The 115,343-nt window shown below is 42.2% G+C and carries 106 protein-coding genes, 1 pseudogene and 1 riboswitch (2 of these 108 cut by a window edge); of the genes and pseudogenes, 53 read left to right on the plus strand and 54 right to left on the minus strand.

The annotated features are described in order from the left end of the window. From AC04NP_RS12060 to AC04NP_RS12115, 12 genes are all read right to left on the minus strand, one after another. Positions 1-124, minus strand: the 5' end (the start) of a protein-coding gene (locus AC04NP_RS12060; RefSeq protein ID WP_482860005.1) for a YeeE/YedE family protein. It extends 443 nt beyond the left edge of the window; 124 of the gene's 567 nt are visible here — the first part of the coding sequence; the start codon lies at positions 122-124; its stop codon lies off the left edge, out of view. A 300-nt stretch (positions 125-424) separates the two neighbouring features. Further along, on the minus strand, positions 425-757 hold the full coding sequence (locus AC04NP_RS12065) for a rhodanese-like domain-containing protein (RefSeq protein ID WP_482860006.1): 333 nt from the start codon (positions 755-757) through the stop codon (positions 425-427). 151 nt (positions 758-908) lie between these two features. Further along, on the minus strand, positions 909-2,639 hold the full coding sequence (locus AC04NP_RS12070; protein WP_482860007.1) for a SulP family inorganic anion transporter: 1,731 nt from the start codon (positions 2,637-2,639) through the stop codon (positions 909-911). Positions 2,640-2,747: 108 nt separating this feature from the next. Continuing rightward, positions 2,748-3,890: a rhodanese-like domain-containing protein gene (locus AC04NP_RS12075; protein ID WP_482860008.1), complete on the minus strand. Its 1,143-nt coding sequence runs from the start codon at positions 3,888-3,890 to the stop codon at positions 2,748-2,750. A gap of 88 nt (positions 3,891-3,978) precedes the next feature. Then, positions 3,979-5,724, minus strand: coding sequence for a SulP family inorganic anion transporter (locus AC04NP_RS12080; protein WP_482860009.1), 1,746 nt, complete (start codon positions 5,722-5,724; stop codon positions 3,979-3,981). 178 nt (positions 5,725-5,902) lie between these two features. Then, positions 5,903-6,214 carry an ArsR/SmtB family transcription factor gene (locus AC04NP_RS12085; protein ID WP_482860010.1) on the minus strand — a complete coding sequence of 104 codons (312 nt, stop codon included), beginning with the start codon at positions 6,212-6,214 and terminating at the stop codon, positions 5,903-5,905. A 568-nt stretch (positions 6,215-6,782) separates the two neighbouring features. After that, the gene (locus tag AC04NP_RS12090; RefSeq protein ID WP_482860011.1) at positions 6,783-7,667 is read right to left on the minus strand and encodes a hypothetical protein; all 885 of its coding nucleotides are present in this window, start codon (positions 7,665-7,667) and stop codon (positions 6,783-6,785) included. 423 nt (positions 7,668-8,090) lie between these two features. After that, positions 8,091-8,669, minus strand: coding sequence for a uracil-DNA glycosylase family protein (locus AC04NP_RS12095; RefSeq protein ID WP_482860012.1), 579 nt, complete (start codon positions 8,667-8,669; stop codon positions 8,091-8,093). Positions 8,670-8,762: 93 nt separating this feature from the next. Then, the gene (locus tag AC04NP_RS12100; RefSeq protein WP_482860013.1) at positions 8,763-9,053 is read right to left on the minus strand and encodes a HigA family addiction module antitoxin; all 291 of its coding nucleotides are present in this window, start codon (positions 9,051-9,053) and stop codon (positions 8,763-8,765) included. Between the two features lie 11 nt (positions 9,054-9,064). Continuing rightward, a complete protein-coding gene (locus AC04NP_RS12105) occupies positions 9,065-9,346 on the minus strand; it encodes a type II toxin-antitoxin system RelE/ParE family toxin (RefSeq protein ID WP_482860014.1) in 282 nt (93 codons plus the stop codon). A gap of 125 nt (positions 9,347-9,471) precedes the next feature. After that, complete coding sequence (locus AC04NP_RS12110) at positions 9,472-9,978, minus strand: ORF6N domain-containing protein (protein ID WP_482860015.1); 507 nt, start codon at positions 9,976-9,978, stop codon at positions 9,472-9,474. 302 nt (positions 9,979-10,280) lie between these two features. Continuing rightward, positions 10,281-10,988 (minus strand): hypothetical protein, encoded by a 708-nt coding sequence (locus tag AC04NP_RS12115; RefSeq protein WP_482860016.1) that lies wholly within the window; start codon positions 10,986-10,988, stop codon positions 10,281-10,283. Positions 10,989-11,232: 244 nt separating this feature from the next. Between AC04NP_RS12115 and AC04NP_RS12120 the strand changes: the two genes are divergently transcribed. The 6 genes from AC04NP_RS12120 to AC04NP_RS12145 all read left to right on the plus strand — a co-directional run bounded on the left by AC04NP_RS12120 (position 11,233) and on the right by AC04NP_RS12145 (position 21,785). After that, the gene (locus AC04NP_RS12120) at positions 11,233-12,537 is read left to right on the plus strand and encodes a glycosyltransferase family 4 protein (RefSeq protein ID WP_482860017.1); all 1,305 of its coding nucleotides are present in this window, start codon (positions 11,233-11,235) and stop codon (positions 12,535-12,537) included. After that, entirely contained in the window at positions 12,534-13,757 is a 1,224-nt protein-coding gene (locus tag AC04NP_RS12125; protein WP_482860018.1) for a glycoside hydrolase family 57 protein, read from the plus strand. The genes AC04NP_RS12120 and AC04NP_RS12125 overlap by 4 nt, the downstream gene beginning before the upstream one ends. Before the next feature lie 41 nt (positions 13,758-13,798). Continuing rightward, positions 13,799-18,043, plus strand: coding sequence for an alpha-glucan family phosphorylase (gene glgP / locus AC04NP_RS12130; RefSeq protein ID WP_482860019.1), 4,245 nt, complete (start codon positions 13,799-13,801; stop codon positions 18,041-18,043). A 28-nt stretch (positions 18,044-18,071) separates the two neighbouring features. Next, the gene (locus AC04NP_RS12135) at positions 18,072-18,566 is read left to right on the plus strand and encodes a pyridoxamine 5'-phosphate oxidase family protein (protein ID WP_482860020.1); all 495 of its coding nucleotides are present in this window, start codon (positions 18,072-18,074) and stop codon (positions 18,564-18,566) included. 118 nt (positions 18,567-18,684) lie between these two features. Further along, complete coding sequence (locus AC04NP_RS12140; RefSeq protein ID WP_482860021.1) at positions 18,685-20,595, plus strand: glutamate-cysteine ligase family protein; 1,911 nt, start codon at positions 18,685-18,687, stop codon at positions 20,593-20,595. After that, positions 20,592-21,785, plus strand: a complete 1,194-nt coding sequence (locus AC04NP_RS12145; protein WP_482860022.1) for a M14 family metallopeptidase — start codon at positions 20,592-20,594, stop codon at positions 21,783-21,785. Before AC04NP_RS12140 ends, AC04NP_RS12145 begins: the two co-directional genes overlap by 4 nt. Positions 21,786-21,798: 13 nt before the next feature. On the opposite strand, the gene AC04NP_RS12150 is transcribed toward AC04NP_RS12145, so the two are convergent. The 4 genes from AC04NP_RS12150 to AC04NP_RS12165 form a co-directional block, all read right to left on the minus strand. Continuing rightward, positions 21,799-22,242, minus strand: a complete 444-nt coding sequence (locus AC04NP_RS12150) for a DUF2267 domain-containing protein (protein ID WP_482860023.1) — start codon at positions 22,240-22,242, stop codon at positions 21,799-21,801. 107 nt (positions 22,243-22,349) lie between these two features. Next, positions 22,350-24,776, minus strand: coding sequence for a phosphoenolpyruvate synthase (gene ppsA, locus AC04NP_RS12155; RefSeq protein ID WP_482860024.1), 2,427 nt, complete (start codon positions 24,774-24,776; stop codon positions 22,350-22,352). Positions 24,777-24,778: 2 nt separating this feature from the next. Then, complete coding sequence (locus tag AC04NP_RS12160) at positions 24,779-25,795, minus strand: 2-hydroxyacid dehydrogenase (protein WP_482860025.1); 1,017 nt, start codon at positions 25,793-25,795, stop codon at positions 24,779-24,781. 485 nt (positions 25,796-26,280) lie between these two features. Further along, on the minus strand, positions 26,281-27,288 hold the full coding sequence (locus AC04NP_RS12165) for a phosphotransferase (RefSeq protein WP_482860026.1): 1,008 nt from the start codon (positions 27,286-27,288) through the stop codon (positions 26,281-26,283). 159 nt (positions 27,289-27,447) lie between these two features. On the opposite strand from AC04NP_RS12165, the gene AC04NP_RS12170 reads away from it, so the two are divergent. From AC04NP_RS12170 to AC04NP_RS12180, 3 genes are read left to right on the plus strand one after another with little or no spacing between them, the layout of a single operon-like run. After that, complete coding sequence (locus AC04NP_RS12170; protein ID WP_482860027.1) at positions 27,448-27,747, plus strand: hypothetical protein; 300 nt, start codon at positions 27,448-27,450, stop codon at positions 27,745-27,747. A 20-nt stretch (positions 27,748-27,767) separates the two neighbouring features. Continuing rightward, positions 27,768-27,983 (plus strand): hypothetical protein, encoded by a 216-nt coding sequence (locus AC04NP_RS12175; protein WP_482860028.1) that lies wholly within the window; start codon positions 27,768-27,770, stop codon positions 27,981-27,983. Between the two features lie 27 nt (positions 27,984-28,010). Then, the gene (locus AC04NP_RS12180) at positions 28,011-28,382 is read left to right on the plus strand and encodes a GerW family sporulation protein (RefSeq protein ID WP_482860029.1); all 372 of its coding nucleotides are present in this window, start codon (positions 28,011-28,013) and stop codon (positions 28,380-28,382) included. Between the two features lie 41 nt (positions 28,383-28,423). Here AC04NP_RS12180 and AC04NP_RS12185 read toward each other — a convergent pair whose 3' ends face one another. Next, positions 28,424-28,912 carry a P-loop nucleotide/nucleoside kinase family protein gene (locus AC04NP_RS12185; RefSeq protein WP_482860030.1) on the minus strand — a complete coding sequence of 163 codons (489 nt, stop codon included), beginning with the start codon at positions 28,910-28,912 and terminating at the stop codon, positions 28,424-28,426. A 317-nt stretch (positions 28,913-29,229) separates the two neighbouring features. Between AC04NP_RS12185 and AC04NP_RS12190 the strand changes: the two genes are divergently transcribed. Continuing rightward, positions 29,230-30,345, plus strand: coding sequence for a baeRF3 domain-containing protein (locus tag AC04NP_RS12190; RefSeq protein WP_482860031.1), 1,116 nt, complete (start codon positions 29,230-29,232; stop codon positions 30,343-30,345). A gap of 44 nt (positions 30,346-30,389) precedes the next feature. Here AC04NP_RS12190 and AC04NP_RS12195 read toward each other — a convergent pair whose 3' ends face one another. Together AC04NP_RS12195 and AC04NP_RS12200 are read right to left on the minus strand one after the other, a co-directional pair. Continuing rightward, on the minus strand, positions 30,390-30,908 hold the full coding sequence (locus AC04NP_RS12195) for a DUF4136 domain-containing protein (protein ID WP_482860032.1): 519 nt from the start codon (positions 30,906-30,908) through the stop codon (positions 30,390-30,392). A gap of 8 nt (positions 30,909-30,916) precedes the next feature. Then, the gene (locus tag AC04NP_RS12200) at positions 30,917-31,042 is read right to left on the minus strand and encodes a hypothetical protein (protein WP_482860033.1); all 126 of its coding nucleotides are present in this window, start codon (positions 31,040-31,042) and stop codon (positions 30,917-30,919) included. Positions 31,043-31,137: 95 nt separating this feature from the next. Between AC04NP_RS12200 and AC04NP_RS12205 the strand changes: the two genes are divergently transcribed. Both AC04NP_RS12205 and AC04NP_RS12210 read left to right on the plus strand, forming a co-directional pair. After that, positions 31,138-31,569: an Hsp20/alpha crystallin family protein gene (locus AC04NP_RS12205; RefSeq protein ID WP_482860034.1), complete on the plus strand. Its 432-nt coding sequence runs from the start codon at positions 31,138-31,140 to the stop codon at positions 31,567-31,569. Positions 31,570-31,659: 90 nt separating this feature from the next. Further along, the gene (locus tag AC04NP_RS12210) at positions 31,660-32,493 is read left to right on the plus strand and encodes a universal stress protein (RefSeq protein ID WP_482860035.1); all 834 of its coding nucleotides are present in this window, start codon (positions 31,660-31,662) and stop codon (positions 32,491-32,493) included. Positions 32,494-32,564: 71 nt separating this feature from the next. Here AC04NP_RS12210 and AC04NP_RS12215 read toward each other — a convergent pair whose 3' ends face one another. The 4 genes from AC04NP_RS12215 to AC04NP_RS12230 all read right to left on the minus strand — a co-directional run bounded on the left by AC04NP_RS12215 (position 32,565) and on the right by AC04NP_RS12230 (position 36,781). Continuing rightward, positions 32,565-32,723: a hypothetical protein gene (locus AC04NP_RS12215; RefSeq protein WP_482860036.1), complete on the minus strand. Its 159-nt coding sequence runs from the start codon at positions 32,721-32,723 to the stop codon at positions 32,565-32,567. Positions 32,724-32,775: 52 nt separating this feature from the next. Then, positions 32,776-33,855: an AI-2E family transporter gene (locus AC04NP_RS12220; protein WP_482860037.1), complete on the minus strand. Its 1,080-nt coding sequence runs from the start codon at positions 33,853-33,855 to the stop codon at positions 32,776-32,778. A gap of 376 nt (positions 33,856-34,231) precedes the next feature. Beyond that, entirely contained in the window at positions 34,232-35,230 is a 999-nt protein-coding gene (gene mgrA / locus AC04NP_RS12225) for an L-glyceraldehyde 3-phosphate reductase (protein WP_482860038.1), read from the minus strand. A 234-nt stretch (positions 35,231-35,464) separates the two neighbouring features. Continuing rightward, the gene (locus AC04NP_RS12230) at positions 35,465-36,781 is read right to left on the minus strand and encodes a gluconate:H+ symporter (RefSeq protein ID WP_482860039.1); all 1,317 of its coding nucleotides are present in this window, start codon (positions 36,779-36,781) and stop codon (positions 35,465-35,467) included. Positions 36,782-36,953: 172 nt separating this feature from the next. Here AC04NP_RS12230 and AC04NP_RS12235 point away from each other — a divergent pair, with 172 nt between their 5' ends. The 4 genes from AC04NP_RS12235 (at position 36,954) to AC04NP_RS12250 (ending at position 43,686) form a co-directional block, all read left to right on the plus strand. Then, a complete protein-coding gene (locus AC04NP_RS12235; protein ID WP_482860040.1) occupies positions 36,954-37,541 on the plus strand; it encodes a DUF922 domain-containing protein in 588 nt (195 codons plus the stop codon). Between the two features lie 204 nt (positions 37,542-37,745). Next, positions 37,746-39,863 (plus strand): ATP-binding protein, encoded by a 2,118-nt coding sequence (locus AC04NP_RS12240; protein ID WP_482860041.1) that lies wholly within the window; start codon positions 37,746-37,748, stop codon positions 39,861-39,863. A 254-nt stretch (positions 39,864-40,117) separates the two neighbouring features. Continuing rightward, the gene (locus AC04NP_RS12245; protein WP_482860134.1) at positions 40,118-42,802 is read left to right on the plus strand and encodes a metallophosphoesterase; all 2,685 of its coding nucleotides are present in this window, start codon (positions 40,118-40,120) and stop codon (positions 42,800-42,802) included. A 71-nt stretch (positions 42,803-42,873) separates the two neighbouring features. Next, entirely contained in the window at positions 42,874-43,686 is an 813-nt protein-coding gene (locus AC04NP_RS12250; RefSeq protein WP_482860042.1) for a BamA/TamA family outer membrane protein, read from the plus strand. An 89-nt stretch (positions 43,687-43,775) separates the two neighbouring features. Here AC04NP_RS12250 and AC04NP_RS12255 read toward each other — a convergent pair whose 3' ends face one another. Continuing rightward, entirely contained in the window at positions 43,776-44,231 is a 456-nt protein-coding gene (locus AC04NP_RS12255) for a universal stress protein (protein ID WP_482860043.1), read from the minus strand. A 204-nt stretch (positions 44,232-44,435) separates the two neighbouring features. Between AC04NP_RS12255 and AC04NP_RS12260 the strand changes: the two genes are divergently transcribed. Beyond that, positions 44,436-45,740 carry a serine hydrolase domain-containing protein gene (locus AC04NP_RS12260; protein WP_482860044.1) on the plus strand — a complete coding sequence of 435 codons (1,305 nt, stop codon included), beginning with the start codon at positions 44,436-44,438 and terminating at the stop codon, positions 45,738-45,740. A 29-nt stretch (positions 45,741-45,769) separates the two neighbouring features. Here AC04NP_RS12260 and hutI read toward each other — a convergent pair whose 3' ends face one another. The 4 genes from hutI to AC04NP_RS12280 form a co-directional block, all read right to left on the minus strand. After that, positions 45,770-47,011: an imidazolonepropionase gene (gene hutI / locus AC04NP_RS12265; RefSeq protein ID WP_482860045.1), complete on the minus strand. Its 1,242-nt coding sequence runs from the start codon at positions 47,009-47,011 to the stop codon at positions 45,770-45,772. 12 nt (positions 47,012-47,023) lie between these two features. Further along, complete coding sequence (gene hutH, locus AC04NP_RS12270; RefSeq protein WP_482860046.1) at positions 47,024-48,610, minus strand: histidine ammonia-lyase; 1,587 nt, start codon at positions 48,608-48,610, stop codon at positions 47,024-47,026. Positions 48,611-48,813: 203 nt separating this feature from the next. Further along, a complete protein-coding gene (locus tag AC04NP_RS12275; RefSeq protein WP_482860047.1) occupies positions 48,814-49,578 on the minus strand; it encodes an exodeoxyribonuclease III in 765 nt (254 codons plus the stop codon). Positions 49,579-49,713: 135 nt separating this feature from the next. Then, complete coding sequence (locus AC04NP_RS12280) at positions 49,714-50,028, minus strand: hypothetical protein (protein ID WP_482860048.1); 315 nt, start codon at positions 50,026-50,028, stop codon at positions 49,714-49,716. A gap of 292 nt (positions 50,029-50,320) precedes the next feature. Here AC04NP_RS12280 and AC04NP_RS12285 point away from each other — a divergent pair, with 292 nt between their 5' ends. From AC04NP_RS12285 to AC04NP_RS12300, 4 genes are all read left to right on the plus strand, one after another. Next, the gene (locus AC04NP_RS12285; RefSeq protein ID WP_482860049.1) at positions 50,321-50,797 is read left to right on the plus strand and encodes a pyridoxamine 5'-phosphate oxidase family protein; all 477 of its coding nucleotides are present in this window, start codon (positions 50,321-50,323) and stop codon (positions 50,795-50,797) included. A gap of 51 nt (positions 50,798-50,848) precedes the next feature. Continuing rightward, the gene (locus AC04NP_RS12290; RefSeq protein WP_482860050.1) at positions 50,849-52,114 is read left to right on the plus strand and encodes a glycosyltransferase family 4 protein; all 1,266 of its coding nucleotides are present in this window, start codon (positions 50,849-50,851) and stop codon (positions 52,112-52,114) included. Continuing rightward, positions 52,111-53,301 (plus strand): glycoside hydrolase family 57 protein, encoded by a 1,191-nt coding sequence (locus AC04NP_RS12295; protein WP_482860051.1) that lies wholly within the window; start codon positions 52,111-52,113, stop codon positions 53,299-53,301. The genes AC04NP_RS12290 and AC04NP_RS12295 overlap by 4 nt, the downstream gene beginning before the upstream one ends. Before the next feature lie 104 nt (positions 53,302-53,405). Then, complete coding sequence (locus AC04NP_RS12300) at positions 53,406-54,017, plus strand: RNA polymerase sigma factor (protein WP_482860052.1); 612 nt, start codon at positions 53,406-53,408, stop codon at positions 54,015-54,017. Positions 54,018-54,298: 281 nt separating this feature from the next. Here AC04NP_RS12300 and AC04NP_RS12305 read toward each other — a convergent pair whose 3' ends face one another. From AC04NP_RS12305 to AC04NP_RS12325, 5 genes are all read right to left on the minus strand, one after another. Then, the gene (locus tag AC04NP_RS12305) at positions 54,299-54,916 is read right to left on the minus strand and encodes a TenA family protein (protein ID WP_482860053.1); all 618 of its coding nucleotides are present in this window, start codon (positions 54,914-54,916) and stop codon (positions 54,299-54,301) included. Positions 54,917-54,942: 26 nt separating this feature from the next. Then, positions 54,943-55,755 carry a bifunctional hydroxymethylpyrimidine kinase/phosphomethylpyrimidine kinase gene (gene thiD / locus AC04NP_RS12310; RefSeq protein ID WP_482860054.1) on the minus strand — a complete coding sequence of 271 codons (813 nt, stop codon included), beginning with the start codon at positions 55,753-55,755 and terminating at the stop codon, positions 54,943-54,945. 79 nt (positions 55,756-55,834) lie between these two features. Then, positions 55,835-56,467: a thiamine phosphate synthase gene (gene thiE, locus AC04NP_RS12315; RefSeq protein ID WP_482860055.1), complete on the minus strand. Its 633-nt coding sequence runs from the start codon at positions 56,465-56,467 to the stop codon at positions 55,835-55,837. A gap of 3 nt (positions 56,468-56,470) precedes the next feature. Further along, positions 56,471-57,271 carry a hydroxyethylthiazole kinase gene (thiM, locus tag AC04NP_RS12320; protein ID WP_482860056.1) on the minus strand — a complete coding sequence of 267 codons (801 nt, stop codon included), beginning with the start codon at positions 57,269-57,271 and terminating at the stop codon, positions 56,471-56,473. Between the two features lie 8 nt (positions 57,272-57,279). Beyond that, positions 57,280-57,984 carry a class I SAM-dependent DNA methyltransferase gene (locus AC04NP_RS12325; protein ID WP_482860057.1) on the minus strand — a complete coding sequence of 235 codons (705 nt, stop codon included), beginning with the start codon at positions 57,982-57,984 and terminating at the stop codon, positions 57,280-57,282. A gap of 68 nt (positions 57,985-58,052) precedes the next feature. Beyond that, positions 58,053-58,149, minus strand: a riboswitch (TPP riboswitch). A 324-nt stretch (positions 58,150-58,473) separates the two neighbouring features. On the opposite strand from AC04NP_RS12325, the gene AC04NP_RS12330 reads away from it, so the two are divergent. The 9 genes and pseudogenes from AC04NP_RS12330 to AC04NP_RS12370 all read left to right on the plus strand — a co-directional run bounded on the left by AC04NP_RS12330 (position 58,474) and on the right by AC04NP_RS12370 (position 69,860). Continuing rightward, positions 58,474-59,559 carry a FecR family protein gene (locus AC04NP_RS12330; RefSeq protein WP_482860058.1) on the plus strand — a complete coding sequence of 362 codons (1,086 nt, stop codon included), beginning with the start codon at positions 58,474-58,476 and terminating at the stop codon, positions 59,557-59,559. Positions 59,560-59,626: 67 nt separating this feature from the next. Then, positions 59,627-63,127 (plus strand): SusC/RagA family TonB-linked outer membrane protein, encoded by a 3,501-nt coding sequence (locus AC04NP_RS12335; RefSeq protein WP_482860059.1) that lies wholly within the window; start codon positions 59,627-59,629, stop codon positions 63,125-63,127. 31 nt (positions 63,128-63,158) lie between these two features. After that, positions 63,159-64,586, plus strand: coding sequence for a RagB/SusD family nutrient uptake outer membrane protein (locus AC04NP_RS12340; RefSeq protein WP_482860060.1), 1,428 nt, complete (start codon positions 63,159-63,161; stop codon positions 64,584-64,586). 36 nt (positions 64,587-64,622) lie between these two features. Continuing rightward, complete coding sequence (locus AC04NP_RS12345; RefSeq protein ID WP_482860061.1) at positions 64,623-66,056, plus strand: sulfatase family protein; 1,434 nt, start codon at positions 64,623-64,625, stop codon at positions 66,054-66,056. 15 nt (positions 66,057-66,071) lie between these two features. Further along, complete coding sequence (locus AC04NP_RS12350) at positions 66,072-67,442, plus strand: sulfatase (RefSeq protein WP_482860062.1); 1,371 nt, start codon at positions 66,072-66,074, stop codon at positions 67,440-67,442. A gap of 118 nt (positions 67,443-67,560) precedes the next feature. Beyond that, on the plus strand, positions 67,561-67,902 hold the full coding sequence (locus AC04NP_RS12355; protein ID WP_482860063.1) for an apiosidase-like domain-containing protein: 342 nt from the start codon (positions 67,561-67,563) through the stop codon (positions 67,900-67,902). Positions 67,903-68,042: 140 nt separating this feature from the next. Then, on the plus strand, positions 68,043-68,438 hold the full coding sequence (locus AC04NP_RS12360; RefSeq protein ID WP_482860064.1) for a hypothetical protein: 396 nt from the start codon (positions 68,043-68,045) through the stop codon (positions 68,436-68,438). A gap of 4 nt (positions 68,439-68,442) precedes the next feature. Next, complete coding sequence (locus AC04NP_RS12365; RefSeq protein WP_482860065.1) at positions 68,443-69,087, plus strand: hypothetical protein; 645 nt, start codon at positions 68,443-68,445, stop codon at positions 69,085-69,087. Then, positions 69,063-69,860: pseudogene (locus tag AC04NP_RS12370) on the plus strand (DUF4132 domain-containing protein). The gene AC04NP_RS12365 and the pseudogene AC04NP_RS12370 overlap by 25 nt, the downstream one beginning before the upstream one ends. Before the next feature lie 71 nt (positions 69,861-69,931). Here AC04NP_RS12370 and AC04NP_RS12375 read toward each other — a convergent pair. From AC04NP_RS12375 to AC04NP_RS12390, 4 genes are all read right to left on the minus strand, one after another. Then, positions 69,932-70,648, minus strand: coding sequence for a Crp/Fnr family transcriptional regulator (locus AC04NP_RS12375; protein WP_482860066.1), 717 nt, complete (start codon positions 70,646-70,648; stop codon positions 69,932-69,934). Between the two features lie 154 nt (positions 70,649-70,802). Further along, complete coding sequence (locus AC04NP_RS12380; RefSeq protein ID WP_482860067.1) at positions 70,803-71,462, minus strand: response regulator; 660 nt, start codon at positions 71,460-71,462, stop codon at positions 70,803-70,805. A 78-nt stretch (positions 71,463-71,540) separates the two neighbouring features. Further along, positions 71,541-72,947 (minus strand): PAS domain-containing sensor histidine kinase, encoded by a 1,407-nt coding sequence (locus AC04NP_RS12385; protein WP_482860068.1) that lies wholly within the window; start codon positions 72,945-72,947, stop codon positions 71,541-71,543. A gap of 132 nt (positions 72,948-73,079) precedes the next feature. Then, entirely contained in the window at positions 73,080-73,457 is a 378-nt protein-coding gene (locus AC04NP_RS12390) for a Crp/Fnr family transcriptional regulator (RefSeq protein ID WP_482860069.1), read from the minus strand. A gap of 227 nt (positions 73,458-73,684) precedes the next feature. On the opposite strand from AC04NP_RS12390, the gene AC04NP_RS12395 reads away from it, so the two are divergent. From AC04NP_RS12395 to AC04NP_RS12405, 3 genes are read left to right on the plus strand one after another with little or no spacing between them, the layout of a single operon-like run. Then, positions 73,685-74,515, plus strand: coding sequence for a universal stress protein (locus AC04NP_RS12395; RefSeq protein ID WP_482860070.1), 831 nt, complete (start codon positions 73,685-73,687; stop codon positions 74,513-74,515). A gap of 11 nt (positions 74,516-74,526) precedes the next feature. Beyond that, on the plus strand, positions 74,527-75,354 hold the full coding sequence (locus AC04NP_RS12400; RefSeq protein ID WP_482860071.1) for a universal stress protein: 828 nt from the start codon (positions 74,527-74,529) through the stop codon (positions 75,352-75,354). Between the two features lie 5 nt (positions 75,355-75,359). Beyond that, positions 75,360-76,217 (plus strand): universal stress protein, encoded by an 858-nt coding sequence (locus tag AC04NP_RS12405; RefSeq protein WP_482860072.1) that lies wholly within the window; start codon positions 75,360-75,362, stop codon positions 76,215-76,217. 206 nt (positions 76,218-76,423) lie between these two features. On the opposite strand, the gene AC04NP_RS12410 is transcribed toward AC04NP_RS12405, so the two are convergent. The 8 genes from AC04NP_RS12410 to AC04NP_RS12445 form a co-directional block, all read right to left on the minus strand. Beyond that, positions 76,424-77,119 carry a sulfite exporter TauE/SafE family protein gene (locus AC04NP_RS12410; RefSeq protein WP_482860073.1) on the minus strand — a complete coding sequence of 232 codons (696 nt, stop codon included), beginning with the start codon at positions 77,117-77,119 and terminating at the stop codon, positions 76,424-76,426. After that, complete coding sequence (locus tag AC04NP_RS12415) at positions 77,116-77,565, minus strand: FixH family protein (protein ID WP_482860074.1); 450 nt, start codon at positions 77,563-77,565, stop codon at positions 77,116-77,118. The genes AC04NP_RS12410 and AC04NP_RS12415 overlap by 4 nt, the downstream gene beginning before the upstream one ends. Continuing rightward, positions 77,562-78,980: a cytochrome c oxidase accessory protein CcoG gene (ccoG, locus tag AC04NP_RS12420; protein ID WP_482860075.1), complete on the minus strand. Its 1,419-nt coding sequence runs from the start codon at positions 78,978-78,980 to the stop codon at positions 77,562-77,564. Before ccoG ends, AC04NP_RS12415 begins: the two co-directional genes overlap by 4 nt. Before the next feature lie 24 nt (positions 78,981-79,004). Beyond that, on the minus strand, positions 79,005-79,970 hold the full coding sequence (locus tag AC04NP_RS12425) for a cbb3-type cytochrome c oxidase N-terminal domain-containing protein (RefSeq protein WP_482860076.1): 966 nt from the start codon (positions 79,968-79,970) through the stop codon (positions 79,005-79,007). Continuing rightward, positions 79,954-80,163 carry a cytochrome C oxidase Cbb3 gene (locus AC04NP_RS12430; protein WP_482860077.1) on the minus strand — a complete coding sequence of 70 codons (210 nt, stop codon included), beginning with the start codon at positions 80,161-80,163 and terminating at the stop codon, positions 79,954-79,956. Before AC04NP_RS12430 ends, AC04NP_RS12425 begins: the two co-directional genes overlap by 17 nt. Before the next feature lie 2 nt (positions 80,164-80,165). Next, complete coding sequence (ccoN, locus tag AC04NP_RS12435) at positions 80,166-82,307, minus strand: cytochrome-c oxidase, cbb3-type subunit I (protein WP_482860078.1); 2,142 nt, start codon at positions 82,305-82,307, stop codon at positions 80,166-80,168. A gap of 115 nt (positions 82,308-82,422) precedes the next feature. After that, the gene (gene ccoS / locus AC04NP_RS12440; protein WP_482860079.1) at positions 82,423-82,620 is read right to left on the minus strand and encodes a cbb3-type cytochrome oxidase assembly protein CcoS; all 198 of its coding nucleotides are present in this window, start codon (positions 82,618-82,620) and stop codon (positions 82,423-82,425) included. Positions 82,621-82,639: 19 nt separating this feature from the next. Next, positions 82,640-85,066, minus strand: a complete 2,427-nt coding sequence (locus AC04NP_RS12445; RefSeq protein WP_482860080.1) for a heavy metal translocating P-type ATPase — start codon at positions 85,064-85,066, stop codon at positions 82,640-82,642. Positions 85,067-85,511: 445 nt separating this feature from the next. Between AC04NP_RS12445 and AC04NP_RS12450 the strand changes: the two genes are divergently transcribed. The 12 genes from AC04NP_RS12450 to pbpC all read left to right on the plus strand — a co-directional run bounded on the left by AC04NP_RS12450 (position 85,512) and on the right by pbpC (position 99,968). Then, a complete protein-coding gene (locus AC04NP_RS12450) occupies positions 85,512-86,129 on the plus strand; it encodes a GNAT family N-acetyltransferase (RefSeq protein ID WP_482860081.1) in 618 nt (205 codons plus the stop codon). 10 nt (positions 86,130-86,139) lie between these two features. Beyond that, on the plus strand, positions 86,140-87,342 hold the full coding sequence (argG, locus tag AC04NP_RS12455; RefSeq protein WP_482860082.1) for an argininosuccinate synthase: 1,203 nt from the start codon (positions 86,140-86,142) through the stop codon (positions 87,340-87,342). After that, positions 87,335-88,312 carry an N-acetyl-gamma-glutamyl-phosphate reductase gene (gene argC / locus AC04NP_RS12460; RefSeq protein ID WP_482860083.1) on the plus strand — a complete coding sequence of 326 codons (978 nt, stop codon included), beginning with the start codon at positions 87,335-87,337 and terminating at the stop codon, positions 88,310-88,312. The genes argG and argC overlap by 8 nt, the downstream gene beginning before the upstream one ends. 10 nt (positions 88,313-88,322) lie before the next feature. Continuing rightward, the gene (locus tag AC04NP_RS12465; RefSeq protein ID WP_482860084.1) at positions 88,323-89,480 is read left to right on the plus strand and encodes an aspartate aminotransferase family protein; all 1,158 of its coding nucleotides are present in this window, start codon (positions 88,323-88,325) and stop codon (positions 89,478-89,480) included. Positions 89,481-89,486: 6 nt separating this feature from the next. Then, positions 89,487-90,443 carry an N-acetylornithine carbamoyltransferase gene (locus AC04NP_RS12470; protein ID WP_482860085.1) on the plus strand — a complete coding sequence of 319 codons (957 nt, stop codon included), beginning with the start codon at positions 89,487-89,489 and terminating at the stop codon, positions 90,441-90,443. Then, on the plus strand, positions 90,421-91,200 hold the full coding sequence (gene argB / locus AC04NP_RS12475) for an acetylglutamate kinase (protein ID WP_482860086.1): 780 nt from the start codon (positions 90,421-90,423) through the stop codon (positions 91,198-91,200). The genes AC04NP_RS12470 and argB overlap by 23 nt, the downstream gene beginning before the upstream one ends. After that, on the plus strand, positions 91,197-92,261 hold the full coding sequence (locus AC04NP_RS12480) for a M20 family metallo-hydrolase (protein ID WP_482860087.1): 1,065 nt from the start codon (positions 91,197-91,199) through the stop codon (positions 92,259-92,261). Before argB ends, AC04NP_RS12480 begins: the two co-directional genes overlap by 4 nt. Before the next feature lie 7 nt (positions 92,262-92,268). Continuing rightward, positions 92,269-93,564 (plus strand): argininosuccinate lyase, encoded by a 1,296-nt coding sequence (gene argH / locus AC04NP_RS12485; RefSeq protein ID WP_482860088.1) that lies wholly within the window; start codon positions 92,269-92,271, stop codon positions 93,562-93,564. 1,025 nt (positions 93,565-94,589) lie between these two features. Further along, the gene (locus AC04NP_RS12490) at positions 94,590-95,408 is read left to right on the plus strand and encodes a prohibitin family protein (protein WP_482860089.1); all 819 of its coding nucleotides are present in this window, start codon (positions 94,590-94,592) and stop codon (positions 95,406-95,408) included. A gap of 112 nt (positions 95,409-95,520) precedes the next feature. Continuing rightward, complete coding sequence (locus tag AC04NP_RS12495; RefSeq protein ID WP_482860090.1) at positions 95,521-96,807, plus strand: citrate synthase; 1,287 nt, start codon at positions 95,521-95,523, stop codon at positions 96,805-96,807. A gap of 456 nt (positions 96,808-97,263) precedes the next feature. Beyond that, on the plus strand, positions 97,264-97,518 hold the full coding sequence (locus AC04NP_RS12500; protein ID WP_482860091.1) for an acyl-CoA-binding protein: 255 nt from the start codon (positions 97,264-97,266) through the stop codon (positions 97,516-97,518). Positions 97,519-97,577: 59 nt separating this feature from the next. Beyond that, positions 97,578-99,968: a penicillin-binding protein 1C gene (gene pbpC, locus AC04NP_RS12505; RefSeq protein WP_482860092.1), complete on the plus strand. Its 2,391-nt coding sequence runs from the start codon at positions 97,578-97,580 to the stop codon at positions 99,966-99,968. Positions 99,969-100,140: 172 nt separating this feature from the next. Here pbpC and AC04NP_RS12510 read toward each other — a convergent pair whose 3' ends face one another. From AC04NP_RS12510 to AC04NP_RS12550, 9 genes are all read right to left on the minus strand, one after another. Then, on the minus strand, positions 100,141-100,611 hold the full coding sequence (locus tag AC04NP_RS12510) for a response regulator (RefSeq protein ID WP_482860093.1): 471 nt from the start codon (positions 100,609-100,611) through the stop codon (positions 100,141-100,143). A 186-nt stretch (positions 100,612-100,797) separates the two neighbouring features. Further along, entirely contained in the window at positions 100,798-101,499 is a 702-nt protein-coding gene (locus AC04NP_RS12515; protein ID WP_482860094.1) for a LytR/AlgR family response regulator transcription factor, read from the minus strand. Positions 101,500-101,554: 55 nt separating this feature from the next. After that, entirely contained in the window at positions 101,555-102,739 is a 1,185-nt protein-coding gene (locus AC04NP_RS12520) for a trans-sulfuration enzyme family protein (protein WP_482860095.1), read from the minus strand. A gap of 83 nt (positions 102,740-102,822) precedes the next feature. Then, a complete protein-coding gene (locus tag AC04NP_RS12525; RefSeq protein WP_482860096.1) occupies positions 102,823-104,331 on the minus strand; it encodes an ATP-binding protein in 1,509 nt (502 codons plus the stop codon). Continuing rightward, positions 104,304-104,750: a hypothetical protein gene (locus tag AC04NP_RS12530; protein ID WP_482860097.1), complete on the minus strand. Its 447-nt coding sequence runs from the start codon at positions 104,748-104,750 to the stop codon at positions 104,304-104,306. The genes AC04NP_RS12525 and AC04NP_RS12530 overlap by 28 nt, the downstream gene beginning before the upstream one ends. A gap of 43 nt (positions 104,751-104,793) precedes the next feature. Further along, complete coding sequence (locus AC04NP_RS12535; RefSeq protein WP_482860098.1) at positions 104,794-105,279, minus strand: Rab family GTPase; 486 nt, start codon at positions 105,277-105,279, stop codon at positions 104,794-104,796. Further along, the gene (locus AC04NP_RS12540) at positions 105,266-106,102 is read right to left on the minus strand and encodes a hypothetical protein (protein ID WP_482860099.1); all 837 of its coding nucleotides are present in this window, start codon (positions 106,100-106,102) and stop codon (positions 105,266-105,268) included. Before AC04NP_RS12540 ends, AC04NP_RS12535 begins: the two co-directional genes overlap by 14 nt. A gap of 35 nt (positions 106,103-106,137) precedes the next feature. Continuing rightward, the gene (locus AC04NP_RS12545) at positions 106,138-106,494 is read right to left on the minus strand and encodes a hypothetical protein (protein WP_482860100.1); all 357 of its coding nucleotides are present in this window, start codon (positions 106,492-106,494) and stop codon (positions 106,138-106,140) included. A gap of 10 nt (positions 106,495-106,504) precedes the next feature. Continuing rightward, positions 106,505-107,134: a peptidoglycan-binding domain-containing protein gene (locus AC04NP_RS12550; RefSeq protein WP_482860101.1), complete on the minus strand. Its 630-nt coding sequence runs from the start codon at positions 107,132-107,134 to the stop codon at positions 106,505-106,507. A 311-nt stretch (positions 107,135-107,445) separates the two neighbouring features. On the opposite strand from AC04NP_RS12550, the gene AC04NP_RS12555 reads away from it, so the two are divergent. The 8 genes from AC04NP_RS12555 to AC04NP_RS12590 form a co-directional block, all read left to right on the plus strand. Continuing rightward, entirely contained in the window at positions 107,446-108,420 is a 975-nt protein-coding gene (locus AC04NP_RS12555) for a zinc-dependent alcohol dehydrogenase family protein (protein ID WP_482860102.1), read from the plus strand. 440 nt (positions 108,421-108,860) lie between these two features. Beyond that, positions 108,861-109,550 carry a hypothetical protein gene (locus AC04NP_RS12560; RefSeq protein WP_482860103.1) on the plus strand — a complete coding sequence of 230 codons (690 nt, stop codon included), beginning with the start codon at positions 108,861-108,863 and terminating at the stop codon, positions 109,548-109,550. A gap of 12 nt (positions 109,551-109,562) precedes the next feature. Continuing rightward, entirely contained in the window at positions 109,563-110,156 is a 594-nt protein-coding gene (locus tag AC04NP_RS12565; RefSeq protein ID WP_482860135.1) for a type IX secretion system membrane protein PorP/SprF, read from the plus strand. A 3-nt stretch (positions 110,157-110,159) separates the two neighbouring features. Next, the gene (locus AC04NP_RS12570; RefSeq protein WP_482860104.1) at positions 110,160-111,371 is read left to right on the plus strand and encodes an MSCRAMM family protein; all 1,212 of its coding nucleotides are present in this window, start codon (positions 110,160-110,162) and stop codon (positions 111,369-111,371) included. Further along, entirely contained in the window at positions 111,364-111,918 is a 555-nt protein-coding gene (locus AC04NP_RS12575; RefSeq protein WP_482860105.1) for a YfiR family protein, read from the plus strand. The genes AC04NP_RS12570 and AC04NP_RS12575 overlap by 8 nt, the downstream gene beginning before the upstream one ends. Before the next feature lie 10 nt (positions 111,919-111,928). After that, entirely contained in the window at positions 111,929-112,816 is an 888-nt protein-coding gene (locus AC04NP_RS12580) for a tetratricopeptide repeat protein (protein ID WP_482860106.1), read from the plus strand. An 886-nt stretch (positions 112,817-113,702) separates the two neighbouring features. Continuing rightward, positions 113,703-114,737 carry a Gfo/Idh/MocA family protein gene (locus AC04NP_RS12585; protein ID WP_482860107.1) on the plus strand — a complete coding sequence of 345 codons (1,035 nt, stop codon included), beginning with the start codon at positions 113,703-113,705 and terminating at the stop codon, positions 114,735-114,737. A 3-nt stretch (positions 114,738-114,740) separates the two neighbouring features. Further along, positions 114,741-115,343: the 5' portion of a DegT/DnrJ/EryC1/StrS family aminotransferase gene (locus AC04NP_RS12590; protein ID WP_482860108.1), read on the plus strand. The gene runs 543 nt beyond the window's last position; the window shows 603 of its 1,146 coding nt (coding positions 1-603); the start codon lies at positions 114,741-114,743; its stop codon lies beyond the right edge, outside the window.

Here is a 115,343-nt window from a genome sequence, read left to right on the forward strand (position 1 = left end):
AAATGGTGCGCAAGTTGGAAGATATCCCGAAGCTTTTGCCAAAATACCAGAACAAAAACATCACCAGGGCAATCAACGGTCCAGCCACGTACCATGGCCACGGTTGGCTTATAAACTCTATCATTTCAATTTTATCTAATAATCTAACTTAAATCAGTAGGTCAAAACAGGATGAAGAAATTTGCTTCTTATCTCGAAGTTATGGTGCTGAAATTCCTACATTCGACCGCTTCTCCATGATCTTCAAAATGCGCCCCGGTCAGACAATATTACTTCTCTTAAAGTGTATCGTTCAGCGCCAGCCTTTTCTGCTGTCTTTTACCCGATCATATTGCCTATTCCCTGTAAAGTGGAAAAATTCGTTGGTATCGATACCTTCGTTATCTCAATCCTGTTTTAATCAAAATTGTTCCTCACTTAATCACTAAGATGCTTTCACTTCACTACGGCTGACCAGTTCACCATCCCAACCCAAAGTGCCCTCTTCCAAATTATAAAGATTTTTGAATCCCATATCCTGCATCATCCGGCATGCGACACTGCTGCGATTACCACTACGACAATAGATGTAGTAAGACCTGGTTTTATCCAACCTCCTGACTGACGCTTCAAAATCACTAGCCATCATGTCGAGGCACCTTGCTCCCCGAATGATACCATCGCGGCATTCACGCTCCGTTCTGACATCCAGAATCGCCGCTTTGGGATCCTGGCTCACCTTTTGTTTGAATTCCTGATTACTTATATTCTTATACATAATTTTTTTTATTGCTTGAATATCCTTTAAAAGTACCCTGGTACATGATCTTTTTGCGTAACAATTGTTACATAAGCTATCCGGCTAAAAACCTCAAAGAGGGACAAAATGAATGTAAAATCTTGGTTTTCAGGAAAAAAGGCAGTCGAATTCAGGCAAGATTGGTTTGTGTAGCATGTGTGGAAGGATACACCTGCTGCTGGTTGCCAAGGGCGTCAAAATGTGTTACAGCTTCATCCACATACAAAAAGAAGTGGTCTTTTCCTATGTGTTCCATCAGGCCACATCGATGCATAATATCCCGCACTGGTCCTTTAACGCCTGACAGATAAAAATCCATACCGCCAGATCTGAGTTCATCGACTATTTCACCTAAAACATGGGCAGCACTCGAATCAAGGCTGTTAATGGCATCTGCATTTAATATGATAAGCTTAAGGTTTTCCTTCGAATTAACAAATTCCCACAGTTTATCCTTGAGATTTCCGGTGTTTGCAAAAAACAATTGAGCGTCGAATCTGATAACCAGTATATCTTCCCGTACCTCGGCCTGTGAAAACCTGTTAATATTTCTGTAGACCGGGGTACCAGGCATCTTGCCCAGAATGGCCATGTGTGGGTAGGCGCTCCTGTAAATGACCATGGCCAGTGAGAGAATCACTCCCACGCCTATCCCCTGCTCAATGCCAAGCGTGAGGGTAGCTAAAAACGTGACTATCAACATCAGAAAATCTCTCCTGTCTGTTTTCCAAAGGTATTTGGCCTCTTTAAAGTCGATCAACCCAAACACTGCCACCATAATTACGGAAGCCAGTATCGCTTTTGGCAGATAATAAAAAAGCGGGGTCAGAAATAAGAGTGTTAACAGGATTAAAAGTGCGCTAATGATGGATGCCATGCCGGTTCTGGCCCCCGCCTGGTCGTTTACGGCCGTTCTGGAGAAGCCCCCGGTAGTAGGAAAAGCGCTAAAGAAAGCTCCTCCGATATTGGCCAAACCTAATGCTATTAATTCCTGATTGGGATCAACAGTATAGTCTTTGTGCTTAGCCTGAATAGCCTTAGCAACAGCGACAGACTCCATAAATCCAACCAGGGCTATGGTCAAAGCAACGGGTAACAGGCTTTCCAAGTGGATCATATCCAATGCCGGTATGGCAAAGGCAGGTAGGCCTTCGGGAACCTCACGGACTATTTTCATACCATTTTCATCCAGACCAAGCAATGATACCAATAGTATTCCTAAAATTACGGCAACTAACGGGCCTGGTATTGATTGGTCTATCCTTCTCGTCAATAAAATGATAAAAATACCGCAGGTACCCAGCAACAATGTGGGTAGATGAATTTGATCAAAACCACGAAATGCGTTGATGACGATTTCATGAACAAAGTTGCTTCTGGGAATATGAAACCCAAGCAAGTGCTTTAGCTGACTCAATCCAATAATCAGCGCAGCCGCTGAGGTGAATCCACTTATGACCGGGTGTGAAAGAAAATTCACCAAAAACCCCAGCCGGAAAAGTCCGAGCAGGAATTGTAATGCACCCACCATCAATGCCAGAGAAATGGCCAGGAGGATAAATTCATCAGTACCCTGAGCCGTCAAATGGCCTACACCTGTTGCAATCAACAAAGCAACCATAGCGACCGGCCCAACCGCCAATTGCCTGGAGGTGCCAAAAATGGCATAAAATACCAGGGGAACGGTGGAAGCATATAATCCATAAATGGGAGGCAGCCCGGCCAGCATGGCATAAGCCATTCCCTGAGGAATGAGCATTACCCCGACAGTTAAACCCGCTGAAAGGTCTCCCCTCAGATCCCTGTTGTTGTAATGCGGCAACCAGCCCAGAATAGGAATATATCTCTTAATGCCAGTCATTTAATTTAAATTTATCACATTTTAAAGAAGTATGATACAAATTTATGAGAAGATGTGACTGGCCAACGTAACAATTGTTACGCTGTCAACGAGGGCCGGTTCACAAGGTCAGCTTGAGGATGACGGACATACATATTCAGTTTTAGGCACATCGGTTTCTGCTATAGCCTTAAACCCACCGGCTATATCCACTAATTGGTCATAGCCCCTGGACTTTAGGATTGATGCATAGATCATGGAGCGATAACCACCTGCACAATAAAGGTAATACGCTTTATGCCGGTCAAGTTGATTGAAGTGATCGTCGATAGAGTCCAAAGGTAAATTCAGGGCATCTTCGACATGTTCTGCCTCATACTCAGTGGGCTTTCTGACATCCAGCACAGGCATCTTGTGTTTTTTATAGTGCACGGCAAATTCACCGGCAGAGACAGACATCACTGTATCAAACGCATTCCCTGCTTTCCGCCAGGCATGGATACCACCCTTCAGGTAGCCCAGGGTGTTATCATATCCAACTCTTGAAAGCTGGACTATTACCTCCTCTTCTCTCCCGGGTTCAGCTATGAAAATAACAGGCTGTTGTAAATCCGGAATCAAAGCCCCCACCCATGGCGCGAAACTGCCATCCAAGCCTATGAAAATGGCATTAGGGATATGTGCTGCTGCAAACTCCCGGGGGGTTCTGGTATCCAGCACCAGGGCGCCTTCATGATCTGCCAAAGCCATGAATGTCGCTGTATCGAGGGGTATGTTGCCTTTTTTCAGAATATCATCCAAGCTTTTTGCACCTCCTTTGTTCATGGCCACATTCATGGCAAAATACTGTGGTGGCGGCAATAATCCTTCTGTCACCTCTCTGATAAACGCTTCCCTGGTCATACCTGATCTGAGTGCATAATTGGTTTTCTTCTGATTTCCCAACAGGTCTGTGGTTTCATTGCTCATGTTCTTTCCACAGGCAGAACCTGCACCATGGGCAGGGTACACAATCACATGGTCAGGTAAAGTCATGATTTTACTGCGCAGGCTGTTATATAACATACCTGCCAGGGCATTCTTGGTGAGTGTTCCCCTCTGAGCCAGGTCAGGCCGGCCTACATCTCCTATAAAAAGTGTGTCACCGCTAAAAATGGCATGTTCCTTTCCTAGCTCATCAAACAGCAGGTAGGTGGTACTTTCCAGGGTGAGGCCCGGGGTGTGAAGGGCTGAAAATGTACGGTTATTTAGCCCGGTTATTCGGACAATCATTCCCGGGCTAGTTATAGTATGGCGTCATACTATGACTTCTCTGATGTTAGAACATTATTTCCCATTTAATTAAACCATTCTTTAAATCTCAGGCTGAATACTTGTATTCCGAACCAGCCCGCGGGCATTCACGAAATATTTGAAAAGGGCATTTTTCACAGATATGCTGATCAAGCTGCGAATAAATCTTTGCAATGGCCTCTTCTTTATTGACAAAAAACCTGTCTTCACCGATTTCATCCCAATATCCACCTTTCTTTAAAAACGTTCTTGCCCGCAGCTTTAATCCGGATAAGTATATTTTTTTCCCTCTTTCATCCCATTTTCTAACAATAGTGGTCAGGAACTCCGCTCCTGAAGTATCGATCAGGTTAATATTGTTACCCACTATCAGTAAATTCTTTTCCGAGCTATCCAATAAAACATCCAGTTTCTCCCCTACATGCTCGACCGCGCCAAAAAACAAAGACCCTTCAATACGATATACCATCAATTGCGGACAGATGTCCAAATCATATTTAACGGCATTTTTGAACATCCGCTTTGAATCTTTAGGGTCAGGGGCCAGCTTTACCATCCGGGGCGTGGAGGTCTTTCGCAGGTAAAACACCAAAGAGAAAAAAACGCCCAGGTATATGGCATATTCCAACTCCAGAAACAGGGTGGCCCCAAATGTAATGACCATTACCAATGATTCACGCCTGCTTGTTTTTAAAATTTTTTTAATATGATGAAAATCAATGAGATTATAAGCGACCAGCACAATAATACCTGCCATTGCCGGCATAGGCAAAAACACAGTCAGGTGCCCGATGAATACAATCAGGAACATCAATAAAACAGCCGCAAAAACGGCTGACATAGGTGTCACCGCCCCTGCCGAATGGTTAACTCCCGACCGGGTAAAAGAGCCTGAACCGGCATAACAAGAAAAAAAACTACCTGCAATATTGGATAAGCCCTGCCCGATAAATTCCTGATTAGCATCGATGCGTTGTCCCGTTTTGGTAGCAATAGCCCTGGCAATGGCCACTGCCTCAATGAGGCCCAACAAAGCGATGGCAAAAGCGTTGGGTGTCAGGTTTTGAAGCAGTTTTACCTCGAAATTTGGTAAAGAAAAAGGGGGAAGTCCTTTAGGAAGCTCTCCTATTACGGCTACTCCATTGCCGGGCCCAGCCATGTAGAATGACAAAATACTACCAATAATCATGGCAATAAGCATATGAGGTACCAGCGGGTGCAACCGTCTGACTAAAATAGCCGATGCAAGGGTAACTACTGCAATCGCAAGGGCATAGAAATTTGTCTGGTTAAGACTTTGCAAAATCAGGGTCCAGGCTTCTGGGAAGGAGCTACTTCTCTCCAGGTCTAATCCCAGAAAGTGTTTGACCTGGCTTGTGGCTATAAGAATTGCTGCTCCTGCGGTAAAACCAATAACCACACTATGCGAAATGAAATTGACCACTGCCCCCATTTTTGCCAATCCCAACACCAGTTGAATAACTCCCGTAACCAGGGTGATGGTGATGGCAATCATGATAAAGTCGGGTGTGGCAGGCGCCGCATACTGACTTACTGTTGAGTATACAACCAGGGAAATGGGCGTAGTCGGGCCGCTGATCAGGTGCCGGCTTGAACCGAATAAGGCCGCCACAATTGGCAATATCATGGCCGTGTATAAGCCATTGATGGGCGGCATACCGGCAATCATGGCAAAGGCAACACCCTGTGGTAAAACGATAACTGCTCCTGTCAACCCGGCAAGGAAATCCGCTCTTAGTGATTGGGCATTTATTGCTCCTGTCCATAAAAGGAATGGGAAAAACTTGTGCATTTATCAGATGTAATCTTTGATGTAGACTTTTTCTTTGATGTAAAATGTTTCTTGAAGAGGTTTTAACATTGGGTCAGGCACAAGGCGATCAAGCCGGCGAAAATATTTACGACATGGTAATTTTGGATGTTTTTAAGAAGATAGTGAGCCAATATTGCCCATTAATCGAATACCATGTTCATAGATTAATACTTTCACAGGACTCCATACATTGGATAACCCCTGTAACCTCTTTCATCTTCAAAAAATAAAAAATATTCCGTCCTTCCCTTCTGCTGGCCAGAATACCTTTCAGCTTCATATTAGAAAGATGATGTGAGGTAAGGGACTGCTCCAGACCTAATTTAATGCAAATCTCTCCTACCGGGAGTTCCTCTCCGTTCTTAAGCATATCGATGATAGCTATCCGGGCAGGATGGGCAATTGTTTTTAAAATAAAAGCCACTGCCTCTAATTTTTCAGCGCTTATTTTACGTACTTTTGTTACCATAGCAACTAAAATACAAAAAAATATGAATTATTTTTCATATATTCCTTATAAATCAGAATGGATCTGATTCAATTCACGTTTTTTCTGTAGATATACGGATATAGGTATCAAACGACGTCTCCGTCCTGTGGTAGTTGCTAAACTCAAAGTTTTTTGACCAATACCTTGGTGTCTTTGTGCCTCCGTGGTAGAAAAATGGTGAACCACAAATACACCAAGAACTTTGACAAAAACTTACCTGGCGCAAGTGTCTCGTGGGCGTGGCACAACTTATTAATATGCCTGTATCTTTATTGTATTAGCGAAAACCTTTGTGTCTCTTTGTGTCTTCGTGCCTCCGTGGTAAAAAATGGTGAACCATAAAGACACAAAGAATTTTCCCGAAAACGTTATGCAAAACCTACGGACGCTGCCGTCAGGTTAAGAATTAAGTCATACGAAAGCAAGAAATTTAATTTGTTAGGGTAGGTAAAATCAATTTTTGTATGCAATCAGATAGCGGAAATTATCATACTGCAAATTGGTGACTACAGATGAAAGAAGGATACCCGGTGGAGAAAACTCCAAGTTAATTCACCACTTCAATCTTTACCTCGGAAGTAATCTCACCTTTTCCGGCTTTATCCCAGACCCTGGACTTCCATGTGTAAATCTCGCCTTTTTTCAAAGGATCACCAACTGCAAGTAATAGATGCAGTTTTTCGGCTGCGGCAGGCTCAACACCGGTTTGATCGTAGTCGGCAAATAAATCAGAATATTCCAGAACAGTGTTGCCCTGAGAGTCGCTCACGATCATTGAACCGCCAACGAAAACCTTACCTTCCTTTTTTGTAAAGCCTTTAAGGTCATAGAAATTCAGCTTGATTCTTTCCAAATAACTCACCTTGTTGCTCTGTATTGCCCCATTCTGGTTGGTCATAAATACACTACGGGCTTTCAGGCCCCTGGCGTTTACGTCGATCCCAACTTTGTCACTGGTTTCAATCACTTTAAACTTAAGTTCGGTTCTCACTTCACCATGACCAACTTTGTCCCACACTTTTACTATCCAGTTATAAGAAGCCCCAAGTCTCATCGGTGTACCTACTACAAGGGTAAGGTATAAATTACCAGCGGTATTCCGTTCAAGACCGTCGTCACCTGGAAACAGATCAGTCTCATTCAATAGAGCTTTCCCATATTTATCAATGACCTGCATAGAGCAGCCAATGAATACTTTATCATCTTTTATAGCGTACCCCCTGATCCCATCCAGATTAAGCTTGACTTTGGTTTGAAATTGAAATTGATTGGAACTAAACCGTTGTCCGTAGGATGACAGATAGGCGTCATTGAGTGAAAGCCCGTTAGATTCAATAATCAGATCGCCGTTGGAGTTTTTTGCAAAGCCAGTGGAAAAAATCAGATGAATGGTCAAAAGCTGTAAAAAGTAAATGCAATAACGCTTTTTCATTTCAGTATTTACTTTTAATAATTCTGGTAAATAATGTTAAGGTATTCATATACATGTCGATTCGCCAATGCTTGTCTGTTGAAAACTTACACCCGTGACGTTCAATTGAATTTAAAGACAAAAAGGCTTCCATGTAAATCATCATCTGAAGTTGGTTTGATTCTTTTCAAAAATTTCCTGAGCCCTTCAAACAAAAATGCTCTTATAACGTTTTAAATTTCTAACGTTGTTAGATTTTTTTAAAAGTGTTATCAAAAAAAGATTTCAGGCCAGATTACAGGCTTAGAGCTACGTGAAGCGCAGCTTAATCTTATCAACGCAAAATATGACTTAAGCCTTTAACTTATTAAGACCAAAATTTCGGAGGTAAGCCTGTTTTTCTTTAGCGGAGGATTAGTTGAGTAGCACAGGACAAAAGTGATGTCAAATACCGGCCATTAACAATGCAATCCTTCCTTGCAATACAGGCAATAGTTCTTTCTCAAACCAGGGATTTTTTCTCAGCCAGATATTGTTCCTGGGAGAAGGGTGTGGTAAAGGAATCTCACTGGGAAGGTACTCCCCATACGCCTTTACAGTTTCCGTTAATGTACGCTTAACCCTGCCATGTAAATAGTATTGTTGCGCATATTGCCCGATCAGGATTCTCAGTCCAACGTTTTCGAGTCTGGCTAAAATCCTGTCATGCCATTTCGGTGCACATTCCGGACGAGGCGGTAAGTCACCCGATTTGCCTTTACCGGGGTAGCAAAAGCCCATCGGAACAAGCGCCAGTTTATCCGGGTCATAAAAGGTACTAGCGCTGATGTCCAACCACTCCCTTAAACGGTTTCCACTGGCATCATCCCATGGAATACCCGATTGATGTACTTTCCTCCCGGGAGCTTGTCCAATAATCACCACCCTGGCTCCCTCGCCAAATTGAAATACAGGATTGGCGCCCAGAGGTAAATGATCGGCACAAATCTCACAGTCTTTTATAGCTGCCTTAAATTTTTCCAAATTGTATTAAATTCAATTAAAAATAACTGGTGCCTTAATAGCTTTTTACGTATCGCTAAACAGATTAAAGCACAGGGAATTATAAGAATTTTCCTATGCTGACAAAGGCACTATTTTATTAAAGATATCCTCCTTTTCATACCTCGTTTTACGAAGGTCATACTCCCGCTGTAAATTCATCCAAAATTCAGGGGTTGTACCAAAATACTTGGCAAATCGTATGGCAGTATCCGCTGTGATTCCACGTTCTTCTTTAAGTATCAAACTGACCCTCGTCTGCTGAACGCCAATTGCTTTGGCTAACTTGTAGGCAGTGATACCTAAAGGCTCAAGAAACTCCTTTTGGAGTATTTCTCCTGGGTGTACATTTGTTATATCGGTCATGATCTTTTTGTTTAATGATAATCTTTAACACTTACATTTGTAGCTTTACCATCGGCCCACATAAAGATAATACGCCATTGCATATTCACACTTATTGAATAATAACCCTTTAGATCTTTTTTTAAAGGGTGAAGTCTATTGGAAGGAGGAGCGCGTAAATCTATTAAACGATGGGCCGCATGTAACATAAATAATTTTCGTAGTATTATTTTAACTACGACATCACTCCACTTCCTCGTTCTCTCTCCATTCCACACCTTTTCGGTGTCTTTACAAGAAAAATTTAATATCATCTCATAATGTTTAACAAAGATAGTATCTTTTTTCGACACTATCAAATTTTACTAATATTTTTTTCCGATTAAATAATTATCTTGAGGTCAGTTTCAGATCATGGTTTAACAAAACCTTAACCAGGTCACCTGGTCTTAAAACCGATTTCAACCCTTGGTTTGGGTTGTTCGCCAATTAATTGTTTTAATACTGTAAAAATTTGCTTAATGCTTTGATCGTGGCTTAGACCTTTTCTTTCAATCTGTTCGATTTTCAATAAAATATCCTTTTGTGTAACAATCATCTCCCTCATTTTTGTAAATATCCTGATGATCTGAATGCTCACAGTATTTGCTCTTTCACTATTTAATACATTGGCAAGCATCAACACTCCATGTTCTGTAAAAACGGTAGGCAGAACCCTGCTCTTCATCGATAAATTTGCGGTCGCAATTTGCGACCGCAAATCACCTATCTCTTTCTTGGTTAATTGAAACATAAAGTCTCCGGGAAATTTATTGATGTTTCTTTTTACTTGTTCGCCAAGCCTTTTATTTTCAACACCATATAGTTCAGCTAAATCCCTGTCCAACATAACCTTTTTACCTCTGATAAAATATATTTTCGGGATTATTGTTTCTTCCGGAATCATAGCCATTTTGATTTTTTAAAGCTTTGACAGTATCACATATGAATAAATAAAAAAGTAGGTTTGCTAATAAAATCGAAATCTTTATCGATCAAAGGGGGGAATGCTAAAGCTAATAATTTTTTTGATTGTTTCAAAAGAAAAATACCATTTGGCATTTTAGGTGATCTGTTTTTCAAGAGCAATGGCATTGTCAAGGAATACGCCCAACCCTGACTTTATATCTGAAAAGTTGAAGCATGGTTGGGTATTGACGGGCTTTCCAATCGTCTTTTATCACAAAACAATCCAAAGAAAGTCAACCCTTAAAACTCCTCACCGGAATCCCAAACTGCCACCATACTCAGCAATTCATTTTCTCCTGCCCTTGACGAGAGATACAAAGCCATATTACTTGCTTCGTCTTCACAAATGCAATCCAGTAACAGATCCAATCGATCATCGCCATCCAAATCACCACTCCATACCAGCCTTGGCCCGGTACCAAAAAAATACTTATCCTCTACAATAAGTTGCTCTTTTCCCCCTCCCCTTAGCCAAATTCCATATTGATTTGCCGCATGCTCATCATCACTCAGATTGGGAAATTCGGAGCCATAAGGCGATAACTGATACTTCTCCTTATCCTTAAACAAAATATCGACATTTTGCTCTGGTACAAGCACATTGTAGGAATAGTACTTACCGGTAACCGGACCAGCCTTCAAGAACCTGTTCCCGGCAACCAGAAAAATTGGTTTTTCGGATCTTTGAATTGATACCTTTTTGGCAACTTTTTCACCCAAAGCTTCTACAAACGGATCACTAACCTCTTCAACTTTTACCTGCACCTTTTCCAGCCTTAACCCGTCTTCATAACTAAATAGCCCGTACCAATCCAGAGAAACATCGATATTCACATGACTCCCTCTCCAGGTACCTGTTTTGATAATCTGAACCGGCTTTTCCTGCACGCATTGCGCCATAACAAAAAGTGGCCAGACTAGAATTAAGATGTTAATATTTGTTCTCATGCGTTGGTTTTTGCAGAAAATTGGGCAAGTTACAAACTTTTTTAATAAGCCAAAGCCCAAAAAACATGTTGCTACTTCAATGTTGGTTTTAACAAAACTTTCAAAATAATTCATTAAATAAAATGACTTTCATCATGTATGGATTCCAAACATTGATTCAAATCATAATTAATCTGAACCTAAATCATTCATAACCATATTTTTGAAAGGTAGCTTTATAAACTTTTAACCCTAAAAAGCACGTATGAGAGTTTTGATGTTCGGGTGGGAATTTCCACCTCATATTTCCGGTGGTTTGGGTACTGCCTGCTACGGATTAACACAGGGGCTTGTACAAAATGGCATTGAGGTTATTTTTGTGGTCCCTAAAGCATTTGGCGAGGAACATTCGTTACACAAAAATCTCATCGATGGCAGCGATATCAGCATTGACACAAACGAAGTTCTGCTGATAAATCTCCCAAAAGAACTAAGGTATCTTAAAATCCGCTCGGAAATCCTGCCTTATGTATCACCTGAAACATTCGATGAAGCTGTGGAAAAAAGAATGATAGAGGTGGAGAAAGAAACCACACGGCAAAAGTCCGGAGTTAAGGGCAGAAAGTTTCAATTTTCAGGAGGATACAAAGGCAACCTGATGCAAGAGGTTTATCAATATGCTATGGTTGCCGCTGAGGTAGTTGAGACCAGCCAGTTTGATGTAATTCATGTGCACGATTGGCTGACCTTTCCGGCAGGAATAGCAGCAAAAGAGGCCAGTAACAGACCATTGGTGGCCCATGTTCACGCTACTGAATTCGACCGGTCGGGAAACACCGTTAATAAAGCGGTGTTTGAAATCGAAAAATCAGGGTTAAAAGCCGCTGACAAGATCATTACGGTAAGTGATTACACAAAAAAAACTTTAGTGAGCAAATATGGCATCAATCCCAATAAAATTCAGACAGTACATAACGCGGTCTTACCTGGTAAAGCCCTGAAGCCGAAGCAAAATGTAAAATCTCTTGACGAAAAAATCGTCACTTTTCTTGGAAGGGTTACCAGTCAAAAAGGGCCGTTGTACTTTGTGGAAGCGGCCTATAAGGTACTGCAAAAATTTCAAAATGTAAGATTTGTTATGGCTGGAAGCGGAGATCTGTTAAAGCGGGCCATAGAAAGGGTAGCAGCATTGAAAATGAGCAGCAATTTTCATTTTACTGGCTTTTTACAGGGAGAAAGTGTCAACACCATGTTTGCCCAAAGTGCCGTTTATGTGATGCCTTCGGTCTCGGAACCTTTCGGTATTTCACCGCTGGAAGCGATGAATGCAAATGTGCCTGCCATCATATCTCGCCAGTCGGGTGTGGCTGAAGTACTAAAACATGCTATAAAGGTAGACTTTTGGAATACCGATGCCATGGCCAATGCTATTTACGGCATCTTAAAATATCCACCGACTGCAAAACTCATGGCAATAGATGGAAAAAAGGAGGTTAAACGCCTTAAATGGAACGAATCAGCGGCCAAGGTAAAGACAATTTATCAGGAATTGATCAATGAAAAGATATGAAAAAGTTCTGCCTTTACTTTCAGGTTCATCAGCCTTTCAGATTGAGGGGCTACCATTTTTTTAATATCGCCAGGCATCATGATTATTTTGATGATCCCCTCAACAAAAGATTACTTAAAAAAGTAGCTGAAAATTGCTATTTACCTGCCAATAAACTATTCCTGAATCTGTTCAAACGGTACCATGGCAGGTTTAAAATAGCCTTATCCATTTCCGGTACGGCCCTGGATCAATTTGAACTTTATGCCCCTGAAGTTATTGGCAGCTTTCAGGAATTAGTATCAACCGGCTCGGTGGAGTTGCTGGCTGAAACCGATATGCATTCACTGGCCTCATTGGTTAGCCCTCAGACTTTTAAAGCACAGGTGAATCAACATATGGAAAAGATCGGCTACTACTTTCATCAGAGCCCCGCGGTGTTTAGAAATACAGAGTTGATTTATGCTAACCACATCGGCAAAATGCTGGCTGGAATGGGTTTTAGAGGGGCCGTGGCTGAGGGGGTAAGTCAGCTTTTGGAAAACAGAAGCCCTAACCATGTTTATACCAGCGCGGATCGTAAACCATTTAAACTATTGCTAAGAAATTTTCCGTTGAGTGATGACATTTCTTTCAGGTTTTCAGACCGGGCATGGGATCATTGGCCATTGACTGTTGATAAGTTTCTCAACCGCATACACAACATGGATCCGTCGCATGAAATCATCAACCTGTTTATGGACTATGAAACACTTGGTGAACATCAGAAAAAGGAAAGTGGAATTTTCGACTTTATCAGGAATCTACCCGAGCATGTTTTTAAATCGGGGGTTCATGAATTCTGCACCCCCGCAGAGGCCATGGAAGAAATAGCCCCGGCCGGCCAAATTGACTTCCCCGAACCTGCTTCCTGGGCAGACTCAGAAAAGGATCTTTCTGCGTGGCTCGGCAATGACATGCAAAAGGAGGCCTTTGAAAATTTATACGCATTGGAAGCCCCGATCACACAGATCGACGACGACGCCATAATAAATGACTGGCGATACCTGCAAACCAGTGATCACTTCTATTATATGAGTACCAAATTGCATAGTGATGGAGAAGTTCACAACTATTTCAACCCTTACCGGTCGCCTTACGAAGCTTTTATAAATTATATGAATGTAGTCAACGATTTAACCATAAGAATAAGTAAAAAAATAACCAAAAAAGAGGCTATCCATCAATCGGACCATCATTAACTTAAGGAAAAATAATACCACTAAACGATATACAAGTTTAAATGCAGAAAAATCAGGTAAAAAAACCCGATTATATCTTCGAAGTAAGCTGGGAGATATGTAACAAGGTAGGAGGAATTTATACGGTAATCTCGACCAAAGCCCGAACTTTATCAGAGACCTTTCATGACAATGTGATCATGATAGGGCCCGACGTTTGGAGAGAAGCAACCAATTACACGGAATTCACAGAAGAAGACAGTCTTTTCAGATCATGGAAGGAAGTGGCCAAAAAGCAGGGGTTAAAGATCAGGGTTGGCCGATGGAACATTCCAGGGAAACCGATAACAATATTGGTGGACTATACCCCGTTGTTCGCTAAAAAGGATGAAATCCTGGCAAATCTTTGGATCAAATACCATTTGGATTCATTAAGTGGTAAATGGGATTATATTGAACCGGCCCTTTTCGGCTATGCAGCGGGCATGATAATAGAAAACTTTCATCTTTACCACCTTTCACAAAATGACCGGACCATTGCACATTTTCATGAATGGTTGACTGGTGCCGGCATCTTATATTTGAAAGAAAGAATGCCGGAGATTGGCACTGTGTTTACTACTCACGCTACTGTGGCAGGCAGGGCTATTGCAGGACAGGGCCTACCTTTTTATAGTCAGTTTGAAACGCTTGAAGTCGACAAAATAATCAAAGCCAATGACCTTATTGCCAAGTTTTCACTGGAAAAAACAGCCGCTGAAAGGGCAGATTGTTTCACTACCGTAAGCAAACTTACGGCACGGGAATGTAAACAATTTCTTGGAAAGGAAGTGGATCTGATAACCGCCAATGGGTTCGAGGAACAGATTGTACCGGATGTTGACACTTTCGAAGACAAAAGAACCAAAGCAAGGGATAAGTTAACCAAAGTAGCCTCGGCTACCCTTGGTTATCAGGTGCAGGATGACTGCCTGCTAGTCGCCACCAGCGGGCGCTATGAGTTTGCAAATAAAGGTCTCGATGTATTCGTTGACACAATGCGTAAATTGTCAGATAATGAGAAGCTGGATCGTGAAATAATCGCTTTTATGCTAGTGCCGGCCGCCCATACCCAACCCAGGGAGGAAATTTTGTTCTCTTTGTCGGAAAAAGAATTTCACCGGACAGCCCAACCGGAACCTTTTACCCATCACCTCCAGGACAAAGATCACGATCAAATCTATCAACGAATTGTCGAAAAAAATCTAAAAAATGACACACAAAGCCCGGTAAAGATAATTTATGTCCCCACCTACCTTGACGGCAATGACGGTTTGTTCAACATGAAATACTACGAGTTGCTGATTGGATTTGACCTCACCGTTTTCCCCTCCTATTATGAACCATTCGGATACACCCCTCTGGAAAGCCTTGCCTTTCATATCCCTACCATTACAACATCACTTACAGGGTTTGGCATAACAGTTACTTCAAAATTAAAAAAAACTTCCGACGGCATTTTTGTCGTTGAAAGAACCGATGAGAATTATGATGAGGTAGTGGATAAAATTGACAATCATTTGTTAGAATTCAGCTTTTTGACAGAAAAAGAAAGGGAAGCGCAGCGCGAATCGGCCCATACCATCTCAAGAATTGCGCTTTGGTCCAATCTGATAGCCTATTATAAAGATGCCTATAACCTGGCATTGCAAAAAGTTGAAAAGAGGGAGGCAGTATTTAGAAATCAAAGGGTCATTCAAACACCTATAGAAGCATTCATAGAACCTCCTGCACCCAACAAACCTATCTGGCGTAACATATTTATTGAATTCAAAATTCCTGAAAAACTGAACGCACTGGATGCGCTCTCCAGAAATCTGTGGTGGACATGGAACGATGCGGCCTGTGAACTTTTTGAATCGCTGGATCACGAAGGATGGGAAATTTCGGGTTGCAATCCCATCGCATTGCAGAATGGCCTGTTTTATGACCGCTGGCAGGAATTGGAAAATGACCCGGCATTTTTAAAAAACCTGGAGCTGGTTCATCAGGAATTTGAAGCTTATATGAATCCCAGCCACAAGAAACAGGGACCTGGAATTGCCTATTTCAGCATGGAGTATGGGCTGCATACAAGTTTAAAACTATACTCAGGTGGTCTGGGCATTTTAGCCGGTGATTATCTTAAAGAGGCAAGCGATGCCAATCTGAAAATGACAGGCATAGGCCTGTTATACAGGTACGGATACTTTGATCAGTCAGTTAATTTAAAAGGGGAGCAGATCGAAAGCTATAAAAAAGAGCATTTCACCAAGTTACCGATCCATCCGGTCTATAACCAGGATAACGAACGGTTGACGATCGGCATCTCCTTTCCCGGCCGTACGGTTTGGGCACAGGCATGGCGGATTGATGTGGGAAGAATACCACTTTACCTGTTGGATACCGATATTGACAATAATAGCAAAGAAGACCGCACTATTACTTATCATCTGTATGGTGGTGACGAAGAGATGAGAATAAAACAGGAAATTCTCATTGGAGTAGGCGGAATATTGCTTATCGAAAAGCTGGGGATTTCGGCAACCCTATACCATTGTAACGAAGGACATGCGGCTTTCTCAATGCTGGAACGGGTCAGGAATTATGTTCAAAAGAAAAATTTAACATTTTTGGAGGCTGCGGAAGTGGTAAAATCCTCTACTGTATTTACCACCCATACACCGGTGCCGGCGGGGCATGATTTTTTTAGTGAAGAACTGGTTAGGACCTACCTGTCTGGCTATCATGGGCTGTTTAACGTCAGTTGGGAGCGGTTTTTGAAAGTGGGCAAAACGATCTCATCAGCCAATGAAGAAAAATTCTGTATGAGCTTTTTTGCCGCAAGACTTGCGCAGAAGATCAACGGGGTAAGCAAGTTGCACCGCCTCGCCTCTAACAAAATCTTCAACCCCTTATGGGAAGGTTTGACAGAAGAAGAACTGAATATTGACTACGTTACTAACGGAATACACTATGGTACCTGGGTATCAAAAAAATGGAAGCAATTATTTAATAAACTGGTTAAAAACCACTATATTGATGGAAAATACCAGAAAACCAACTGGGACAAAATAAGGGAAATCCCCGACAAATCCATCAGTGAAATCAAGGGCCATGACAAACATCGGTTAATTCGTGCATTGCAAAAAAGGTTTAGCGGTGCTGATCATGATCCTTACAAGGCTAAAATGTCGGAAATATTGAATGGGTTTTCAACAGAGGAATTCATTATGGTATTTGCCCGGAGATTTGCAAGTTACAAGAGAGCGTATTTGTTGTTTGACAATCCGGCAAGATTATCAAAAATTGTTAACAACCCCGAAAGACCGGCCCGAATTATTATTTGTGGAAAGGCCCATCCCAGGGATGATAGTGGTAAGCAAATCATCAGGAAAATAATTCAGGTGTCTATGCAGCCGGAGTTTCTGGGAAAAATTGTTTTTATACAAAATTACGACATGGATTTGGCCAGATTTTTAGTACAGGGTGCTGATCTTTGGATCAATACGCCGAAAAGGCTTCATGAGGCCTCGGGAACCAGTGGCATGAAGGCAGCCATGAATGGCGTCATCAACTTGAGTGTTCCGGATGGATGGTGGGCAGAAGCCTATAATGAAAATGCCGGTTGGGCGCTTCCCGAAACCAAAACGTATGAAAACGAAAATGATCAGAATAGTGCTGACGCAGAAACTATTTATAACTTGCTGGAAAATGAAATTATACCGGAATTCTTTGATCGGGACAAAAATAGTATAGCCAGCAATTGGGTCGAAAGAATGAAAAACTGCATCATGACAGTCGCCCCCTATTTTTCTACAGCCAGGATGTTAAACGAATACCAAAGCAAGTTTTATCACCCGCTCAATGAAAGACATCAGCAATTAACCGGGCAAAACTTTGCGGAAGCAAAAAAACTGGTAACCTGGAAAAAACGTCTGAGAAAAGGGTGGAATAATATATATGTGATAGAAATGAAAATTTATGATACAAATACGCCTCCAATGGAATTGGGCGAGAAGCTTGGAGCGGAGGTTACGCTGGATATTGGCAGTTTATCTGAACATGATATCGGCGTAGAACTTGTAATTGCAAAAATCATTAATGAGCAAGTCCATATTAAAAGCATTCATGAATTGGAGATCTTAAACAAGAGAAATAAACAAGTGACTTACAAAACCCTGGTTACCGCTAGTTTTTCAGGAACTTACAAATATGGATTTAGAATTTCACCAAAAAATGAGCTGCTGCTTTACAAGAGAGATATGCCCCTGGTAAAATGGATTTAACACTGTAGAACACTTAAAATTAGAAATCATGGTTGGAAACCTGAAAAAAAAAGAGATACGGGAAATACTGAAAAACAATTACGTCGGGCGCCTGGGTTTTTGCCTGAAGGGCAGGCCATACATCATACCTACTACCTATTATTTTGATGAATCCACCTCAGGTATAATTAGCCATAGCAGGGAAGGGATGAAAATTGAAGAGATGAGAAAAGACAAAGAAATCTGCTTTGAAATAGAGGAAGTCGATAACCTGTCGAGGTGGAGAAGTGTATTGCTTTGGGGTAAATATGAAGAACTCACCGGTTCAACTGCCCGATTTGCTTTGCATAACTTTGTTCATCATGTCCGGGAACTCCTGCATCGACAGGGAATAGATGCCGCCCAGTTTATTGATGATATGTCATATGCAGATGCCGAGGATGGAAATGCGATCATTTATCGCATTCATATCCTGAAACAATCCGGAAAATACGGAAGCAAAGATTCCCATGCCAATTTCACTGAACTAAGTGGCTCAAATTGATGTATTTTTCACCTGTTCAGGTGTACTCGAATCCGGAAACATATGTCATTTCAGATGCTGATTTTTGTCATTGAATTCGGCTTCTGATTTAGGTTTATTACCATAAATCAATAGAAAAATGGGAGATTACCTGGTGAAAGGCCTCAATAAAAAAGAGCTGCATCATTTTCTGAATGCCTTGCTCGAAGATATCAAGGTGCTGGAAAGAATGATCGAAAAGGGGTTGATCGAATCGGACGTAAAACGAATTGGTGCAGAACAGGAGTTGTCGCTCGTGGATCAGTTTTACAGAACGTCCGCAAAAGCTCCGCAGATTTTGAACAAATTGGACAATCCACGTTTTAAAGCAGAATTGGCCGGCTTTAACATAGAAATAAATCTGCCGCCGCTATTGTTTACGGATAATTGCCTTTCCAAATACGAAACATTACTTAACGACGACCTCAATGAGATCAGAAAGGTGAGCAGGGAGTTTGGTTCGGATTTGGTTATCACGGGTATATTACCCTCCATCCGGAAAAGTGATTTATCAGAAAAAAACCTGAGCCCGGAAGGTCGTTATCAATCATTAAATCAATCACTAACGGCGTTGCGCGGTGAACCTTATCAAATTCGTATCGAAGGTACAGATCAGTTGATCACAAAACATGGCAGCAACATGATTGAAAGCTGCAACAACAGTTTTCAGATTCATTTACAATTACCGGCCAGCGGGTTTGTCAATTACTACAACTGCGCACAGGCAATATCAGGGCCGGTTTTAGCAGCAGCCACCAATTCACCTTTGCTGTTTGGCAAAAGGCTGTGGCGCGAAACCAGAATTGCCCTTTTCGAGCAATCGGTAGATACCAGAAGACCTTCTTATGAGCCCATTGAGAATTTACCAAGGGTCTATTTCGGTAATGAATGGTTGAAGAATTCAGTTACTGAACTTTTCCATGATGATGTTGCCAGACACCGGGTTATATTACAAAGTGATATTATCGACTCATCTCTGGAAAAATTTGAACGTGGCGAAGTTCCGGATTTAAGCGCACTGGTCGTCCACAATAGCACAGTTTATCGTTGGAACAGGGCATGTTACGGTATCACCGATGGCCAGCCGCACCTGCGAATAGAGAACCGGTACCTTCCGGCTGGTCCTACCATAGTGGATGAGATCGCCAATTCGGCTTTTTGGCTTGGGTTAATGAACGAAATCCCTGAGCATTATAAAAACGTAGAAGGGTCTATGGACTTCGATGAAGTGAGAACGAATTTCATCAATGCTGCACGACTTGGTCTGGATGCCCGCTTTACCTGGATGGGCACGGAAAAAATCTCGGCGCAGGAGCTCATTCTCGATGAATTGTTACCCATGGCTTCAAAAGGATTAAAAAGAGCAGGTATTGAAAAAGACGACATGAGCCGGTACCTTGGAATTGTGAAAAACAGGGTCAAGAACAGAAAAACCGGATCACAGTGGTTATTGGACTCGTATAACCACATGAAAAAAAGTGTAAACAGCGATGAAGTTACGCTTGCCGTAACTGCCTCGATGATAAAATATCAAAAAATGGCCATGCCGGTGCATGCCTGGCCTGTAGCCGACATTTCGGAAGCCGGGGGATGGACCACGCGTTATCGCGAGGTAGGACAGTTTATGTCAAAAGATGTGTTTGCTGTAAAAACGGACGATATCATTGATCTTGCTGCTAATATCATGGACTGGAAAAACATAAGACATATTCCTGTAGAGGATGATAAAGGAAATCTCGTTGGCCTGGTTACTTCCGGTATGTTTTTACGGTTCCTGGCACGTTCATATGGGAAAAAACAAAAAATGATCCCCATTAATGAGATAATGATCAAAGACCCGATAACCACGACACCCGAAACACCTACAGCAAAAGCCATCGAAATCATGCTAAAAAACAAAGTTGGGTGTTTACCCGTTGTCCATAAGAAAAAACTGGTTGGAATCGTTACAGAAAATGACTTTGTAAAAATAAGTCAGAAATTATTTGATCCACTTAAAAATACTTTATGATTACATCGACTAAACTTGAAAATATATCGGAAACTATACAATTAGAGAGAATACTCGGCACTTATACCGGGAATAAACCAGGGCCCAACTTAATTGCCTTCGGTGGCATGCATGGTAATGAACCATCAGGCGTTATAGCACTCAGAAAAGTATTTCAGGAAATTCATAGCTACCAACCCAACTTTAATGGGAAGTTTTTTGGAATAGCCTGCAACCTTGGCGCATTGTCTGCCAAAAAGCGATTCATAAAATCTGATCTGAACAGAATATGGACCCCCGAAAACATCCGTAAAGTTTCTGACCGTTCTAATTCGAATTTAAGTCACCCGGAACAATATGAGCAGTTTGAAATATATCATGCCGTACAGGATATTATCAAGGAAGCTTCGGGTCCCTTGTATTTTATTGACCTGCATACTACGTCGGCCGAAAGCCAGCCTTTTATTTCCATAAATGATACCCTCAGAAACAGAGAGGAAGCTTTAAAGTATCCGCTTCCCATCATTTTGGGGGTGGAGGAACACCTTGAAGGAACCATCCTCAATTATATTAATCATCTGGGGCATATTTCCGTAGGATTTGAAGCAGGGCAACATGATGCCCCATCTTCCATTGAAAATCAGGAAGCCTTTATCTGGACCACTTTAATCAATATTGGCTGTATTTCCGAATATGACATTCTGGATGGACATGTTTATCCGGAACGATTGGCAAAAACCACCACAGAAGGAAAAAAAATCTTTGAAGTAAGGTACAAATATACAATCAGCGAGGGGGAGGAATTTACTATGAAGCCCCACTATGTCAATTTCCAAAGTGTTAGAAAAAATGAGTTGCTTGCCAGTAATCAACATGAAAATATTTATGCTTTGGAAAAAGGGAAAGTCTTTATGCCCTTGTACCAGAAACAAGGTGATGACGGTTTTTTTATCATTAAGCGCATTAAGTGGTGCTGGTTGCAGATTTCTACGGTTTTAAGAAAAGGCTCCATTCATAAAATACTCCCATATCTACCAGGCATCAGAAAACACAATGACCTGGATTACGCTTTGGAAGTCAACAGAAAAATTGCCCGTTGGTATGTCATTGAGATTTTTCACTTACTAGGCTTCCGGAGAAAAATATTGAAAAAAGGCCATATTATTTTCATCAAAAGAAAACATGATTTTAAAGGCCCTGAACTGGAATAAAATTAAACATTTTTTAAGATTTAACCTTCCAGAGTTCTTTCAAAGGACCAGGCAAAACGCTGATGATATCTTCAACCTCCCCTTCCGATATGTGCGCCCTGAGTACTTTAAAAACCGCCATCACAGCATTTACGCCGTCTTTGAATGTGAACAGGTCGTGTGTTCCTACGGGATGGTCCTCATGCCGCACCGACTTCACAAAATCGTAAACATTACGGACATGTTCCGGCTTTCTGGATATTTTCCATTGCTCCACATACAATCCTTTCATAACCATTGGAAGCTGCGCCAGTAGTTGAAATGATTCTTCCACCGAGATTTGATTCCTCAGAGCTCTCAGCACCGCCCGCATGATACGAAAGGCGGTTTCTTTGTCTTCCGGTATCCCGAGCTCCTCAGCCAGTTCATTAACCATTTCATTACCTTTCTGTGCGTATTTATAAAAAATGTCTGCCATGATTACATGTTTTTTTACGTCCAATATAACGTGACCAAACCGGTTTAAAAATGACTGACATCATAGCAAAAGTTGATGAAAGCCATTATCCCGGAGCCACCCCAGGCTTATAAGGTTTCCTGAATTTTTTTGCCAATGCTTTTTTCAGCAGCCACCACCGTTTGCATACCCTTGATAATAGCGTCTATATTAAAAGAAATACTGTCGATGCCGGTTTCAACCAAAAACCGGGTAAAAGCCGGCTGGTCACTGGCAGCCTGGCCGCAAAACCCGATTTTCTTACCGCGCTCCTGCGCCACCTCTATAGCGTTTTTTACCAAAGACTTCACCGCCTCGTCGGTGGCATCGAATATGTCAGACAATAACGCCGAATCACGGTCGATGCCAAGTGTTAACTGGGTAAGGTCATTGGAGCCAATGGAAAATCCGTCAAAAACCTCACTAAATTCCCTTGCCTGCAATACATTGCTGGGCACTTCGGTCATCACGTAAACTTCAAGATTGTCTTCACCCTGTTTGAGCCCTAAATCCCGCATTAGTTGTATAACCTTTCTGCCTTCGTCGACTGTCCGGCAAAAAGGGATCATCAACTGAACATTTTCCAGGCCCATTTCCTGCCGTGCTATTCTCATGGCCTCACATTCCATAGCAAAGCCCGCTCTGTACTTCTCATGATAATAACGTGAAGCACCTCTCCATCCTATCATTGGATTTTCCTCTTTAGGTTCAAAGAATTCGCCTCCGATCAGGTTGGCATATTCATTGGTTTTAAAATCACTCATACGGACCAGTACCTTCTTTGGATAAAAAGCAGCCGCTATCGTCGCCACCGCCTCCGACAATTTATCGATAAAATACCGCTTTTTATCAGGGTACCCACGAGTCAGTGCTTCAATTTCCTGCCTGATCATTTCATCTTTCAATGTATCAAACCTCGCCAAAGCCATCGGGTGGATCTGAATAGAATTATTAATTACAAATTCCAACCGCATCAAGCCAACACCATCGTTAGGTAAAAATGAACATTTATAAGCCTGATCAGGGTCGGCTAAAATCAATTGTATGGCCGTCGCAGGCATTTCAATCTTATCGGTATCGATTTCAACAGACTCCCAGGTCAGTGCCCCGTCGTAAACGTAGCCCGTCTGTCCCTGGACACAGGAAACAGTGATCGTTTGCCCGTCTTGTATCACGCTGGTGGCATTTTCAGTGCCAACGACAGCCACAGCACCCAGCTCTCTGGCCACAATGGCAGCATGACTGGTTCTGCCGCCTTTATCTGTTACAATAGCTGAAGCTTTCTTGAGAATAGGATCCCAATCCGGGTTAGTAATTTCTGTCACCAGTATCTCTCCCTGTTTTAGCAAATCGATATCCCTGGGATGATACAAAACCCTGGCTTTACCGGTGACAATTTTACTACCGACATTTTTTCCGGAAACCAAAATCCTGCCTTCCTCTTTTAGTTCATACTGGTAAAACCTGAAACTTTCCCTGCGGCGCGCATGTACCGTCTCAGGCCTGGCCTGTACAATGAAAATTTCCTGGGTAAGTCCGTCTTTCGCCCACTCGATATCCATAGGACGCTGGTAGTACTCCTCGATCATCAGGGACCATCTGGCCAGTTTTGCAATTTCAGCATCAGTGAGCGCAAATTGCCACCTTTTTTGCAATGGTGTGTCAATATTTTCAGTACCTTTCCTGGTATTGATGCCTGAGGTCCCTGTATTTCCTGCATAAACCATGGTGTGTTCTTTCAACCCAAGCTTTTTACTGATCACTGATTTTTTGCCGGTATTTAAGTTGGGTTTAAAAACATAATACTCATCGGGAGTCACCGAACCTTTTACGACATTTTCACCCAGCCCCCAACTGCCGTTTATCACAATCATATCTCTGAATCCGGTTTCCGGTTCCAACGTAAAACAAACCCCGGCAGAGGCCAGATCTGATCTCACCATTGCCTGAATTCCTATGGACAAGGCGACGGACAAATGATCAAAACCGTGGTCTTCCCTGTATTTTATCGCCCGGTTTGAAAAAAGGGAAGCGTAACACGCCACACAGGCATCGATCAATTCTTCCTCGGATTGAACATTCAAAAAGCTTTCCTGTTGCCCGGCAAAACTGGCCTCGGGCAAATCTTCCGCAGTAGCACTGCTTCTCACAGCTACCTGTATATCGTCATTCCCATATCGCTGTTTTAATTCCTCAAAACCCACCAACACATCTTCCAACACTGCGGCAGGCAGAGCACCATTAAGAAATAGTTGCCTGATTTGTTTCCCTGTTTCAGCCAGGTTCTCAAACGCTACGGTATCCAGTTGCTTAATCAAACGCTCCAAAGATTGGCGAATCTGGTTTTGGTCGATAAACTCGTGATAAGCCTGGGCAGTTACAACGTAACCATCCGGTACTTTGATACCCTGTTTTGTCAAATGCTGAAACATCTCACCCAAAGAAGCATTTTTGCCCCCCGCAAGGTGAATATCGCTCATAGATACCTCTCCAAAGTTTCTTATATAGTGCTTCATAATCAATTTATATTTTCAGTAGTAGCTGATTGAGTCAGGTCAAATTTAGTAGGGATACCCTGTTCAAAACAGTTCAGGATTTGTATAGTGGTGGTTGCGATGTTTTCGAGCGCATTTTTTGTTAAAAACCCCTGGTGACTGGTGATCAGTACGTTTTTAAAAGTCATCAACCGGGCTATTACGTCATCTTCCAATATATCCTCAGAGAGATCTTCAAAAAATAACCCACCTTCTTCCTCGTAAACATCTATACCGAGAAATCCGATTTTTCTGGTTTTAAGCCCCTTGATTACTGCTTTGGTGTCCACCAGGCCTCCCCTGCTGGTGTTAATCAGCATTGCGCCGTCTTTCATAAGGTTAATGCGGCGCTTGTTGATCAGATAACGGGTTTCGTCTGTAAGGGGCACATGCAGGGTAATAATATCTGACTTTGAGCATAACTCATCCACATCCACCAATTCACCGCCATAGTTGTCTTCGATCTCCTGATTGACTGCCTTGTCCGCATAGAGAATCCGGCAACCAAAGCTGTGCAGAATACGCCCGACTAACGCACCGATCTTTCCGGTTCCAACGATCCCCACGGTTTTGCCATGCATATCAAAACCCACAAGACCATTTAGTGAAAAGTTTAAATCCATAATACGGTGATGCGCTCTGATTAATTTCCGGTTCAGCGCCAGCATCAGGGCAACGGTATGTTCAGCAACGGCATAGGGGGAGTAATCAGGAACATGTCCCACCGATATGCCTAACTTGCGGGCATGCTCAACATCGATGTGGTTATAACCGGCAGACCTTGTAACAATAAAATTGATGTTCATAGCCTTCAGGTCATCCAAAACCTTGGCTGAAAGTGTATCGTTAACAAACACCGCCACGGCATCGCAGGATTTGGCCAATATGGCAGTACCCTCCTGTAAATACGTATTCAGATAAATTAATTCGTGCTTACCCTGGTTTTCCTTTTCAATAAAGGGTTTTTCAAAATCATGAGCATCATAAATGGCAACTTTCATGCAATTGGATTTTAATTTTTGATAATCAATAAAAAATTACTGGAATCTAAACCGGTCGCGTTTTCATGCAAACGCTTTACTGGCGCTGGGTTAACCTGCACTTTTCAACACTTTGCTGACACAAGCGAGACGAAGTTATTGTACAATTTTAAAAATGTCCCATTACTTCTTATTGGGTAAAAGCTCTGTGTTTTTTGTGCCTCTGCGGTTAAAAAAGGTGAACCACAAAGGCACCAAGGCGCAAAGAACTTTCGCCAATACGAACCCAAACTATTACCTGATCATGATAAGCCATTAATGACACTAAACAAAATGAGCATCGCCAGCAACAAAAACAATACGATTGTGAGTTTCCTTTTATTCAGTTTCATAAGTTCAAACAATTCACACACGGCTATCACTCCGCCATTCAGAATCCTGCCCTAAAGATATCCGACCGAGCACCCTAACCCAATGATATTGGTTAACAACTCAAATGATATGAATCAGACCTGATTCAAATAATAGTCCATCAGTCGAAGGTATTTATCTACCGCTTCGGTAATCTTTTTTAATGGCCCGGGGTGCTTTTCCTGTTTGGCTCGAAGGGCATTGACCTTGGCCCTTACGTTGGCGCAATAGGCCTTAAAATAAATGAATAGCTTCATTTCCGCTTCATCGCGTATGGCAGGCAGGTATTTGAGGTATGTTTCCAGCAATAGCTTACTAAAATCATGCCTTTCATTAGCCTCCAAATCCATGCAACAAAAGGCAAGTTCATTTAACAAATCCATCTGTCTGTGGTCGTCGCTGAATTCAATACAGTCAAATATGACCGGGTCATCATATAAAAATATGTTTTTGGCATGTAAATCTCCGTGTACATCCCGTTGAAATCCTTCCCTCACACGCATGTTTAATAAATTTGCATGGGACTGCAAAAATTTGGTAGATTTTTTAATGGCTTTCTCAACAACAGCCTGGCAATGTCCGTCAAGATGCTTAGTCACAAATTCCTGTATTCCTCCTAAATCGGCAAACTTCTCATCAAAGCTCCGCCAGGCAAAGGCATCCACAATGATATCGGCGTTATGATGAAACCGGGCAATTTTTTCGGCCAAGGTAATGATCTGGTGATGGGCCACTTCATTTTTTCTCAGCAAATGATTCATCAGCTTATCCTGATCCAGCCTTTTCATCTTTACCGCATAATCGATAATGACACCCTCTTTTGCTTGAATATAATAGGAATCATTTTTGACACAAACCGGCACAACTTCCAGATAGACTTCCCTGGCAATTCTTCTGTTTAAAATCAATTCTTTATAACAACAATACCTGCGTTTTTCCGGCGTTGAATAATCCAAAAAAGAATATTGCATCGGTTTTTTTATCTTGTAAACCGATGAGCCCTCCAGAATAACCCAGGATATATGTGTTTCTATCAAAGAAACATCCTGGCCGGTTTGCTTTTTCATTGTGCCGATAAGTGTTTTGATTTCCTCTTTAGTCATCTTTTTACCCGGTATCGGTTGAAGTTGTTACCGGAATCTAGCATCGTATTACCGGCATTCTGTTGATAAAGATCAATGGTGCCTATGATTGTAATCATAGCACAAATTCCGGTAGCCAACTACCTTTAAAGAAAAGAGATATTAACTGCAATTAGCCGTATGATAATCCTTATTGCTTTCCTGGGCGTTTTTCTGTTAGGTCTTACATGGGTATTGACAGCACCTGTGACACTTTGTATTGATACAAACCAACCGGAAAATATATTACAGATTGAGTTAAAAGGAATCATGAAATACAGCATCTGCTTACGGGATGAAAGTGTATTTTTTCAATACCGCATTTTCTTTTTTTCATCAGAAAAGGATTTGTTTGAAAGGAAAGTCGGTCCGGTTGACCGTAAAAAAAAACTGGCCGGAAAACGCAAAAAAAGAAGGCTCAAGTCAGGTTGCCACGGTTAATCCGAAAGCTGGTTTGGCCGGTGATAAAAACTTTTGAACTTGAAGTATTAAAGGTCGATATCGATACCGACAATTATGTCTTAAACGCACAGTTGATACCGGTTTTTATGTGGATCAGTCAAGATAAAATCCGGTTATCGGTGAATTTTGAAGGAAATGCCAGTTTGTACATGCTAATCAATAACCGCCTGGTAAGAATGGCACCGGTACTCATAAGATATTTTCTACTTAAATAATATATTAAAAACCAAAAACTGAAAAAGATGGACATGAAATTTGAAGACATGCTGGAAAAAATAACCTCATTTTTACAGTCCGAAGCAAAAACGGAAACCGTTATCGGGGATCCGTTCAAGCTGGGGGAATTTGAATGTGTTCCTGTGATACGGGTTGGCATAGGATTTGGCAGTGGTGGTGGAGGCGGAGATACGCCTAAAACAGGAAAGGGCGAAGGCGTTGGTGCCGGGGCCGGAATAGGTATTGAGCCAATAGGATTTCTGGTTACAAAGGGCGATGAAATATCTTTTCTGTCTGCCAGTAAAAGCAAAGGGTTATCTGCCGCTTTCGAAAAGGTTCCGGATTTTCTCGAAAAATTCCTGGACAAAGGCAAAAGCAAGGAGAAGACATCATCTTAAAAGATCACCGGATCAAAAGGCTGATTTTCTTTTATCGGAAATCAGCCCAAATACTTAGCCGCCTTTTCCAACATTTCTCTAATATTATTCTCCTGGGATTCTAGAGTCAGGTGTTGCTCAACCATTGGTTGAAACAGCGCCTTTACCTTCCGGTACACCTCATAATCGGCTTCACTTTCTTTTCTTTTTTTACTCACCCGCTTTTTGACCAATAATTCCCTGGCCGTCACCTCAATAAAATAAATTTTTACGTTTAACGACGCTGCCAATGCTACAAACATTTGCCTTATCTCCTTCCGATAGAACGTAGCATCCAGAACCACGCGTTTTTGTTGTCTGATCAACTGCCTGGTGAGCACAAGCATTTGATCATATACTTTCATTTTCTCTTCCTCGGTATAGGCACGGTCTTTAATCATCTTGAAGCGAACCCGGTCGCTGCTTATATATTCCGCCTTTATGATTTCAGCCAATCTGCCGGCAAAATAGCTTTTGCCTGTACCAGGCAATCCAAATACCACAACTATCATGTTTCTGAGACTTCAGGCTTGACCATGCGCTTATTGACCATTCAAATTTATACACAATGAATAGATTATAAATACGAGGTACTCAGAGGCCTTTTTTCGTAAAGTTTTTTACCGGAAAAAAGCATATCACCGGAAGCCTCGAAGCAAATAAGTAACAGCTATCACAATCATTTATCCGGTGCTGAACTTAATACTATTGTACGCCAACGAAAATGACCAGGATCATTTTCATTCCTAATCAACCTCATTGAATTGCCTGTCCATAACGTTTATAATCACACTATGAATGAAGGCCTTCAAATCTAAATTTTAATACCATGAAAAACGAAAGATACGTTGAAGAACTGTTGGGAATAAAGCCAGGGGAAGATAATCGTATTTGTATTTCAGTGATCGTTCCGTTATATAAACAACTGCCGGAAAGAAATCAGAATAAGCTGGCGATCAAAAATGCTGTCAATGAAGCCAAAAATATTTTACAGGCCGGTTTCAGTGATGGTAACATCAGCGGATTAATCAGGAAGCTGGATGAACTTCAAACTCCGGAAACATTTGCCGGTGCTGCTGAAGGGGTGGGATTTTTCGTGGGTGAAGAGGTGGGTAAGACAATACTGTTCCCTTTTGAGGTAAAAAAGAAAGTTGTGGTGGATAACAGTTTTGAAGTGCGGGATGTGATTTTTACCAAAAACCGGATGCCCAGGTATTATGTGCTGGCATTGAGCAACAATAAAACCCGTTTTTTTATATCCCAACAGTTGGGCATTGAAGAGGTTATCAATGAATCATTCCCCTTGTCCTATGAGGAGCAATTTCAATACCCGGCCCGGCAAAAACCAAAGGTAAGCGGCAATTACGGGTCTGAGGAATCCACGATTCAGGAAGAAAGACAAAAGGGATTTTACCGTCATTTGGATAAACTGCTGGCACCATACTTTAAACGGGAATCGAGGCCTGTTATCCTGTTGGGAGTCGGTGACCAACAGGCTGTTTTCAAAAAAACATCCCGGTACGGTAACAACATAGCCGCTGGCCTTAACGGCAATTTCGATCATTTGAGCGGTCCGGAAGTTTTCCGGAAAATCTGGCCCGAGGTAACCAGGCTACTGGAGAAAAAAGATGATGAAGTTATCAGTAAACTGGAAAGATTATCATCAGTCGGCAAAACCATCACCGGCGTAGAGCAGATTTGGAAGGAAGCCGGTAACATGACTGGTAAAACCCTGGTGGTAGAAAAGGATTTCAGTCAATCGGCATATGTCGATCGAAAAATAAAGACTTTATCATTAAAGAAAGGAAAAGGACAGGATTGGCAAAAGATACACGATGTGGTTGATGATATCATAGAATTGACCATAGGAGGCCATGGGGAAGTAATTTTTGTGGAAAATGGCAGGTTGGGAAGATTTCAAAAGATCGCGCTTATGAGCCCTTGAGAAAACCGGTGGCTGGCATGCAATACCCCTCCGGAATCCGCTGGCTATGGAAATTTTTCAAATATTTTTGCTATGGTAGCATGAATACGCTGCTCCACCTCTGTCGGTCTTTCATCCAATACAGCCGAGGCCGTGCCCTGCCAGACTAACTGCTCTAGATCAGCATCCACAATGTGAATAATCAGGGTACCCACTTTATAATTGTATGTGCTTAATTGATAATCACGCCAATAGCGGTAGGGGCTGTCAGGATGCGTTGTGTAATCCTGCTTGGACTCCACCACAATGTGAAAATCCACCAGTAAATCAGGGGCCATGTCATTCATCACATAACCTATTTTAGCCAGCTCGCCGGCTACGGCCTGTTTTATCCGTTTCCGGTTGAGACTGTTATCATACATAGGAAATTCCTCATGCCTGTCTTCTTCCATGGGCCCCCAATAAAAGGTCTTATATTGGGAAAAGTTGGCCTGATCATCACGATCCCTGGTGATGGTAACTCTTGGCGAACAATTTGAGAAAGAAGCTGATATCAGCAACAGCAGTATGATGTGAATTCTCATAGGTCCATTTAATCGGTGTTCAAATATATCATGTCACATGGCTCCGATCCATGATATTCATCAATACCGGGATTGATAATAATCAGGCCTGTTCTTTCCAAAATATACACGACATCACTATTGATTTTAATCATTTTTCCTTCTGATTACCATCATTGATACTGGATAGAAAGGTGGTTAAGTTTGTCTGAAATATATTTTTAAAACCAAAATATAGGAGGAAACTAAAATGACAAACCTAATCAGAAGTTCAAGGCTATTCCCCAATTTCCCAAAAATGTTTACTGACTTTTTTGATGATGACCTGGAAGTTGGTAACGGCTGGCTGTCAAGGGTTCCGGCAGCCAACATCAGAGAAGATGATAATGAGTTTACAGTAGAACTGGCCGCCCCAGGTTTGGATAAAAGGGATTTCCACATCAACATTGAAAACGGAAATCTGACAATTAGCTGTGAGAAAAAAGAAGAATCTGAGGTAAAGGAAAAAGATTACACGCGGAAAGAATTCAATTATAGTTCATTCTATCGCTCATTTATGCTTCCTGATTCTGTAGATCAGGATAAAATAAAGGCAAATTATCAGGACGGGGTGCTGAAGTTGGGATTGCCGAAAAAAGAGGAAGCGAAAAAACTTCCCAAAAAACAAATCTCCATATCTTGAAATGAGTATAAGATTAGTTCATTTAGTGTAAGATTAATTAACTATTAATAAAAGGCGGTATTACAGCCGCCTTTTAAACACTTTTTAAAAATGCATAATACCAAAATATTAGTTCCCACAGACTTTTCACTTTGTTCCAAAAATGCACTAACCTTTGCCATAAAGATTGCAAAAAAAATGGATGCAAAACTGATTCTGATGCATGCGTTTCAGGTGCCGGTTTCATCGATGGATGCGGGAGCAGAGGCTTATTTTTCAGAGTCAATTACTAACATCAAAGACAACATCAAAAAGGAATTTGACATATTTAAAGAAACCCCCGAGGAGTTAAAGGAAGTAGAACACGACATATTAATCAAACACGACCTCACTAAAAACGCGATTCTCAGTGCTTGTGAGTCAACCGGGTGTAAGCTCATTGTAATGGGTACGCACGGAGCACGGGGCCTGGATGAAATTTTGATTGGCAGTAACACATATTCAGTGATGAAAGAGTCGGTGATTCCTGTGTTGGCCATACCGGAAAGCGCACGGATACGCGACATAAAACGAATTGCCTTTGCCGGCGATTATAAAAGTATCGAGGATAAAAACGTTCTCCAAACATTGATCCAGCTCACAAAAGCTTTTAATGCGGAAATTAATATTGTTCATATCGACCCGGATGAAGAGGCAGGATTATCTGATTCGGAAATTAATGAGGCCAAAAAGTTTGAACAGTATTTCAAGCACGTCAGACATACATATCACTTCATTCATACCCAAAACATAGAAGCCGGCCTGGAGGATTATGCACAAAACAATGACATCGATTTAATCGCTTTGATTCCCAGAAAACACAAGTTTTTGGATAACCTGTCCCAGAAACGTATTTCTAAAAAGCTGGCTTTTCACAGCAAAGTGCCGATATTAGCGCTCAAGTAACCACTGCTGACTACGTTATAGTCACCTGAAAGGCTCAGGTGACCATAATCTCTCGTTTCAGGCGTTTTTTTTCATCGTGGTCCACACGGGGTAAAAGTACGGTAAGTACACCTGGCATCTGCATTGGTCTCTGAAAAATGTTCGACGATTGATCTCATTTTGTTTAAACCCTGTGCCGTTAAACCAGCCCTCAGGTACAGTATTTCTTTCATCAGATTCTTTTCTTCCATGACTTTTTGTTTAAAATGACCAAATCAAAAGCCAGTTTTTCAATGATCTTCATCAACCGCCATCATGATCCTTTTCGATTTCCTCAGGTGTTCCCAGAAGAATAGAAATGGGTTTCAGCACCTCTACCCTATCGGCAATCAGCTTAAAAATAGCGGTAAAAGGCATGAAAAGAATCATACCGGAGGCACCCCAGATGATAGCCCCCAGCATGATGACTGTAATAGTAGCCAGGGCGTTTATCCTTAATTTGAAACTCACCGCCAGCGGGAATATAATATTGGCCTCCAGCACCTGCACCACCACAAATATTCCAACAATGCCCAGGGGGTACCATATCGAGTCGTAAGTGAGCCAGGCTATGCTCATGGGCAAAAGAGCCCCAAGCGTGATGCCGATATACGGTATAAACGTAAGAATGGAAGCAATGAAGCCGAAAAATATCGCATTGGGGATACCTAAAATGGCTAAGCCTATACTATTTAATATGCCCACGATCAGATATACCAATGCCATTCCCTTAATAAAATTATAATAGGCAATGATGGACTCCTGCAAAATGCTCAGAATTGCTTGCTGACGTTTTGCACCCGGAAATATCTGAAACAAAAAGGTCATTAGCAGTTTACGGTAATACAGTATCAGGGCGGTATAAAATGGCACCAATAAAAACAAAACTGTTGAAATTGATGTGTTGTAAACGGTCCTGGGCAAAATCTGCAGGATTTTTTGTGAAGCGTCGGTAAGCAAGGTCTGGAGCCAGTTTCTTCTTTCTTCAGGGGCTATATTAAAAAAATCGCCGACATTTTTAAAGGCATCGTTCAGTAGAAGCATGACCTTATCGTAAAGATCCGGCCATTGCCTCGTAAACAGGGAAAACTGCCTGACCATCAGCGCAACAAGTAGTAATGTCAGGATCAGAAAGAGAACGAGGCTGGTGAGAATAGCCATAACCCTTGAAAATTTATGCTGCTCCAGCCATCGACAAATTGGATACAACACAAAACTTATCAGTAAACCAAAACTAACCGGAATCAACAGCGACTGACCAAAATACAGAATTAAGACAATGATCAGGAAGTACTGTAAAAAAGTGAGTAAGGAGGGCTTTGCAGGAGATAGGTCGGTTTTCATTAATGAAACTTATTATTTGTCTAATAAAACAGATATCGTATTGCATTTCAATGATATGAATTAGATAATCTATTGACAAAAGTCACTTGATGAGAAACACAGAGGTAACGTCTAAACCTATAAGCATGGAAAGTTCTCCTGTAAACCAAACATTGGCTTGAAAAGATGCTCGATAGGTTTGGGTATGACTCGGTTCATAATTGACAGTTGTCAATTAATACACATCATGTACTATTCGCAAATAAACGAACGTCCGGAAGGGACGAAAAAATTACAGGCGGCCTGGAAATTGAAAGCGATTGATTATGGATTTTTAATGCAAGCACCTGGCACGGCACCTGGCATCCGGGGAAACTCCGAAACAAAGAATCTACAGCTAATCTCCGCCCAATATATTTTCAATCTTCTCAAATTCCTCTGTGGAAAACTCTAAATTATCCAGGGAGCTAAGATTATCGAGAAGTTGCTTTTCGCTGCTTACACCCATTAAAACCGAGGTTACACCGGGATCTCTCAACAGCCAGGCTATAGCCATTTGTGCAAGGCTTTGTCCCCGGGCGCTTGCCAGTTGGTCCAGCAACCTGACTTTTTCCAGCTTTTCCTCTGTGATGCTATCCTTTTGAAGATATCCTGACTCCTTGGCCGCCCGCGAGTCTTCAGGAATGCCATGAAGATATTTGTTGGTTAACAATCCCTGTTGCAACGGCGAAAATACAATACAACCGGTACCTTTTTGTTTTAATTCTTCCAACAGCCCTCCTTCAATCCAGCGATCAAAAATGCTGTAGTTAGGCTGATGAATGAAGCAGTGAGTACCCAGTTCACCCAGCATATCGATGGCTTCCCCGGTTTGTTCTTTGTCGTACATCGAGATGCCCACATACAACGCTTTACCCTGTCTCACAATCAGGTCAAGGGCACCCATTGTTTCTTCCAGAGGTGTCTCAGGGTCGGGACGATGGTGGTAAAATATATCTACATACTCTAAACCCATGCGTTTCAAGCTTTGATCCAGGCTCGCGATCAGGTATTTTTTCGAGCCATAATTGCCGTAAGGCCCCGGCCACATGTCCCAACCGGCTTTGGAAGAAATGATCAATTCATCACGATAAGGTTTTAAATCCTTTTCCAACATACGCCCAAAATTCTCCTCGGCTGATCCATATACCGGCCCATAATTATTAGCCAAATCAAAATGAGTAATGCCAAGGTCAAATGCTTTTCTGACAATACTCCTGCCCTTTTCAAAACTGTCAATCGAACCAAAATTATGCCATAACCCTAACGATATGGCCGGCAATAATATCCCGCTTGCCCCACAGCGGCGGTACAACATTGAATCATATCTCTTTGAATCAGCTTTATAATTTTCCATGTAATTATTATTATTTATCTGTCAATCAATTATCAACTTTAATCTACCTGTTACCATGCCCCCATCCTTCATCCCTCCACAACACCAACCTATCCACACACAACAAATTATCCCCCCCTGACATTCCCCCCCAAAAAAATCCCCACTAACCATCGTCAACCGCCCACCATCAACCCAGACCTCACCCCCTAAACCATCCCAGTATACGCCACCAAACATTGTCAACTGTCAATTTCAAACAACCCAATCCAAAACCATCACCCCTACCAACCCCATCGCCGAAACCGTCGTTTCCATCACAGTCCATGTGGATAATGTTTCCTTAATACTAAGATTAAAATACTCCTTAAAGAGCCAGAACCCACCATCATTAACATGTGACAACATCAGGCTTCCCGAACCAATAGCCAAAACCATCAGCTCAGGTGAAACATCGGGATCTCCAACCAGGGGGACTACAATACCCGCTGAGGTAAGGCCGGCGACCGTTGCAGAACCCACACACACCCGCACTACCGCTGCAATGAACCAGGCCAAAAACAAGGGTGAAAAGCCTGATGCCTGCATGAGTCCGGCAATGTAGTCACTGACCCCGCTTTCTATTAACACTTGTTTAAATGCCCCTGCGCCAGCGATGATCAGCAGTACCATCGTGATTCCCGAAACCCCTGAAGATATGGATTCCATCAATTCAGTCATTTTTTGACCATTTCTTATGCCCAAAAAGTAAATAGCCGCCAATACCGCAATCAGCATAGCGATGGATGGATTCCCCAGAATATCGGCGAGTTTCCACGCAAAGCTTCCTTCAGCTACCCATAGCCTGGCCAGGGCCGCGAAACCTATTAAAATTACAGGTGACAAGGCAACTGCCAGGCTACTTCCCAGGGAAGGAACTGAGGTGCCGGCAGCATTTTCCGTACCGGTAAATGCCTTTAACGGTTTTGCATCAAACCTGCTAAAATAACCTGATAACAGTGGTCCGGCCACAAGAATGGCAGGAATCGCAATGATAATTCCATAAATCAATGTGGTACCGATATCGGCCTGAAACATCCCCACTATGGCAGTAGGTGCCGGATGTGGAGGCAAATAACCATGTGTTACAGAAAGTGAAGCCAGCATAGGTATGCCCACATACAGCAGGGGTAACCCTGTACTGGCTGCCATGGTAAAAACCAGGGGCACCAGAATCACAAATCCCACTGAATAAAACATAGGTATACCCACAATAAAGCCCGTCACCATCAGGGCCAACTGAATTCTCTTTAATCCAAAGGCAGCGACAAGGCCGGTGGTGATCTTATAGGCAGCACCACTATCGGCCACTAATTTGCCAAGCATCGCCCCAAATCCCAAAATAATGATCAGAGAACTCATAATACTGCCTATGCCGGTTTTTATCGCCTCGACAGTAGATATTACAGGAAGTCCTTCAAAAACACCCACTAAAAGCGAAACGATGATAAATGAAATGAAAGCGTTCAGTTTAAATACAATGATTAATACCAGGAGGAGCACTATACCCAGGAGTACAATTATCAGCGGCATACAATATAGGTCACAGAGAAAAATAAATTTACCTAAAAAAGCATCAATAATTTATTTTTCAAAGAAATGCATCAAAAAGTTATTGTTACTGGCAGAATTTAGATTATTTTTCAGATCATGCTGCAAAAGGCATGAATTTTGGTTAGCAAAAATCAACAGCGCTGTCACGCATATGGATAAGTTAAACATTCTTTTCTTCGCTGCCGTTCAGGTTTTGATCACCAATCAACTGATCGCCCAAAAGGTGCAGGAGCCTGTGGATTTTCAGATCTACAAGGAGTGGCAGCCGTTTAATCCCCTTAAATGGGAAGATTTTAAAGGATCGAGGCCTGATCAGTACCATGGTGACGCCGGTTCTATGGTTAAAATAAAAGCGGTCCCCTATTTTGTTAAGAAAAGAATAAAATATGACGTTTATACACTTTTTAACAAGACTAAATCGTGGGCCCTGGCGCAATCGCCACAATTGCTGGCACATGAGCAATTGCACTTTGACATAGCAGAACTGTATGCCAGAAAAATCAGAAAAAGGATATGGCAGCTTTCAAGAGAACCGGGTAAGAAAAGTGATTTGAAAATCTACAACAATGAAATCCGTAAATTGCTGAAAGAAAGTAACGAATTTGACCGGCTCTATGATATCGAGACACTCCATGGTAGTTTACCTAAAAAGCAGAAAGAATGGCAGAATAAGGTAAAAAACTCCTTGTCTGCCCTCAAAGATTTCGCAAAAAAAGGCTATACGGTCGGAAAATACTAACCACTCACATCAGTGAATGGTCGGCCAGGAAATGCTCAAAACCCGGCTGGATGATAATTTAAAGAGTAAGCAGACCATTCCAACGATAAATTACCAATTTTTATTAGTTTCGCCTTATTTTCCGCTCAGGGTGTAAAAACCAGTAAAAAAATCCACAAAAAAAAATCTGATTTATTGGCTGCTAATGATTGGAGAGGCCTTAAAATGAAAAGGAGTTACAGACTATTCATACGCATCGCACCAAGCATATTTTTGATTTTAAAGTCTTCCATAACACTGGGATTGATGAATCAGGATATGAAGGGGCAAGAGGGAATTGTTGATTTGACATCTTTTGAATTCAACAAAAGCAATATTTTGGTGTTAAACGGGCCCTGGGAGTTTTACTGGAAACAGTTACTAACACCAAAAGATTTCCAACAGAAAGAAGACCTGCCAGGTAAATCCCTGGTAAACCTGCCCGGCTTGTGGAAGGGTAAATTAGTCAATGGCGAAAAACCGGATAATACGGGATATGCAACTTACAGGCTTCAGGTGATCGCTTCACCCTATGGCGATTTATTGGCTATAAAGGTTCCCAAGTTATATTCCAGTTATAAAATCTGGATCAACGGTCGGCTAAAGGTAGCCTGTGGTAAAGTAGGAACAGACCGGGCAACCACTGTCCACCGGAGGAAAAGCCATACCCTCCCCTTCAAACTGCAGGAAAGTGGAAAAACGGAAATCATCATTCAAGTTGCCAATTTTTATCACAAAAACGGAGGAATAAGTAAAGCTCCATCCATCGGATGCTTCAGGACCTTTGTAAAAAGAGAGGAGTCTTCGGTTATCGCTGAGACCATGTTATTAACCAGTCTGGTATTAATGGGATTAGCATTTTTGTTTTTATACAGCTTATGGAGAAAAGATAAAGCCGTATTATATTTCGCCTTTTTTTGCCTTTTCTGGGCGTACAGAGGCATCAGTGACCACTACGCACCTTTAGTGGATATCATGCCATTTTTGAGCTGGGAGTTCAATACAAAGCTGGAATACATTTCGCTGTTTTTCGGTTCTCTTGCAGGCTGTTTATATTTCAATAAAATATTTAAAAAAAACGCATATCCCAGGTATAATGCCCTTGTCTTTTGGGCGATTTTATCTTTTGCCATCGTCACATTACTTTCACCGGATACATGGTTCACCTACTACCTGTTACCTTTCTTTGTGGTAATGTTGGTGAATTTCGTTTATATAACCACCATCGTGATAAAATCGATGATAGACAAAAATCCCGAGTTCTGGTACGCAGTGGCTGGTATTTTACTGGGCGTGATCGTGTTTACTTCTCACATGTTTATATTTTACACCCAGCGGGACAGCCTCATTTCGTATATTAACATCGGCTATCTGGGCTTCTTCTTTCTCAGCGCCACACTGTTGGGCGTAAGGTTTTCCCGTGCTTTTTTTAAGTTGGAAATGTTGCAGGGGCAGACCTTTGAACAAAAGGAAGAGCTCAAAACCCAGGCCGATATGTTGAAGGTGGTAAATGATCAAATGGTCCATCAAAAAGAAATGCTGCAGGAAAAAAACGAGGAAATTAAATCGATCAACAAATACCTGGAGCATACCATTAGTGAGAGAACTTCCAGGCTGAGGAGAATCAACAAGGAATTGGATATGTTTTTGTACCGGGCCTCTCATGATTTGAGAAGACCGATCAGCAGCATTATGGGTATCGATCAAATAGCCAGAATGACAGTCAAAGAGAAAGAAGCTCTTGATCTGTTCAAAAAGGTTCAAAACGTGGTACAGGCCATGGATATGATGTTAAAAAAGTTCATCAGCATCAGTGAAATTTACAACCATAAAATACAATTCACCGAGATCGATATGAACACCCTTAAAAGTGTTATAACCAACCAGGCTGCTTATTACGGAAAAATGAATAATATTGAAGACTATCAATTGGATATTTATGGCGCTGATTCTATATTTTCCGACCTGTTTATTATCAACAAAATTACTACTTACCTCATTGAAAACTCTTTCATGTTCGCGTCATCGCCGGGGGGTGAAAAATTAAAAATCAGTATTACATTTAAAGAAAACGGACCAATCCTGAGTCTGATTTTTTCAGATAACGGAGACGGAATTAAAAAGGAAATAATCGACAAAATATTTAACATGTATTTCATTGGTACAGTTAAATCTAACGGTAACGGTTTAGGTCTGTATATTGTCAAAAAAGCAGCCGAAAAACTGGGTGAAGATATTTCGGTAGAAAGCCAGAAAGGGGATGTTGGTACGACATTTTGTATTACGTTAAACAAAAACAAGTAAATGTACAGACCTTATGGCCATGGCAACGTGGCTTATGTTATCGTTTTCTTTTAGGTCTCCAAATGACTATTAATATGGATTTATTTATATTTTTGACAAGTTAAATGCTATCGTCAATATGACCGGTTTCAGAGGTTTTATCGGGCTCATAGCAAGCCTCTTATTTCGTTTTAAACAGTACACCAACCTGCCTTGCCTCCGGAAACCAGCAGTCATACACCGCCCAAGACTTACCTGTCTACACGCTATATTTTATTGGCGACGCGGGAAAGCACTTCAAAAATGGCAGCAATCCCGTGCTTACCATGCTTTCAAAACAACTGAAGGCTGAAAATGAAGAAAGTGCCGTTGTATTTTTAGGAGATAATATATATCCAAAAGGGTTTCCCGAAAAAGGACATCCTTCCAGGAAACAGGCCGAAGATATATTAATCAGCCAGTTGGAAGTAGTAAAATCCTACGCGGGCAAAGTATTTATCATCCCTGGCAACCACGATTGGAAGAAGGGTAAAAGGTCGGGCTGGGAATACATTAACAACCAGGAGCAATTTGCGGAAGCCCTGATGGACAGCACCAATATATTTCTTCCGGACGATGGTTGCCCGGGCCCGGTAGAAATAAACCTGAATGATGAAATCACCATGATTATACTGGACACCCAATGGATTTTGCACCCCTGGGAAAAACCGGAGAAAGATGAGGGATGCGATATCGCCTCCAACGCAGATATTATGGTACAAATTGATGACATCATCAGGAGAAACAAAGGCAAAAAAATCATTTTCTCCGCGCATCATCCGCTTTACAGTTATGGGATTCATGGTGGGGTAAGTCATCTTCATGCTCATCTGTTTCCTTTAACTGCTATCAACAGATCACTTTATATGCCTCTGCCGGTGATTGGTTCTATTTTTCCTCTTTACCGGAAGTGGATAGGCAATATACAGGATATCCGGCATCCTAAATACAAAGCCATGCGAGAGGTACTTACTCAACTCTTTGCCAGGTATCCCAATCTTATTTATATCTCCGGACACGAGCATTCCATGCAATACATATTAAAAGACAGCGTACATTTTATCGTAAGCGGGGCGGGTTCCAAATCCAATCATGTGAAGAGAAAGGGATATGCAAAGTTTGCCGATGGTGGACTGGGGTATGCAAGGTTGTTTTTTTACAAAGACGGTAGAGTTAACCTGGAAATTTGGCAGACCGATGAAAAAGGAGCGGCAAAAAGAACCTATGAAAAACATTTATTCACAAAAAAATACCGTCCTGACCTGGTTCCGAATTTTAAGGATATTGATTTTTCCGATAGTGTGGTTACAACCAATGCCAGCAATCAATATGACAAGAAAAGGCGCTGGTTGTTGGGTAAAAACTACAGAGAGGCCTGGAAAGCAAAAATAACTGTTCCGGTATTTGATATGGGCCGGGAAATGGGCGGATTGGTCCCGGTAAGACGAGGAGGCGGGCAGCAAACCAAATCCCTGAGGCTACAGGTAGGCGACGGCAGGCAATATGTGCTGAGATCAATAGAAAAATATACTGAGAAAGTGGTGCCCGAACCCCTGCGTGGAACCATCGCAGCCGATATTGTCCAGGATGAAATTTCAGCCTCCCATCCCTATGGGGCTTTGGTAATCCCAACCCTTGCCAGGGCTGCCAAAATCTACCATACCAATCCCAAAATCGTATTTATGCCCAATGACCCACGTCTGGGAAAATATAGTGAACTGTTTGCCAACGGACTTTTTCTTTTTGAAGCCCATCCTGACGGCGATCATTCGGACATGCCCAACTTTGGCAACGCCAAAAGGATTTACAGCACCGCCAAAATGTTGCAACAACTTTACAAAAACAATAACAATCAGGTAGATCAGTTATGGACCCTAAAGTCCAGGCTATTCGACATGGTGATCGGAGATTGGGACCGGCACGACGATCAATGGAGATGGGCGAGTTTTGAACAGGATAAAAAAACCATTTTCAGACCCATTCCAAGGGATCGCGACCAGGCATTCTTTGTTAGTCAGGGTTTGCTGATGAATATTGCTAAAAGAAAGTGGGCACTGCCCACTTTACAGGGATTTGGTTACAAGTACAGGTATGTGCCAGGTTTTAACGCTAATGCGCGTTATTTTGACAGGGACTTCCTTACAGAGCCCTATACCTTGCAAAAAAACCTGACAGACAGTACCATAGAACAAGCCATCAGCACCTGGCCTGACACTATTTACGCCCTGAATGGTGAAGAGGTCATCGAGAAATTGAAGTCCCACAGAAATAACCTGAAAGATTACGCCAGGCAACAATACCTGTTTCTCGCCCGCACCGTTAATATCAAAGGAAGTCGCAAGAATGAGTTCTTTAAAATAGAGCGGATGAACGACCTTGAAACCAAGGTTCGGATATTCAAAAAAGCCAAGGATGACACTACCTCCCAAAAGTTGTATGAGCGTACTTTTAAAACAGATGAAACTAAAGAAATCAGCGTCTATGGGCTGGGAGGAAATGACCTTTTTAAAATTGAAGGCAAAGTAAATAAAGGGCCTGTAATCCGGATTATAGGTGGAGAAGGTCAGAACAAAATAATAGATTTATCACAGGTGAGAGGACTTTCCAGAAAAAACAAAATTTACGATAACAGGGAGGGCAACATCATAAATTTTGGAAAGGAAAGCAGGGATTTCACTAGCAGCGAACCCGAAGTAAACACGTATGACAGAAGGGATTTCAGGTATGATAGGCTGAGCCCCCTGGTTTATGTTAATGTTAACCGTGACGATGGCCTGTTTATGGGAGGAGGCTTCGTTTTTATCCAACACGGTTTTCGTAAAGATCCTTATAATAAGACGTCATTTCGTACAGGGAAGCTACGCGTTTGCCACCAACTCCTTCGACCTGAAATATCACAGCGCTTTTATGAATGTCTTTGATAAGTGGAGCCTGAACATCAATTTTGACCTTTTCTCGCCTAGTTACATCTCTAATTTCTTTGGATTCGGCAATGAAACTGTTTTTAACAAAAAAAACAGACGAATCCTTCAATGTAGAAAATCCGATAGATTTCTACCGGATACAATATAGTCTTATCAATAATGAAATCCTGCTAAGCAAACGCATAGGTGAGTTTGGATCACTTAGCTTTGGGCACCATTGGCAACTGTTTAAGGTGGAATCAGAGTATGATGGTGAGGACAGAATATTTTTAGACGGTTCGGGTCTTGATCTCGATGAAAATTTTTTCAACTGGAAAAGTTATGAGGGAGGTGTGTTAAAATTCGGTCTCGATATGAGAGATGATAAAAAACTCCCCTCCAGGGGTATCGACCTTAATATGGACCTGAGAGCTTATGCCGGCCTCAACGACAATTCCAACAACTATGCCAGCGCAATGGCAGATTTTTCATTGTTTTTCAGTTTCAGGCTCCCGGCTACTGTTACCATGGTTATCCGTACGGGTGCCGGCCATACCTTTGGTAATTACGAATTTTACCAGGCACAGCAATTGGGGGGCTTACAAACCTTGAGAGGTTATCGCAAAACACGTTTTTTTGGCGACACACGGCTTTACAACAATACCGAGCTGAGAATGAGAATTACCACCATCAAAAATCCGCTCTTGCCCATAAACTTTGGTTTTAACCTCTTTAATGACATCGGCAGGGTTTGGCTGGATGGTGAAAACTCCGATAAGCTGCACCATGGCTATGGCGCCGGACTCTGGTTTGCCCCCATCAACGCCACCGTCATGGCCATCGAGGTCGCCAGAACGGAAGAAGAAACAGGATTTTATTTGAGACTAGGCTATTTGTTTTGAATAATTGACAATGTACAATTGACAATTGGGTATTTTGTTATATGGAAATGGTGAAGTAACAAACTTCCATAATTGTCAATTGTACATTGTCAACTGTCAATTACTCTTCCCCGATCAAGCGGAATGATCATTACCGGTACTTTGGATTTTTTGATGATTTCAAAGGTTTTGTTGGCGTTGAAAGCCTTGTAGAGCAGGCCATGTTCGTGGTATCCAACAATAACGAGGTCACATTTTAGTTTACCTGACTCCTCAACAATCATATCGATGGTAGTACCGTAGATAAGTAGACCTTCGGCATCTACCCCTTTGGCCTTGAGTTGGTCTGCCAGTTCCTGCAGTGCTTTATGCTCCTTTCTCAATTCCCCTGCACGGCTGTCTCTTATATATTGGGGGCCGATCTTGTAACCGATAAAGTCAGGCTCCGGCGCGGCTATGTGCAGCAACCAGACTTTAGCTTCAAACTTCTGCCCCATCTCAAAGCCCTGGTTAACCAACAAACCGGTATTTTCATCAAAATCGATGGTTACTAATATATTGTTCATTTGGATCCTCCTCTGGTTCCTTAAACAAAAAATAATAGTTTATAATACAATATTAATCAAATTCGTAGAAACCTATTTAGTTTTTTGTAAATCCGGACAGGCAAAACTGTTATATGAATCGTGCCGGTATCTATTTAGCAAGAAACGGTCATGGACTTGTTTAAGTCACGGATTTAGTTATATTAGATAAAAATTTATGTATCTATGAGAGTACTATTATCGATTCTGTTAATTTTCTTCATCACACACAACTACGGACAATCACGGTACCACGAGCTGTCTGAAGGTTTGCCTGAAGAAGTGGAGATGTTGTCTGATGTTTTAGCCCGAATTGACCCTTTTGTTGAAAGCTACATTGAAAAAAGACAGATGCCTGGTGGGGTATTCCTGATAGCCAGGAAAGGTAGAATTGTTTATTTTAACAATTTTGGCTACAGAACCCTGAAAAAGAGAAAAGCCTATGAACCGGACGATATCTTTCGAATTGCCTCCATGACGAAGGCTATCACTTCCGTATCAATTTTGCAACTGTTCGAACAGGGAAAGCTGGGGTTAGATGACCCTGTCCACCTTTTTCTGCCAGCATTTAAAGAAACACGGGCTCTGAATACATTCAACAAGGATGATTCCAGCTATACCACCGTACCATTGCAAAGGCCTGTTACCATCAGACACCTGCTCACACACACTTCAGGTATTGCTTATGGTGATTTTCATTCGGGAAAAGTCAAGGCAGTCTATGCTAAAAACGATATGCTGGACGTTGGGTTATCGCACGAAAGCTGGAGCACTGAGGAATTTATTGACAAACTGGCCAGGGTTCCGCTCGTATTCCAACCGGGAGAGAAATATATGTATGGGCTGAATATGGACGTTTTAGGAAGGGTCATTGAGGTTATTTCGGGGCAATCACTGAACGAATATTTTCGTGAGCACATTTTTACCCCGCTGGAAATGAATGACACCCATTTCTATCTACCCAAAAAAAAGAGAAAAAGACTATGCCCTGTCTACACCTATGATGATGACGATGAACTGATCATGATGAAAGATATTGAAGACAACGGCGCTTTAGAGTATCCAAGTGCTGATGGGAGAAACTTTTTTGCAGGTGGTGGCGGGCTGTCTTCAACTGCCATGGACTATGCAAGATTCATCTTCATGCTGTCAAATGGTGGCAAATATAAAGGACATAGGATTTTAGGCAGAAAAACCATCGAAATGATGACATCGGACCAGTTGATTTACCTCAACCGAAAGAACAAAGGCTTCTCTAAAATTCCAGGTGTGACGTATGGATTGGGCTTCGCCCTGACCACCCTGGAAGGCAATGGCTATAGTCCAAAATCACCGGGAACATATGAATGGGGTGGTTACTTTAACACCAAATTCTTTATCGACCCAAATGAGGATCTTATTTTTGTGGGCATGACCCAGATTGTGCCTTTTCCAAATCAAGAGTTTTGGGACCGGTTATATGCGATTATATATGCCTCCATCGATTATTAGGCAGGCTTAAACTTTTGGTTTTTCCGTGGTCACCTTACTCCTTTTTTCCACACCCGGCATGGTCTCAATGCACCCTGGTTGTAGAGAATTTCGCGGTAATCCGCACAAGGGAACGCAATAAAATCAGCAAGTAATCCCGGTTTGAGGCTACCCCGGTCAGTAAGTTTAAGTGCTCTGGCCGCACGCACCGTTAACCCAGCTAACACCTCCGCATTAGTTAGTTTCTCATAGGCGCCCAGCAACGCCGCCTGTGTCAGCAAATCGCCCATCGGGGCAGAGCCCGGATTCCAGTCCGAAGCAATGGCCAGACTGCCTCCTGCATCTAATAGGCTTCTGGCCGGCGCAAATTTCATACCTAACCCAAGACTGGCACCAGGCAGTACCGTGGCTGTTGTATCACTTTTTGCCAGATAAGCTATTTCCTTTTCACCACTGGCCTCCAGATGATCGGCAGAAACTGCTTTGACTTCAACTGCCAGTTTACTTCCTCCGGTAGTAAACTGATCGGCATGGATGGTTAGATCAAAACCTTGCCTTCCGGCGGCAATGAGATAGGATTTGGCAACTTCATAATCAAAGGCCGTTTCTTCCACAAAGATATCGATGCGGCTGGCCAGCTTTTCGCTAAGAAGGATCGGGAACAGATCCCTTACCAGATGGCGAAGGTAAGACCCGGCGTTACCGTCGAAATCCGGTGGCAGGATATGGGCCGCTAAACAGGTAGGGATCAGATCAACAGATTGCTGCTGATTTACCTTTTGAATGGTCTTTAACATTTTGATTTCTGTCTCTAAGTTAAGCCCATAACCGCTTTTGACTTCCATGGTGGTTACCCCTGCCTTTACATGCCGGTTTATCCTGCCGGTTAACCCCTCCGCGAGTGCCTCCTCACTCGCATTACGCGTATGTTGTACGCTGTTCCAGATGCCACCACCGGATCTGGCTATTTCAAGATAAGACTTCCCGGCATTCCGCATAGCGTAATCCAGGGCTCTGGAACCTGCATAACAAATATGGGTATGCGCATCGACAAATCCCGGTAACCCCACCACATCGTCGCGCAGCCGCTCAATGGCCGCATCCCTGACCTTCCAGTCCCTGATCAGCTCATTGAACCCCCCGACTGCCTCTATAAACCGACCTTTCAGCAAAATGCCGGCATCTTCAATAACAGACAATTTTTCGTCGGCCACGGGGCCTTTTGGGGGAATACCGGCAAAGGTCAGTAATTGTTTAAAAGGGCCGACCAATTTGGTTTTAAACAAGTTCATGTCACTTACTTATCAATAAACCTCAAAAAGCTGATCATATTTCGACTTCAGATTTTGAATCTCACCGTCATCAAAACGCCTTCCTTCTTCCAGAACAGCACCGGTCCGGATCATACCAAGCACAGTTCGGATGTCATCGGCAAAAATGCGATCATTTTTGGTATGTGGGATTTCGGTCCTTACCATGGCATGTACCGCTTCAATAACCGGCGTAGATTTAAGTGGGCGCCTGAAGTCCAGGGCCTGGCAGGCACACAACAGTTCAATGGCCAGTATTTTCTCAAGATTTTCAACCACTTGTAAAGCCTTTCTCCCTCCGATCGAACCCATGCTCACATGATCTTCCTGTCCCAGTGAGGTCGGAATACTATCTGCGCTGGCAGGAAAACACAGGCCTTTGTTTTCACTGACCAGGGCGGCTGTGGTGTATTGCAATATCATAAATCCGGAATGTAATCCTGTGTCTTGCACCAGTAATTTTGGTAACCCTTCCACGTTGCCTTCCATAGACAAATATATGCGGCGGTCGGCTATATTACCCAACTCCGACGCGGCCACACAAACATAATCCAAAGGCAGTGCCAGCGGTTGCCCGTGAAAATTGCCTCCGCTTATGGCCAGGTCTTCATGAATGATCACAGGATTATCCGTAACAGCATTGAGTTCTATCTCCAACAATTCTTTCAAATGCAACCAGGCGTTTCGCGAAGCCCCGTGAACCTGTGGAATACATCTCAGGGAATACGGATCCTGCACCCTTTCACAGTCTTTGTGTGAGGCAACAATCGCTGAGTTGGCCAGCAGCCGGTTAATGCGTGTAGCCACATGCTGTGTACCCTGGTAAGGTCTTAGCTGATGTAATTCATCCAAAAATGGTCGTGATGATCCCAAAAGACCCTCTATCATCATAGCCGCGATAATGTCGGCCTGACTCATGCAATGATGTAATTTCTCTACCACTTTTACCGCAAAGGCCGCAATGAATTGGGTACCATTGATTAAAGCCAGTCCTTCCTTTGGTGCGAGTTTCAGTGGTTTTAAGCCAACTTTTTCCAGTACATGCTTTGTGGCTATATCCTTGCCATTGTAGCTAAGCATACCCAGGCCTATTAAAGGCAAAAAAAGATGCGCAAGGGGTGCAAGGTCTCCTGAAGCACCAACTGAGCCCTGGGCCGGGACCTTGGGGAGGGCGTCATTTTCAATATGCCAAACGATGCGATTCAATGTTGATCCGCTGATGCCCGAATAACCTTTGGCCAGCGCATGCACTTTCAGTATCAACATTAATTTTGCAACTTCGTCGGAAATGAATTCACCTACCCCTACACTATGGCTTTTCAATATATTCTCCTGTAATTTTCTGGTGTTTTCAGGTGAAATTTTAGTAGTGCACAAGGGACCAAAACCGGAATTGATACCATACACCACTTCATCCCCCCCGGCAATCGTCGCAACAATATTTTCACTTTTCCGTATCTTGCCGGCGGTAGAATCACTGATATAGCCCCTGCTATGCCCCCTGCAGATTTCAAGGACTTTGCCTGCTGTTAAATAGTCTTCCCCATAGCTGAAAAGTGCCTTAGTATGTTTGGGTTTCATATGGTTTATGTCGTAAATTTTTCACAAAAGTATTTTTTTGTTTTCACATCAGAAAATTCATCCCCCGATCCATTCAAATTATCCCTTTTACCCCAGCCTCGAACTCCGCACTTCCTTCAAAAGTTCTCCTCTATCCCTCCTGCCCCCCAGTCTTAAAAAAACCCTCAATCAAAATCCCTCCCCCCTTAATTGTCAACTGTCAATTAAAAATCTAAACGAATGCCCACCGGACAATGATCAGAACCCATATAATGCGGTAAAATAAAAGAATCAACCAAATGCTTTTCCAGTCTTTCGCTGATTAAAAAGTAATCTATACGCCACCCGACATTATTAGCGCGGGCATTCATGCGGAAACTCCAGTAGCTATAGGCGATTTCATCAGGGTGCCGATACCTGAAAGTATCGATAAAACCTCCCGCCAGGATATTAGAAAATCCGTCTATTTCAACCTGCGTATAACCTGCGGTTTTGTTGTAGTTTGACTTCGGGTTTTTCAAATCCATAGCCTGATGGGCCACATTAAAATCACCACAAGCCACCACAGGCTTTTGATGGTCCAATTGTTGTAAATACCTCAAAAAATCCCGGTCCCACCCAGAGCGGTAGTCCAAACGCACCAATTCCCTTCCGGAATTTGGCACATATACATTAACCAGGTAAAACCGGTCATATTCTGCCGTAATGATCCTGCCCTCTGAGTCATGTGCTTCAACACCCATGTCATAGGTAACTTTCAATGGCATCTTTTCCGAAATGATGGCCGTGCCTGAGTAGCCTTTCCTCTCGGCATGGTTGATATACAACGGTTGATGATCTGATAAAGCCAGTGCCTTTTCTACCTCCGCTGTCTGGGCCTTGGTTTCTTGCAGGCACAGCATATCACTGTTTAAAGCCAACCTTGATTCCGCAAATCCTTTTTTGGCAATAGCCCTTATCCCATTTACATTCCAGGATACAATTTTCATATGTTTTGAACTTTTTCATATAAAGCCATATAGCGGCTTCATGCTTCAAAAAGGACAAAAATAGGCTTTTATTTGCTATTGGCAAATCACTGGTCTGTTAAGAACGGCTTGACTTCCGGTGAGCCTTTCGGAAAATTATCCCACAAATCTGTCTACGTCCAGTTGAAAGGCATGGACGGGTTTTGGTAGCGTTTGTTTGTTATTAAAAAGGTCAATATCCCGTATTAATTCCTTGGCCTGGGAATCTGTGACAAAAGCAAAACTAAGTATTGAGAAAACGGGATGCAGATTCACATCTTCAGGCTTCTCCGGCGCTTCGAATCCTTCATGATAAACCGGCCGGAATCCGTTGACATTTAATTCGCTGAAAACGGATATTTTCTTTCTGATAAAAAGTTGACGTAAGGTATTTTTGTGGTTTTCGGTACTTAAAACAGCCACTAGCTTCATAATTCTTCTTTTTGGGTAAATATTAACCCTTTGAAAAGAAAAAATTGATGATATAAATCATGTTAAACATTGATTAAAGACAGTATCGATCATTTTAGAACTTTCTTTCCCGCCTTTTTGTTGAGGTCTGAAAAGCAAATTCAGTTTTTCATGATTTCTTAACAAAAACATCACACATACGACCGGTGATAGTTATCGCTTTCCTTTGATAATGAATAGTTTAGTTGTAGTTTTGTAAACTAGGAGTTCTATATATTTTCTAACCTGATTTTTAACCAAAATATCAAACAGCATGATCCAAAACTTAAGTAAAACCGAAATTGAGAAGGTGCTCAGCAATCACTATTTGGGTCGAATGGGGTGCTGCGAAAACAATACGCCACACGTCATCCCTATTACCTATTACTACGACAAGGAAACCCAAAGCATTATCAGCCACACCCGGGAGGGTATGAAAAGCAAAATATTCAGGAACAATCCCAGTGTATGCCTCGAGGTGGAAGAATTTGAAAATTTACGAAATTGGAAAAGCGTTGTGGTTTATGGGAAAGTGGAAGAACTCAAAGGAGGAACTGCCCGAAATGCCTTGCATACTTTTGTCGAAAACTTAAAAAAGACCATCAGTAAACTTGATAACCTTAAGGTATCGAAAGTCTCTGAAATCTCACAATCGACCCATCCAAACAATCAGGCTATCATCTTCCGTATCAGGCCAACTAAGATTGCAGGCAAATTCGAGAAAGAGGTAGCGGAATTAGTCCCCAATTAATTTTTAAGAAGGCGGGCAATTTTTTATAAGTAAATGACTTAACGTGTTTCTTTGTTGAAGGGACAGATGATGCGAATACTGATGTTTGGCTGGGAATACCCACCTCATATAACCGGAGGGTTGGGAACGGCCTGTTATTGGCTTGCTAATGCACTGACTGAAAAGGGTATTAAGATTGACTTTCTGACCCCACACCAGGATGATGTAAAAAATCCGGTTAGAGGTTGTAATGATGCAAAACAGGCTGCATCATTGAAAAACGAAATGGAAAATCTCGGTGAGGTGATGAGTAAATTCCTGCATAAGATCAGCATTCCTTCTCTCCTTTCTCCCTATCCGGGCAACCCTGTTTCATCACAACCTGAAAAACAATCGGAACATGCGATAGACGATGCGCTCCGTAAAGAACTGGCCAGGTTCGGCAAAGCGACTGTGAAGGCCTTGAAAGGACGCAATTATGACCTCATACATGCACACGATTGGCCCACCTACGGGGCGGCGTTGATGATGCGCAGCGCCAGTAACAAACCGCTGATTTTACATGTTCATTCTACTGAAATCGACAGAAATGGGGAATCCGGTAACCAATTTATTTTTAAACTGGAAAAAAAGGGATTTAAAAAGGCCGACAAAATCATCGCCGTAAGCCACTATACAAAAAATGTACTCGTCAGCCATTATGAAGTTAACCCCGAAAAAATTGAAGTGGTTTACCATGGCGTTCCTCCTGGATTTGATCATCCGGAGACAACAGACAACCTTCCGGGATTCCGTGAAAAAGTTATCACATTTTGTGGCCGGATTACGCGTCAGAAAGGTCCTTCACATTTTATCCATGCAGCCAGTAAGCTCGCCGAAAGGAGTGATCAAATTCGCTTCATAATGGCCGGTGATGGTGATTTAAGGGATGAAATGATAGAATTGACCGCAGGATTGGGCATCAGCAAACATTTCCATTTTCCGGGTTTTTTAAATAAAGAAGAGCTGAAACGCCTATGGAAAATCAGCGATGTCCTGGTCATGCCTTCTGTGTCTGAACCTTTTGGTTTAACGGGCATTGAAGCAATGAGCGCAGATTTGCCCGTTATTGTCAGCAGACAATCGGGACTTCCGGAATTGTTTCCGCATATTCTGCAGGTGGACTATTGGGAAACCGACGCCCTGGCTGATCTGATATTTGATGTAATCACTAATACGAAATTGACATTACGGCAAAAACAGGAAAACCGGAACAGGCTGGCGGGGTTGTCCTGGACAACAGCAGCCGGGCAGGTAGCCGACCTTTATACTACGCTTTCACCCAATTCCATACAATGAAAAACATTTGTCTTTATTTTCAGGTGCACCAGCCCTTTCGCTTAAAACAAATGTCTTTTTTCGATATTACCAGTGATGTCTCCTACTTCGATGAAGACTTAAACAAAAAGATACTCACCAAAGTTGCCACCAACTGCTATCAACCGGCCAACCAACTGCTTCTCAATTTGCTAGGTGAGTATCCCGATTTTAAAATCACTTTCTGTATCTCCGGGATCATGCTCGACCAACTGAAAAAATATGCCCCGCAACTTATTGAAAGCTTTCAGCAATTACTGGCCACAGGCTCTGTGGAGTTTTTGTCCGAAACCAATAGTCATTCACTGGCTTTCATCAAAAGCAAAGACCTGTTTACAGAGCAGGTTCGAGCCCATCAAAAAAAAATGATGGAAACTTTCAATTACAAGCCCAGGGTCTTCAGAAATACCGAATTAATATACTCACATAAAATCGGGGGCTGGATAAAATCCCTCGGCTACAAAGCCATGCTGACCGAAGGTGCCGACAAAGTGCTGAAAGGCCGAAGCCCCAATAAACTGTATCATTATCCGGAAGCCCGGAAATTTAAACTTCTGCTTAGAAATTACCGGTTAAGCGATGATATCGCTTTCCGGTTTTCTAACCGATCCTGGTCGGGTTGGCCCCTAACCGCCGAAAAATTTGCAGGCTGGATAAAAAAAATGCCCGGGAGCGAAAACCTTATCAATCTTTTTATGGACTATGAAACCTTGGGGGAACATCAATGGAAAAGTACCGGTATTTTTAAATTCATTGAAGCATTGCCGGCCCATATCCTGAAAAACCAGGAGGGTTACTTTGTTACACCTTCCGAGGCCATCGGCAAATTGCGCGCAAAAGAGATCTTTCGTACCATGGCCCCCATTTCCTGGGCAGATGAACAAAGGGATTTAAGTGCCTGGCTCGGAAACCATATGCAACTCGAGGCCTTCGATTTTTTATATAGTCTGGCCGAAAAAGTAAACAAAATCGATGACCATGAAATCTCCCTGACCTGGGATTACCTTCAGGCTTCAGACCATTTTTACTACATGTCCACCAAAATGTTGAACGACGGCACAGTTCATGCTTATTTTAGCCCCTACAAGTCTCCCCATCAGGCATTTACTAACTATATGAATACCTTGACAAACTTTGAGTACAGGCTGGACACAATGCTGAAAGCCTGACAGAAGGCCGATTGCGGGTATTTTCTGAAAACTGATAATAATTGTCAGATCCGTTTGATAAATGGCTTAATTTTCATTTATTGATATAAATTTAATTGTTGCCATTGCACCCGGAAAAAATACATAATGCCTCATCAAGCCCGGAAAATGAAAAGTACGCGGGGCTTTGGAACAATTTGAGAGGTGGGGATAGAAAAGCGCTGGCACAGATTTATACACAATACTTCAACAAACTATACAACTACGGCAGCAGGATTACCACCGATGTGAAAATGGTGGAAGACAGTATTCAGGATTTGTTTATAGAATTATGGAATAAAAGGGAAAAACTGCGTGAGGTGAGAAATGTAAAATATTACCTTTTCAAAGCTTTGCGAAGGAAGATCATTTTAAGACTTACTGATTCGAAGTCCCTTTGTCATACCGTGGACATTAGTTCATTTGAAATGAAACTATCCCACAGATCGCACTACATCAACCGGGAAGTGACCAAGGAAATCAGAAAAAAACTGATGCACCTGATAGAATCGCTGACCCCTAAACAAAAAGAAACGATTTTCCTGATTTATTATGATGAACTCTCTTTCAAGGAGGTGGCCTCAATTATGTCAGTAGAAGTACGAACTGTGTACAACCTCGTGCATCAGGCTATGGTAAAACTCAGGGAAAACAAAAGCAGCTTATCCACATTTTCCATTCTTCCTTGGCTTATCTAATCTGACGAAAGCCATTAAATTTCCTGCGCAAATCAAACTATGAGAGCCGGCACAAACGGCTGTGGCTGTTACACCAGGCAAAATTTTTGGCGTATCAGCAGGTAATTCCCATATTCGTATGTTTCTACGCTAAGAAAAAACTGCCTCTGACCACTTTATCATTGTTTGATCCGATACGGATCAATAATGTACGCCCGGTGCAACACGAAATTATTCCAGCCAATCGGACTCATCGGTGCTATTAATGTATCATCTACGGTAATCATGCCATTTTATAATGCTCATTTCGCAATAGATTCTTCAAAAAAGCATAATTCCAAATCGGTTGCCGTCACGAAAGCTTCGCACATTTGCTTTTTTTCAGTATCTGTGGCATTTTTTGCTAAACGCTCCACTATTTGAATAAAAGTTTTTGTGTAATTTCCAAATTCATCGCCTTTATAGGTGTCAATCCATTTTTGATAGCTATTATTTGCCGCTGTATTGGCCACCATATGCTGTCCAATAACATAATAAATCCAATAACATGGCAACAGCGCTGCCGCCGCAATGCCATAAGAAGACTTTGCTGAATGATCGAGCAAAAAATCTGTGTAATTTTTAATTACCGGTGATTTCTCTTTTGCTTCAGCCACCATGAAATGTTTCAAATAAAAGTTATGGAGTTCCCGTTCAATGGATATTCCATAGCTTGCCAAAACCTTGAAAAATTGTTTTTCAGAAGCTAAAACAGCTTTTTCAGACAATTTTTCAAGTGCGACCGAATCATCTCTGATGTACAAAATATCCTGCGACAGATAATGGGCAAAACTACTGTGAGCCAGCGTTCCTTTTGCCAATTGATTGACAAAGGGATGGTTGATTAAATCATCATAAATAGCTTGTATGGCTTCCCACAAACTACTGGTAAATGGTCCTTCCGGATTCATCGTTTCCATAGTTTGTAGAAGTGATTAACCGGCCCATGTCCCTTTCCTGTCGAATAACCGGTTCCGGCAATAATTGCACCATTGATATAATCTTTCGCCTTTTGAACAGCATCATTCAATGCAAATCCTCTCGCTAAATAGGCGGCCAATGCCGATGAAAGTGTACAACCCGTTCCGTGAGTGTTTTTGGTAGCTATCCTTTTTGATGGAAGCGCAATGATGTCATTTGTTTCGATGTTAAAAAATACGTCCATCAAATCATGATCATGTAAATGGCCTGCCTTTAATAATACCGACACATGATAATTTTCTCCAAGTGCCCGGGCATATTCGGGAAGGTCGGTTTGGTGAACGAGTTGTTTTCCGAGTAATATCTCCGCCTCGGGTATATTGGGTGTAATGACTCTGGTATTGGGAATCAATGCGTCCTGCAAGGTTTCGATAGCATCTGTTTGCAAAAGTTTGCTCCCCGAATTAGCGACCATGACAGGGTCTAAAACTGTGTTTGTTATCTTAAACTGTTGAAGCATTTCATTAACAGCCAGAATAGTTTCTGAATTATGAAGCATGCCTACCTTAATGCTATCGGTACCTATATCTTCGAGTACTGCTTGAATTTGTTTTTTTAAATTGGTCACCGGTATAGCGTGAATATCGGTAACCTCTAAGGTATTTTGTGCTGTGATGGCTGTAATGGCTGTTGTGGCATAACAACCACAGGCCGAAATGGCTTTTATATCTGCCTGAATACCCGCCCCGCCCCCTGAATCGCTGCCTGCTATGGCAAGAACTCTTTTATATTGCTCCATAATCTCTAACTATTTGCAAAATGGTAAAATCCATCTTTTTTTATTGAAAATTCATAACCGTTTTTTAATGCCATATCAACTATTTTGCGCTGTCAATAATTGTTTTAAGCTCCGATGCTGCTTTCCGGGGGTTATCGTGCGAAACAATAGCCGATACTACAGCAACGCCATGGGCTCCGCTGGCAATAACACTTTTGGCATTTGCATTATTGATTCCACCGATACCAACCGTTTTGTGTTTTGTAAAACTTGCAATTTCTTTCACACCTGACAAACCCAGTGGCCTATTGATGTCGCGCTTGGTATTTGTAGAAAATACTGGTGATAAGCCGATATAATCGACATCTAAACGATTGGCCTCACGTGCTTGTTCAATGGTTTCTACTGACAATCCTATAATGATATCTTTACCCAGTAATTTTCGGGCAATGTGATAGGGTAAGTCGCTTTGCCCAATATGAAGGCCATCTGCATCGACAGCTAAAGCAATATCCAGCCGGTCGTTTATTATCAAGGGAATATTCATTGGTTTCAGAAGCGACATAAGCGATTTTGCCAATTCGTAAAACTTACGTGATGAAAGGTTTTTTTCGCGTAACTGAACAACGGTTACCCCTCCCTTCACCGCTTCTTCGACCATAAATTCATATGAACGGCCCCGGGACAACCCCGGGTCGGTTACCAGGTATAAACTCAGGTCTAAATCACTCATTTTTTATAATGAAGCTTTTAATCTGTTTTCTATTTCTTTATCTGAGATAGCATAAAGCGCATCAATAAAGTTCATCTGCATAGAACCCGGCCCTGCTGATTTTTCGGTAGCCATTTCACCTGCAATGCCCATAACGGCCATGGCACTTGTCGATGCGACAAGCCTATCTTCTTCAGCACCTGCAAATGCCCCGATTATGGCACTGGCAGTACATCCCATGCCTGTAACTTTTGCCATGATCGGCGTTCCATTGTGAATGATTACCACCTTTTCGCCATCGATAATATAATCTGATTCTCCACTGATTACGACAACTGCCCGGGTAGATTGGGCCAATAATTTGGCAGATTCGAGCGCAATATTGCCCGAAACCGTACTATCGACACCTTTTGTGGCAACATTTGAATCGCACAGGGCCATTATTTCCGAAGCGTTCCCCCTTATGATGGTTGGCCTGCACGCTTCAATGATTTGCCGGGCAACCTGTGTTCTGTAGGGGGTTGCCCCCACACCTACAGGGTCGAAAACTATGTCTGTTGCGTCTGCTGTCGCTTTTTTTCCTGCCAATAGCATGGCATCTACCCATTTTTCACTCAAGGTTCCCATATTTATTACCAATGATGATGCAATGCCTGCCATAGCTTCAACTTCCTCAACCGCATGGGCCATTACCGGTGAAGCACCTATCGCGAGAAGAGCATTGGCGGTGTTGTTCATTACCACATAATTGGTAATATTATGAACTAAAGGTGATTTTTTATGCACTTTTTGTAATGCTTCAATGATTTGGGTTTCTTTTATCATACTGATATTTATTTTTTAAATGCACAAATGGCTACGTAATCTCCGCAATCATAGCCTTCAATGGGTTGTTCAACTTCAAGGTTGGAGTATTTCGGGTGTTTTGTTAAGGTTTGGGCAAATTTGAACCCTTTAAACCCTGCTTTTTCCAAAAGCTTAATTTTTTCATCTGTTGTTCGCCAGTTTGCTGTTTTTACAAATTCTATGGGGTACGGATTTTCGGGATGCATACCTGCTAACGACGGGTGATCCCAGGTATCGACGGCTTTGGCCAGGTTGTACATGATAGCATAGGAGCTTTCTTTAGGAACATCGACCATTACTACCTTTCCCGCTTTTTTTAAGGAGGCAAAAGCTTTATGTACAACGCTTTCTAAATCTGTTATATAACTGGGCGTTCCGTTAAACAAAACGGTATCGTACTTCTCAATCCCAAAATCAGCCTCCTCGGCGGTTACTACTTCTACACTCATCCCTCGTTTACGGGCAATTTCAGCCATTCCAACAGATGGTTCTATGCCGTTTTTAATTGCGATATTGAAATCTTTTTTCAATATCGATTCAAACAAGCCGCTACCACATCCAACAGAAAATACTTCACCCGGATTTTCTAAAAAGTGTGCCACTAAATTTACCTCGGATTGTAACAAATTGGTATTGTCGAAAAACCAGGAATCATAGGCATCTGCATATTTGTCAAAACTAGTATTATCCATATTTAATAAAAATTAAAAAAGCCATTTCGTTCTTTGCGAAATGGCTTATGTGAAAATAAATTATGTTTAAAATTCAATAACCATTTCCCTACGATGTAATTACACATTTCAGGTTCAAGGGTATAATCTCAGCCCAAAATATTCAAGGCACCCCTAATAGTATTGATGCAAGTATACAAAAAATTGTTTGCTTGTGTTTCATAGTTGCACGGCAGATGTGCTCGATAGCATGGAAAAAATAGGGTGTTGACAGCTAAAAAACCCATAGCCACTCCTGTTTTTGAGCTTATAGCCCCGTAAGGTTCACGGGAGTGTTGGGCGTAGGCCAGGCGTTGTATAACCCGGAGGCTTTCTGATAAAATGATAAAATAAAGTCGATTTTTCTACACTTAATTAAATTTTTCATAAAAAAAAGAAAAACACTCGGTAAAATTTCAAAAAAAATCACTCTTGGTATAAAGTCGATAGTATCCTCAAAACAATAACAGTATGGATTATACTTTATTCAAGGTGGAAGATTTTGTGTCTGATGAATACTTTATTAAGTGGGTAAAAGCGCCGACCGAAGAAAGTAATGGGTTTTGGTTATCCTGGCTTTCCAATAACCCTGATCAAAGACCGGTAATTGAAAAGGCGAAAGAAATGGTTCTTCTTTTGGATATTGAAGAAAAATATCCGCCTGAGGGAAAATTTCTGGAAGTCTGGGAAGGCGTGATCCGTGCTGATGACTCACACCAATTGCCCAAACACCCACAGCGACATACATCACATGAGAAACATCTGCCAACCCACGAAAAGGCAAAACACCAAAAAGGTTTCAGAAAATGGCAACTGTGGAAATGGGCGGCAGCCATCGCCTTTTTTCTCCTGTCCACTTATCTGGTTTATCTGCATCTGACTGATTATGGTATGACCAAAATACAGACAGCCTATGGGGAATCAAGTACGTTTTTCCTTCCTGACAGCACCAAGGTTACTTTAAATTATAACTCAAAGCTGACATACGCGACAGATTGGTATAGCCATGAGATCCGTGAAGTCTGGCTTAGCGGAGAGGCATTCTTTTCGGTTGTTCATCGCTCCGACCATCAAAAGTTTCTTGTGCATACCGATGAATTACAGGTTGAGGTGTTGGGAACCCAGTTTAACGTCAATAGCCGCCGTGGCAATACAAAGGTAGTGTTGGATGAAGGGAAAGTGAGATTAAAACTAACGGATGAAGCGCGGCAGCCTGTAAAGATGGATATGACCCCCGGCGACCTCGTGGTTTACTCGGAAAATAGCAAAAGCTTTACAAAAGAGGTTGTCAACCCCAAAGATTATATTTCATGGCGTAACAACAAACTGACGTTTACAGCCACAACTTTTTCAGAAATCGGACAATTATTGGAAGATAATTACGGGCTGAAAGTAGTATTCCGGAATCCCGGGTTGAAACATAAAAAATTTACCGGTTCATCAGCCGCTGATAATCCCGATGAGCTCTTTGAAAAACTAACATTGCTTTTTGACTTGACAATTGTCAAGAAAAACAATCAGGTCATTTTTAAAACAAATAGGAAAAACCCTGAATAGCAGATAGAATTGAAAGCCACACCTGTATCCAGGATTTCCTCATATTTCTAAACATAAATTTAATGCTATGAAAAACGTTTTACAAGCTATTTACAAGTTATTGCTCCTGGCAGTCATTTACCCGTGGCAATCCCAGGCCTATGGACAGGACCTGGCCCGTACCAGTCAAGCGGCTTCTCTGGATCATCTCACCACAGCAGTACCTGTGTATAGCCAACAAAAAGTTCAACAATCCCTGCAAGAAATCTTACTTGATTTGGAAAGGCGGTACAAAGTGAGTTTTAACTATAACCACGATATTGTCCAGGACCTTTTTATTATTCAGGATTACCGTATCCGCAAAAAAGAAAAATTAGACAGTGTTTTGCTCAGCATCCTGAAGCCCTTTAAGTTAAAATTTGAAAAATTAGACAACGGAGATTACCTGATCTATGCGGAAAAAGAACAGCCCATCAAATATTTAAAGCAGAAACAGGCAAAAGTTACAGTCGATGAGCAAGAGCTGGCCAAAGAAATGCGGTCAGAAATATTAAATTTTTCAAATATCGGGGAATCCGCAGATGCTTCTGACAAAATTATCTCCGGAAAAGTAGTTTCGCAAGATGGAGAGTCACTTCCCGGAGTAAATATCCTGGTGGAAGGCACTACCATTGGCACAATTACGGATGTAAATGGTGCCTATCAAATCACCGCACCGGATGATGCTACTGTCCTTGTGTTTTCTTATGTCGGGTATGTCAGTGAACGGGTAGAGATTGGCGATAAGGTTGTGATTGATGTAAGCCTTGTCTCAGATATTGCGGCTTTATCTGAAATAGTTGTCATTGGATATGGGGCAGTGGATAAAAGTGACCTTACCGGTGCCGTTTCATCACTAAAGACAGAAGACTTTAATCCCGGTGCCAATGTATCGGTAGATCAGTTGATGGTGGGCAGGGTAGCTGGTGTTCAAATCAATCAGACCAGTTCAGAGCCGGGCGGAGGCTTGTCTATCAGGGTAAGAGGGGCAAGTTCTGTCAATGCGGGGAATGAACCGCTGTATGTAATTGATGGATTTCCAATAGATAACAGTGCGTTGCTTTCAGGAGCCGGGGCAGCAGGCCTCGGAAGTAACCAAAACCCCAGGAACCCCTTGAATGCCTTAAACCCAAATGATATTGAGTCCATAGAGGTGCTGAAGGATGCTTCAGCCACAGCCATTTATGGTTCCAGGGGAGCGAATGGGGTAATCCTGGTCACCACAAAAAAGGGAGCCAAAGGGAGGGTTTCTGTGAACTATGACGTATATGGTGGCACGCAATCTGTCTATGAAAATATGGATTTGTTGTCAACCCGTGAATACATTGAGGGAATGAACGCTATATCGGAAGATTTGGGCAACGGACCAATTTTTCTGGACGATGACATCAGCCGAATAGGTACAGGTACCGACTGGCAGGAAGAAATATACCGATCCGCACCGGTTTGGAACCATAACCTTTCTGCTTCAGGGGGAGACGATAAAACGACTTTCTTCGCCTCGTTGAATTATTTTGATCAGGAAGGTGTCATTAAAAACTCGGGCATAGAAAAATACATTGCCAGAATCAATCTGGAGAGAGGTTTTGGTGAAAAAGTGACAATGGGCATCAATATCAACAGCAGTCTGGTGAAAGATAACAATAACGTAGACGGCCTCAACATCAATGAAGAAGCCGGCCCGATTTATTCGGCCTTGCTTTATGATCCGACTGAACCGATCTTTCGCAACGACGGTAGCTTTAACCAATCACCCAACCTTACCATTAATAATCCGGTGAGTCTCATAGAGGGCATTTCCAGTAAAAACGAAACAAACCGTACCATGGGGAATATCTATGTTCAGTATGATATTACCAGTGATCTCAACGCCAAATTGAACTTTGGCTCCGACCGCCAGACTGCCCGGAGGGACATTTACAACTCCACCCTTACTTTTGCCGGTGAAGCCGCCAATGGCATTGCCAATATTGCGGTATTGGAACGTTCTAATGTGCTGCTGGAATATACCATGACGTATAATAAAACCCTGAATGAAAATCATGTGATCAATGTGTTGGGTGGTGTGACCTATCAGGACTTCGTAAACAGATCGTTTTCAGGCACCATCAGCACCTTTCCGTCAGATGCCCTTAACACGGATAATCTGTCGCTGGGAGATACAGGCAATGACGACCTGAACAGCAATAAAGGACAAAACAGCCTGTTGTCCTATCTGGGAAGAGTGAATTACAATCTGTTTAACAAGTATTTATTTACGGCATCTATGCGTGCCGATGGTTCCAGCCGCTTTGGCGAAAATAATAAATTCGGTTATTTTCCTTCCTTTGCTTTTGGGTGGAAGCTTGCTGAAGAAGCATTTATTCCCGATTTATTTGACGATTTAAAGCTCAGGGCAAGTTGGGGGCAAACCGGCAACCAGGAAATTGGCAACAACGCCTCGCTGCTGACCTTTGGCACGGGGCCACTGGCCGTATTTAATAATCAGGTGGTCAGTAGTACAGATCCTTCCCGCATTGCCAATCCTGATTTAAAATGGGAAACTACCGAACAGTTTAATGTTGGAATAGACGCCAGTATTTTTGATGGCAGAATCAGCGCCACTATCGACTACTTTATCAAAAATACCAAAGACATGCTGTTCAACATACCACTTCCCAGAGCCACCGGGTATAATTCTATTTTATCCAATATCGGAAAAATGGAAAACAAAGGCTTTGAGTTTCTCATAAACTCCACCAATATAATTACCTCAAATTTTACCTGGAATACCTCTTTCAACTTTTCAACAATAAAAAATAAAGTCAAAGACCTCGGAGATATTGAAGATATTGTTACCGGATACATTCAGGATGTGGGCAATACCTCCATTATCAGGGAAGGAGAACCATTGGCTTCCTATTTCGGTTTTGAAGTAGTAGGGATTTTTCAGACGGACGACAACATCGGCGAATCAGCCCAACCCAATGCCCTGCCAGGGTATCCCATCTTCAGGGATGTCAATGGTGATAATGCCATTACGCCGGCTGATCAGACCATTATCGGCAATCCTTTTCCCGACTTTACCTTCGGCATACAAAACAGTTTTTCCTATAAAGGGTTTCAACTGGATTTTTTCATCCAGGGTCAACAAGGCGCCGACTTGCTCAACATCAATGTCATTGAAAGCATGTACCCCGCCAATTTCAGAAGAAACCGCCTGTCCGAGCAGGTTCTTGACCGGTGGACACCGCAAAATACGGATACCAGATGGCCTTCCGGCGTAAATCCTTTTGCCTATGGAGGTGGAAAAGTAAATTCTTTGGTCCTTCAGGATGCTTCTTACATCCGGCTGAGAAATGTACAATTAAGTTACAATGTTCCCCTGGAAAACATCGATTTTTTAAGGTCATTACGGGTTTATGTCACTGGCCAGAACCTGTTGACGATTACCGATTATACCGGATTCGACCCAGAGGCCAATGCCTTTGGAGCGAGTAATTTGCGCATAGATTATAGCAGTTATCCCCTGGCCAGAACCCTGATTTTTGGTGTAAACATCGGTTTATAATAAAAAATTTGCAACGAAATTTTTGAATATCATGAAAAAATACTTAACTAAAATATTTTGTATACTGTCGATCCTTGCCCTTCAGGCTTGCAATGAACCTTTGGAAGAGGAGATTTTTTCAGAATTGACCCCCGATACCTTCCTGAATACAGAAAGCGGCATGACTGCCCTGCTAAATTCGGTATATGCCAATGCGCAATTACACAGCTTTGTCGGACATATAGCCTACCATTATTTACCGGCCATGACCTCAGGCGAAGCCTGGAACAGGGGCGGCAGCATTGAAGTTTGGCTTACGGCATTGTCTGATTTTGCCTGGGACAGCAATCACCAGTATGTGTTCGGTATCTGGATAGATGCCTACGAAGCCATCAGGGATGCCAATATTGTTCTGGATAATATTTCAAATGAAAATTTCAGCACAGATTTCCAGACCTTAACAAAGGCCGAAGCGAGATTTCTTCGGGCCTGGAGTTATACGTTATTGTATGATTTATTTGGTCCGGTGCCATTGTATACTTCGTCATCTACCGACTCGCTGCTGCTGTCCCGTGCCACTGAAGATCAGATGAAATCATTTATTGAGCAGGAACTTAACGCCGTAGCACCGGACCTCCCGGTCAACCCATCTGAGTTTGGGAAATCTTCAAGGGGTGCTGCTTTGGGAGTGTTGTGTAAATATTATTTGAATACGAGACAATGGCAGGCATGCATTGATGTCTCAAAGCAAATCATGGATTTGGGTGTATATAGCCTTGTAGCTGATTACACAGAGGTTTTTAGCCTGGAGAACGAAGGGAATACCGAGATGCTGTGGGTACTGCCCCGCACTGCTCCGGAAGCTCCCCAAAGCGTCAATGCCCTTACGTTCCCCACAGATTTTCCATTGCCACTGCCCAGCCAAAATGTATTTGCTGCCAGAACCTATCTTTTCGACGCGTTTGTCAATTCTTTTGAAAGTACTGATACCAGGAAAGATTTGATAGTTACCGAATATATTAATACATCGGGTGAACTCATTACCTTGCTTGGCAATGATCAATCCTTATCTTTGAAATATGAGTTTGATCCGGATGCTGCCGGTTCAGGGATGGGAAATGATATACCGGTTATCCGGTATGCTGACATTTTACTGGCCAGGGCCGAAGCGCTGAACGAACTGAATGGCCCTACGCAGGAAGCCTTGGATTTGATCAATCAGGTGAGGGGCCGTGCACAGGCTTCCTTATTGTCTTTGGGTGGTTTTACCAAAGAATCACTTCGTGCGCATATTGGCAAGGAGAGGGAATGGGAGTTTTACATGGAAGGGAAACGACGGCAGGACCAAATCAGGCAAAACACTTTTGTTTCAGGGGCCATAGCCAGGAGTAAAAATGCCGGGCCACACCATGTTCGTTTTGCCATCCCGCAAATAGACATTGATGCAAATCCTGCTATTGAGCAAAATGATGGTTATTAATAGTTAATATAATTGTAAAAATTAATATTTTGCTTTATGATAAAAACCGGAAAAAACAGGCGCTCTGCGATTTTTTTAATGACCGCCTTCCTCGTAGCCATGCAAAGCTGTAGTAATCAGAAACAGCGCGTCCCTGAGGAAACACAGAGCAAGCCTAACTTTATTATAATATTTGCCGATGATCTGGGATATGGCGATCTTGGCGTTTACGGACATCCCACCATTAAAACACCCCATCTCGACCAGATGGCTCAGGAGGGGCAAAAATGGACCAACTTTTATGCTGCCGCCAGTGTTTGCACACCCAGCAGGGCCGCTTTGCTCACCGGTCGTTTACCGGTGAGAAACGGGATGTGCAGCGACAAAATCAGGGTGCTGTTCCCTAATTCGCTTCATGGCTTGCCAACCGATGAAATCACCCTGGCCGAACAAATGAAAAAAGGCGGATACAAAACCGCCTGCATTGGAAAATGGCATTTGGGTCATAAGGAACAATATCTTCCTACTAATCACGGCTTTGATTATTATTATGGGATTCCCTACTCCAATGACATGGACCTGGTTTCTGATAAAGGCTATATAAAATACTGGCAGGATAAAGACACAATAAAAACAGAAGATTTCAACGTACCGCTCATCCGGAATACTGAAATCATTGAAAGGCCGGCTGATCAACATACCATCACCAAGCGGTACACCGAAGAAGCTGTTTCCTTTATCAGGGAAAACAAAGATCAGCCATTCTTTATTTACCTGGCCCATAACCTTCCCCACATTCCATTATTTGCCTCTGAGCAATTTTTAGGACAAAGCGAACGCGGCCTGTACGGAGATGTAGTGCAAGAAATTGACCATGGGGTGGGCCAGATTATTGCCACTTTGAAAACTGAAGGGCTCGATGATAATACCATTATAGTCTTCACCTCCGACAATGGTCCCTGGCTTCCATTTAAAACCCAGGGGGGAAGTGCCGGGTTATTACGGGCCGGCAAGGGCTCCACCTGGGAAGGTGGTATGAGAGAGCCCTGTATTTTCTGGGGACCGGGGCAGGTCAAACCCGCTGTGGTATCCGATTTAGGTTCTACTATGGATCTTTTTGTTACATTCAGTAAAATGGCCGGTCTGTCACTGCCCGACGACCGGATTATCGATGGTGTTGATTTGAGCGCCAGGTTGCTGGAAGATAAACCAGCTCCCCGGAAAAGCATGCTTTATTACCGGGGAACCTCCCTGTATGCCGCCCGGCTTGGAGATTACAAAGCGCATTACACAACAGAGGGAGCCTACGGGATGCATGGTGAAAAAGTGGTGCACGAAACCCCATTGTTGTATAACCTAAGCCATGACCCTTCGGAACAATACGATATTGCCGCAGATCATCCGGAAATCATCCGGGAAATCAATACGTTGGTCAGGGAACATCAATCCAAGCTGGTGAAGGGCAAAGACCAACTGGCCGATAGGGAATAGAAACCATATAAATACATGCTTTACACTTACATTATCCCCTTTGTTTGTTACATGAGTCTGCTGTTCTTTCCCTCTTCCACTCGTACAGATTCATCATCAGTAGCAGCCCTGCCAAACATCGTTCTGATCCTCACCGATGACCAGGGTTATCACGATGTGTCATACTACGGGACGAAAGATATCCGGACGCCCAACATCGACGAAATCGCCGCCAAAGGTATGCGCTTCGATAACTTTTATGCTAACTGCCCCGTCTGCTCCCCAACCAGGGCGGCCCTGCTGACGGGGCGTTATCAGGATTATGTAGGAGTACCTGGTGTGATCCGTACCCATGCCGGGAATAGCTGGGGATATCTCGATCCAAATACGACATTATTGCCGGAAAAACTCAAAACAGCCGGTTACCACACCGCTTTGATCGGTAAGTGGCATCTGGGGCTCGAATCTCCTAACACGCCAACGGAAAGAGGGTTTGACTACTTTCACGGATGGTTGGGTGATATGATGGATGATTACCGGACGCACCGACGGCATGACATCAATTATATGCGTCTTAATGAACAGCAGATCGACCCTGAAGGCCACGCCACCGATCTCTTCACAAGCTGGTCGGTGGACTATATTCACAAGCAGGCTGGCGATGCCCGTCCTTTTTTTCTTTACCTGGCTTACAATGCCCCCCATTTTCCGGTACAACCACCGCAGGAATGGTTGAACAAAGTTAAACAACGGGAAAAAGGCATAGATGATACCAGGGCAAATTTGGTGGCTTTCATTGAACATATGGATGACGGTATCGGACAGGTGATCAATGCATTAAAAAAGAGTGGTCAATTGAATAATACCATGATTATTTTTTCAAGCGATAACGGGGGGCATCTTCCCAGCAAAGCCAACAATGGCCCTTTGCGCGATGGTAAGCAAAGCATGTACGAAGGCGGACTGAAAGTACCCACCTGCATCAGTTGGCCGGACCGGATAAAGGCCGGAAGCGTCTCGAAACAGGCACATCTTTCTATGGACTTATATCCCACCTTACTGGAACTTGCCGGCATTGAGTCAGGTAATTTGATAGAAGGCCGTAGTTTTTTACAGGAACTATTGGGCGGTGGTCAGGCCTTGGCCAGCCGCCCGCTCTACTTTACGAGAAGAGAAGGGGGCACCCGATATGGTGGACAAAGCATTTATGCTGTCCGGTCAGGAGATTGGAAACTTTTACAAAATAGCCCCTACGAAGCCTATGAATTATATAACCTGAAGAATGACCCAAAAGAGCAAAACAACCTGATCGAAGAGAAAAAAGAAAAGTACCGGGAGCTCAATAAGCTCCTGATGACGCACATACAAAAAGGGGGCCGGGTTCCGTGGCAAAAACCGAAGGATTAGATGTCAGCCGCCTGGCCTCCCATGGCACAGGAATCAGGGAAGGCTTCACAAGCTGGAAATATCGATAAGTTTTCCTTAGTAGACCAAAAACGCTGTTACCCTTTGTGCCTTTGAGATTTTGCGAAGACAAGCTTACTGGACTATGACCTCAGGTGGAGCGGGTCATTGCATTGGTACCTTACTTTGGAGTTTTCCGGATGACTGGCAGGATAAACTTGATCTCCCCGGGGTAAATTCCATGAAATATATGATAGAATTTTTTCAGAAAATCCCGTGGTGGACATTAGTGCCTGACCAAAGGCACGTGATAAGTTTCTCTTTTTCAGTCCTTTATGATGATGACGATTATGTCACCACCGCCCTTTCCCCGGACAAAAAGTATACGGTAAGTTACTTCCCAAGACCCGGATTTGTCACCATGGATTTGGGTGTCATGGATGGAAAGGAAGTCAATGCATAAATAGTGCTCCTGTTCTACCCTCTCTATCTTCCGAGGCCTCATTTGTATAGCATCGTATCGCAGTTTTTATTATCTTTAACTTCCTCCCGTTACCGGGATAAAACTGATTTCAATTTTGATTGACAATATTTTTACAGATTATGTCCCACACAGTCACTATTCATGATGAGTCGACCAGTGGCAAGATTTTACACAAAATCATGCTCAAACTGGAAGATGAAATCACCACCGTTAGAAAAAGCATAGAAGCCAGGGTGCATCACGAAGTCGAGCAATACAATAAAAACTTACCGGATCTCTTCAGGGGCCTGGTTCAGCCCACTGAGGCTGAGCAAACTTTGAATGGTTTCAGAATGCTTAAAAGAAAAAAAATTGATCCCGAAAAGCAAATCTACGCAGCATGGCAATCATTCAATCAAAACGGTTTTTTTGTATTAGTCGATGACAAACAATATGAAAGCCTGGACGACGAGGTATTGCTGGAAAATGACACAACCGTCAGCTTTATTAAACTAACACCTTTGGTCGGAGGGTAATCGAATGGCGCATAAAAACCTCATCAGCCGTTTGCTTGGTTCTGATCCGGAAGTTTCCCAGCCTTATCCCGAGCTTGAATCCAGGGCAAAGTCACTATTAGACGCGTTAATGAAAGAAGCTGTGCCATCCGGTAGTACCCGGTGGGAAAATATAAAAATCGGGCCTTTGAAAAGTTATGAAAGGATAAAAAGTGAATCACCGGAGCTGAAAAAAAGCCTGATCTTTTTCATTGTAAAGCATAAAAATAATCAGGATCGCAAAGACTCCGGTAGCCTTCGAACTTATACCTCATACCGGCAGTCCGAACAGGTAAGAAAAATCCTCCTTAGCCTGCTACTGCGATCTGAGCTTTCTTTTTCCGAAGATGAGCTCTTCCTTTTGGTTAAAATCATAAAATCAAACCAATTCAGACACGCCATGGAGTGGCCTTATCTGCTGCTATTCAAAAAGATTGAGCAGAAAGTTCAGTTGGTTGGCCTTACTCCTGCCCTGAAACACGCTTTAAAATGCTTAAAGTTCAAAACAAGTAAATGGCCATATGCAGACGAAAGAAAGCTCAATGAAAAAATAGATTTATTGTTACGGGAGGAAAAAATCCCTAAAATAGACAGGTCAGATTTTTTATGGCCATTTCGGATTACGGGCTGAGTGATACCCATCAGTTCATCCGGAATTTCGGAGATTATAAGGGAATTATTCAGATCAGTGCCATCAACAACGTGGATATAAGTTGGCAAAAGGGAGAAAAAACGCAAAAATCCATTCCCGCTGAGATAAAAGAAAAATCAGCCGGAGAAATTAAGGCACTAAAAGCGAAGGCAAAAGAAATTCGCAACGCACTCCCCATTCAAAAAGACAGGATCGAGTCTTATTACCTGAAAAAACGCGAATGGTCATACAACGACTGGCTTAAGTACTATCACAACCACCCATTGATTTCTTATCTCTCAAAAAAGCTGATCTGGGAGTTTGAAACAGACGGTGTGATAAGCAACGCTATCTACTACAACAATGCATTTGTTAATCCTGCGGGAAAGGTTGATGAAAATTTTGGCCCTACCACCAAGGTAAAACTTTGGCATCCCATAAACAACCCTGTAAAGAAAATTGAAAGTTGGCGGGATTTTTTGTATGAGAAGTAAATCCAGCAACCTTTTAAACAGGCTTTCCGGGAAATCTACCTGGTAACTGAAGCCGAATTACAAACCGAAAGCTATTCCAACAGGTTTGCAGCCCATATTCTGAGACAACACCAATTTAATGCGCTATGCCAGGTAAGAGGCTGGCTTTATACCCTTATGGGACAATGGGACTCGCACAATATCCCAACCAGAATAATTCCGGCATGGGACATACGGGTTGGCCAAAATGGAGAATGTGTAGAGGGGAATATTTACAGAGGATTATTTAGGAAAGCATGAAAAAAGCATAGCACGCGCTCCGTTTCCCCCGAGCGCGCACTAGTTGAAAAGATCAGGAATTAATATAATTACTAGTGATACAAGTTATCGATTCTCATAAGTCCCTGGTAGTCCAGAATGGCTATTTTCTTGCCCTCAGTTTTTATGAGTTTTTCGGTTTTGAACTCTGAAAGTAGCCTGATAACAGTTTCCTTGGCAGTTCCTATCAGGTTGGCCAGATCTTCTCTGCTTAACTGGATGAAGCTACCTTTTTTAGATTTTTGATCTTCTTTATGTTCGTGAAACATCCCGTCGAGTTCCAAAAGGGTTTCCGCCAGCCGGCCTCTTACAGGCTTGTAAGCCATAGACACCATTTTGGATTCGATGTTCACCAGGTCGTTACACAACAGTCTCATCACATTACTGGAAATTTCCTGGTCGTTTTTGAACAGGTCCAAAAAATCCTCCTTGGGAATATAGGTCAATCTCGCGTCTTCAAGAATAGAAGCAGATACATTGTAGTTTGTATCGCTTAATAAGCTTTTATAGCCAACGATATCGCCTTTTTTGGCAATGCGTAGAATCTGCTCCTTTCCGTCGCTTCCGTATTTGTATATTTTAACGATTCCCGACTCAATGTAATGCAGGCCTCGGGCCAGGTTACCTTCGTTGAAAAGTATCTGTCCTTTTTTGTAAAAAATGCTTTCAAAATTCTCCTTGATCTGGTTCATTTTGTTGGAGAAGGTGTTATCAAATGTAAGCGTTCCGGATATAGGAGTGAGGGTCAGGTTTTGCGTTAAATGTCTCATAGCGTTCAAGTTATGATGTAAAAAAAACAACATCCGAAGTTAAGTTTACTTTCGCTATTATGTTAGACGCAAAAAACGTAATTGGAAAAATACGATGAAATACCTAAATACCTACGCTTTTTTACCTAGTGTAAAAACCGGATGGTTTCGGGCGCTAATCGAGTAGCCCGCATTTGATGGCCACCTTAACAAGTCCTGCAGTATTTTTGACATTAAGTTTTTGAAGCAGGTTACGACGATGGGTATCAATGGTCCGGGGACTTAAAAAAAGTTTGTCAGCAATTTCCTGGTTGGTATATTCCTCAGCAATTAACCTCAACACCTCCTTTTCCCTTTCGGTTAACCGTTTGACATCTTCAACACTGCCGTTTCTTTTTTCAGTGGCTTTATGCTGCATGAAGTGTTCCATGATTCTCTGTGAGGCTTCCTTGGCAAAGAAGCTTTCACCCGAAGAAACGGTTTTTATGGCTTCAATCAGTTTGATTTTACCGGTATTTTTAAAAATATAGCCCACTGCCCCGGCTTTAAGCATGTTGATGATATGAGACTCATCATCATGCATGGACAAAACTATTACCTTCACCGCAGGATAATTTTGGGATATATAATTTGTCGCATCAATTCCATCCATCACCGGCATCGAAATGTCCATTAAAACAAGATCAACCTCTCCTTGCTCCAGAATATCTATGGCTTCCTGCCCATTTTCCGCCTCCCCGGCTATTTCGATGCCAATAGCTCCTTTTAATAAGGCTCTAATACCATCCCTGATTATTTCATGATCGTCGACTAATATTACTTTTATGGGTTGCACCGGGGATGTTATCAATTAGGTCAGTAAACAGTCCGTTAATTTTAGCTAAAAATAGTGCAACTTAACTATCTCTCCTAATTAAATAGGAAAAACTGCGTGAACACGCACCCCTTTCCGCTGTCTGGATTCAAAATCCAGTTTACCGTTCAGGGAAATAACCCTGGTAGTAATGTTTCTTAAACCTATTCCGTTTAACTTTACCTCATCCAGGGTCCCTGAAAACCCTGATCCATTATCTTCGACCTTAAGATTTATTATCTCGTCATACCTGAATAAGGCAATTTTAATGGCATCCGCATCGGCATGTTTGAGGATATTGTTAATTAACTCCTGCAAAATCCGGTAAATTCCCAGTTCCAGGTGTTGATTTAGCCTTCCTATATTGTCACTGTAAGAAAAATCCACCGTAATATTTTCGGGCACTTTTTTACAAAGGTTTTGTATGGCCTTCACCAATCCGGAAAGTTCCAGGCCATAGGGCATCAAATCGTGGGAAATGTTCCTGGTATCCTTAATGGCTTCTTTCAGAAAATGTAAGGCTTTTTTATATGCGTTCCTTTCATCCTTGTCCAGTTTTTCAATCCCTTCCTCTAAAACATTTAAATTGATGTTTACCGCCGACAAGGTTTGTACGAGGCCGTCATGCAGTTCCCTGGCCAATCTTCTACGCTCATTTTCCTGGCCGTGATGCAGGGCTTCCATCTGAAGCTTTTCGATCTGGCTCACTTTGGTGATATCGATACCCGAACTCAGTGTTCCTGCAATTTGGTTATGCTCGTCCCTCACAATGGTATTGTGCCACTCAATTAAACGCCTCGATCCATTCCGGCGTAATACTTCATTATTAAAAAATTCTATCTTTTCAAGCTCGCCGCTTATCATTTGGTTAAAAACATGCTGAACTTTTTCTCTGACATCAGCCGGCACAAAATTATCAAACCAGTTCTTTCCCAGAATATCTTTTTCCTTATAACCCAATATCTCACAGCCTTTTTGATTGATTAAAGTAACATTTCCTGTCATATCCACTACCACAAAAATAGACGTAGCGATGTCCAGGTACAGTTGTGCCTTTTCCTTTTCCCTGCGCAAGGTTAATTCCACCTTTTTCCGCTCAGTAATATCGATAATGAAGGCAATAATCCTCATTTTATCGAAGGATCTCGTATAGCTTAAACTGATTTCAACCGGGAATTCTGTACCGTCCTTTCGCCTGGCGTATAAATCCAAACCCTTGCCCATAGCCCGCATCCGTGGATCTTCGCTGTAGGATTCGCGATGCTTCTCATGCTTTTTTTTAAAGCGGTCAGGAACCAGCATCTCAAGGTCAGACCCCATCAACTCGCCCTTTTCATAACCAAACAGCTTCAAAGATCTTTGATTGGCCATGATTATTTTACCATTTTCATCGATCACCACAATGCCCTCGGCGAGGGAATCAAAAAGTGCTGTGAACATTTGGTCCTGAATTTGAATATCGGTCATTTACTATCACCTAAAGGTTAGTCGTACAACAGCGAATTTAGTACATACTAATTTAATTCTTTCTAATTGTTGTAAAAAAACTAACTGTTTAGTGGCCGATTGTCTTCCGCCAGGTAGAATCAGGTGGATTTGTTAGTCGGCTATACCGTTTTCAATCAGTTCTATTCTCCAGGCCAGTTTTTGTGCGAGGTAAATTTGCTGTTCGGGATGTTTTCTTAAGAAACCGAATAAATCATGGCTCGACACTTGCATATAGGTGGCCTTATCCTCCGATTGGGCAGTGACGTGATAGCTTGGCTGGCATAACAGGGAGGAGATCCCGAATATTTCGCCGGGATAAATCTTGTGGATCAGTTGAGGTTGTTGCTTGCTGTTTTTTTTATACAGGTTGATAGCGCCCGTTTGTAACAAATATACATTTTCTGCTTTATCACCTTCATTATACAAAACATCTTGAGGGCCACAATTATTCAAATTTTCCTGACCAAACCACTGTAAAATTGTATTCATAAAAAGTTTGTTAGTTGAATTAAAAACCGGGTTGTCACTATTACATAACATATTAGATTTTACCCATTGCTTATTGTGTTTTTTTAAAGTTATATTTATTCAATTTTTCAGGTTATGACTTTTGTCACCGGCAGCTTTGACTTCCATCATTGAAAAATGACTGGTTTGGATGGAAATTATGGTCTGAATTGAAAACAAGGATTAAATTCAAACAAATAAAAAGAATAATGAAAATTGAGAATATTCTGGTACCGACAGATTTTTCCACCTGTGCTAAAAATGCATTGGTCAATGCCATTCACCTTGCAGAAATTGCCGAAGCAAGGATTATATTGATGAGTGCGTTTCATGTACCGGTACCCCATGCGAGGGTGGGCTCTACTGCCATTGTTCACTCCCTGGCAAGTGAAGTCGAGGAAAATGTAAAAGAGGATTTTCAGGCTTTGGAAGAATCCCTGCCACAACTCGATGATATTAATTACAAATGCGTGATAAGGCATGGTTTTGCGGTAGACGAAATCTTATCGGCTGTAGCTGAATATGACATCGATTTGGTGGTAATGGGAACTCATGGCGCCAGTGGCGTTGAAGAAATCTTACTGGGCAGCAATACAAACAGTGTGATTAAACGGGCAAAAGTCCCGGTTTTGGCGATTCCGGAAAATGCAGGCCTGCAAAAAACAAACAACATACTACTCGCCAGTGATTACAGGGAAATCGATGATTACAATAAGCTGGATCCCCTGAAAATGATCATAGACCTTTTCAACGCCGAGTTGCACGTATTGCATATCAGTCCGCGGGATTACATCAGCAACGAATCTGCATCTGAGGCAAAAAAGCTTGAAAACAACCTGAAAGGCATAAAGCGGTCTTACCATTTTGAAACACACGATAAATTCGAAGACGGCTTAAATGACTTTATTGATGAGCATCCGGTCGATATGATTGTCATGCTTCCCAGGGAACATACTTTACTGGACAGGATATTAAGAGGAAATCACACCCGTAAAATAGTTTTGCATTCAAAAATTCCGTTATTGACTATTCATATATAAACACTAATTCCATGCAGATTAATAATATTTTAGTTCCAATAGACTTCTCAGAGTGCTCCCTCAATGCTTTACGCTATGCACTGACGATAGCCAAAGACTTTAAAGCTAAGATCACCGTAATCAATGGCTACAAGATTCCCATTCCTGCGGCTGATATAAACTATACTTTCGATCCTTCCATATATGATGATTATGAAAAAGAAATGAAGGAAAAGTTTTCACTGCTGCCCGGTAAAATTCCCGAGTTGAATATGGTGGAGGTAGAATACAAGGTGGAAATGGCATTTCCTGTGGAGGCTGTAGAACAGGAGATCAGTGAAAAACGAATCGATTTGGTGGTTATGGGAACCAAAGGGGCCAGCAATCTGGCTGAGGTTGTTATTGGTAGTAATACCTTTCATGTAGCAAAAAGAGCCACCTGCCCTGTACTGGCCATTCCGGAAAACATAAAATCCAGAAAAATCAATAATATCGCTATTGCAGTAGACCTCAATCACGAAAACAAAGACCTTCCGTTGAGAATGCTGATAAAGATTGCGGAACAATACAATGCCGCGGTGCACTTTCTTCATGTCAGTGATAAACCCAGTGAAATACCCTACGAACAAGCCTGGGAAGTACTGGCCTATAAAAAGGAGTTCTCGGATATTGAAAACTATTTTCATTTTATCGAAAACAAAAATATCGAGGAGGGAATCAACGATTATCTGGACCATAATGACATTGACATGCTGGTTTTGCTGCCTAAAAAGCATCCTTTTTTTGAAAAACTGTTTAAACGAAGTGTCACCAGAACGATGCTGCTTCACGCAAAAATTCCATTATTAACTATTAATTAAAGGCGTTGGATATTAAAAAAATACTGGTTCCCGTTGACTTTTCCGATACATCGGTCAATGCGCTGAAATATGCCACGGAATTAGCCGGTAAAATGAATGCCCGGTTAGAAATCGTACATGTTTACCATATAACCGCCGGTGGTGACACCTCATTTTTTGTGAACGAGTCAATGATTAAAAATCAACAACTGGTTTCTGAGAAAAAACTAAAGGAGCTGGTATCGGATGTACCTTCCCTGGAAAATATTCCACATGCTTTCGCGGTAGAGTTTGGCCTCACAAGCTCTGCCTTGCTCAATTATTTGGATGCTGCCGGTATTGACCTGGTTGTTATGGGTACTAAAGGGGAAACTGATATTTTAAGCAAGGTTGTGGGAAGTACCACCACAGACATCATAAATAATGCCAGATGCCCGGTCATTGCTATTCCTAAAGAAGCCAGATCGGTTCATTGGTCTAATGTGACTGTAGCGCTTGATAAAATTGAAATGGATACCGGCGCACTAAAATCCTGGTTATCTTATCTCAGACAGATTTTTGACTGCAACTTCTACGTGATCCATATCAATGAAAACCCGGCAGATACAAACTATCCGGAACAGCAACAGGATGTCCTAAAACAGCTATTTGAAGAAATCCCTTTTCATTTTCACGCAGTGGCAAGTCATTCCGTGGAAAGGGGGCTTATCGATCATATGAAGGAGGTGGAAGCCGATGTGCTGATGATTTTCCCCAGAAAACGGCATATTATCATAGATTTATTTACCCATAAGGTAACAAACCACCTGTGCGAGCAATTGCATCAGCCGATTTTTGCTTACAGGGAAACAGCCAATAAGGAAAAGGAAGGTAGCAGGAAATGAAAGTGGGTTGGGGGTGATAAATTAAATTGACAATTGACAATTAATGAGGGGTAAAGAGGGCTGATGATGGATATGATTGGCTATTGAGAAGATGGGAAAGACTGGCGGCATAGACCTAATCAGGCAAATGACCCTTGTCCTGTAGGGACAATACATGGGTAGCCAAACGATAAATCTAAAAGAATATGTCCCTGAAAGACAAATCTTCAAGGAAGACAGTTGCTGATTATTTCGCCGGGGGCCGTAAAAAACGGGTTGTCAAAATTTATTCCGCGGATAATCAGGAATACACCCAGACCAAAAATCAGGAAGGGGACGATTTTTTTGACATTGACCCATGGGCGGAAACTGAAAATGCGGGTGGCAAAGGGTAGGATAAACAAAGCCGGCAATGTTCCTAAACCAAAAACCGCCATAAAAATAAACCCTTCCCAGGGACTGGAGACCAGCAGGGAATTCACCAGCGCTACATATACGAGCCCACATGGCAGTAGACCATTTAACATCCCTATGAAAAAATTATTCCTTTTGCCGGTCATGGACATTTTTCTGGAAAAAAGAAGTTTAATTTTGACAAGCAAGCCATTAAATACCTTCAGTCGCGAGAGCAGGGGAAACCGGCTGGCAAAAAATATGATGTAAATTATCAAACAGACACCCAGCAACACCGAAAGGTACTTTTGTATTCCAATCAATTGCGCTCCCAGTCCAACTGCACCAATAACGAATCCCATGGTTGCATAAGTGGCTACACGGCCAAGGTTATATACCAGGCGATTAATCAACACCGCATTGAAATGCAAATTTTTAACCGGTAGGGCCAGCGCAATAGGACCACACATACCTACACAATGTACACTTCCTCCCATGCCAATTAAAAATGCTATCCAGTACAAGCTCATGGCATAATCAGGGTAAAATCGTTGTAAAAGGCCTCACCTTCCTCTTGCCAGTCCACTTTGACCTTCCACAAACCTTTCTCCAGGGACCGGATATCAATAGCCTGCTGACTGGACCCATTCAGCTTGATTGGAATGGTAACATCTTTTCTCGCATCAGAAGGCCTGAAAAAGGTAATTTTACCTTCCACCCTGCTACTTTTTTTGACCGTTTGAGGAAAATGAAACTTTACATAACCGGCAGTTGCCTTGTTTTCAAAACTGACTTCCCTTTGACTGGCGTAGGTGTTATTGACCTTATCTATATGTTTCTGATAGTTGATTTCCTGCTTGTAATAATCCTTGGCCACAAGGAAGTAATCCTGCCTCAGACAGCCCACAACCAGGGCTATAATAAACAACATGAAGCCAATTGCCCCAATCAATATTTTTCTTTCAAATGTGATCATGGCCCTTTTACGTTTATTGGTCCAAGAAAATTGGTTTTAATCTCATCGATCAGTTGATCATCCTGATAAATCCCTAGGATAATTTTTGTTTTGGCCCCTGTTAGAACTTCTTTAGGCAGTTCAACAAAGAAGACGCCCTCTGTTTTTTCATTCGGAGGTACCATCAGTGCGCGTTCACCTACTTTTTTTATGGTGCCGTCTGCCTGATCTTTCAAGGTTACCTGCAGATTAATGGGGTCAAATGTTTTGTTAACAAACTGAATGTTGTAAAGATTACTGATCCGGTTATCCGGCTGGTTTTGGTACAACATACCCGGGACTCTCAATACGGTGGTTTCCACATCGGTTCTGCTTACCAGCAAAAATCCGAATACACCCAACAACAGAGTCAACACAATCGAATAACCGGCTACCCTGGCATTAAATCTAAACTTTTTCCCCGTTTTAATACCCTCATAAGAATCATACCTGATCAACCCTGTAGGTTTATTAATTTTAGTCATTACCTCATCGCAGGCATCGATGCAGGCAGTACAGTTAACACATTCCAACTGGGTGCCGTTTCTGATATCTATACCGGTAGGGCATGCGTGAACACATAGCTTACAATCAATGCAATCACCGGCATCAGTTTCGGGCTGGTTCTTTTTGAGTTTCTTTCTGGGTTCACCCCTTATCCAGTCATAGGCAACCACAACCGACTCCTTACTCAATAAAACACCCTGTAACCGGCCATAAGGGCAAACAGCAATGCAGGCCTGCTCTCTGAAACGGGCAAAAACGCCATAAAACACCCCGGAAAAAGCCACCAGTCCCAAAAAACCAGCCAGGTTTTCAGCAGGTGGCTTGGTTACAATTTCCCTGACCTGGTCAATGCCAATTAAATAGGCCATTACCAAATGACCTATTAAAACAGCGATGAATACAAACAGCAGTTGCTTGACCGTTTTCCGCCAGATTTTATTGAAATTCCAGGGAGATTTATCCAGTCTTCGCTGTTGGTTGGCATCTCCCTCAATAAGGTATTCAAATTTACGGAAAACCATTTCCATAAATATGGTTTGCGGACAAGCCCATCCGCACCATACCCTGCCATAAATCACCGTAAAGAGAATTATGAACACAAACAGGGTAATCATGGCCAGTACGAAAAGAAAAAAATCCTGTGGCCAGAAAGCCTGGCCAAACAGGACAAATTTTCGTTCAAAAATATTCAGTAAAATCAGTGGATGGCCATTAATACTTATAAATGGTCCGGCAAATAATGCTACCAGCAATATTACCGCAACGATGGCCCGCCAGGTATGAAATATGCCCTTTGGCTTTTTGGGATAAACCCAAATCCTTTTACCCTTCTCATCGACTGTAGCGATGGTATCTCTGAATTCCTCGTCAAACTGATATAACTCTTCCATTTAAAGCATCTCCGCATCTACATTTTATTCTGCCGGCAAACTATCACTTTCAGGGGTTGCTTCCTCTGGAGCAGCTTCTGCTTCAGGGACATATCGCTCGCCCTGCGGCTCCCTGGCATTGGGAGGATTTGTGCCTTCTACGGTCATGACGTAGCTGGCAACAGACCGCATATCCTCAGGACTCATTTGTGTTTTCCAGGAAATCATACTGGTTCCCTGTACGCCGTTCTGAATGGTTTTGAATATATTTTTAATACCCCCACCGTGCAGCCAGTATTCGTCGGTAAGATTAGGCCCTAGTCCTGGCAAACCTCCCGCATCATTCCTGTGGCATGCCACACAGTTTACATCGTACAATTGCTTTCCTTTTTCAATCACAGCCACTTCATTACTAAAGGTGACGTTATCCTCATTAATGGCATCCTCATCATCGCCTCCTCTTTCTTCCTCGAGTTGGGCGGCTGCCAGTAATTCATTTTGGTATTCCTGGATTTGTAAGGGAGCCGTTTTCCATACATGATGTACAGCCAGATAGAAAACCGCAAAAATGATGGTGGCGTAAAACAACCACTTCCACCATGGTGGCAGATGGTTATCCAATTCCTTGATACCATCATATTCGTGTGTCAATAGGACTGTTTCTTCCTGTTCAACAGGCACAGCATCTGTCATTTTTAATTTCAGTTTATCCCACCATGTCTCGGTTTCAACCTCCTCCTCGGTTTGTCCACGTTCACTTTTAATAATCATCTTTAAGATCGACAAAGTGTAAATGGCTACCACCAAAACCAGTATCATGACAAAAAACACAAGCGAAATGACCAGGTAGAAGATAAAACTCTCATTGCCGGATGCCGTTGGGCCCACATTCTGTGCAAATGTTTTAGCCGGTGCGCATAACAAGAGCAGCGATAAAATCAGTAATTTAAATCTCCGGCCCGGAGCGATGGCTTGTAAAGCGGCTTGAAAAGTATTAATTGTCTTGTTCATGCTTTGATCCGTTTAATGAAGTATCATCTGAGTTATTTCCTTCCAAAGGAAGCTGACTCATGTCGTTTATAAAGTTTTTGTCAGTTGTAAATACCCAAATGAGCAATACCACAAAGAAAATGAAGAATATGGATAACGATATGATCGGCCAGATCTCCACGTTATGAATTTGTTCGAAATAATGTTTAAACATGATTACTGTCCTCCTTTCGCCAGGTTATCATCTGTTTTAATATCAGTACCCAAACGTTGCAGATAGGCAATCAAAGCCACAATTTCTGCCTCTTTCCGGGTTTCAATTCCCTCTTTGGCCAGATTGTTTACGATCATCTCGGCTTGTTTGACAAGATCTTCATTAGCGATTTGCTCGTAGCCTTCCTGATAGGGAACACCTATCGTTCTGAGGGCATTGATCATGGATTTGGTTTGGCCCATATCTACCTGCTGGGTAAAAAGCCATGGGTACCTTGGCATAATGGAACCGGGTGACATGGACTGTGGATCATACATATGGTTGTAATGCCATGAGTCGCCGTATTTTTTACCTACCCGGTGCAAATCCGGACCAGTCCGTTTGGAACCCCATAGGAATGGATGGTCATACACAAATTCGCCGGCTTTTGAATATTCCATGTTATTAGGGTCATAGCGTAGTACCTCTGACCTGAATGGCCTGATCATTTGCGTATGGCAGGTAACACAGCCTTCCCTGATATAAATGTCCCTGCCATGAAGTTCAAGGGGCGTATAAGGTTTGACCGCCGCAATCGTAGGTACGTTGGATTTGATAAGGAAAGTAGGAATAAATTCGATCACTCCCCCTATCAGGATGGCGATAAGCGTTAAAACTGTAAACAAGACCGGTTTTCTTTCCAGCGCCTTGTGCCAGTATCCACCGGTAATTCGTTTTTTCTCCAAGGGTAAAGCTTCCGCCGGCTCATTGGCCATAAATGTTCCTCTCTTGGCAGTTTGCACAAGGTTGTAAGACATCATAAAAGCCCCAATCAAATAAAGCAACCCGCCGAAGGCCCTCAACATGTACATAGGAATAATCTGTACAACCGTTTCAAGGAAGTTTTTGTATACCAGAAAGCCGTCCGGACCAAATTGTTTCCACATCAGACTTTGGGTGAAACCGGCCCAGTACATAGGCAATGCATAAAATATGATTCCCAGGGTACCGATCCAGAAATGGGCATTGGCCAGTTTAACGGAGTAAAGCTTTGTCTGCCACATTCTGGGGATCATCCAATAAAGCATACCGAAGGTCAGGAAGCCATTCCACCCTAATCCCCCTACATGGACGTGGGCAATGATCCAGTCGGTAAAGTGCGCGATAGCGTTGACATTCTTCAAGGACAACATCGGCCCTTCAAAGGTCGCCATGCCATAAGCTGTGACAGCTACTACCATAAACTTAAGCACCGGGTCTTCCCGGACCCTGTCCCAGGCACCACGCAAGGTCAGCAGTCCGTTTAACATACCACCCCATGAAGGAGCTATAAGCATGACTGAGAATACTACACCAAGAGACTGCGCCCAATCAGGAAGTGAAGTATAAAGCAAGTGATGAGGGCCTGCCCAAATGTAAATAAAGATAAGCGCCCAAAAGTGAATGATCGATAGTTTGTAAGAGTAAACCGGCCGGTCGGCGGCTTTAGGTAAATAGTAATACATTAACCCTAAGAATGGAGTGGTGAGAAAGAAAGCCACCGCGTTGTGGCCATACCACCATTGCACCAGGGCATCCTGTACGCCTGAAAACCAGGAATAACTTTTCATAAAGCTCACCGGTATTTCAAAAGAATTGACCACATGCAATACCGCTACCGTCACAAAAGTGGCAATGTAAAACCATATTGCGACATACATATGTCTCTCCCTGCGTTTAAGAATGGTACCTATCATATTGATACCGAATACCACCCAGATCAGCGTGATGGCAATGTCAATGGGCCATTCCAGCTCAGCATACTCTTTAGAGGTTGTATACCCCAAGGGCAGTGAAACAGCCGCAGCGACAATGATCAATTGCCAACCCCAAAAATGTACCCAGGACAGCAGGTCGCTGAACATTCTGGTTTTAAGCAACCGCTGCAACGAATAATAGGTTCCTGCAAACATGGCATTACCAACAAAAGCAAATATGACAGCATTGGTATGCAATGGCCTGAGCCGGCCAAAAGTCGTGTATTGCAGATCAAAATTAAACACAGGATAAAATAACTGGATAGCGACGGTCAAGCCGACCAACATCCCGACAAGGCCAAAAATTACCGTGGCAACGGCAAAGTATTTAACTATTTTGTTGTCGTAACTAAACTTTTCAAGTTCCATAAATAGAAATGGTCAAATGATTAAATTCAATGCTAAGCTAGAGCCGGAAACAACATATTTTGATGATCTTTGTTATAAAAAAAACTGATTTATGTCATTGTTTCCCGCATGAACACTATTCTGATTTTTTAATATCATTTTTTTTATCAGAAGTACTTTTTTTAACTTTTTTTGACTGATCGTCAAACAGAATTCTTATTCCCGGAGAATAAGTGTCATCATATTGCCCCGATTTAACGGCCCATATATAAGTAGCCAGAAAAAATAAGGCAATACAAAGACTGATACATATCAAAAACACAATAATGATCATGATATAAACATTTTAATGATCATGGCGTAAACATTTTTCGTCTTTTTGCTGTCAACTGAATACTAAGGGTGGTAAATAATACAACCGAAATACTGCTTAGCGGCATAAGTATGGCTGCGGCAATCGGTTCCAGATATCCCATCACTGCCAGACTTATTCCCACAATGTTGTACAAAAAGGAAAGCACAAAACTGGCAATGATTATTTTCTTGGCATAATGACCGAAGTCCAGGAATTTATCCAGGAATTTCAAATTATTTCCCAACAAAATGGCATCACTGGCGGGGGTAAAGTTGGCCACATTATCGGTAACCGCTATGCCGATATCACTTTGTTTTAAAGCACCGGCATCGTTCAAACCGTCGCCTATCATCAGCACCTTTTGGCCACGACGCTGAAGTTGTTGTATGAAGTCGAGCTTATCTTGCGGTGACTGATTAAAATGTACATTATTTTTGTCTACATAATCTGCTGCAACGGTCTCGAGATCGCGCTCACCGTCGCCCGAAAGCAACAGGATTGCATAATGGTCTTTCAGCTTTTTAAATAAGGTCTTTAACCCGGGGCGGTACTTCGTACCGACATTGAAATGACCGTAATACATGCTGTCAATCATTATATGTACCTCGCCGGAAGCCTGTTGGGAGGGCCGTCCGTTCAGACCAGTAAATTCCGCCGATCCGACTCTGATTTCATGTCCACCCGACTTGGCACAAATTCCTCTCCCCGGGATCTCCGTATATTCCTCCATTTCAGCCTCATCCTGTACTGACGACAGTCCGGCATACACGGCACGGCTCAAAGGGTGCATGGAATTGCCCGCTATTTTTTTCACCATCGCTAATTGCCGGCTATCGAGCCTTTCCCCCTCATAGACCAGCCCCTGCTTGTCATTGTGGGTAATAGTGCCGGTCTTATCAAAAACGATGGTGTCGATTTCATTCAATTTCTCAACAATATCAGAGTTTTTCAGGTACAGAGACATCCGCCCAAAAACCTGCATCACGTTCCCGTTAGTAAATGGCGACGATAATACCAGGGCGCAGGGACAGGCCACAATCAATACGGCGGTAAACACAAGCCAGACCTGTGAAATATCGATAAAATACCAGCTTATCGCAGCCACCAGGGCAATACCTAAGACAATGACAGTGAAATACTGACTGATACGGTTGATCAACAAAGTTTTGAAGTCCTCTTTTGCCTTCTTGAACACCTCATTGTTCCACAATTGGGTAAGGTAACTCTGTGATACCTTTTTTATCACCTCGATTTCAATCCCTTTTCCCACTTCACGCCCGCCTGCAAATATATAATCGCCCTTCCGGAAAGAAACCGGTGCAGACTCTCCGTTGACAAAACTGTAGTCAATAACCGCCTTGTCGCTCAATAACCTGGCATCAGAGGGTATGATCTCACTGTGACGAATGTGCAGCCGGTCACCGGTCTCAATTTCTTTCAAACCAACATGTTTAGGTTTACCCGATTCGATCTTCGTTACGGAAATAGGAAAGTAGGACTTGTAATCCCGTTCGAAAGACAAACCCTCGTAAGTCTTGCTCTGCAACCACTTGCCAATAAGCAAAAAAAACAGCAATCCCCCAAGCGAATCCAGGTAACCGATGCCTGCGTCAAAGGTGATTTCATAGGCGCTTCTCAGAAACAGGACTGTAATGCCCAGGGCAATCGGAACATCGATATTTACAAAACCACTTTTCAGGCTACGGTAAGCGGAATAATAGTAATCACTGCTGCAATAAAAGACTACAGGAAGGGCTAGTAATAAGGACAGGTATGAAAATACAAATTTTAACTCCCTGGTAAATTCACCCGTAAATCCAAGATATTCAGGAAAAGCCAACAACATAATGTTGCCAAAACAAAATCCTGCTACGCCCATCTTGATGGTCAAACTGTTCCGGTTGGTGTTTTTAGCGGTCTCCTCTTTGGTGCTCAGATTGATTTCAGGGGGATAGCCGATGCTTTCCAGCAATAGGGCTACCTCCTTTAAGGATATTGTTTGGGGGTTAAAACTTACCAGGGCCTCCTTTTTTGAAAAATTCACTTTCACATCCAAAATGCCCTGTTTCAGCGATCGCAGGTTTTCAAGTAACCAGATGCATGAACTGCAATGGATGGCCGGTAGTTTGAGTGAAATGTTTTGAAAGTTTTCCGAAGAAAAGGATAGCAGGTTTTGCCGGATTTCAGGATTATCCAGGAAATCAAAATTAGTATTTTGAGGTTTTTCTTTCTGGCTAATCCCCGGATTTTTTTCCAGTCGGTAATATTGTGTCAGTCCGTTTTCGTGTAAAATCTCATAGACGGTTTTACAGCCATGGCAACAAAAGTACTGGCTGTCAATCTCGATGAAATCATCGTCGCATTCATCTCCGCAATGGTAACATTTTAATACCTGCCCTGTCTCTGATCCAGAAATTTCAATCATAAAGCGAAATTCACATTAGTACCGGATTTGGGTGCAAAGCTAAATCAAGGGGTTGTGTGAAAAAATGACCAAAGTCATTTTGTAATTTGGATTCATTCCAAATTTCCTGGTAAGACAGGGAGACGGGTTGAAAAAATGAAATGTTGGGGAATGGAAAGACGGAGGAATGGGATGTCGGAAGGTCAACAAAAAATTGCAAAACATTTTTGCATTTTAATAAAAAGTCTTTTCTTTGTATCTCCATTGATGAACTCCTTAAATTCACATATTGCACAAGACAGTCAACTAAGTTGTTCTTACACTACACTTAGGATAAGGAGGAATAGGCCCGTTAGGGGCTAAACAATTCTATGCGGGGTTACGTACCCTGCGCATTTCACCCGATTTCATTTATTTATATTTTCCAAAAGCAGCATAACCTTTTTACGGTTAATTCATCAAAAACATGAAAATAAAAATCACTGTCGCAGGACATCAACATACACCTTTTGCCGGTGAAATCTGCGATTTGTTAGCCCGGTCGGCCAAGGAACGAGGAACGGGCATTGCCAGGCGAACCATCGATTACATTGCCAAAAAAATGGAAGAAAGTAATGCAGTCATCGCGCTGGATGGCAACGAGGTCGCCGGTTTTTGTTATATCGAAATCTGGGGCGGTGGAAAATTCCTTGCCAATTCAGGGTTGATTGTTAAAGACCGGTACCGCGATCAGGGCCTGGGAAAAAAGATCAAAAACAAAATTTTTCAGCTTTCGAGGAAAAAATATCCCGAGGCCAAAATATTTGGTATCACCACCAGCATGGCAGTGATGAAAATCAACTCGGAACTGGGGTACAAGCCGGTCACATTTTCCACGCTAACCGACGATGAAAGTTTTTGGAATGGTTGCCAAAGTTGCCAGAACTACGATATTCTGCAAAGAAATCAGAAAAAAATGTGTTTGTGTACGGGTATGTTGTACAACCCCAAAAAAAATGGGCAGAAATTCAACTTCGGCAATAAAGGCAAAATCCTGAAACGTCTGAAAAACATTAAACAAAGTATGTTTCTTAAAAAGAAATAAAATCAGAGTTATGCAAAAAAATAATAAGGTAGTACTGGCATTTAGCGGAGGTTTGGACACATCATACTGCGTCAAATACCTAAAATTGGAGAAAGGGTTATCGATCCACGCGGCAATAGTGAATACGGGTGGTTTTAGCAAGGATGAGTTGAAGGAAATAGAAGAACGGGCCAGCCAACTCGGGGCAGATGAATTTGTGGTTTTGGAGGAAACTAAAAACTTTTATCACCAATGCCTGAAATACCTGATCTTTGGCAATATATTACGAAACAACACCTATCCACTTTCAGTAAGTGCTGAAAGGGTGTTCCAGGCGTTGGCACTGGTAAATTATGCAAAAAAAATAAATGCCTCTTATGTGGCCCATGGCAGTACCGGCGCGGGAAATGACCAGATACGTTTTGACCTGATCTTCCGGATCATGGCTCCGGAGATAGAGATCCTTACCCCCATAAGGGATCAAAAGCTTTCCAGGAAGGCAGAAATAGACTATCTGCGAGCGCATGGGCTAGACCAGGATTGGCAAAAAGCCAAATATTCCATCAATAAAGGGCTATGGGGAACCAGTGTGGGAGGAGATGAAACCTTGACCTCGCATCTGGCGCTTCCGGAAAATGCCTTCCCTACCCCACTTAAAAATACTGAACCCCGGCAGGTCGAAATTCATTTCAAACAAGGCGAATTATGCGGTTTGAATGATCAAACCCTTTCACCCGTCGAAGTAATCCGGGAACTGGAAAATATCGCACAGCCCTATGCCATTGGTCGTGATATCCATGTTGGGGATACCATTCTGGGGATCAAAGGCAGGGTTGGGTTTGAAGCTGCGGCCTCCTTAATTATTATAAAGGCCCATCACACCCTGGAAAAGCACGTACTCGGCAAATGGCAGCAATACTGGAAGGAACAACTGGCCAACTGGTATGGCATGATGGTGCATGAGGGGCAATTTCTGGATCCTGTCATGCGAAATATCGAAGCGTTTCTTCAGGACAGCCAGACCAATGTAGAAGGAACCGTGTACGTTGACCTCGCGCCTTACCGGTTTGGTATTGCAGGTGTTGAATCTAAATATGATCTGATGCAAAGTGATTTTGGACAATATGGGGAAATGAATAACGCCTGGACCGCAGACGATGTCAAAGGTTTCACCAAAATCCTGGCCAACCAAACAAAAATTTATCAACACGTAAAAAGCCTGAACCATGATTAAGGCAGGAATCATTGGCGGGGCAGGATATACCGCAGGTGAGTTATTACGCATCTTACTGCACCATCCTGAGGTGGAAATAGCCTTTGTGAACAGCCAAAGCCAGCAGGGTAAGCCTGTGGTATCCATCCATCAGGATCTTCTGGGGGAAACCCCACTAAAGTTCAGCGCTGAACCTAATGCCCATACCGATGTCCTTTTTGTCTGCAGTGGACATGGAAAATCCAGGCAGATTTTAAAAGAATATCACATCAGCGATAGCACAAAACTCATCGACCTGAGCCAGGACTTCCGGTTAACGGCTAATGCCGGTTTTGGTAACCGGCACTTTGTTTACGGTTTACCCGAGTTCAATAAAAAAGCCATCCGGGATGCGAATAACATTGCCAATCCCGGCTGTTTTGCTACCGCTATTCAATTGGCCCTTTTGCCTTTGTTGGCTGAAAACCAGGTGAGCAATGCCATCCATGTAAACGCCATCACCGGTTCGACAGGGGCGGGACAATCGTTGTCAGATACCACTCATTACACCTGGAGAAACAACAACATTTCGATTTACAAGGCTTTTAACCACCAGCACCTCGCCGAAATATCCGAGACTTTTGGCACATTGCAAAACAGCTTTAATTACGAGATTAACTTTATACCTATGCGCGGTAATTTTACCCGGGGAATTTTCGCTTCATCCTATACCTATTCTGATCTGTCATTAGCCGAAATAAAACAAATGTATGAAGCCTATTATGAAAATGCACCCTTTACCTTTATTTCACAAGATACGATCAGTCTGAAGCAGGTTGTGAATACCAATAAATGCCTGATAAACGTGGCAAAGCATGGCGACAAAGTACTGATTACCAGCATCATTGATAACTTACTAAAAGGAGCTTCAGGTCAGGCCGTCCAAAACATGAATTTAATGTTTGACATGGATGAAAAGGCCGGGCTTCAGCTTAAACCAAGTACCTTCTGATTTTTGAACGATGAATTTATTTGAAGTATATCCATTATTTGACATTGAACCTGTGAAGGCGGCAGGCTCCTATGTTTTTGACAAAAAAGGCGAGGCTTATCTGGATTTGTATGGGGGGCACGCAGTAATTTCGGTAGGGCACAGTCATCATTACTATGTCAATATGATACAAAAACAACTAAAACAGATAGGGTTTTATTCTAATGCTGTCATCAATAACCTGCAGACCGAATTGGCCTACAAACTGGGAAAGCTCTCCGGTTACGAAGATTACCGGTTATTCCTTTGTAATTCAGGAGCGGAAGCCATTGAAAACGCTTTAAAGCTGGCCTCATTTTTTACCGGGAAGAGCAAGGTAATTGCCTTCAATAAAGGATTTCACGGGCGTACCTCTGCGGCGGTAGCCATTACCGATAACCCTAAAATACAGGCCCCACTCAACCGGGGTCATGAAGTAACATTGATTGATTTGAATGATCGGACGGCATTGGAAAAAAAACTGAAAGCGGAAGATTGCTGCGCTGTCGTGATAGAAGGTGTGCAGGGCATAGGAGGTATTATCGAACCTTCGGCATCTTTTCTGGAGGCGGCAGAAGAATTGTGTAAAAAACATGGGGCCTTGCTCATATTGGACGAAATTCAGTCGGGCTATGGCAGAACAGGAAAGTTTTTTGCCCATCAATACGCTGGCATTCAGCCTTCTGTTATCACCGTAGCCAAAGGTATGGGCAATGGGTTTCCCATGGCAGGTGTGTTGATTAGTCCGGACATTAAACCATCATTTGGGATGTTAGGTACCACTTTTGGGGGAAACCATCTGGCCTGCGCTGCGGGTATTGCCGTACTGGATATTATCAAAAATGAAAGGCTGATTGCGCATGCAAAATCACTGGGTAGCTGGTGGCTGCAGGACCTGGCCAGCATCGAAGGCATAAAAAGTATCAGGGGTAAAGGGTTAATGATTGCTTTGGAATTTGATTTTCCTGTCAGGGAGTTGCGAAAGATTCTGTTAACAGAAGAGCATATTATCACAGGCTCATCTTCCGATCCCAACGTGCTGCGTCTTTTACCGGCCTTAAATATTCAAAAAGAAGAGTTGATACACTTTGATACTGTTTTACAAAACGTGCTGAATCGTATGGATCGTGTTGCGGCCATAGAAATCTGAGAAATTATGAAAAACTTCACATCTGTCAGCGACATCAATGATGTCGAAAGCCTTGTTAATGAGGCCATAGCCCTTAAAAAGGAGCCGGTTAACCTGTCCATTGGAAGCGGAAAAACTTTGGGTTTACTGTTTTTTAATCCCAGCTTGCGGACCAGGCTCAGCAGTCAGAAAGCGGCTTACAACCTGGGCATGAATGTCATGACACTTAATATCGATGAAGATGGATGGAAAATAGAATTTGAAGACGGCGCGGTGATGGACCAGGGAAGCCAGGAGCATATCAAAGATGCCGTGCAGGTGATTAGCCAATATTGTGATATCCTTGGAGTTCGTACTTTTGCCGGGCTGAAAAACCGGAAAGACGATTATCAGGAAAAGGTATTGTCCAGCTTCATTGCCCATGCCACCATTCCTGTTATCAGCCTGGAGTCGGCTACTTTACATCCGCTGCAATCATTGGCCGATTTGATCACCATAAAAGAGCAGGGCATTGTATGGCCAAAGGTGGCTGTTAGCTGGGCCCCCCACCCCAGGTCTTTACCACAGGCAGTGGTTAATTCATTCCTCGAATGGATCATGAAAACCGATGCTGAGGTAGTATTAACGCATCCTCAGGGCTATGAATTAAGTGAAAAGTTCACCCGTGGCGTCACCATCAATTACAACCAGGAGGAGGCCCTGGCCGGAGCAGATTTTGTTTATGCTAAAAACTGGTCCGCCTATGAATCCTATGGGCAAAAAATTTCAGAAGATCCGGCATGGACAATCACCATGGATAAAATGAAATTAACGAACCATGGCCGGTTCATGCATTGCCTGCCTGTCAGAAGAAATGTCATTGCCACTGATGAGGTAATTGATAATTCCCTGGTGATCAAGCAGGCTGAAAATCGTATTTACGCTGCACAAATTGTGCTGAAAAAACTTTTGGAATTACAACATGAAGGCGTTGCAAGTCATTAAAATCGGCGGAAATGTCATTGACGACCCGCAAAGCCTGAACAGCTTTGTGAAAAACTTTGTCCAGGTTAAAGGGCCAAAAATACTGGTTCATGGTGGTGGCAAAAAAGCCTCTTCCACGGCAGAGGCAATGGGTGTAGAGCCGAAAATGTGGCATGGAAGGAGAATCACCGACGGGCCAACACTGGATATTGTGACCATGGTATATGCAGGCCTGATCAATAAAAACCTGGTGGCCCGGTTGCAAGGCGGCCGTTGTAACGCACTTGGACTTACCGGTGCTGATGGAAATACTATTCAGGCCGTGAAAAGGCCAGTGAAACAGGTGGATTATGGTTTTGCAGGAGATCTCAATGAGCAGTCAGTAAACCGTAACTTCCTGGCGACATTGTTGCAAAACGACATCTGCCCGGTCATCTGTGCCATCACCCATGATAAAAACGGACAGCTTCTAAATACCAATGCAGATACCATTGCCACCAACATTGCCATTGCCATGCAAAACCTGTATCAGACATCACTTATCTTTTGTTTTGAAAAGCCCGGGGTGTTGTTGGATCCGGATGATGAAAAAAGCCTGATACCTGAAATCAACTGGGAGGACTATCAGCAATACAAATCTGATCAGATTATTAAAGACGGAATGATCCCCAAGCTTGACAACGCCTTTGAGGCCATCAGAGCCGGCGTGGCATCTATCACTATTAAACATGCAACGAATTTAAACAACGAGAGAGGAACAGTATTATATCCATCATGAAAATTGATCACGAGATAATCATCGACCTGTTACAACAATTAATTGCTTCCCCTTCCATTTCCCGGGAAGAAGATCAGACAGCAGAGATTATTTTCCGGTTTCTGGAGACATCAGGTGTCAGGGCCCTGCGGCAAAAAAATAATGTCTGGGCACAAAACAAGTACTTTGACAACCGGAAACCGACATTGCTATTGAACTCCCATCATGATACCGTGAAACCCAACCCCGGTTATGCACGCAATCCGTTTCTGCCGGTAATTGAAGCGGGTAAACTGTATGGTTTGGGGAGCAATGACGCGGGTGGCTGTCTGGTAGCGCTCCTGGCCGCCTTTCTGAACTTTTATGATGAGCAGGATCTACCTTACAACCTGGTATTTGCAGCAACTGCCGAAGAAGAAATCTCAGGTAAAGACGGCATCGAATCCCTCATCCCTACCCTGCCACCCTTAGCATTTGCCATAGTGGGCGAACCAACTTCCATGGAAATAGCCGTGGCAGAAAAAGGCCTGATGGTTTTAGATTGCCTCACCGACGGCATCGCCGGCCACGCAGCAAGGGAGGAAGGAGAAAACGCTATTTACAAAGCCATAAAAGACATAGCATGGTTTAGCAACTATCAATTTGAGGAAATTTCAGAAGTTCTGGGGCCTGTTAAAATGAATGTGACTGTGATTGAGGCCGGGTCGCAGCACAATGTAATCCCGGATAGCTGCCAGTTTGTAGTGGACGTGAGAACCACCGATGCCTACTCCAATCTCGAAACACTCGAAATCATCAGGAGCCATATTAGCGCTCAGGTAACACCCCGTTCCACCCGGTTAAATCCCTCGGGTGTCAGTCAAAATCATCCCGTGGTTAAGGTTGGCAAAAAATTAGGCTTAAAAACCTACGGATCGCCTACACTTTCAGATCAGGCCCTGCTGCATATTCCATCCATCAAGCTGGGGCCCGGTGAATCGGCCAGATCCCACACAGCAGATGAATTTGTCCTTATCCGGGAAATAACTGACGGTATCGATATTTATAATGCGCTATTGGGTAATATTGATAAACTCCATTAAAAAAACTATGACAAAACTTTGGCAAAAAGGATTTTCCACCGATAAGTTAATCGAACAGTTTACTGTCGGCAAAGACTATGAACTGGATGCATACATCGCAAAATATGACGTGCTGGCTTCGATGGCACATGCAAAAATGTTGGAAAAAATAAAGATTTTGGATCAAACAGAATTAAACCGGGTGCTTGAGGTTTTTAATGACATTTTGCGGGAAATAGAAGCAGAAAGATTTATCATAGAATCGGGCTTTGAGGATGTTCATTCCAAGCTGGAGTACCTGCTGACCGAACGACTGGGAGAAACCGGAAAAAAAATACATACGGGCAGGTCAAGAAATGACCAGGTCCTGGTCGCCCTGCATTTGTATATCAAAGACGAAATCAAAAACATAGTGGCCCGGACACAATCATTATTCGGGGTGCTCACTGAATTAAGTGAGCAATACCGAGAACATGTTATACCTGGGTATACGCATATGCAAATAGCAATGCCTTCATCTTTTGGTTTGTGGTTTGGAGCCTACGCTGAAACTTTGGTAGACGATCTGTATGTACTTGAGGCGGCTTACCGGATCGCGGACCAAAATCCTTTGGGGTCAGCAGCAGGTTATGGCTCATCCTTTCCACTGAATCGTACCTTTACTACGCAGGCGTTAGGATTTGAAGACCTGAAGTACAATGTAGTTGCCGCCCAGATGAGCCGTGGAAAGGTGGAAAGGTCTATGGCTGCCGGCATGGCTGCCATCGCCGGTACACTAAGTAAATTAGCGATGGACATTTGCTTATACATGGGACAGAATTATGGCTTTTTAACCTTTCCCGACCAGTTAACCACCGGCAGCAGCATCATGCCTCATAAAAAGAATCCCGATGTATTTGAGTTGGTGCGGGCCAAATGTAACAAAATTCAAATGCTGCCAACCGAAATCGGGTTTATTACCAACAACCTGAGCAGCGGCTATCACAGGGATCTCCAGCTACTGAAAGAATCGTTGATCCCATCGATAGAGACCCTCAAATCATGTTTACATATCACTGCGTTTATGCTGGATCAGATAATTATTAAAGACGGGTTCATGGAGGAGGAGCGGTACAAATACCTGTACAGTGTAGAGGCCGTCAACGAAAAAGTAGTCAATGGATTGTCATTCAGGGACGCTTATGTAGCAGTGGCCAATGAAATCGCCAATGATCGATACCAGCCTCAAAAACAGCTCAATCATACACATGAAGGAAGTATTGGCAACCTGTGTACCCGGCAGATAAAAGAAAAATTTGAAAAGGCTGCCAGCTTTTTCAAGTAGCTTTGATATGAAGCGGGTAACGGCAAGCGTCGACAGTTGTTTATTTTGTTGTTACCGCTCTATCCCGGTTTTTGCAGAAAATTCTACCTGCTGATGCGTTGTGCTGACTTAAGGTAAAAAAGTAAAGCCCTGATGACAATTACCAGTGGTATCAGGGCTTTTCACTTTGAACACTAACTAATCATGGATTGTTGTCCACAACCATGTATTTTTATTCGAAAACTAAACTAATTGCATATCCTATTTACCTTAAAACGAATGTTGACGGATCACCTAACTTCTTGTAAAGTAAACATCTTCATGATGTAATCCAGGTAATCTCCATCTCATCAACTCAAAAAAATTATAACCCCTAATCACCGGGCTAAAGAGCGCATTACCTCTGCTTTGACCTATACAATCTTCTCTTATAAACTCTACCACTCTACCACTCTACCACTCTACCACTCTACCACTCTACCACTCTACCACTCTACCACTCTACCACTCTACCACTCTACCACTCTTTTTTATTTCAATAAATATTGAAAGATTGTTGTAACATCTAAATATACGATCTTTTTTGGTATTTTCCCAAGTTTTAATTTAAAAAAAAACAGTTTTTTTATCTCAGGTTTTGAACAACCCCGGTAAGGAGTTATGAAAAAATCAGTGGCATGAACCAAGGGTTTCCTTCGGGTGCTTAAGTTGTGGAGTGCGGGTTGCAGGTTGAGGGGTTACGGGGTGTGGATTACGGAATGTGGGTATTAGCGACCCCGTAACCCCTCAACCTGCAACCCGGAACCCGCAACACGAATCCCACAGGAATTAAAATATTGGCAATCCAATAACACCCTACAAACAACCTGATGCTCAGGAATAAAGCATCAGCGCTAAGGATCAATCCCGTACTAAATCACAAATAGCCGAAACATACAAGCCCAATTCTTTGTTTTCCTACAAGATTTGCGAGTGAATTGGGGATATCACAAAAAGAGACAAAATTTTTGTAGTATATTCGCAAAAACAACAAAATTTAATGTTATATGGATAATCGAAAATTTTTGCCGTTTATAATAATAATTGTCGTAGCCCTGGTTGTTATCATAGGATTCTCTTCCAGTATTTTTTACACCATACATCCTGGTGAACGCGCTGTGATCTTCAAAAAATTCGGCGGGGGGTTAGACAGGGACAATGTAATTACGCCTGGGTTCAAATACAAGGCGCCATGGAATGACTTGATCCGGTATGACGTAAAAGAAAACACTGCGGAAGAAAAGATGGATGTTTTGGATAAAAGCGGATTATCGATCAATGTTGACGTAACCGTTCGCTTCCATCCGATATATGAAAGGATCGGATACCTGCACGAGGTATTTGGCAAGGCTTACGTAGAAAGATTGGTGGTACCCGAAGTGCGTTCGGCGGTGAGACAGGTCATGGGCAGATACACTGCAGAAGAAATCTATTCCACGAAAAGGGCCGAGGTTGAGACCACCATCGTGAGTGAGACACAGAAAACACTGGAAGACAATAATATCTCAATGAGGGCCTTATTAATCAGATCCATTATATTACCGGAGCCAATAAAACTGGCTATTGAGAGCAAGTTAAAACAAGAACAGGAAGCCCTGGCTTACCAGTTCAGGCTGGAAAAAGAAAGAAGTGAGGCAGAAAGAAAAAGAATTGCAGCAGAGGGAGAAGCCAAAGCCAATGATATTATCAATAACAGTCTGACCAATAACCTGCTAAAAATGAGGGGTATCGAGGCTACCACCAGTCTGGCCAATTCGCCCAATTCAAAAGTGATCGTGATAGGTAGTGGAGAGGGGGGGCTCCCGTTGATCCTGGGCAACAATTGATGCCCTTTTTATCTTGTTCAATGGTTTTAAAATCTTGCTTTTTTTAATTAATTTCGCCGGTGTCTTCACCGCCAAACTTGAAAATAATTCGCTAAAAATAATAAAATAGAATATGCCTAATTCAGCCGAAATAAAGATTGATGACAAGTCTTACCAACTTCCAGTTATTGAAGGGTCCGAACATGAAATAGCAGTGGATATAAGCAAATTAAGAGGACAAAGTGGTGTTATTACGCTTGATCCGGGCTATAAAAATACCGGTTCGACAACCAGCGCGGTTACATTTTTGGATGGTGAAAAAGGAATACTGAGATATCGAGGATATAGTATTGAAGAATTGGCTGAAAAATCGGATTTTCTGGAAGTCACTTATTTATTAATTTACGGAGAATTACCTACCAGGGAGGCTTATGATAAGTTTGTGAATGACGTCAAAATACATACCATGTTGCATGAGGACATCAAAGGGATCCTGGAAGGCTTTCCTTCCAACGCACATCCTATGGGTGTATTGTCATCATTGGTTTGTTCACTTACGGCTTTTTATCCCGAGTCATTGGACCCTAACCGGTCCAGTCAGGGCGTATACCTAAGTATTATCAGGATATTGGCAAAGCTGCCTACCATGGCCGCCTGGGCCTATAAAAACGAGTTAGGCCACCCTTTCAACTATCCGGATAATTCATTAAGTTATTGTTCGAATTTCATTAAAATGATGTTTGCCGTTCCTGCAGCAAAATATGAAGTCGATCCCATAGTGAGCGATGCCTTGAACAAGTTATTGATATTACATGCTGATCACGAACAAAACTGCTCCACCTCGACAGTGAGGATTGTCGGATCTGCACAAGCCAGTTTGTATGCCTCCATTTCAGCAGGCATCAATGCGCTGTGGGGACCACTGCATGGTGGTGCCAACCAGGCAGTTATCGAAATGCTGGAAAATATCAAGGCCGACGGAGGTGACACCAAAAAATATCTGAATAAGGCCAAAGACAAAGAAGATCCCTTCAGGTTAATGGGTTTTGGGCATAGGGTTTACAAAAACTTCGACCCCAGAGCACGGATTATTAAGAAGGCCGCAGATCAGGTGCTCGAAAAATTAGGTGTGGATGATCCGGTACTGGAGATAGCAAAAGGTCTTGAGGAAGCGGCGCTTCATGATGAATATTTTATTGAGCGCAAGCTTTATCCTAACGTGGATTTCTACTCCGGTATTATATATCGGTCCATGGGTATACCCACCGATATGTTTACGGTTATGTTTGCCTTAGGCAGATTACCCGGCTGGATTGCCCAGTGGAAAGAAATGCGGGAAAACCGCGAACCTATTGGAAGACCCAGGCAAATATATACAGGGGAAAATGAACGTGATTACGTTCCTTTAGACCAAAGGTAGCATAAACATAATCAATCAAAACCAGCCATACAGTAGCTTGGATTCTGCATAGGTCACTTGCTTTGCTCTTGTACATATGGCACCCAAAAATCCTCGGTCGGGCAGGAAAATGAAATATCTCAATGACCTGTTTTATCGTCTATATGCTGGCTAAAAATCAGGGGTTGATTTATAAGGACAGGATAACACCCTTCAAAGGTGCCGGTCTGATTCACAGATTTATGGATAAATATGGGCAAGTAAGTTGTTAACTGACCATAACTACGATCATTTATACAATCAAGTGGCACAACCCCAGGCGTGCAGCCGGGGTTTGTTAGCAAAGACAACTAAATTGGGAACTGTTGGCCAAAGAATCAGGTGTTTTCATCATGAACAACCCAGTAGTGACCGTTATGTTAAATTGATTGCTGTAATCTGCGGAAAAACTTATATACATTAACAATACACACTTTTATGAGTCTCGAAGAAAAGTTTAAGCAAGCTGTAGAACAATCAAAAGAATTGGCCCAAAAGCCGTCAAACGAGGTGTTATTAAAAATTTATGCCCTTTACAAACAAGCTACGGAGGGTGATGTACAAGGTGAAAAGCCCGGGGGTTTTGATTTCAAAGCCGCCGCAAAATATAATGCCTGGGAGTCGCTCAAAGGAAAGTCACCGGATGAGGCCATGCGTGAATACATTACGTTTATCGAGGAACTATCGCGTTAGAAAAGGTTAAATACTTAATTTTACCCTGCCTCATTTCGGTATTTGTTTATCTTTAAAGTGTGAATCGCTTTAGAAAGACTTTTGCCCGAAAAAAAGTAATCAGAGCGGGCCTTACCTCATTGCTGGTGATGATGGCGGTGATTTATTATTTTTCATTGCCTGAAAACCTGTTTGATGCTCCTACGTGCACGGTAATAGAAGATAGAAACGGACATTTACTAAGTGCCAGGATTGCAGAAGATGGCCAATGGCGCTTCCCTTCACCGGATTCCATACCGGAAAATTTTAAAAAGTGCCTGCTATATTTTGAAGATCAATATTTCTATCGGCACGTTGGATTTAATCCGGTCTCTCTTGTTCGTGCGCTGGCTCAAAACCTCTCTGCCGGGGAAATTGTAAGCGGTGGCAGTACTATTTCCATGCAGGTAATCAGGTTAAGCAGAAAAAACAAACAGCGCACGGTTTGGGAGAAAATCAAAGAAATATTGCTGGCAACCAGGCTGGAGCTAGCCTGCACAAAAGATGAAATCCTGAAATTCTACGCTACCTATGCCCCTTTTGGCGGTAACACCGTGGGTCTTGAAACTGCCGCCTGGCGCTATTACGGAAGAAACCCTTATGAATTGTCATGGGCAGAGCATGCGACGCTGGCAGTCTTGCCTAATCAACCCGGTTTAATCTTTCCCGGAAAAAATCAGGTACAGCTTAAAAAAAAGAGAGATTTTTTGTTAACCAAACTTTATCGAAATCGTGTTATAGACTCAATGACCATGGCCCTGGCCGTGGATGAACCGTTGCCAGGCAAGCCTTTTCCTGTACCGCGACTAAGTTATCACCTGATGGATAAGGTCATCAAAGACGGTAAGAAAGGACAAAAAATCAAAACCACCATCGATAGTAACTTTCAGAATAAATTTTTTAAAATACTGAACTTCCATCATCAAAGCCTGAAGGGCAATGAAATACACAACGCCGCTTTAATAGCACTCTCGGTAAGCACCGGAGAGGTGCTGGCCTACCTTGGAAATGTTGGTGACGGAAACGATGATGGGCATGCTGAACAAGTCGACATAATCAGCGCACCCCGCAGCACGGGAAGTATTCTTAAACCTTTTCTTTATGCATCGATGCTTGAAGAGGGTTTGATACTTCCCAAAACCCTGTTGCCCGATATTCCCACTTTCATTCAAGGGTTTGCACCAAAAAATTTTTCCAAAACCTACGATGGTGCTGTGCATGCCGATAAGGCACTCTCCAGATCGCTTAATATACCCGCTGTTCACATGTTAAAGGATTATGGGGTAGAAAAGTTCCATTATTTGCTGAAAAACTATGGTATGTCCAGCCTGACTTTTCCGTCCAGCCATTACGGCTTATCCCTGATTTTGGGAGGTGCTGAAGGTAGCCTTTGGGAAATTTGTGGTTTGTATGCCAACATGGCGCGTACTTTAAACAATTTTTTTAAATATCCTGAACCCCAACGGTATAATGATCAGGACCTCCATATGCCTGTATATGATTTGCAAGCCCTTCAGGAAAGCCGTAAAACAGGTAATCAGTCACATAGTCAATTTAGTGCTGCAGCCATTTGGCTGACTTTCCAGGCAATGCTCGATGTCTACCGCCCTGCCGAAGATGCGTCCTGGCGGTACTATGACTCATCACAAAAAATAGCCTGGAAAACCGGCACCAGCTTTGGATTACGTGATGGGTGGGCCATAGGAATTACACCGGCGTATGTGGTTGGCATTTGGGTGGGTAACGCTGACGGAGAAGGGCGTCCCGGATTAACCGGAATCAATACGGCCGGGCCGATCTTATTTGATGTTTTTGACCAGCTACCTGGTTCCAAATGGTTTCCGGTTCCAAAAAGTGATCTGTTAAAAATTCCCGTTTGCCGCGAATCAGGGTACCGGAATAACAAATTTTGTCCGGTCGTAGATACGATTTACAGACCCAAAAAAGGCCTGCTCACTAGCACCTGTCCCTATCACCGACTGGTACATTTGGATGCTACGAAAAAATTTCGTGTTAACAGCCAATGTGAAAAGATCCAAAACATTGTAAGTGAACCCTGGCTGATCCTGCCACCTGTTCAGGCTTATTATTACCGGTCTAAAAGTGCCCGCTACAAAAGCCTTCCCCCTTTCCGCGAAGACTGCAAAGGCCTGACAATGGGCCAGGGCTCTATGAAAATTATATACCCGGGGAAAAAGGCCAGATTTTTCATACCGCGTGAACTGGACGGTAATCCCGGTTCGGTGGTGTTTGAAGTAGCGCATGAACGCTCAAATACCAAAATATTCTGGCATCTCAATGAAAAGTTTCTGGCGCAGACGGTAAGGTCTCACCAAATTTCTCTACAACCCGATCCTGGCATGCATAAGCTTACTCTGGTAGATCAGTATGGGGAAGTTTTGGAGCATGTGTTTGAGGTGATTGATAATTGACAATTGACAATTAGTAGGGGATAGTTGCAAGCAGGGAATGGACGTAGGTGATTGACGGTAGATAATTGTCAATTGTAAATTGTCAACTGTCAATTAATAGTCGATGGTTCCAAGCAGGGAATAGACATAGGTGATTCATGGTAGATAATTGTCAATTGTAAATTGTCAACTGTCAATTAGTATCTGTGTTTGTGCGTATAAAGGTGTATAGTTTCACGGTGTTGTTGATGGCATCGACGCCGAGTGGTTTTTCGATAAAGTTAATAGCACCCAGTTTCAAGCATTCTTCCTTTTCATTGTCCCAAACGGAAGAGCTTAACACGATTACCGGGATATTTCTGAAAGAATTGTTCCGGGATCTAAGTTTGAGAAACTCTTTTCCATTCATAATCGGCATGTCGATATCCAGTAAAATAAGATCAGGCAAGCCAGATTTCAAATCATACAAATAGGAAAAAGCTTCCTCACCATTTTGGCACCAATCGATGATTATGTTGCCGAGAACCTTTTTGAGCATAATCTCCGCAATCTGGAAATCAATTTCGTTATCTTCAACAATTAGAATCGCCGCTTTTTTTGACGTATCACCATTTCTTAACATAGCATCATTATTTCTTAACATAGCATCATCATTTCCTAGCATAGCATCTGCACTTAAGATTAAAACATGCTCTAATTTATTATAAAAGAGGGAATGATCCTGAGATTATAGATGAGCTGGAAGCCTTCCTCGTTGTTTCGGGGGAAATGCCGGACGGATAAAATATCTCTGCATTTTTTGGCATTTAGCGTGTACCGATGGATGCAATTCAACGGTATCCGGCGATGATCATAAGGTATTAATCCTTTCAAAAAAGGATTGACGGTATGTATTGCTGATGGGGATGACTTTGTTTTTAATTTGCAAATTGCTTTGATCTACGTTCTTAATTTTATCTACACGTACAATATAAGAACGGTGAACACGGAAGAACTCATCTTTCGGCAATTTTTTTTCCATCGTTTTCAGGGTAGAATATACGGTATATATTTTTGCATCAGTGTGTATTTTCACGTAATCACCGTAAGCCTCCACCCAAAGAATATCGTTAAAATTAAAATTCAATAAGAGGGAGTCTACCTTGATAAAGATATAGTCATCAGCCTCTTTAGTGATCAATTGCTGAAAGTTTTTGTATGCTTTCTGAACAGCTTGCAGAAACCTGGCATAATTCTTCACGGGTTTGAGCAGATAGTCAACTACATCATAATTGTAAGAATCCAGAGCATATTTTTTTTTGCTGCTTACGATGATAATTTGTGGTTTTTTGTCCAGAATTTTAATGAGCTCCAGCCCCGTCATCTCGGGCATTTCCACGTCGAGGAATATAAGGTCGATGTCTTCTTTCCTTGTCAAATTGGCCACTTCGACAGCGTTACCAAAGGAGCCCATAAAATGCAACAGATCCGTTTTGGCGATCAGACCTTCGAGAATTTTTAGTGACAGCAGATCGTCATCTACGGCGATGCAGTTCATTACCTTTTTCATCATAAATGTATGGTTAGTGAAAAATTTATGCTGTGGCAGAACATCCGGTTAATCCTGGTCAGGCCGGAATATTGTTTCCTGCTTGTTGCTTCACCAGGTTAAGGGCAAAGTCCAGGTCGCCGGTCAGGTCTTCTGCCTTTTCAATCCCGGTCGATAGCCGCAACAGACTATCTGTCACCCCCATCTCCATTCGCTGTTCCCGGCTCATTTTTATGTGTGAGGTACGGGCCGGAGAGCAGATGATTGTTTCTACACCCCCCAGGCTTATTGCCGGTTGAATGAGAGAAAGTCCGTTTAAAAAACAGTCCACAGCCTGACCATCAGTAATTTTCAGCTCAAAAGCCAGCATTCCGCCAAAACCCCGCATTTGCCGGCTAGCGATTTCATGCCCCGGATGGGCTTTCAGTCCGGGATAGTAAACCTTACCGATCATCTCATGCGCGGACAAAAACTCCGCCAGTAATCCGGCATTTTCATTTTGGCGTTGCACTCTTACCGCGAGGGTCTTCAGACTGCGTTCAATGAGATAACTATCCATGGCATTAATGCTGCCTCCGAAGTTGATAGCACTCTTGTACAATACTTCTGCGATTTCAGCCGAAGTAATTACAGCACCAAAGCAAAGATCACTATGGCCTCCGAGATACTTGGTGCCACTGTGAATTACCACATCCATACCCAGTGCCAAAGGATTCTGATTTACCGGTGATGCAAATGTATTGTCAATGACAGTCAATAAGTTATGCCTCTTTGCCACCGCTGCGACAACTTGTATGTCAATTATATCTAGTAAGGGGTTAGAAGGCGTTTCTATGTAGATAATCCTTGTATTAGGTTGTATCGCAGTCTCAAAATCTCTGGCATTATTTCCGCTTACAAAGGAAAAACCCAAGTCAAATTTTGGGAACTCGGATTTAATCAAATTAAACGTACCACCATACAACTGAGAAGCAAAAACAACATGATCCCCTGCCTTCAGTAAAGCAAACAAGGTGCCACTGATGGCTGCCATACCGGAAGCAAAAAGCAACCCGTCTTCCCCTTCCTCCAGCGCGCAGAGTTTCTGCACAATTTCCTTTTGGTTGACCGTATTATAATACCTCGGATACACTGTTTCCGCAGGTGTCCGGTAGTCATAAGATGAAGAAGCGTGTATGGGGGTATTGATGCTTCCTAAAGCGTCTTTGTCCCGAAATTTGCTATGTATGCAATTGGTTTCTTTCGATGTATTATTTTGTTTCATTACAGGGTTCGGTGATTTGTGATCACCTTAATTTAATCAGTAAATATCTATTATCTATCAAATTCAAGTCCTTTTTTAAACCTTTAATTCACCCAGTTCCGCTGCTCAACCTTCAATTTTTGAATGGCGCATTCCACAATAAGTTGTAGTGCATTGATCGTAATCACCATTTGCTTGCTATTTTTGGTGGTTTCCAACTCATTTTCCAGTAATTCAAAAACACCTTCCGCTTCTCCAATCCCCATATAGTGAAAATTGGGTTTTATTTTATGGGCGGTCTTTTTTAAGGTTTCACAGTCCATCGCCACTGCCAGGTTTCTCATTTTTTCCAGCTCTTCCGGCATTGTATGAATGAATATGTCAATCATATCATGGATCAGTTTTCGGTTTCCACCGGTCATTTCAACGGCATAGGCCAGATTAAAGCCACAGGCTAAATCCGGTTCTCCGAAAATGTTTTTTATTGCTTCAAGTAAAGATTCCGGCTCAATAGGTTTATGGAGCACCGATTTCACACCGAGATGGTTGAATTCATTCAATATAGCTTCCTGAAGTTCACCTGTAAACAAGATCACCGGTATGGTGTTAACCTTCTGACCAAATGCTGAACTAATGTGTTGTAAAGTCTGAAGCCCATCCATCTCCGGCATTTTGTAATCGAGGATAATCAGATCATAGTGAGCATCACCGAGTCTCTTAATTATTTCGTGTCCATTTTCTACTATTTCAGAATCAAAATCCCATTTTTTTATAAACTCTTTCAATATTATCTGGTTTAAGGGATTGTCTTCACCAACAAGTATGTTCAGTTTTTTAGTAACTATCACATGTTTTTTCTCCCTGGCAACCGGGGTAGGGTCCGGAAAAGCAAAAGGCAAAATAAATGTTATGGTTGTCCCGATGCCAGGTTGGCTTGAAACCCGGATGGATCCGTTTTGTTGTTCAATTAATTGTTGTACAATGTGTAACTCCAGGCCTGTGCCGCCATAATCTCTGCCGGTACCTGAAGGGGCCTGTCGGTAGGGTTCAAAAATCTTTTTAATGTTTTTTTCGGATATGCCAATCCCGGTATCTTTCACCTCGAACTGAATGGCAACTGTTTTGCCCTTTTCCGAATGCACAGAGACATCGAGGGATATCTGCCCCTGGTCTGTAAACTTGAAACTGTTATTTAATAAATTATATAATACCTGGGAAAGTCTTACCGGATCACCTGTCAAAATGCCGGGAACACTTTTTGCAACAGCGGAGATGACCTCGATACCTTTTTCCCTGCCGAGGTATACAAAAGCAGATATCGCCGCATCAACTATGGATCTGACATTAAAGTTTGTCTTCGCGAATGCCATTTTATTCGATTCGATTTTGGACAAATCCAGTACATCATTAACAATGCTCGATAAGTGTTTGGATGTTTCATAAATAATTCCTGCATATTCACGAATCACCTGGGGATCGTCCTGTTCCCGGAGTAATTTCGATAGGCCCAGTATACCATTGATGGGCGTCCTTACCTCATGACTTATCTTAGAAAAAAAATCGGTTTTAAGCTTTTGTACCCTTTTTAACTCTTCGTTTTTATACCTGAGCAACGCTCCTGCCAGAATAGCATTTTTTTTTCAACTTCGAGCAGCTCTTTTTGGATGACAGATTCGTTTCTCTGCTGCTGAAGACCCATTAAATTTTTATAATGATCCGTGAAATTCATCAGTATCCATAGCGTGGCCGCTTTTCCATCGTAATTGATTTTGTAAAAAACATAGTCACAAAACCCACTGAAACCCGAAAGATCCACATTAATACACGGAAAGCTTATCTCCTCCCCTGGCTTAAGGTCAGCAAGCAGTTCACTGATACTTTCCAGAAACGGGATTTCATCAAACAAATTTCCGGGGGAATCCGGAAAACTGAACAATGTATTGCAGGTTTCCAACAGATGGCCTTTTTCATTGATCAAAACAAATTGAACCCAACTCCTCAGAAATTTAGATTTGAAATCCTGCAGTTTCATCTGAATAAAATTACTATTTATTAAAAGTCGCCGGGATACTTTATCAGATTAACTTCCCGGCGAGTTTATAAAATGCCTTTTCCACATTTTCGCCATTTTTCGCGCTGCATAAAACATAATCGTTCAAAGGTAGATTATTCACGATTTCGACGCGTTCTTTTTCGGTTAAAAGGTCAATTTTGTTGGCCACCTTGACAATTGGCGCGTTGGGCAAGAGTTCCTGTAGAGAAATCATTTCATCTTCGATGGACTTGTAGGTAGAGGGTCTCAGGACATCTATTACGTAAATAATGCCGTGGGCACCCAGCTTGTATGAGTCCGGGATTTTCTGATGGGTTGACTCCCCTGCAATATCCCAGATGATCATTGACACCTCATCCCTGTTGATGGTAACCACTTTCTTATCAATTCTCACGCCAATCGTGGTCATGTATTCTTCTGAAAATTGATGAAAAACATATTGTCTCACCAGTGAAGTCTTTCCTACCCCAAAATTGCCTAAGAGAATTACTTTTTTACTTTTCCCCATCGTTAAGTTTATCGAATTGCGCTTTTATCAATTGTGTCAACTGGTCTTTAGAAAAGATTTCTTTATCTGCCAGATATTTTTCCAACACTTCTTTTTGGAAATCCACCAGCATATCATCCAGTTCAGACCTGAAACCGGCATTCATAAAACCTGTAAATACCAGTACCACGTAAAATGACCTTAAATTACTGATTACCAACTTGTAGTTTTCATACTCAATGGTTTCAAGCTCCTGGCCCCCACCCCTAAAGGCGTCTTTGACAAAAGATTTAATGGCTGTTAGCATTCCGGCAATCATATCTTTATCCAGCGTGTTGTTTTTCGAATAGCTTCCGATTAACAGGCCGGTATGCTGTTGTATGATAAAAACCTCTTCCAAATGTGGCCTGGCCAACCCCTTCATAATTATCTCCTTTTCACTAACGCCCCCAAACCACGCCTTTATTCTTGTCACCCAGCCCTCCCACGAAAAAGCTTTCTCCAGTTGCCTGTCAATTCTTTCGGATAGCAAAGCCAGTTCCCGGTATATATATTTTTTTACCATTTTACCCATGATCGGATAAAGGGCGTCAACAACCTCTTCCTGTGATTCTTTGATTTGTTTCCTGATTGAAGCAGTAATGGCGTTTCCAAATAGCTGCGGAAAATTCTTTTCCAGGAATTCTACCTGATCTTCCAATATAGGCGCAATTCTGGGCTCGAGTTTTTCCCGATCACTGATAATCTCGTCAATAGCATTCACTTTACTGGCCAGTTCCTCATTTCGCTTCCTTGCATCTTCAAACAGGATATCTTTTAAAACCTCAAATTTTTCTTTATTCATCTTAAGGCGCAAATTAGGTAGATACGACCAACATCTTACGAGGATTTCAACTTTTTACCAACCTCAATGAGCATTTCGCCCAACGACTGCTTCTCCTGGTTTTTCTCTTCTGTTAACCGGGTGAGCCGGTCAAAGGCTTCCTGCCTTAAGGTACCGAGCTGATTTGAAAAATCATTTTTGGTCTCTGTAATGAGGTTATTCAAATCTTCCTTCAAGCGATCAATTTTAGCCTGGAGATCTTTTCGTTGTTCATCTATCTGATGATGCAGGCTGCGAAACTCCTTATCATATTCCTTGATGTTTTCACCAAAAATTATTTCCTTGATGGCAGCTAATTTCGGATCTTCCGTGCCGGTGTTGTTTTCCTGTGTGGTTTTAGATTGCTTGGCCATTGCTATACTTTTATTCTATTAATACTTTTAATGTTTTTTTATTGACAATACCGGAAGGTATCAAATTATTTTTCTTCTGAAAATCTACTAAACTTTCTTGTGTTTCTATGCCAAATACACCATCGAAAGGAATATCGTAGGATTTTTTCAACAAAAAATCCTGAATTTCCCAAACTGCCTGCCCCTCGTCTCCCATTTTCAAACCCAGTAATTGTTGTTTGTTAGCATAACGCAGAAAGTCCGGATCAATACCTGCTTCGACAATATGTTTGATATCGAGGTTATTAAAACCCATTGTCTTTAGCCGGGTAGAGTATAACAGTTTTTTCTGTAAAACCCGGGTGGTGGCCCACAATTGCCCGTAAAACTTCAATTCTGCTGCACTTCCTGCAATTGCAGGATCCGGAAATTTAATATCGAGCCCTTTGTCATACCACAACTCTCTGGCTAAACTTTCAAGGCGATAGACATTTTCGTAATACTTTTCCACCATCAAAGGATCGTAATAGTGGATGTCGATGCTGTCACTTACAGGATATTCGTAGATAGATGGCGGATTAAACTTTGTATACTTTTTGTATTGAAAGAAAGCTGTAATGGGAAGTGTCACAATAATTATAAGCCAGGCTAACCTTTTCATTTTTTACAGATAAACAATCTATGTTTTTAATCAGGTGGAAGCAGGAAATACGCCTAATATTCCCTGTGCTCCAAATTTAAGGGATATTTTGATAGAATTAGATATAATCGTGAAAATCTTGCAATTAAAAAAGAAACCGCCAAGAGTAATTTCAGGCGGCTTACTTTTAAATCAGTAATGTGTTATGAGAAGAAAGAAATTGTATTTATACATACCTTCAAATCAAAAAATGTAACCGGGCAATAACCCGAATCATCTTTTATGCTTATATTTAAATTTAGTATGCATGAATAACAAATATCCAGACTGAAATGAAAAGTGTCCAATTTGAAAAGACCGGCCTGCCCGGTGATGTATTGAACCTGATAGATATAAATATGCCTGAACCAGGGCCGGGTGAAGTGGTAGTAAAAGTCAGTACCTGCAACATTAATCCGGCAGACATCATGTTTATCCGGGGGTTGTATGGATTAAAACCCAAGCTGCCATCTCCGGCGGGATTTGAAGGCGCCGGGCGGATACATACCTGTGGGGAAGGTGTACAAATAGCACCGGGTACCAGGGTAGTCTTTACCACGATAGGGGCCTGGCAGGAATACACTTGTCTGCCCGCAAAAACAGTGATTCCTATACCAGATCAGATTAACGACGAAGCCGCCTGTCAGGCATTTATTAACCCTTTTACAGCCTACGGTATGCTCGAAACTTCCGGGTTGGGTGCCGGTGATTGGTTATTGTTGACAGCCGGTGCATCGGCCTGTGCTAAATTTGTTATTCAGATGTGCCAGGAAAGAAAGATAAATACCGTTTGCACAGTCAGAAATGATCGACAAATTGACCTGTTAAAAAGTATGGGGGCTACAGCAGTAATCAACACAGAGGTCGATGACCTGAAAACCAGGGTGATGGAAATTACAGATAAAAAGGGGGTAAAAAACGTTTTTGAGGCCGTAGGTGGAGAGTTGGGTACAAAAGCCCTTGATTGTGTGGGCCGAGACGGCATGCTTACCACATATGGGATGCTTAGCCTTCAGCATATGGAACTCAACGCGGGTTTGCTGATTTTTAAAAACATCACTATCAAAGGCTTTTGGCTGACTAACTGGTTTGGAAGTCTTTCGGGAGAAGAAATGGCCACCGTTTCACGGCATATATTGTCTGTACTAGCCACACAACAAGTAAAAGCCGATATAGAAGCTGCCTATTCCCTGGAAGATATAAAAAAAGCGGTCGCTCATATGGAGTCGCCAGGAAGAAATGGCAAAGTAATTCTAAAACCGGATTAGTTCCGGGAGATGAATTTTCTTCTGATAGGGATTGCTTCTCAGTACTTTAACCCACATTTCAGTACTCATTTAATTGATTAAATGACCAGGGGTACATCGAGCTTGTTTTTTCGCAGGATATCATTCGGCTCTTTTACATAAAGACAATCAGGTTATGAGTAGCCTTTGTTTACCATGCTATCTTATTCGTAGCTCCGAGGCATAAATTAAAACCAAAGAAGAATTAAAATAAATAATTGATTTTAGATATTAATAATTATTTAATCTAACAAACACACCTTCAACAGGTGAGTGAGTCCCGATTTGTAATGCGTGTTTCCTGACATATTTTGAGCAAAAATTACTTTTGTAATTTAGATCCCCCAACCGGCTTTCTCTTTGATATCAATGTCGCTAATATTGCCTGGTTGCTAGACATGAATGTGTAAAACTCCGCATTGGTGAAAAAGTGTGTAATCAGGTCATTATTTATTTTTGTTGTTGTTGTGCTACTCAATCACTCCGGCACGCCGGCAGCTACATTTACGACAGCAGGTGACGGAGATTGGCACAACCCATCCACCCTGTACCTGGGTATTGTGCCTTCACCCTCAGACGATATCATAGTTAATCATCGGATTACAGCAACTATAGATATCTTCATTGAAGACATTGGCAGACTGGAAATCGGCATCATGGGGGTTCTGACTTTCGATAAAATCAGACTCAAAGGTTTTTTGAAAAATAATGGGCGTATGTCTGGTGAACAATTGATTGTAGAATCAGGAGGGGCAAATACAAACATGGTAAATTTGGGCTATGCCATCATTACAGATGTTACACTGGCATCATTAGGCAGCGGTTCACCTGCCACGGTTAACAATTTCAATAAGTTCCTGGTAACGAATAATCTCATCGATGAGGTTTTTTTGAATAACCAAAGGAACTTTACCGTCAAAGTTGATCTCCATAATTTTTCCCTGATTCATTGTGAAAAAGAATTTTCGCTTTTGACCGTAGGTAAAAAACTCATTAATGATCCTTCTGTGATAAAGCTGGATGGAAGACTAAAATTAGGATTAAGCGATCATGGTAATCCCCCACAGCTCCTAATCCACAGGCATCGGCAACTGCCAATGCCGAATTTATGAAATTTGAAAGCCATGTTATCCATAGCCTATCATAAATCTCTTAGTGCCTCGGGGAACCATTTTCTGACTTTTGGATTGCAGGGGGGAATCGATCAAACCAATCTGAACTTTGGCAACCTATCTACCCAGGCCCAATGGGCAGATGGCAGTGGCCGGGATCAAAGTCTGGAAAATGGTGAAAGCCTGCTGGGTGATAATGCCGTCTTACTGGACTTTCAGGCAGGTTTAATAAGGCGCTATGTAGTTCATGGTGGTGGAAAATTCGGTGTGGGAGCCAGGGTGTATATGGTTCCTAACCTGGTTTTTATGCAGCAAAACAACTCAAATGTCATTAACAACGGCCTGTTGCTTGCATATAATCTGGCATCAAACACCCAAAACCAAATTGTTACGGCCGGGGCATGGTTGAGAAATACAGATGCCGTCATTGCCAACATAGGTTTTGAGTTTAAAAACTTTCAGTTGGGAGTCAATTATGATCTCATTATCTCGGATTTAAGAAGTGTAACCAACCGGGGAGGATTTGAGATAAGCCTGAACTACAACTTCAGAAAATCCATAGCCACAACCACAAAGTCGATATCCAATCCCCACCCCAGACTGTAAGCAATGACGAAAAAAGCGCACATATTGATTTTACCACTTCTTGCCTGCTTCGTCAAAATTACATATGGACAAAACATCAGACGTTTCCAGGATATGAGTGCGCCGTTGAGCCTGGAGGAAAACTATGAATCAGGAAATAAATTATTCACCGAAAAAAAATACTACAGCAACATTGACATCGACGGGTCGGTATTTGAAGATAATAAGGCTAAAGTGGATGAAATGGTCTACCTGACCGACGAAAACCAGCATATCATCGACTCGACCCGTACCAATGAAAACGGCAGATTTCGGTTCCGGAATCTGCCCGGGAATAAGAACTACGTCATCATGATAGATGGCAATGACAACATGCAGGTTAATATGAGTTTTCTGGATGATAACGGGCAAGAGCTGCTCAGCGTAAATTCAAACGACGATGAAGCGTATTTCCTTTTCCAAAAACTTAAAGATAAACCTGTCACGCTGAAAAAACTTGAGGAAGAATACATAGTTATTTCAGGAAATCTGTCCATGAACGGCCAGCCGGCACCCGGTGAAAAAGTGGTATTGGTCAATGAAAATGGGAAAATGGTCGCTAGCACCTACAGCGACACCAAAGGTAAGTTCCATTTCAGAAATCTGGCCAATTCATCAAAATATACATTGAGAATGGACGATAATGAAGAAATAAGAGCCAACATGGATTTCCTTGACCAGGACGACAACCTGCTCCTCAGTACCAACTCTGAAGATAACCTGGCTTACTTCGATTACCAGGATTTATCAGAGGTGATAATTACCAGCAGGAGAATGACAGAAGAAGACACTCAACCTCACAAACCCGAAAAAAGCCAGGCTGAACAACTTAGAGACCTGTTTAAAGGAACGATGAGCTACAATGAATACCATGACCTCGTTAAGAAACACGGCAAAAGCCTTATCAAGGACATTAATCTCAGGGTTCAAATTGGCGCTTTTCGCAAGCCTCGAAAAGGGTGGTATCAAGAACTCGATCTTGGTAAAATTGACGTTATCAGGTCAAGAGGTTTCACAAAATTTCTGGTTGGCAATTTCGATGAACTTGAAGAAGCAGAAGTGCTAAGGAAGCAGGCCTTTGACAAGGGCATCGATGATGCTTTTATATCTGTCTATTACCGGGGGACAAGGGTGGCTTTATTGATATACAATGAAAAAAAACAATTGGTTAGAAAATTTAAGGAAAACAATGACTGACAATTACAGGAAAAGAATTCGTAGTACCGGTTATTCAGTATTATTGGGTGTACTGATGATTGGTTCATTCACAGGTAAAGTACACGGGCAGGTCGATACAAACGCCAAAATTAAGTCACTGTTCATCTACAGCTTTGCAAAATATGTGGAATGGCCTGTAGAAATGCGGGAAGGGGATTTTATCATTGGTGTTCTGGGAGACTACCCAACACTCTACGACGAATTAAGTATTATAGCACAAACCAAAACGAAGAGACAGCAAAACTTTAAAATTGCCAATTACAAAGATGTGAATGAGGTCGGCAAATGCCATATTTTATACATCGATCCCGGGCTGAGCGATCAATTATATAAGGTCATTCAAATAACTTCCGGCCAAAATACCTTGATTGTAGGCGACGGTGCAGGTCTGGCAGCACAAGGAGCCGGCATAAGTTTTTATGTGGCCGGGAATAAGCAGAGAATGGAGGTGAATCGCAGCAATCTGGAAAAGTATAATCTTAAAATAAGTAGTCAATTAGTAGCCCTGGCAAGGGTCGTAAACTAACAAAGAAGGCATGAAAACGATTATAATTTTGGTCTCTATACTTTTAATGGCCTCTGGTCTGAAGGCACAGGACAATCCCTTGAAGAAAGCACTGGAACTCTACCAGTCCGGAAGCCTGCGGGAAGCAAAGGAGATGATTGAAAAAAGCAGTAATGACCCACGATGGCAAAAAGACCCCAATACCTGGTACCTGAAAGGATTTATCATGAAAGACCTTTATAAAATGATGCCGGAGGCAGATGCTGCCCTGTATTTCAGATTGGCTTCTTTGGAGTCATTCATGCATTTAATTGAAATGGAAAACACGTCCAAATACCTGCCAGATGCCTTAAAGACTATTAAGTATTTGTCGTCTACTTTTTACAACGATGCCGTCGATCATGTTGAAAAGAAGAATTTTGACCCGGCAAAGGAATACTTCGAGCATTTTAAAAATGCTTTAGTATTGTCCCGCGATAAAAGCATTGATTTAAAGGAACAGGAAATAGCATTCCAACTGGCTTTGGGCAGTAACTACATGGAGTTGTATAAAAAAGATAGCACCAGGGCCAGGGTAAACCTGGAAGGGGCCAAGGCAGCTTATGAAAAAATATTAAAAATTGACTCAAACCACATGAAAGCTAATTACAATCTGGGCGTTTTATATTATAACGAAGCTGTTAATCTGATTGATGGAATGGACTACGACGAGGTGGATTTAATGGCTATCAGCCAAATTGAAGATCAATCTATCGAGCTTTTTAAGCAGTCTCTTCCCTTTATGGAAGTAGCGTACAAGCAAAACCCCAAAGACCGCAATACGTTGGAAGGGTTAGCTGGCATATACTTTAGTTTGAGGGAGTATGAAAAATCCAATGCGTACAAAGAAAAACTGGCAATGTTGGAAAATGAAGAGTAAAAGTTTTTTATTATGGCAGTATTAATAATCTATTCAAATTACAATCACAAGGTAACAAAAAAAGTTTTAACACCTGAAAATACCCACACCAAGGGGAATGTGAATATCTCTAATGAGGGTTCGGGAATAAAATCCAGATACAAGATCTTCGGAAAGCATGTAAAATAAATAAAACCCTAAAGCAAACCAAAAGTAACTTGAATCCGGATGATCAGAGTGGTGTGACATAATCGTAGATTTAAGAGATGCATCGTTAAAATCTGTTGATCAAAATTGTTACGTTGTATGTAGACTGTGTCTACGATCATTTATACGCTTACGAGGTTTAACGCAAGATTTATGGCACATAATTGATTGATTATCATATATTGAAAATTTTCTAGCAAAGCCACATCCGGTAGTCAGAGACTACGATAGGCCGGGTATTTCTGGTGCAGGCACTGGCTTTCCCAGGTTTCTGATGTAAATTGGTCTGGCATGTCTCTTCTTTTAAAAAAGTATCTGGCATTGTCTGGTCTGTGTTATAGTTTATATGGCATAAGCCAGGTTTGTCATTTTAAAAATATTAGAATAATTATATATTTAATTGACAATCATTGAAGAATTTTCGAAGTAAAATGTAATATCAATCAATCCTCACCATATAGTTTAAGTTTGCTTTAATTAAAATTAAATTAGGAGAAATCATGAATTTCCTAAAGTTTTTTCCTAAATCATTATAAAGAATCTACGTAATTTTTAAAATAAAACTGCATTATCCTTTATTATTTAAATACAAAATAATATATATGCCATTATATATTCAATAAACTAGCCCCCCTTAAAGCTTATCAGCTTGACCGATGAAACCAGGATCGAAAGACCTTGAAATTAAAATGAAATTAAGATGAATGAAAGGAAGATAAAATTTGCTGTGTTGGGTCTGGGCCTCATTGGTAAAAGGCATGTCTCGATGATTGAAGCCAATAAAGATGCGGAGTTAGTTGCCGTTTGCGATGTCAAAAACAAAAGCCAGACCATATTAAAAACCATTAAGCATACTCCATATTACCAGGATCTGGAGAGCATGCTGTTAAAAAGTCCTGAAATCGATGTGGTAAACATATGTACCCCCAATGGTTTGCATGCCGCGCAAAGTATTTTGTGCCTTGACCACAAAAAACATGTAGTCTGCGAAAAACCACTCGGGCTATCCAAATCAGAGTGTGAACTTGTTATTTATAAAGCTCTGCAGGAATCAAGGAATGTTTTTTGTGTGATGCAAAACCGCTATTCCCCACCGGCAGTTTGGCTGAAAGATTGTCTCAAAAGAAACCTGCTGGGAGAGATTTATATGGTACAAATAAATTGTTTTTGGAACAGGGATGAACGATACTACTGGGGACATGAATGGAAAGGGAAAAAAAACCTGGATGGCGGAACACTGTTTACGCAGTTTTCCCACTTTGTAGATATTTTATACTGGATTTTTGGCGATTTAAAAAATATTGAGTCCAAAACATATAATTTCAATCACAAAGACCTCACTGAATTTGAAGATTCCGGTATTATCACATTTGAACTGGTAAATGGAGGGGTTGGTACATTTAATTTTTCAACTTCCGTTTACCAACAGAATATGGAGAGCAGTCTTACGATCATCGCCGAAAATGGGAGTATTAAAGTCGGTGGTCAGTATATGAACGAAATTGAATATTGTCATATTAAAGGAGAAATGATTCCTGATCTTCCTCCATCTAACCCCTCAAACGATTACGGACATTATAAGGGATCGGCAGCCAACCATCAATATGTGATTGAAAACGTTGTTAATACGCTCAGAGGTAAAACGATAGTAAGTACCAATGCTTTGGAGGGATTGAAGGTTGTAGAAATCATAGAAAGGATGTATGCAACCCGGGAAAGTTATATAACGAGTTGATTGATGGAACCAATACATACAAAAAACATAGTGTTTGTAGATTTATTAGCCCAGCATCAAAGATACGAAGACAGATTGCTAAAACATTTCCATTCAGTGATCAATCAATCGAACTTTATCGGTGGCCAACCGGTCCGGGAATTTGAAGGAAAATTTGAGAACTTTTTTAAAGTGTCCCACTGTATTGGATGCGGTAATGGTACAGATGCCATACAGTTGGCATTAATGGCGCTGGATTTGAAGCCTGGAGATGAAATAATTGTTCCTGCCTTTACCTACTTTGCTACGGTAGAGCCAGTCATACTTCTGAGATTAAAACCTGTACTGGTGGATGTGGATGCCAATTCCTATAACCTGGATGAAAGCAAAATAGAAGAAGCAATCAGCGGTAGAACAAAAGCCATTATTGTAGCACATCTATTTGGGCAAACGGCTGCCATGGAAGAAATAATAGCCATTGCAAAATGTCATGATCTGTACGTAATTGAGGACTGTGCCCAGGCACTGGGTAGTTCTTACAGATTTTCAGACGGTACAGAAAGATATGCAGGATGTATCGGGGATATAGGCACTACCTCTTTTTTTCCTACCAAGAATCTCGGTGGC

This window comes from Agaribacillus sp. DX54 (assembly GCF_056858335.1).

What these genes read in the sequence shown, in the direction of transcription:
- AC04NP_RS12375 (WP_482860066.1), bottom strand. Translation starts at nt 70,648, where the DNA reads ATGAGACATTTAACGCAAAACCTGACCCTCACTCCTATATCCGGAACG.
- AC04NP_RS12185 (WP_482860030.1), bottom strand. Translation starts at nt 28,912, where the DNA reads ATGATAGTTGTGGTATTTGGATTGCCTGGTACAGGCAAAAGCTATTTT.
- AC04NP_RS12170 (WP_482860027.1), top strand. Translation starts at nt 27,448, where the DNA reads ATGATAATCCTTATTGCTTTCCTGGGCGTTTTTCTGTTAGGTCTTACA.
- AC04NP_RS12450 (WP_482860081.1), top strand. Translation starts at nt 85,512, where the DNA reads ATGAAAATAAAAATCACTGTCGCAGGACATCAACATACACCTTTTGCC.
- AC04NP_RS12575 (WP_482860105.1), top strand. Translation starts at nt 111,364, where the DNA reads ATGACTGACAATTACAGGAAAAGAATTCGTAGTACCGGTTATTCAGTA.
- AC04NP_RS12365 (WP_482860065.1), top strand. Translation starts at nt 68,443, where the DNA reads ATGGCGCATAAAAACCTCATCAGCCGTTTGCTTGGTTCTGATCCGGAA.
- AC04NP_RS12080 (WP_482860009.1), bottom strand. Translation starts at nt 5,724, where the DNA reads ATGCACAAGTTTTTCCCATTCCTTTTATGGACAGGAGCAATAAATGCC.
- AC04NP_RS12105 (WP_482860014.1), bottom strand. Translation starts at nt 9,346, where the DNA reads ATGATATTAAATTTTTCTTGTAAAGACACCGAAAAGGTGTGGAATGGA.
- AC04NP_RS12550 (WP_482860101.1), bottom strand. Translation starts at nt 107,134, where the DNA reads ATGAAAAGGTTAGCCTGGCTTATAATTATTGTGACACTTCCCATTACA.
- AC04NP_RS12075 (WP_482860008.1), bottom strand. Translation starts at nt 3,890, where the DNA reads ATGATTGTCCGAATAACCGGGCTAAATAACCGTACATTTTCAGCCCTT.
- hutH (WP_482860046.1), bottom strand. Translation starts at nt 48,610, where the DNA reads ATGAAACCCAAACATACTAAGGCACTTTTCAGCTATGGGGAAGACTAT.
- ccoN (WP_482860078.1), bottom strand. Translation starts at nt 82,307, where the DNA reads ATGGAACTTGAAAAGTTTAGTTACGACAACAAAATAGTTAAATACTTT.
- AC04NP_RS12100 (WP_482860013.1), bottom strand. Translation starts at nt 9,053, where the DNA reads ATGACCGATATAACAAATGTACACCCAGGAGAAATACTCCAAAAGGAG.
- AC04NP_RS12490 (WP_482860089.1), top strand. Translation starts at nt 94,590, where the DNA reads ATGGATAATCGAAAATTTTTGCCGTTTATAATAATAATTGTCGTAGCC.
- AC04NP_RS12230 (WP_482860039.1), bottom strand. Translation starts at nt 36,781, where the DNA reads ATGCCGCTGATAATTGTACTCCTGGGTATAGTGCTCCTCCTGGTATTA.
- AC04NP_RS12200 (WP_482860033.1), bottom strand. Translation starts at nt 31,042, where the DNA reads ATGATTAAAATCAATAGTGATGTCGTGTATATTTTGGAAAGAACAGGC.
- AC04NP_RS12275 (WP_482860047.1), bottom strand. Translation starts at nt 49,578, where the DNA reads ATGAAAATTGTATCCTGGAATGTAAATGGGATAAGGGCTATTGCCAAA.
- AC04NP_RS12390 (WP_482860069.1), bottom strand. Translation starts at nt 73,457, where the DNA reads ATGAATACAATTTTACAGTGGTTTGGTCAGGAAAATTTGAATAATTGT.
- AC04NP_RS12135 (WP_482860020.1), top strand. Translation starts at nt 18,072, where the DNA reads ATGGTTGGAAACCTGAAAAAAAAAGAGATACGGGAAATACTGAAAAAC.
- thiD (WP_482860054.1), bottom strand. Translation starts at nt 55,755, where the DNA reads ATGGAGCAATATAAAAGAGTTCTTGCCATAGCAGGCAGCGATTCAGGG.
- AC04NP_RS12340 (WP_482860060.1), top strand. Translation starts at nt 63,159, where the DNA reads ATGAAAAAATACTTAACTAAAATATTTTGTATACTGTCGATCCTTGCC.
- AC04NP_RS12235 (WP_482860040.1), top strand. Translation starts at nt 36,954, where the DNA reads ATGGATAAGTTAAACATTCTTTTCTTCGCTGCCGTTCAGGTTTTGATC.
- AC04NP_RS12570 (WP_482860104.1), top strand. Translation starts at nt 110,160, where the DNA reads ATGACGAAAAAAGCGCACATATTGATTTTACCACTTCTTGCCTGCTTC.
- AC04NP_RS12110 (WP_482860015.1), bottom strand. Translation starts at nt 9,978, where the DNA reads ATGATTCCGGAAGAAACAATAATCCCGAAAATATATTTTATCAGAGGT.
- AC04NP_RS12480 (WP_482860087.1), top strand. Translation starts at nt 91,197, where the DNA reads ATGAAAATTGATCACGAGATAATCATCGACCTGTTACAACAATTAATT.
- AC04NP_RS12255 (WP_482860043.1), bottom strand. Translation starts at nt 44,231, where the DNA reads ATGAACAATATATTAGTAACCATCGATTTTGATGAAAATACCGGTTTG.
- AC04NP_RS12425 (WP_482860076.1), bottom strand. Translation starts at nt 79,970, where the DNA reads ATGAACAAGACAATTAATACTTTTCAAGCCGCTTTACAAGCCATCGCT.
- AC04NP_RS12565 (WP_482860135.1), top strand. Translation starts at nt 109,563, where the DNA reads ATGTTATCCATAGCCTATCATAAATCTCTTAGTGCCTCGGGGAACCAT.
- AC04NP_RS12385 (WP_482860068.1), bottom strand. Translation starts at nt 72,947, where the DNA reads ATGACCGATATTCAAATTCAGGACCAAATGTTCACAGCACTTTTTGAT.
- AC04NP_RS12240 (WP_482860041.1), top strand. Translation starts at nt 37,746, where the DNA reads ATGAAAAGGAGTTACAGACTATTCATACGCATCGCACCAAGCATATTT.
- AC04NP_RS12190 (WP_482860031.1), top strand. Translation starts at nt 29,230, where the DNA reads ATGAAAAACGAAAGATACGTTGAAGAACTGTTGGGAATAAAGCCAGGG.
- AC04NP_RS12530 (WP_482860097.1), bottom strand. Translation starts at nt 104,750, where the DNA reads ATGAAACTGCAGGATTTCAAATCTAAATTTCTGAGGAGTTGGGTTCAA.
- AC04NP_RS12360 (WP_482860064.1), top strand. Translation starts at nt 68,043, where the DNA reads ATGTCCCACACAGTCACTATTCATGATGAGTCGACCAGTGGCAAGATT.
- ppsA (WP_482860024.1), bottom strand. Translation starts at nt 24,776, where the DNA reads ATGAAGCACTATATAAGAAACTTTGGAGAGGTATCTATGAGCGATATT.
- AC04NP_RS12535 (WP_482860098.1), bottom strand. Translation starts at nt 105,279, where the DNA reads ATGGGGAAAAGTAAAAAAGTAATTCTCTTAGGCAATTTTGGGGTAGGA.
- AC04NP_RS12165 (WP_482860026.1), bottom strand. Translation starts at nt 27,288, where the DNA reads ATGACTAAAGAGGAAATCAAAACACTTATCGGCACAATGAAAAAGCAA.
- AC04NP_RS12205 (WP_482860034.1), top strand. Translation starts at nt 31,138, where the DNA reads ATGACAAACCTAATCAGAAGTTCAAGGCTATTCCCCAATTTCCCAAAA.
- AC04NP_RS12495 (WP_482860090.1), top strand. Translation starts at nt 95,521, where the DNA reads ATGCCTAATTCAGCCGAAATAAAGATTGATGACAAGTCTTACCAACTT.
- thiE (WP_482860055.1), bottom strand. Translation starts at nt 56,467, where the DNA reads ATGAGTGATTTAGACCTGAGTTTATACCTGGTAACCGACCCGGGGTTG.
- AC04NP_RS12065 (WP_482860006.1), bottom strand. Translation starts at nt 757, where the DNA reads ATGTATAAGAATATAAGTAATCAGGAATTCAAACAAAAGGTGAGCCAG.
- argG (WP_482860082.1), top strand. Translation starts at nt 86,140, where the DNA reads ATGCAAAAAAATAATAAGGTAGTACTGGCATTTAGCGGAGGTTTGGAC.
- ccoG (WP_482860075.1), bottom strand. Translation starts at nt 78,980, where the DNA reads ATGGAAGAGTTATATCAGTTTGACGAGGAATTCAGAGATACCATCGCT.
- hutI (WP_482860045.1), bottom strand. Translation starts at nt 47,011, where the DNA reads ATGAACTTGTTTAAAACCAAATTGGTCGGCCCTTTTAAACAATTACTG.
- AC04NP_RS12465 (WP_482860084.1), top strand. Translation starts at nt 88,323, where the DNA reads ATGAATTTATTTGAAGTATATCCATTATTTGACATTGAACCTGTGAAG.
- AC04NP_RS12125 (WP_482860018.1), top strand. Translation starts at nt 12,534, where the DNA reads ATGAAAAAGTTCTGCCTTTACTTTCAGGTTCATCAGCCTTTCAGATTG.
- AC04NP_RS12545 (WP_482860100.1), bottom strand. Translation starts at nt 106,494, where the DNA reads ATGGCCAAGCAATCTAAAACCACACAGGAAAACAACACCGGCACGGAA.
- AC04NP_RS12410 (WP_482860073.1), bottom strand. Translation starts at nt 77,119, where the DNA reads ATGAGCTTGTACTGGATAGCATTTTTAATTGGCATGGGAGGAAGTGTA.
- AC04NP_RS12115 (WP_482860016.1), bottom strand. Translation starts at nt 10,988, where the DNA reads ATGAGAACAAATATTAACATCTTAATTCTAGTCTGGCCACTTTTTGTT.
- AC04NP_RS12585 (WP_482860107.1), top strand. Translation starts at nt 113,703, where the DNA reads ATGAATGAAAGGAAGATAAAATTTGCTGTGTTGGGTCTGGGCCTCATT.
- AC04NP_RS12285 (WP_482860049.1), top strand. Translation starts at nt 50,321, where the DNA reads ATGATCCAAAACTTAAGTAAAACCGAAATTGAGAAGGTGCTCAGCAAT.
- AC04NP_RS12335 (WP_482860059.1), top strand. Translation starts at nt 59,627, where the DNA reads ATGAAAAACGTTTTACAAGCTATTTACAAGTTATTGCTCCTGGCAGTC.
- AC04NP_RS12210 (WP_482860035.1), top strand. Translation starts at nt 31,660, where the DNA reads ATGCATAATACCAAAATATTAGTTCCCACAGACTTTTCACTTTGTTCC.
- AC04NP_RS12120 (WP_482860017.1), top strand. Translation starts at nt 11,233, where the DNA reads ATGAGAGTTTTGATGTTCGGGTGGGAATTTCCACCTCATATTTCCGGT.
- AC04NP_RS12350 (WP_482860062.1), top strand. Translation starts at nt 66,072, where the DNA reads ATGCTTTACACTTACATTATCCCCTTTGTTTGTTACATGAGTCTGCTG.
- AC04NP_RS12070 (WP_482860007.1), bottom strand. Translation starts at nt 2,639, where the DNA reads ATGACTGGCATTAAGAGATATATTCCTATTCTGGGCTGGTTGCCGCAT.
- AC04NP_RS12090 (WP_482860011.1), bottom strand. Translation starts at nt 7,667, where the DNA reads ATGAAAAAGCGTTATTGCATTTACTTTTTACAGCTTTTGACCATTCAT.
- glgP (WP_482860019.1), top strand. Translation starts at nt 13,799, where the DNA reads ATGCAGAAAAATCAGGTAAAAAAACCCGATTATATCTTCGAAGTAAGC.
- AC04NP_RS12430 (WP_482860077.1), bottom strand. Translation starts at nt 80,163, where the DNA reads ATGTTTAAACATTATTTCGAACAAATTCATAACGTGGAGATCTGGCCG.
- AC04NP_RS12400 (WP_482860071.1), top strand. Translation starts at nt 74,527, where the DNA reads ATGCAGATTAATAATATTTTAGTTCCAATAGACTTCTCAGAGTGCTCC.
- AC04NP_RS12445 (WP_482860080.1), bottom strand. Translation starts at nt 85,066, where the DNA reads ATGATTGAAATTTCTGGATCAGAGACAGGGCAGGTATTAAAATGTTAC.
- AC04NP_RS12220 (WP_482860037.1), bottom strand. Translation starts at nt 33,855, where the DNA reads ATGAAAACCGACCTATCTCCTGCAAAGCCCTCCTTACTCACTTTTTTA.
- AC04NP_RS12580 (WP_482860106.1), top strand. Translation starts at nt 111,929, where the DNA reads ATGAAAACGATTATAATTTTGGTCTCTATACTTTTAATGGCCTCTGGT.
- AC04NP_RS12470 (WP_482860085.1), top strand. Translation starts at nt 89,487, where the DNA reads ATGAAAAACTTCACATCTGTCAGCGACATCAATGATGTCGAAAGCCTT.
- AC04NP_RS12145 (WP_482860022.1), top strand. Translation starts at nt 20,592, where the DNA reads ATGATTACATCGACTAAACTTGAAAATATATCGGAAACTATACAATTA.
- AC04NP_RS12150 (WP_482860023.1), bottom strand. Translation starts at nt 22,242, where the DNA reads ATGGCAGACATTTTTTATAAATACGCACAGAAAGGTAATGAAATGGTT.
- AC04NP_RS12555 (WP_482860102.1), top strand. Translation starts at nt 107,446, where the DNA reads ATGAAAAGTGTCCAATTTGAAAAGACCGGCCTGCCCGGTGATGTATTG.
- argB (WP_482860086.1), top strand. Translation starts at nt 90,421, where the DNA reads ATGAAGGCGTTGCAAGTCATTAAAATCGGCGGAAATGTCATTGACGAC.
- AC04NP_RS12325 (WP_482860057.1), bottom strand. Translation starts at nt 57,984, where the DNA reads ATGGATAATACTAGTTTTGACAAATATGCAGATGCCTATGATTCCTGG.
- AC04NP_RS12180 (WP_482860029.1), top strand. Translation starts at nt 28,011, where the DNA reads ATGGACATGAAATTTGAAGACATGCTGGAAAAAATAACCTCATTTTTA.
- AC04NP_RS12215 (WP_482860036.1), bottom strand. Translation starts at nt 32,723, where the DNA reads ATGGAAGAAAAGAATCTGATGAAAGAAATACTGTACCTGAGGGCTGGT.
- AC04NP_RS12515 (WP_482860094.1), bottom strand. Translation starts at nt 101,499, where the DNA reads ATGATGAAAAAGGTAATGAACTGCATCGCCGTAGATGACGATCTGCTG.
- argC (WP_482860083.1), top strand. Translation starts at nt 87,335, where the DNA reads ATGATTAAGGCAGGAATCATTGGCGGGGCAGGATATACCGCAGGTGAG.
- AC04NP_RS12260 (WP_482860044.1), top strand. Translation starts at nt 44,436, where the DNA reads ATGAGAGTACTATTATCGATTCTGTTAATTTTCTTCATCACACACAAC.
- AC04NP_RS12330 (WP_482860058.1), top strand. Translation starts at nt 58,474, where the DNA reads ATGGATTATACTTTATTCAAGGTGGAAGATTTTGTGTCTGATGAATAC.
- mgrA (WP_482860038.1), bottom strand. Translation starts at nt 35,230, where the DNA reads ATGGAAAATTATAAAGCTGATTCAAAGAGATATGATTCAATGTTGTAC.
- AC04NP_RS12195 (WP_482860032.1), bottom strand. Translation starts at nt 30,908, where the DNA reads ATGAGAATTCACATCATACTGCTGTTGCTGATATCAGCTTCTTTCTCA.
- AC04NP_RS12510 (WP_482860093.1), bottom strand. Translation starts at nt 100,611, where the DNA reads ATGCTAGGAAATGATGATGCTATGTTAAGAAATAATGATGCTATGTTA.
- thiM (WP_482860056.1), bottom strand. Translation starts at nt 57,271, where the DNA reads ATGATAAAAGAAACCCAAATCATTGAAGCATTACAAAAAGTGCATAAA.
- ccoS (WP_482860079.1), bottom strand. Translation starts at nt 82,620, where the DNA reads ATGATCATTATTGTGTTTTTGATATGTATCAGTCTTTGTATTGCCTTA.
- AC04NP_RS12415 (WP_482860074.1), bottom strand. Translation starts at nt 77,565, where the DNA reads ATGATCACATTTGAAAGAAAAATATTGATTGGGGCAATTGGCTTCATG.
- AC04NP_RS12085 (WP_482860010.1), bottom strand. Translation starts at nt 6,214, where the DNA reads ATGGTAACAAAAGTACGTAAAATAAGCGCTGAAAAATTAGAGGCAGTG.
- AC04NP_RS12540 (WP_482860099.1), bottom strand. Translation starts at nt 106,102, where the DNA reads ATGAATAAAGAAAAATTTGAGGTTTTAAAAGATATCCTGTTTGAAGAT.
- AC04NP_RS12160 (WP_482860025.1), bottom strand. Translation starts at nt 25,795, where the DNA reads ATGAAAGTTGCCATTTATGATGCTCATGATTTTGAAAAACCCTTTATT.
- AC04NP_RS12140 (WP_482860021.1), top strand. Translation starts at nt 18,685, where the DNA reads ATGGGAGATTACCTGGTGAAAGGCCTCAATAAAAAAGAGCTGCATCAT.
- AC04NP_RS12345 (WP_482860061.1), top strand. Translation starts at nt 64,623, where the DNA reads ATGATAAAAACCGGAAAAAACAGGCGCTCTGCGATTTTTTTAATGACC.
- argH (WP_482860088.1), top strand. Translation starts at nt 92,269, where the DNA reads ATGACAAAACTTTGGCAAAAAGGATTTTCCACCGATAAGTTAATCGAA.
- AC04NP_RS12280 (WP_482860048.1), bottom strand. Translation starts at nt 50,028, where the DNA reads ATGAAGCTAGTGGCTGTTTTAAGTACCGAAAACCACAAAAATACCTTA.
- AC04NP_RS12295 (WP_482860051.1), top strand. Translation starts at nt 52,111, where the DNA reads ATGAAAAACATTTGTCTTTATTTTCAGGTGCACCAGCCCTTTCGCTTA.
- AC04NP_RS12520 (WP_482860095.1), bottom strand. Translation starts at nt 102,739, where the DNA reads ATGAAACAAAATAATACATCGAAAGAAACCAATTGCATACATAGCAAA.
- AC04NP_RS12500 (WP_482860091.1), top strand. Translation starts at nt 97,264, where the DNA reads ATGAGTCTCGAAGAAAAGTTTAAGCAAGCTGTAGAACAATCAAAAGAA.
- AC04NP_RS12395 (WP_482860070.1), top strand. Translation starts at nt 73,685, where the DNA reads ATGAAAATTGAGAATATTCTGGTACCGACAGATTTTTCCACCTGTGCT.
- AC04NP_RS12250 (WP_482860042.1), top strand. Translation starts at nt 42,874, where the DNA reads ATGAAACTGTTTTTAACAAAAAAAACAGACGAATCCTTCAATGTAGAA.